Here is an 89,735-nt window from a genome sequence, read left to right on the forward strand (position 1 = left end):
TTCGTGCTGAGCATGGCCGCCTACAACCTCGTGCGCATGCGCTCACTGGGACAAATCCGTCCGCAGTTGCAGTAATCGCGGTAATGAGGCCGGAATCGGGCGCCAAACCGCCGAAAAAATCGATGTAGGGACGTCCCGCTTCCAGATTGTGAAAAATCGCAAGCCTACTGCCTTGCAGGGGGAAGCCTCGCCTCTTGTACGGGGAGTACTTCAGCAACCTGTTAGGGGCGAAACCAGGGCATATCAAATAGCTACCAGATGCCGAGCCGAAGGGATTAAAGCAATTTCAATTCCCCCCTCTCCTAATCTTCCACCGATAAGCCAACTGCGGCCGCGTAATCCCCAACAGCCTCGCCGCCTGACTCATGTTCCCATCCGTCCGCTGCATTGCAGCCTCCATCAACACCGTCTCCATATCCCCCAGCGCCAGCTGCTGCTCCGACAACTGGTCAAGCAACGCATGCACAGCCGCCTCACGCAGTTCGGGCAGCGTCCCGCCAGCACCAAGGCGTGGTGCGGTATCCACCGGCGGCGCAGCGCTTGCCGGCAGGAACAAATGATCCGCACCAATCTGCCCCCCATTGCTGGCAAGAATCACTCCCCGCTCAATCACATTCTCCAGTTCCCGCACATTCCCCGGCCAGTCATAGCGCCGCAGCTCCGCCAGCGCCCGATCGGTAATGCCAAGGATGCGCTTCCCATGGCGCGCGCCATAGCGCGCCAGAAAGCGTTCCGCCAGCAAACGAATATCATCCAGCCGCTCCCGCAACGGCGGAATCGTCACCGGATACACATTGAGCCGGTAATACAGATCCTTGCGGAAGGTGCCTTCCCTGACCGCCTGCGCCAGGTCGACATTAGTGGCCGCCACCAGCCGCACATCGACCTTGCGCGATCCCGAGCCGCCCACGCGCTCGACCTCTCCCTCCTGCAGCACGCGCAGCAGCTTGGACTGCGCCGATGCCGACAACTCCCCCAGCTCGTCCAGGAACAGCGTGCCGCCGTGCGCGCGCTCGAAACGGCCGGGCCGCGACTGGTGCGCGCCGGTGAAGGCGCCCTTCTCCACGCCGAACAGCTCCGACTCGATCAGCTCGTCCGGGATCGCCGCGCAGTTGACCGCGACAAAAGGCTTGTCAGCGCGGCCACTGACGCTGTGCAGCGCCTGCGCAAAGCGCTCCTTGCCCACGCCGGTCTCGCCCAGCAGCAGCACCGTCACGTTGCTGGCCGCGGCGCGCTGCAGCAGGTTCCATGCGGCACGGAAGCCAGGCGAGCTGCCGACCAGGTCGGCCGGCGTCGCGCGCGTTTCTTGCAGCGCGCGCAGGTTCTCGACCTCGCTCTGCAGCGCCATGATGGTTTCGATCACGGGATCCGGCTGGTACAGCGCCAGCACCTGCTGCCCGTCTTCCCAGGCCTCGACCGGCTTGCCGACGATGCGGCAGTGCGCATGGCCGCAGGCAATGCACTCCACCTCGCGATAGAGGATGGTGCGGCCCATCAGCGCCGAAGTGTAGCCGGTGGCATAGCCGATCTGCATCCAGCAGGCGGGCTCGTCGACAATACCGAACAGTTGCCGGTGCACGTCGCCCTCGAACGAGTCTTCCCACAGGAATTCGCCGTCGTAGATGCCGGCGGCGATATCGATATCGACCTTGACCGGCGTGACGCGGACCACGCCCTCGATGGTATGCAGGCACGGCCCGATCTCGAGCTGGCCGAAATCGCTCTGGCCGGCGCGCAGCTTCTTCGCGACCTCGGCATCGCGCATGCCGGAATGGAAGCCCATGCGCATAAACAGGCCGCGCGCGCGCTCCATGCCCATGGTGTCGACCAGCTCCTTGCGCAGCGCGCCAAGCGCCGCGGTGTGGATCAGGATCATGCGCTGCTCGTCGAGCCAGATCGCGCCTTCCTCCATGGCAAAGCGCAGCCGGCGCGCAAGGTCGGCCAGCCCGGCGCGCATGGTCGCCGAGAACTTGTCGGTTGAACTGCTCATTGTCTCCCCTCTGTGGCGGCGGGTAACCCGCTCGCGTGTGCCGTTTCACCGGCATCGCTTGCACATTATGTGCCAAAGGCAGAGGGGGTTTCTAGTGGATTTCCCTTGGAGAAACGGCCGTGCTCAGGCCCGGCAAAGCACCGCGGGCGCTTACGGTGGGACGCCGGCCCGCCACGGCCGGCGCTATATTGCGGGCCGGTCCCGGCATTACGCCAGCATCCGCACCTGCGGCTCGCGGTCCCACTGCCGCGTCTTGGCGGCCGCGATAAAGCGCGCGGTATCGCCGGCCGGCACCACCCCGTTATCGGGCTTGAGGTTGGCCTGCGCCAGCAGCGCATCGCCGCCGACATCGGCCGCGATGGCTTTCAGGTGCGCGTAGGCAAAGCAGACGAAGTCCAGCGCCGCGCTTTCCTGCGCCAGCTGCGCCGCGCCGTCGGCGGACAGCACCACCGCCACCGCGTCGAACATCACGGATGGGGTGCCGGCAAGCTGCCCGTCGGCGGCCAGCCTGGAGCCGTCGGCCATTACCGCGCCGCCCACCTTGGGCGCGACGATCCTGACCGTGGCGCCGGCGGTGGCCGCAGCCTGCCGGATCGCCTCGACGGTCGCGCCATCGGAGCCATCGGCAACCAGGATGCCAACCTCGCGCCCCTGCAGCGTGTCTTTCATGCGGTCGATGATCTGCAGCGCCGGTGACGGCGGCAGGTCCTGCACCGGTGCGGCGGTGGGCAGCGGATCGGGCACCCGGTCCAGCGCCAGGCCGTCGGCGACGCGCCGGCCCAGGCCTTCGTCGATATTGCGCAGGTGCGCCACCATGCGCTCGCGCACGTGCACATGCTCGACCTTGGACAGCTCGAACACCAGCGCCGAGGCGATATGCGCCTGTTCTGCGCGGTTCTGGCTGCGAAAGAACATGCGCGCCTGGCTGTAGTGGTCGGCAAAGCTCTCGGCGCGGATGCGGCCCTTGTCGCCCTGCTCGGGCACGCGCGCGTTCGGGAAGCCGAGGTCCGGCGCCTCGCGCGGCGATGCGTCGTCGAGCGAGCTGGGATCATAGGCCACGCGTCCGCGCGGCACCTCCATCTGCATCTTGCCGTCGCGCTGGTGGTGGGCGAACGGACACTTGGGCGCGTTGACCGGGATCTGGTGGAAGTTCGGCGAGCCCAGCCGCAGCAGCTGCGTGTCAAGATAGGAGAACAGCCGCCCCTGCAGCAGCGGGTCGTTGGAGAAATCCACGCCCGGCACGATATTGGCCGGGCAGAAGGCCACCTGCTCGGTCTCGGCAAAGAAGTTGTCGGGCCAGCGGTCGAGCACCATGCGGCCGACGATCTTCAGCGGTACCGTCTCTTCCGGGATGATCTTGGTGGGATCGAGGTGGTCGAACGGAAACTTCGCCGCGTCGTCCTCGGTAAAGAGCTGCACGCCCAGTTCCCATTCAGGGAAGTTGCCCGACTGGATCGCGTTGAACAGGTCGCGGCGATGGAAGTCGGGATCGGCGCCGGCGATCTTGACCGCCTCGTCCCACACGGTCGACTGCAAGCCCAGCCTGGGCCGCCAGTGAAACTTGACGAAGGTGGAGTTGCCCTGCCCGTCGAGCAGCCGGAAGCTATGCACGCCAAAGCCTTCCATCATGCGCAGCGAGCGCGGGATGGTGCGGTCCGACATGATCCACATCACCATATGCATCGACTCGGGCGTAAGCGAGATGAAATCCCAGAAGGTGTCGTGCGCGCTGGCCGATTGCGGGAAGCCCCGGTCCGGCTCCATCTTGACGGAGTGGACCACGTCCGGGAATTTCATCGCGTCCTGGATAAAGAACACCGGGATGTTGTTGCCGACCAGGTCCCAGTTGCCTTCCTTGGTATAGAACTTGACCGCGAAGCCGCGCACGTCGCGCGGCGTGTCGACCGAACCCGCACCCCCGGCCACGGTGGAAAAGCGGGTAAAGACCGGCGTTTTCTCGCCGACTTCGGTCAGCATCCTGGCGGTGGTGTAAGCCGCGAGCGACTCGGTCAGCTCGAAGTAGCCATGCGCGGCCGAGCCGCGTGCGTGGACGATCCGCTCCGGGATGCGCTCATGGTCGAAGTGTGTAATTTTTTCGCGCAGGATGAAATCTTCGAGCAAAGTCGGGCCGCGCGGATTTGCCCTGAGCGAGTTCTGGTTGTCCGGAATGGGAATGCCCTGCGCGGTGGTCAGCGGCGGATGGCTGCTGCCGGCAGTCTGGTGCAGTTCGCCGCCGGTGCCGCGCCGGGCGTCGCCGTAGCCCGCCGGCGTGCCTGCTGCCGCCTGGTCTGCAGCGTTGTTTGCCCTGGGGCTTGCCTGTTTGTCGGCCATATCGGTCTCCTTGCGCTGGGTAGTTGGAGGACGGGAGGAATGGGAACCTTCGCGATCGGTGCTCGCTATCGGCTGGATAGCCGATATCTATTGAGTGCTTTACGCCGATCACAAGACCATCCAACCGCCAGCAATTGCCGCGCCTGGCGATACAGAACGTCCGGTTGCAAGACCAAGGAGACCAGATGTGCTTCGCGTCAGGCTTCTGACTGGCAAAAAAACCGGCTCGCAGGCAGCGATGCCTGCGTGCCGGCGTGTGGAAGGGCCTAATGCAGGTCAGGCGCTCCGGCCTGACGCTGCATTTGAGCGAGCACTACGGCGACGCCACGCCGGGATCGACGGTGTTCGTGCCGATGCAGGACATCGATGCGCTGCAGCGCGAACTGGCGGCGAAGGACTATGCGTATGCGCGCCCCGGTATCGAGACGCTCGGCTGGGGAAGGCAATTGCAGGTAGCGGATCCGTTCGGCAACCGGTTGCGCTTCTGCGAGCAGCCGGAATAGGCGCGAGCCCTCGTGACGCCCGCTAGTCTGCATCCCCGGCACCGATCGCGCCGCTGGCCATGACCTGCTCCATGCTCAGCTGCGCGATGCCCTGGTCGTAGCGGGCGCCATTGCCGCCCAGCACCCCGGTGGCCTGCCGCGCGACCTTGAGCAACGTTGCCACTGCCGCGTACATCGTCGGCGCCGCGGCAAGCCGCTGCTTCGGGCCCGACAAGGTCAGCGCGCCCACCAGCTCGCCGGTGGCGCCGAACACCGGCACCGAGGCCGAGGCGGTCTCGGCATCGCGCTCGCCATACGACACCGCCCATAGCCGCGCCCGCACTTCGCCCCATCGCTCGTCGCCGGGTTCGGTGAATGCGCGCAGCACCTTGCCCGAGGCGCCGCGGTCGATCGGGAAGGCATCGCCGACGCCGATCGAGACGCGCACGGCGCGCGCCGGCTCGACGCGGTAGAGCACGAGGCGCTGCTCGCCCTGGCGCACGTAGAACGATGAGGTTTCGCCCAGTTCGCGGCTGACCTGCTCGAGCAGCGGCTCGATCACCGGACCGACGCGGAACGAGCGCTGGTAGATCGCCGCCAGCCGCAGCGGCTGCGGCCCGATCGCATACTGGCCGTCGTCGAGCTTGCGGATATAGCCGCCATGCTCCAGCGCCGCCAGCAGGCGCAGCACGGTGCTCTTGTACAGGTCGGTGCGGCGCGACAGTTCGGTCAGCGACAGGCGCTCGTCGGTCGGCCCGAAGGCGCCGAGGATGGCGAAGGCGCGGTCCAGTACAGCGACGCCGCTGGAGGTATCGGGGGCGCCGGCAGGTTGGGCGGGTTGGTTGTCTTCCATGGGCAAAGCGGTCTAAGTTCTGTCTAGTAGAACACAAATCCAAAGATTCTTGAAATTCGCGGGTATACCCGGATTAGTTTCGCTGCAGGACGGCATTAAAGTTCTTTTCCGTAGAACCATGTTCTATCTGAAAGAACAAAACGACGCCCCACTCGCCGCCCAGTCAGGAGACCCAATGACCCACCGATCCCTTCCTTCCCCGATGCTTGCAAAGCCGACGCGCGCGCTGGTTCGCGCCGTTGCCTGCTGCGCGCTGCCGGCGCTGCTTGCCGCCGGCGCCGGCAGCGCCCATGCCGCCGACGCCTATCCCGCGCAACCGGTCCGCCTCATCGTGCCCTTCCCGCCGGCCGGCGGCACCGACGTGCTGTCGCGGCTGGTCTTCAACAAGATCGGCATGGCGACCAAGTGGAACGTGGTAGTGGAAAACCGCGCTGGCGCCGGTGGCAATATCGGGCTCGACAGCGTGGCCAAGGCAAAGCCCGACGGCTACACCCTGGGCATGGGCCAGACCGCCAACCTGGCGATCAACCCCACGCTGTACCCCAGGATGCCCTACAACGCGCAGAAGGATTTCACGCCCGTGGCACTGGTAGCGGCACAGCCGGTGGTGCTGATCGTGCGCAACGACGCCCCCTACAAGACGGTCGCCGACCTGGTGGCCGCGGCCAAGGCGAAGCAGCTGTCGATGGCGTCTGCAGGCACCGGCACGGTCGGCCACCTGACCGGCGAGATGTTCGCGCGGCGCGCCGGCATCAGGATGCTGCATGTTCCCTACAAGGGCGCCTCGCCGGCGCTGACCGACCTGATGGGCGGGCAGACCGACTTCTATTTCGCCACGCCGCCGATCGCCATGCCCATGATCAAGGCTGGAAAGGTCCGCGCGCTGGCGGTGACCTCGGCCAAGCGCATGCCGCTGCTGTCCGCCGTGCCTACCGTTGCGGAGTCGGGCTACGCCGGCTTCCAGGCGGAAGACTGGAAGGCGCTGGTGGCGCCGGCCGGCACGCCGCCCGAGGTGGTGGCGCGGCTGAATGCCGAAGTCAACAAGGCGCTGGCGCAGGCCGACACCGTCAGCAAGCTGCGCGAGGAAGGCAGCGAGCCGCGCGGCGGCACCGCCAGGGAGCTCGGCGCCTTTATCCAGAGCGAGAACATGCGCTGGGGCGAGATCGTGCGCCAGTCCGGCGCGCGCGTCGAATAGCGGTTCAGACATCAACGGATCAGACACCAACACCATGCAAAAGCCCTTGCGCAACATCCGCGTGCTCGACCTCACCAACGTGCTGGCCGGCCCGTTCTGCTGCCACCAGCTCGCCCACCTGGGCGCCGAGGTCATCAAGGTGGAAACGCCGGGCACCGGCGACCTCGCGCGCCAGCTGGGCGCGGATGCCGAGCTGAACCAGCGCCTGATGGGCGTCTCCTTCCTGGCACAGAACCCCGGCAAGCAGTCGGTGACCATCAATCTCAAGCACGCGCGCGGCAAGGAAGTGTTCCGCAAGCTGGTGCGCAGCGCCGACGTGGTGGTCGAGAACTTCCGCCCCGGCGTGATGGACCGGCTTGGGCTTGGCTACGAGACGCTCAGGCAGGAGAACCCGCGGCTGGTCTATTGCGCGATCTCCGGCTTCGGCCAGGACGGGCCGCTGGCGGAACTGCCGGCGTATGACCAGATCATCCAGGGCATGTCGGGCGTGATGAGCATCACCGGCGATCCGCAGACGGCGCCCTACCGCGTCGGCTATCCGGTGTCCGACACCATTGGCGGCCTGACCGCCGCGTTTGCGGTGGCGGCATCGCTGGCGGACCACCAGCGCACCGAGGGCTATTTCATCGACGTATCGATGCTTGAGGCCACGCTGGCCACGATGGGCTGGGTGGTCTCCAACCACCTGATCGCCGGCAAGGCGCCGGTGCCGATGGGCAACGAGAACATGACCGCGAGCCCGTCGGGCACCTTCCGCACCGGCGACGGGCTGCTCAATATCGCCGCCAACAAGCAGGAGCAGTTCGAGGCGGTGTGCCGCGTGGTCGGCCGTCCCGACCTGGCGGGCGATGCGCGCTTCGCGCAGCGGCAGGCGCGGCTCGCCAACCGCGCTGCGTTGACCGAAGCACTGGAAGCGGAGCTGGCGAAGAAGCCGGCCACCGATTGGTGGCCGCTGCTGAATGCCGCCGGCGTCCCCGCCGGCCCGGTGCTCGATGTGCCCGGCACGCTGGCGCATCCGCAGGTGCGCGACCGCGGCATGATCGGCGAATTTGCCGAAGTGCCCGGCGTGGGCCGCGACATCCGCGTGGTGCGCACCGGCTTCAAGCTCAACCGCGAGGCCCCGGCGGTGGATGCGCCGCCGCCAGAGCTGGGCCAGCACACGCGCCAGGTGCTGGAAAGCCTGGGCTACAGCAGCACGGACATCGACCAACTCAGCCAGGAGCGCGCAATATGAGCGGCATCGGCCAACCCAGCAACGCCGGCAAGGACGACATGGACCCGGGCCAGCGCCTGTCGCAGGACTGGTGGCACACCGGCATCATCGACATGAAGCCCGGCGAGATCCGCTACCGCGGCTATCCCATCGATCAGCTGATCGGCCGCGTTTCGTTCGCGCAGATGATCTGGCTGATGCTGCGCGGCGAACTGCCGGGCCCGGGCCAGGGCGAACTGCTCGACGCCGCACTGATGGCCGCGGTCGACCATGGCCCGCAGGCACCGAGCATCGCCATCGCGCGCATGGCAGCCACCTGTGGCGTGGGGCTGAATAATGCGATGGCGTCGGCGGTCAACGTGCTGGGCGATGTGCATGGCGGCGCCGGCGAGCAGGCGGTGGCGCTGTATCAGGACGTCGCCGCGCGCATCGACAACGGCAGCAGCATGGACGATGCCGTCGCCGCGGCACTGCATGGCTACCGCGACCTGCACGGCAAGTTCGTTTCTGGCTTTGGCCACCGCTTCCATCCTGTCGACCCACGCGCACCGCGGCTGCTTGCGCTGGTCGAACAAGCCGCTGCCGATGGCGTCGTCACCGGGCGCTGTGCGTCGATCGCGCGCGCGATCGAACAGGCACTGTCCGCCGGACGCAGCAAAGCCATTCCGCTGAATATCGATGGCGCCACCGCGGTCATCTATGCCGAGCTGGGCTTCCCCGCCCCGCTGGCCCGCGGCCTGTTCTGCCTGTCGCGCTCGGTCGGCATCCTCGCGCACGCGTGGGAGCAGACCTGCCAGGGCGGGCGCAACAAGGGACCCATCCCGCGCCAGTTCCTGTGGACCTACGACGGCGCGCCGCAGCGCGACGTGCCTTAGTTTAGTTAGTCGTTGATGAATCATTGCGTGGCGGCGGCACGCCTGCGCCTCGCCGCCATGCAAGACTGGCAAGCCCATGCACAACGCATCGCGGCACCAGTCATCCTTTTCCTATATCGATGTCGGCGCCTCACCGACAGCGAAGACAGAAGGCGGCCACTAGTATCCATGCAACAAGCAGTCACGCTCCCCACAAAAAACTGATGCCCTCTCCGGCGTCCGGGCCGCGGCTGCGTTCCGCAACCCGAGAGTAGGAGAACGATCATGGATCGACGCCAGTTCCTGAAGTGGGGAAGTTTCATGACCGTCACGATCGCCACCGGCGGCCTGACCGCCTGCGGCGGCGGTGACGACGGCGATGAGCCCGATACCGGCAATCCGGAAAACTTCAATTTCGTACATGGCGTCGCCTCGGGAGATCCCAAGCCTGACAGCGTGGTGGTGTGGACCCGCGTCGAAGGCAACAACGGCAAGCGGCCCGTGGTGGTACGCCTGCAAGTCTCGACGCAGCAGGATTTCGCGCCGCAATCGCTGCTGGTCAACGAGCCACTGATGGCCCGTCCGGAATGGGACTACACCATTCGCAACAAGGTCACGGGACTCACCGCCGGCACGCGCTATTTTTACCGCTTCCTGCTCGGCAACCGCGCCAGCACCGTGGGCCGCACGCGCACCGCCGCTGCGGCCGGCACGCCGCTGTCGCAGCTGCGCTTTGCCTTTGTCAGCTGCCAGGACTGGAACGCCAACCATTGGGCCGGCATGGAAGAACTGGTGCAGCAGGACCTGGACTTCATCGTCCACGTGGGCGACTACATCTACGAAGCGGTGCCCGGCGGCTCGCGCGCCGGCCTGGTGGAAGACCGCCACACCGCGCTGCAGCTGCCCAACGGCACGGTGCTGCCGGATGCCAGCGTCTACGCCACCACGCTCGACGACTACCGTTACCTGTACCGCAGCTACCGCAGCGATACCCGCTTGCAGGCGCTGCACGCGGCCTTCCCGATGATCGCGATCTGGGACGACCATGAGTTCTCGGACAACTGCTGGCAGGACCGCCAGACCTATGACTCGGACGACGACCAGACGCCACGCACCGCGCGCCGGCGCGCGGCCAGCCAGGCCTGGTTCGAATACCTGCCCGCAGACGTCAGCCTCGACACCAGCAACCCGTCGTTCCAGAACATCCAGATCTACCGTTCTTTCACCTTCGGCAACCTGGCGACGCTGCTGATGACCGACGAGCGCCTGTACCGCGCCAACCACGTCATGCCGGAGGAAACCATCGGCCGCACCGTGGGCAGCCTGTACCTCGTTCCCGCCGACACGCTGGCCGCCACCGAGGCGCAGAAGATCAGCGCCGCCGGCAATGCGCTGACGCCGGTATCGATGCTCGGCGACACGCAGCGCGCATGGTGGCAGGACCGCGTGGGCGGGGCCAATACCACGTGGAAGCTGTGGGGCAACCAGCTGTCGCTGCTGCGCATGCAGGTCGACGTCACCAAGGCCATCGCCGACCTGATCGCGCGGGCGCTGGTGCAGGCCCACAGTGCGCTGTCATCGCTGCAATCCGCCATCGCCAGCGCGCTGGAAAGCGACCTGGCCACGGCCAAGGCGGCTGGCACCTATGCCAACCTGGCGTACACCGAATTGCGCAACCTGCTGTCGCAGGCCGGCATCGATGCGGCGGCCTTCGACGCCAACATCCGCCCGCTGATCGAAAGCCGGCTGCCGGCGATCTCGCTGCTCGACCGGTTTATCCTCAATACCGACCAGTGGGACGGCTTCAATGCCGAGCGCAAGAACCTGATGGCGTTCCTGAAGGCCAACAGCGTGCGCAACGTGGTGGCGCTGAGCGGCGACATCCATGGGTTCTTCGGCGGCCAGGTCATGGACGACTACGATGCGGCCTCGCCCATGCCGGTAATGGTCGACCTGGTCACCGCGGGGTTGTCCAGCAATTCGCTGCTGAGTTCGTTCCGCGCTCTCGTCGACAACGACCAGGAATTTGCCGCGTTGCGCGAACTGATTTACAGCGATGTGGGCGGTGTGCTGTTCAACGCGTTCGACAACACGCTGCGGGCCTTCAATTCCTGGATCCGCCACGCCGATACCAACGCGGAAGGGTATGCGCTGGTGACGCTGACGCCGGACAAGCTCAGCTGCACGTTCCATACGCTGAAGTCCGTCAGCGGCGGCGTCGCACCGGCGCTGCCGGCGACTGCAAGCACCCGGGTGCTTGAAGTGGCGGCAGGCACGGCGGATGTGAGCGTGCTGTAGCGGGATGACGGGTTGCGGCGCGCCGGTGGTTATTCGGCCTTGACGCCGGCGTCGCGAATGACCTTCTCCCAACGCACCTTCTCCGCCTGCACGAAGCGCTCGCCCCGCTGGCGGCTCTGCGGCATGGGATAGGTGCCCAGTTCCTTTAGCCGGCCGACGAAAGCGGGCTGCGACAGTACGGTGCCTACCGCGGCGTTGATCGCATCCAGCGCGGCGACCGGCGTGCCCTTGGGCGCGAACACCGCGAACCAGCCCTTGGCCACCAGGCCCGGGGCTGCGTCCTTGGCAAGGGGGATGTCCTCGAGCCCTGGCAGCGTGGTGTCGGCGGTCACCGCCAGCGCCTTGAGGCGGCCGCTGCGCACCAGCGGCACCAGCGGCGCGATGCCGTCGACATAGACCGGCACGTCGCCCTTGACCACGGCCTGGATCGCCTGCGTTGTGCCGCTGAAGCTGACCTGGCGGAAGCGTGCCTGCTGCAGCTGAGCCATCATTTCGGCGGTCAGGTGCGGCACGGAGCCGCGGGTGGGGCTGCCGATGGTGACATCGTCCGGGCGCGACTTGCCGGCCTTGAGCACATCAGCCAGGCTCGTGTAGCCGGATTTGGGATCGGCCACGAACATCATCGGCGTGTAGGCCAGCGTGGCCGCCACCTCGGTGTCGCGCTGGATGTCGAAGCGGGCTTCCTTGTACATCACCGGCGTGGTCACCGCGGCGGCGGCGTGGAAAATGCCAAGCGTGTAGCCGTCGGGGGCGGACTGGCGCAGCGCGCTCATCGCGACGATGCCGTTGCCGCCGGCCTCGTTCTCGACGATGACCTGCTGCTTCCAGACCGCGGTCAGGCGCTCGGCGACCTGGCGGGCAATGATGTCAGGGGCGCTGCCGGCGATCGACGGCACGACGATGCGGACCATCTTGTCCGGATACGTGCCGGCATTGGCCGTGGCCGCAGCGGTCAGCCCGGCCACAAGAAGCAGCCCGAGGCAGGCGCGACGTTTCATGTTGTCTCCCGTATTTGGCGTCTCGTCGCTAGGCGGGGTCTCTCGAGGGGCGGGACGATGACGAGTATTTGATATGCAGGTAATTAATTGTAGATTAATTACCTGCATATCAAATAAGGGCTTACCACTAAGTGTTGCGCGCTACGGGGTCGGAACTAAGGCGGGCCCTCAGGCTGCCTTCGCGCGCGTCTTCCGCGCGGGCTTCGCCGTCGGCTGGCGCCCGCCCTGCTGCCACGCGGCGATGCCGTCGAGCGTGATGCGCAGGCCTTCCTCGAACGCGGTGTCGGAAGACAGCCTCGAAAACGACTTGCTGACAAAGCGCGCACCGGGGTACTGCAGCTCAGATGCAGACTCCAGCTTCTTCTCGATAAACGCCTGGTGGTGCGCCGGGAGTTGGCGCGACGCTTCGGCCATGCTCGCCGACACCAGATACTGCGCAATCAGGTGGTAACCCAGTGCCACCTGCTCCGCGCTGAAGCCGCCCTGCATGATGGCCGAGGTCATGCGGTTGAAGAATTCCATGCCGTAGTCAGTCTCGCCCGGCTCGACGTCCTGGAACAGGCGGAAGCGGTTATGCGAAGCCACGTAGATGCTGACGCCAGGATTGTCCACCGCCACTTCAAAGCTGAGCCTTGCGATCGCCTCTACATCGGCGCGCCAGTCGCCGGTCAGCGACGGCAGCACGCCCACGCGCTGGCGGTAGTAATCGTTGAGTACACCGGAAACCAGCTGGTCGCGCCCACCGAGGTAATAGTGGATCAGGCCGGGCGCCACGCCGAAATCCTTGGCCAGTTGCACCATCGAAATCTGGTCCAGCGGCACGGACTTGGTCAGCTTGATCGCATGCTGCAGGATGGCGACGCGGCTGAGCATCGGCTCGGCACCGATAGGCGAATCCGTCTTTGGCGGGCGGCCACGGCGGCGCGGCGCAGTGGGGGTGGCTGGCGTTTTGCCGGCGGGTGCGGCGGCGGCAGTGGGATTGCGGCGTGCGGCTGGCATCTTGGTCTGACCGGTCGTGGACACAGGGCCGTATGAATTGCGGCCCTGGTAATTTTACCGCGCTGCGCCAGCCATGGCGAAACTCAGGCGCCGGCAGGCTCGGGCAAGCCGGAACCATGGGCGCTCGGGCGCAGATAACGCCCCAGCGACAGCGTCAGCGCCCCGGCCGCCAGCAGCATGCACGGCAGCACCAGCAGCGCCGTGTCGTAATTGCCATGCCGGTCGAACCAGCCTCCCAGCCCGATCGGCCCGATTACCGCGCCAAAACCATAGCCGGAGAACGCGATACCGAACAGCGCCCCGAACGCGCGCAGACCGAAGTACGAGCGCACCAGGTAGGAGATCAGGTCCCCCTCGGCGCCGATGGTCAGGCCGATCAGCGTGGCGGCGACCAGCAGCAATTGGTAATCCCTCGTGACGCCAAGCAGGTAGATGCCCGCGGCGCCGCCGACAAAAAACACGCAGGCGACAAAAGGCGCGTGGATGCGATCGATCAGCACCCCGGTCAGGATTCGTCCCACCAGCAGCCCCACGCCGAGCATCGACGCGCTGCGCGCAGCTTCCGCCGGACTGAAGCCTTTGTCGGCAAACATCGCCGGCAGGTGCGGCCCCAGCGAAAGCGTTGCCGACGACGCCAGGATAAACACGCCCCAGATCGCCCACAGGCGGTAGCTGCGCAGCGCCTCGCGCAGCGGCATCCCGGGCGCTGCCGCCTTGGATGCGGTGCGTGCCACGCCGGGCACGCGGCGCTCGCGCAGCAGCGCGCAGGCCAGCAACGACAGCACGATCGACCCGAGCCCCAACGCGACATAGGTCATGCGCCAGCCATACCCGGTGACCAGGTACTGCGCGGTCGCGGGCATCAGCACCGTACCTGCGCCGAGGCCGCACATCGCGATGCCGAGTGCCAGGCCCAGGCGGCGGTCAAACCACTGAGGCAAGACCGCAAGGTATCCCAGCACCGAGGTAGCCGCGCCGAAGATGCCGACCACCACCGACAGGCTCACCCACATCGCCTTGCTGCCATCCTGCAAGGCCATGCATGCCGTGGCGATGCCGAACAGCAGCGCCGACGCCGCGATCACACGGCGGATGCCGAAGCGGTCCATCATCGTGCCGACCAGCGGGCTGACCACTGCCAGCCCGAACATCGACGCCGCATATGACAGCGAGGCTTCCGAGCGGCCCCAGCCGAACTCCTGCGCCAGCGGCTGCGCGAAGACGCCGGCGGTGGCGTTGAACAGCGGGGCATAGCCCGCGAGCATCCCGAGCGCCGCGCCCAGGATGACGGCGACATAGGTCCGGCGGCCGGCGGCCGGCGCCGGTTGGGGGGCTTGCTGCATGGTGGTGTCTCCGTTGAGGATGGTTACCGCCTCTGCGGGCGGTCGTTTTGCGTCATGCCAGTCCGGTGCGGCTGCCGAGCAAGGCGCCGGCGCCGGGAGCTTCGGCGCGCAGGCCAAGCCGGCGCAGCATCTGCCGCGCGGTGCAGGCCGCCGTCGATGTCACCGGGATGCCGAGCGCCTGCTGCGCGGGCTCGAGCGCCGCGAGCGACGGCATCTGCACGCAGGCGGACAGCACGACCACGTCGACGCCGGCGGTATCCAGCCGCTGCACGTCCTGCAGCAGCTGCATCGGGTCGCGCGCGCCGACCTCCAGGTTGTCGAGGATCGAGAAATTGATCGCATCCTTCACCGCGATGCCTTCGCTTTCGATGTAGTCGACTACGGTGCGCGTGAGCGCGCCGCTGTACGGCGCCAGCAGCGAAATGCGGCGCGCGCCGAAGTCCTTCAGCTCATCCACCAGCGCGCCGGCCGAGGTCATCACTTCAGGCAAATGCGGCACTTCGCCGATCGCGGCGGTGAGGTCTTCGATGACCTGCCGGTGGTAGCCCTGTCCCATGCACATGGTCGCCACCAGGCACGCGGTGCTCATGATGTCGACGCGCGCGTCGGCCAGTTCCTGCGCGCAGCGGCCCATGTCGCGGTTCATCTGCGCCAGTTCCTCGGCCACCACGCGGTGCATGCGCACCCGGCTGGAATGGAAGGAAAAGCGCTCGGGCAGCACCTGCATGCGGCCGGCGAAGATGGCGGGGACTTCGCGCTCCATCGTGATGTTGGAGCTGGGAACGATCTGTCCGATTCTGTATTGCATGATGAAAGTCGAGAAAGTCGGCGGCAGCGCCGCGCCTCAGCGCGCGGCAGCGGGCCGCTGGAAGGCCGACAGCGCGGCGCGCATCGAGTCGGGAATGGGCGTGCCGACGCGTTCGTCCAGCCGCACGCAGATCGGCGAGAAGGTCGCGTCGAACACCGCGCTTCCGTCCGGACGCCGGGCCATGCAGCGGATGTCGTAGGACCGCGTGCGGATCGCTTCGATCCAGCACTCGATGTCAATCACATCGTCCGGCCACAACGTGCCGATGAATTCGAAGCGCATGGCCTTGCACGGCGTGCCGACGCCGTGCGCGGTGCCGAGGCGGCCCGCGCCACCGGCGATGTGGTCGGAGAACAACCCCACCGCACCGAGCAGGTAGTCCGTGAAGCGGCCGGTGTAGACCACCCCGGCCGGATCGCAGTCGCCCCAGCGCACGGTGCGGCGCACCACGAAGGGCTGCTCGCTCAGCACGTACTCGGTGGCGCGGATCATGGGTGCTGCCCGGCCGGCACCGACACGCCCGCCGCCGTCAGCTCGGCAAGGAGGTTCGGGTATTGCTCGCGCAGCCGGTTCAGGTCGACGCGGCCGGTACGGGTCATGAAGCGGAACACGAACTCATGCGCCGTGGGCAGATCCATCCATTCGCGGATGCGTTCGTACCAGTTGTACGAGGCCTCCGACGCGCTGATCAGCTTGGCCTTCTCCGGACGGCGCCTGGCGTCGTAACGCCGCAGCGCGGCCTGCACATCGTCTGGCGAGGCGACAATGGCCTCGGCCAGCGCGATCGCGTCTTCCATGGCGATGCGCGTGCCCGATCCGATCGAGAAATGCGCACTGGTGAGCGCATCGCCGATCAGAACCTGGTTGCCGACATGCCAGGTGTCATTGACGATCACCGGGAACTGGCGCCACACCGAGTTGTTCGACACCAGCCGATAGCCACCCAGCTCGGTGGCAAAGATCTTTTCGAACAGCACCTGGCGCACTTCCTGCGTCATCAACTCCATGCCGAAGTCGAGCCAGGTCTGGTGGTCGCACTCCGCCACGAAGGTGCTCATCGAATCCGAGTATGGGTAGTAGTGCGCGACGAAATACCCGCCTTCGTACTTGCGGAACACCAGTGCCGGGTTCGGAAACGGCTTTTCCACGCCGTACCACGCGAAGTGGTTGGTCAGGCTATGGCGGCGCGTGCCGAAGCCGGCCTCGTTGGCACCGCGCAGCTGCGAATTGACGCCGTCCGCACCGACCACGAGATCGGCATCGATCGCCGGGAAATCGCTGATGCGCTGGTTATACGTGATCCGCACACCCAGTTCGCGCGCGCGCGCCTGCAGGATCTGCAGCAGCCGGATGCGCGGGATCGCGCCGCCGCCCGCGCCAGGGCGCTTCATCGTGATGGGGTGCTCGTGGCTGACGATGGAATGGCGGTCGCTGAAGCGCATCGCACGCGCCAGTTCGTCGACCACGGCCGGCGACGCCGCGCGCAGGTTGGACAGCCCGGTGTCTGCCAGCACCACGCCGAAGCCGAAGGTGGCGTCTTCCGGGTTCTGCTCATAGATGTCGATGTCGACATCGGCAAGCCGCTCTTTCAGCAGGATAGCCAGGAACAGCCCCGACGGGCCGCCCCCGATAATGGCGATCTTCATTTGGCGTCCCCCGGGGCGATGACCAATGCATCCATGTCGAACTGTTCGATGCGCCCTGCCAGTCCGCCGGTCAGCGCGCCGTACCAGACCGCCGGCTTGAAGCCGAGCGCCTTGCGGCCGAAGCGGATGCCCGGGTTGCCGTCGATGCGCACGTAGCCCTTGCCGACCGGCGTGGTGCTGTAGCCTTCGATCTTGCCGGCCACGTCGAGCAGCGCGGAGAACTCGGGCACGTCGAGCACGAATACCGAGGCCTTGCCCGCAGGCGCGGTCTTGTCGATCAGCGCGGCCTTGCGCTGCCACACCGGCTCGATCGAGCCGAACGGCGCACCGTCCTTGCCGGCGTTCTCCAGTTCGATGGCGGCCTCGATCGTCAGCCGTGCGTCCTCGGCATCGGCCTCGCTGAACGGGCGCACCTGCCAGGTGATCTCGATCGGGTAGCCGTTCGGATCGTTGAAATAGATCGACTCAATCACCTCATGCCGGATCTGGTAGCGCAGCGGGATGCCGACCGCTTCCACGCGCTGGCGCCATAGCAGCAGCTCGGCCTCGTCGCGCACGCGCCAGGCGGTGTGGGTGGCGCGGTCCTGGTAGTGCTCGCGCACGGTGAGCCAGTCGGGTCGCTCGGTGCCGATGTAGTAGAAGAAGGCGATGGTGCTGCCGTTGCCGCTGTCAAAGAAGAAGTGCAGGAAGTCGGCATGGTTGTCCGGGCCCCAGCCCTTGGCCGAGATCGCATGCACGAGCGGCAGGCCTAGCAGGTCGCGGTAGAAATGCACGGTCTCGGCCAGCTTCCAGGTCGGGCGCGCGGTGTGGTGCACGCCATGCAGCTGCACGGAAGGCGCTGCGGCAATGGTCGTCGCTTGGGTGGTCGCTTGGGTCATCTCACTTCCCTTCGTTGGTGTTGCCACGGGCCGCCTCGGCCTCGAGCGTCTGGGTGATCTGCTGGCGCAGCAGCGCCTTGCTGAGCTTGCCGGATGCGGTCAGCGGGAATTCGCCGATCACTTCCACGCGCTCTGGCCACTTGAACTTGGCCAGGCCCGCCTGCTGCAGGTACTCGGTCAGCTGCGGCAGCGACAGGCTGGTAGCCGGCGGCTTGGGCACGATGAACGCGCACACGCGCTCGCCGTAGATGCGGTCGGGCATGCCCACCACGGCGCAGGCAAGCACCGCCGGATGCAGGTTGATCACGTTTTCCAGCTCTTCCGCATTGATCTTCTCGCCACCGCGGTCGACCACGTCCTTGATGCGGCCGCAGAAGAAGTAGTAGCGGCGTCCGTCGACCACGCGCGACGACATCAGGTCGCCGGAGCGGTAGAAGCCGTCGGCGGTAAAGCGCGTCACGTCTTCCTTCTCGGACTTGTAGTAGCCGCGGATCGTGTACGGGCCGCGGAACAGCGCCTCGCCGGCCTCGCCGTCGGGCACCGGGTCCTCGGTGCCGGGATGGACGATCTTCACCTCGTCATGCTCGGACACCGGGCTGCCGACCGAGGTATCGCGGATCTCCTGCGGATCGTCGCGGCGCGCGAACATGATCACGCCCTCGGTCATGCCGAAGATATGGTGCGTCGGCGAGCCGGTCAGCCGCGTCAGCCCTGCCGCGTTCTTGGGCGCGACGAAGTTGCGCCGCGCGCGCTCGGCCACGCCCGCCTTGGCCAGCTCCGGCGAGATCCGCGTCAGGATCGGCCCCGCCACGCCGAACCAGGTCGGGCGGTAGTCGCGCACCAGCCGCTGCAGGTTTTCCTCGCCGATGTCGGGCGTCACGGTGACGGTGGCGCCGGTCAGCAGGAACGGGCCGAAGAAGCAGCCCATGTTGAGGTTGTGCATGTACGGCGTGGGGAAGAACAGCACGTCTTCCTGCGTGTAGCCGTTGCACGCGGCCACCGCGCGCATGTTGTACAGGTACTCGTTCTGGAAGCGCGGGATGATCTTGGGTACGCCGGTAGAGCCGCCGGAAAGCTGGAACACGGCAACCTGGAAGGGATCGTGCCGCACGCCGGCGAGCAGCTCGCGCGCCCGCGCCAGCGGCATCTGCTGGATCAGGTCGGCCAGCAGCACTGCCTTGCCACCACGCTCGCCGCGCGCCTGCAGGATGTGGGCCAAGCTCGGCACCTCGGCCTGCATCTCTTCGGCGAAAGCCACATCGTCGAACTTCGGATCGTCGCCCTGCACCAGGTGCAGCCGCGCTTCACACAGGTTGCCCAGGTAGCCGATCTCCAGCTTGCGGAACGCCTGCAGCGAGCACAGCGGGATGATGCCGGCCTTCAGGCAGGCGAAGAACGCCAGCAGCAGTTCGTTGCAGTTGCCGCACTGGAACACGGCGCGGTCCAGCGGCTTCAGTCCGAGCGCCAGCAGCGCGGCGGCCAGGCGTTCGGTCTGCTCGTCGAGCTGGCGATAGGTCAGCTCTCCTTCGGGGCCCACCAGCGCCAGGCGGTCGGCATGGCGTTCGAACGATTCACGGAAGGCGCCCGCGAGGGTTTCGCCGGTCAGCACGCCTTCAGCGACATAGCGGCGCAGGCGGTCTTCGTCCGGATACCTGACGCCCTCCAGCAGTTGCGGCGGACGGACGGTGTGATTCTGCAGCATGTGTCTCTACCCTTTGTTGTCGATGGTCGGAGCCGCGTGCGTGGATGTCGGGGGGCGACGTGCGCGCTGGCCCTGGTGGATGCTTGCCGGCTAGTTCATGTTCTCGCGCAGCCAGGCAACGATATGGCGGCCGGCGATGCGCTGGCCCGGCTCCTCGTCCCGGCTCAGCGCCATGCCGTGGTGATTGCCGCGCACGCGCAGGTGCTGCTTGCGCGCGCCTGGGATCTGTTGGTAGATCGCTTCGATGTCAGCCGGAAAGGTGCACTGGTCACCGGTGTATTCGAGCAGCAGCGTGGGCTGATGCAGCGCATCGAGGGTCTTGTCCAGCGCGGCATTGGACGACAGCCCGGACCACGTCGACAGCCATGACTCCGGCGTGACCACGCGGCCAAAGCCGACGCTGCCCCAGTTCGACACGAACGGGTCCTTGCCCCACAGCGAGCCGGTCTTGCGGTCGGAAGGATCAAGCGAGATGTCCCACGAGCGCAGGTCGGCATCGGTGCGCCAGACCTGGAAGATGGGGGCATGCGCCGCAACGCGGCGGTCGGCTTCGGTACCGCTGCCGGCCTTGATGCGCTGCCTTGCTTCATGCTTCGCCGTGAGAAGCGCACGAGCGCGGGTGTCGATGCGGGCCACACGCTTTTCCTGCGCTGCCCGATAGCGCTCAATGAAGTCCGGCGCATAGCTGCCGCGGCCTGCGGCGGCATCGAAGCCGTTGGCGGCGGAGAACGGGTCGAGCGACGGGTCGGTTTGCATGGGGTCGTTCTCGTCGACCACGGAGGGGTCGAGGCCGCTCATCAGCAGCTTGCCCTGGCCGGGGTGCGGCGAGACCAGGATCATGCCGTCGACCACTGGCATCTGCGCTTCGGCCAGGCTGGTCGGGCGGCCGCCTGGCGTGCGGGCGATGCGCTGGTCGGGGGCGGCTTGCGACTGCTGGTTATAGAAGGCATACAGCCCCGCGCCGCCGGAGTTGCCTAGCAGCACGATGCGCTCGTAGCCCAGCTCGCGCAAGTGGGTCATGCCGGCGGCGACGTCGAGCAATGCAAGTTCGTGCTCCAGACGCAGATCATTGCCGATCGAGCGCGGGCCCTGGACCCAGCAGGCGCAGCCGGCGTCCAGCACGAATGGCACCAGGTAGTGGGTGATGGCCATTTCGCGGGGATGCATCAGGGAGACGACGGTTTTTTCTTTGCCGGTGACCGTGAAGAGGAAGCCTAGCGTGCGCTGGCCGTCGGCTGTGGCGAGTGCATAGGGGACCATCTGGTACGGACGGGACATCAGGCGGGTGTCCCACGAAGCGCCGCGCATGCCTGCGGTTACTTGTGGCTTGTCTTGGTCGGTCACGGGGTCTCCTTGTGGGGTGGTAAATGCCACCGTCTCAATAATGTAGAATTTATTTGATAGCGTGTCAAATAATGGTAAACCTGTGGGGGGTGCGGGGTTGTGTGCCTTCGGTTGGGCATCTGGTGGACTTGTTGTGGCTTGCGGCTGGCATCTGGTAGCCATTGATGCCAAGCCGAAGTCCACAACAAGAAAAACACCGACACATGCCAATCCAAGTCCACATTATTTGAGACTGCGCCAATAATCGACATATTTTGATATGTCGTCAAATAATGTTTTTCCCCAAGGATCCCCGCTGCGGCGCCAGCCCGTTCATCCCCCTTCCATACCCGCCGCAATCTTGCCGGCAATGCTGGCCAGCGGCGCCACAAACTTCGCCTCCGCCTCAGCCGGCTTGAGCGCGCGCGACAGGTAGACCACGTTCAGGCTTCCGAGCACGCGTTCCCCCGCGCGCAGCGGCACGGCAATGGCGCTGATGTTGCGCTGCTCGCTCCAGTCGCCGTGATTGGTGCTGAAGCCATCCTGCCGCACACGCTTCACCAGGTTCTGCACGAACTGCGCATCGCTGGCGAGCGCGGCCTGGTGCTCGCCCCCGGCACCTGAGCGCAGCATCGCGACGATGCTCTCCTGCTCGGCCTCGGTGCAGTTGGCAAAGTAGGCGCGCCCCGACGCCGTCAGCAGCATCGGCAGCCGCCGCCCCACCATGGCGCGGTGGAACGACAGCGGGCTGAAGCGGTGCGTGGTCTCGCGGATGATCATCGCGTCGCCGTCGGGGGTGGTCAGGTCGGAGGGCCATACCACTTGCTGCAGCAGTTCGCCCATCAGCGGCGCGGCGGTGGTGGAGATCCATTCGTCGTCGGTGAAGCCTTCGCTGAGCGCGCGCACCTGCAGCGTCAGGCGGAAGGTGTCGTCCGACTCGCTGCGACGAACGAAGCCCTGCGCCACCAGCGTCTCCAGCAGGCGCCGTACGGTGGTGCGATGCAGCCCCGTCTCCTGCGCGAGTTGCTGGGCCGTCGCGCGCCCGCTTTCCATGCGGTTTAGCGCCCGCAGCACATCCAGGCCACGCGTCAGCCCCCTGACATTGGCGTAAATGGCATCCCGTTCCAGCGCCATAAAAAATCCTTTTAAATCAACGTTGTGCACTCCTTGCACAGTTTGCACATTTTTTTTGCCGCGAGCAATGCGGTCTCTAGACTTCCGTTCAAAGCAAGCCCCCCGAATGCAGGCACCCTGCACAGAACCTGGAGACAACCGAATGTCGACGCAAGCCGTCCCGGCCACCGCCCTCAATACTTCCCCCACTGCCGCCAAGCCGTTCCAGAGCATCTGGGCCGACCTGCGCGGCGTCAGCTTCACCCAGGGCTGGCTCGATGCCGGCGGCATCCAGACACGCTACCTGCACGCCGGCGACCGCAGCAAGCCCGCGCTGATCCTGCTGCACGGCGTCGGCGGCCACGCCGAAGCCTATGTGCGCAACCTGAAGGCGCATGCCGAACACTTCGACGTCTGGGCCATCGACATGATCGGCCACGGCTGGACCGACAAGCCCGATGGCCCGCGCGAGGTGTCTGCCTATGTCGACCACGTGATCCGCGTGCTCGATGCGCTCGACATCGAACGCGCCTCGTTCAGCGGCGAATCGCTGGGCGGCTGGGTCGCCTCGCAGCTGGCGATCGACCATCCCGGTCGTGTCGAGCGCCTGGTACTGAACACCGCCGGCGGCTCGCAGGCCGACCCCGTGGTGATGGAACGCCTGAAGACGTTGTCGATGCGCGCGGTCGAAGACCCGAGCTGGGACTTCATCAAGGCGCGCGTGGAATGGCTGATGGCCGACAAGTCCAAGGTCTTCGACGACCTCGTCGCCACGCGCCAGGCGATCTATGCGCAGCCCGGCATGGTCGAGGCGCAGCGCGGCAACATGGTGCTGCAGGACATGGAGACGCGCCAGCGCAACATCCTGCGCGCCGGCGACTATGGCCGCATCCAGGCGCCGACGCTGGTGCTGTGGACCTCCGACGATCCCACCGCCGATGTGTCGGAAGGCCGGCGCATCGCCACCATGATTCCCGGCGCGCTGTTCACGGTGATGGATGGCTGCGGCCACTGGCCGCAGTTCGAGGATGCCGACACCTTCAACCGCATCCACCTGAACTTCCTGCTCGGCAAGCCGGTGCCCGAGGCCACCGCGGTCTGATGCGCTGCGCGCATCCCTGACGACTGGGCTGCGCACATCCCTGACGGTCCGGGCCGCGCCCGGACACCCACAACACATAACGGAGACAGACATGACCCACGCCATCGCCATGGCGGGCGGCGACGCTCGTCCTGACACTGTCGATTGCGATGTCGCCATCGTCGGTGCCGGGCCGGTCGGCCTGATGATCGCCAATATCCTCGGCCTGCAGGGCGTCAGCGTGGTGCTGGTGGAAAAGCTCGCGCAGATCATCGACTACCCGCGTGCCATCGGCCTCGACGACGAAGCGCTGCGCGTATTCCAGTCGGTCGGCCTGGCGCAGACGCTGCTGCCGCACACCACGCCCCACCACTGGATGCGCTTCGTCACCGCGGGCGGGCGCTGCTTTGCGTCGATCGAGCCGCGCACCGACGAGTTCGGCTGGCCGCGCCGTAATGCCTTCATCCAGCCGCTGGCCGACCGCATCCTGTTCGAAGGCCTGCGGCGCTTCCCGCATGTGCGCACGCTGCTGGGCCACGGCGTGGCGTCGTTCACGCATGACGAGCAAGGCGTGCAGATCGAAGCCGCCGACGAAGCCGGCCGGCCGGTGCGCCTCCGTGCCGCCTATATGGTCGGTGCCGACGGCGGCAACAGCCTGGTGCGCCGCGCGCTCGACATGCCGTTCGAAGGCCGCACCAAGCCCAACCAGTGGATCGTGGTGGACGTGCGCAACGACCCGATCGGCACGCCGCACATCTACATGCACTGCGACCCCGAGCGGCCCTATGTGTCGGCCGCGCTGCCGCACGGCATCCGCCGCTTCGAGTTCATGGTCATGCCCGGCGAGACCGAGGAAGAACTGTCGCGCCCCGAGAACATGGCCGCGCTGATTCGCAAGGTGGTGGCCGACCCGGACAAGGTCGACTACATCCGCAAGCGCGTCTATACCCACAATGCACGCCTGGCGCGCGACTTCCGTGCCGGCCGCGTGCTGCTGGCGGGCGATGCCGCGCACATCATGCCGGTGTGGCAGGGCCAGGGCTACAACAGCGGCATGCGCGACGCCAGCAACCTGGGCTGGAAGCTGGCGATGGTGGTCAAGGGCCAGGCCGGCGATGCGCTGCTCGACACCTATACGGCCGAGCGCCGCGCCCATGCGCGTTCGATGATCCACCTGTCGGAGGTGGCCGGCGATATCTTCGCGCCTGCCAGCCGCGCGGGCTCGGCGCTGCGCGACGGGCTGACCAGGGTGCTGAACCGCTTCCCCGCGGTCAAGCAGTACTTCGTCGAGATGCGCTTCAAGCCGATGCCGCGCTACGAGCAAGGCGTCGTGCTCCTGCCCGAAGGCCAGCGCCGCGCGCATCCCGGCCTGCTGGCCCGCTGCCTGGCGCGATCCGGCAACTCCGCGCTGGGCCGACTGCTGGGCCTGATGAGCGAGAAGCGCGAATCGCTGGTCGGCCGGCTGGTGCATGGCCGCGACCCCGCGGGCAACTCGCCGGTGGGCCGCATGTTCATCCAGCCGCTGGTGCGCACCGAAGCCAATAACGTCGAGCGCCTCGACGATGTGATTGGCAACCGCTTCGCCATCCTCGGCTGGGGCACCGATCCCACCTTCGGCCTGACGGCGCAGGCGCGCGCGGTGTGGCGCCAGCTCGGCGGGGTGTTCGTGCTGGCCAAGCCGGATCCGCAGCTCGACTACCGCGACGACGTGCCCGCTGGCGTGATCGCCGTGGGCGACGTGCATAACCGCCTCAAGGACTGGTTCGGCAACCAGCCCGGCTCGGTGGTACTGCTGCGGCCCGACCGCTTTGTCGCGGGCATGTGCTCGCCGCAGCAGGTCTCGGATTCGGTGGTGGCGCTGGCGCGCAAGCTGGCCTTGCGCACGCCGGCGGCCGAGGAGGCCGGGGAAACCGATACGCGCGCCGCCGCCCGTGCCGCCGCGCCTTCGTACGAGGCGCAGGCCGCCGCCGTCCGGCAGCTTGCCGCGGGAGCCTGACATGCCGGTTCATCTCGAATGCCTGTCGCATACGCCGCTGCACGGTTACTACGACCCGGCGCCGGCAATCGTGGCCGAGGTCGAGCGCCTGCAGGCCGCCGCGCGCGCCCGCGTGGAAGCCTTCGATCCCGAGCTGGTGGTGGTGTTCGCGCCCGACCACTACAACGGCTTCTTCTATGACGTAATGCCGCCGTTTTGCGTCGGCGTGGCGGCCAGCGCCATCGGCGACTTCAACAGCCTCGCCGGTCCGCTCGACGTGCCGCAGGACGTGGCGCTGGGCCTGGCCGAAGCGGTGATGGCGCAGGACCTCGACGTGGCGGTGTCGTACCGCATGCAGGTCGACCACGGCTGCGCGCAGGCGCTGGAAGTGCTGACCGGCGCGCTCGACCGCTACCCTGTGATCCCGGTGTTCATCAACTCGGTCGCGCCGCCGATGGCAAGCTGCCGCCGCGCGCGGCTGCTGGGCGATGCCATCGGCCGCTACCTGTCGGGGCTGGGCAAGCGCGTGCTGGTGGTCGGCTCCGGCGGCATCTCGCACGAGCCGCCGGTGCCGGAGATTGCCGGCGCCAGCGCGGAAGTGGCGGAACGCCTGATCGCGGGGCGCAACCCGCCGCCGGCTTCGCGCCAGGCGCGGCAGGAGCGCACCGTGGCCGCCGCGCGCGCCTTTGCCGGCGGCGACAGCCACCTGCATGCGCTCAACCCCGACTGGGACCGCGCGTTGCTGGCGCTGCTCGCAAGCGGCGAACTGGCCCGCGTCGACGGCATGACCAACGACGGCATCACGCGTGACGCCGGCAAGTCGGCCCATGAGGTGCGCACGTGGATCGCCGCCTTTGCCGCACTCGCTGCGAGCGGCGCCTATCGCGCCGAACTGGACTACTACCGCCCGATCCCGGAATGGATTGCCGGCTTCGCGCTGATGCACGCCGCGCCCGCACATCACTGACACTTCTCAAGGACACAGCCATGCCAGACCAGGAAACCATCCTCGCCCTCGCCGCACGCCTGCGCGAAGCCGAGCGAACGCGCACACCGGTAGCGCCGCTGCGCGGCGAGATCGCCACGGACGACGCGGCCACCGCCTACGCCGTGCAACGCGCCAACGTCGCCGTCTGGCAAGCCGGCGGCCGCCGCGTGATCGGCCGCAAGATCGGCCTGACTTCGCCCGCGGTGCAGCGCCAGTTGGGCGTTGACCAGCCCGACTTCGGCACGTTGTTCGCCGACATGGTCTACGGCGACGACGAGCCGATCCCGATGGCGCGCACGCTGCAGCCCAAGGCCGAGGCCGAAGTGGCGCTGGTGCTGCGCCGCGACCTCGACGTGGCCGATGCCACCGTGCTCGACGTGCTGGGCGCGGTGGACTACGTGCTGCCGGCGATCGAGGTGGTCGGCAGCCGCATCGCCAACTGGGACATCTCGTATGTCGACACGGTGGCCGACAACGCCTCCGGCGGGCTGGTGGTAATCGGCGCAGTTCCGGTGCCCCTGGCTGGCCTCGACCTGAAAGCGGTGGAGATGGAAATGCGGTGCGGCGACGAACGCGTCTCGCACGGCAGCGGCGCCGCCTGCCTGGGCCATCCGCTCAACGCCGCGGTGTGGCTGGCGCGCAAGCTGGCCAGCCTGCGCGACCCGCTGCGCGCCGGCGACCTGGTGCTGACCGGGGCGCTGGGGCCGATGGTGCCGGTGCAGGCCGGCAAGACCTATGCAGCGCATATCACCGGCGTCGGCACCGTGCGCGCGAAGTTCGCCGACAGCTGACATGACTGCCGAAGCTTTGAACCCATAACGACAGAGAAACGGAGACAACCATGCAACGCCCCCATCGCATGCATCGCCTGATTGCCAGGCTGCTCGCCCCCTTCGCCATCGGCGCCGCCCTGGTCGGCAGCGCCGGCGCGGCCACGGCGCAGGCGCCCGCCTTCCCCAACCGCCCCGTCACCATCGTGGTCCCGTTCCCGGCGGGCGGCATCACCGACATGATCGCGCGCCAGGTCGCGCAGCAGATGCAGAGCGACCTCGGCAAGCCGGTGATCGTCGAGAACCGCCCCGGCGGCGGCGGGCAGATCGCCGCGCTGGCGGTCAAGCGCGCCGAGCCGGATGGCCACATGGTGTTCGTCGCGGCCACCGAGATGTTCGCGATCAACCCGGGCCTGTACCGCAACTTCTCATACGACCCGCTCAAGGACTTCAAGCCGGTGACGGCGCTGGCCGCCTCGCCGCTGGTGCTGGTGGTGCCGCAGAACAGCCCGGCCGGCTCCGTGAAGGACCTGGTCGCGCTGGCGAAGTCGCGCGCGGACGGGGTCAACTACGCTTCGCAGGGCATCGGCTCGATCGGGCACCTGCTCGGCGGCCTGTTCGGCGACAAGACCGGCGGCAAGTTCACCCATGTCGCCTACAAGGGCTCGGCCCCCGCGCTGCAGGACGTGATGGCGGGCCAGGTCGACATGATGTTCGACCCGGTCATCACCACCTCGCCGCTGATCAAGGGCGGCAAGGTCAAGGCCCTGGCGATCGCTTCAAGCAAGCGCTCCCCCAGCCTGCCCGACGTGCGCACGCTGGCCGAGCTGGGCGTGCCCGGCCTGGATGCCGGCGTGTGGTTCGGCATGGTGGTGCGCAGCGGCACCCCCGACGCGGTGGTCGCGCGGCTCAATGAATCCGCGCTGAAGGCGCTCAAGGCCCCGGAAGTGGCCAGGCGCTTCGCCGACCAGGGCCTCGATCCCATGCCGATGAGCCCGCAGCAGTTCGGCACCTTCCTCGCCAGCGAAAGCACGCGCTGGACCCCGCTGGTCAAGGCCAGCGGCGCCAGCGTCGAGTAACCCATCCAAGGAGAATCCCTATGACGCGCAAGCTCAAAGCCGCCATCATCGGCTCGGGCAATATCGGCACCGACCTGATGATCAAGATCCTGCGGCATGGCCGGCATGTCGAGATGGGCGCGATGGTCGGCATCGACCCCGCCTCCGACGGCCTGGCCCGCGCGGCCCGCATGGGCGTTGCCACCACGCATGAAGGCGTGGAAGGGCTGGCCCGGCTGCCGGTGTTCGGCGACATCGACATCGTGTTCGATGCCACCAGCGCCGGCGCGCACGTGAAGAACGATGCGTTCCTGCGCGCGCTGCGCCCGGCGCTGCGCATGGTCGACCTGACCCCGGCGGCGATCGGCCCGTACTGCATCCCGGTGGTCAACGGCGCCGCGCACCTCGACGCGCCCAACGTCAACATGGTCACCTGCGGCGGCCAGGCCACCATCCCGATGGTGGCGGCGGTATCGCGCGTGGCGCCGGTCCACTACGCGGAGATCGTCGCCAGCATCTCCAGCAAGAGCGCCGGCCCCGGCACGCGCGCCAATATCGACGAATTTACCGAAACCACCTCGCGCGCCATCGAGCAGGTGGGCGGCGCGCGCCGCGGCAAGGCCATCATCGTGCTGAACCCGGCCGAGCCGCCGCTGATCATGCGCGACACCGTGTACTGCCTGAGCGAGCCGGCCGACCAGGATGCCATTGCCGAATCGGTGGCGCGCATGGCCGCCGACGTGCAGCGCTACGTGCCGGGCTACCGACTCAAGCAGGCGGTGCAGTTCGAGGAAATCCCCGCGGAGGCGCCGCTCAATATCCCGGGGCTGGGCCGACTCGCCGGCCTGAAGACCACGGTTTTCCTCGAAGTCGAGGGCGCCGCGCACTACCTGCCCGCCTACGCGGGCAACCTGGACATCATGACCAGCGCCGCGCTGAACACCGCCGAAAGCATGGCCGAAGCCATGCTGGCCGAGTCCGCTGCCGCCTGAACCGGAACCACGCCATGAGCATCGACAAGAAACTCTATATTTCCGACGTGACGCTGCGCGACGGCAGCCACGCCATCCGCCACCAGTACAGCGTGGCGCAGGTCCGCCAGATTGCCGCCGCGCTCGATCAGGCCGGCGTCGATTCGATCGAAGTCGCGCACGGCGACGGGCTGCAGGGCTCCAGCTTCAACTACGGCTTCGGCGCGCATACCGACCTGGAGTGGATCGAGGCCGTTGCCGACGTGGTCAGCCACGCCAGGATCGCGACGCTGCTGCTGCCCGGCATCGGCACCGTGCACGACCTCAAGGACGCCTACCAGGCCGGCGCGCGCATCGTGCGCGTGGCCACGCACTGCACCGAGGCCGATATCTCGCGCCAGCATATCGAGGCGGCGCGCGAGCTGGGCATGGAAGCGGTCGGCTTCCTGATGATGAGCCACATGACCACGCCGCAGCAGCTGGCGCAGCAGGCCAAGCTGATGGAGAGCTACGGCGCGACCTGCTGCTACGTGGTCGACTCCGGCGGCGCACTGACCATGGACGGCGTGCGCGACCGCTTCCGCGCGTTCAAGGACGTGCTCAAGCCCGAAACGCTGACCGGCATGCATGCGCACCACAACCTGAGCCTGGGCGTGGCCAATAGCATCGTCGCGGTGGAGGAAGGCTGCGACCGCATCGACGCCAGCCTGGCCGGCATGGGCGCGGGCGCGGGCAATGCACCGCTGGAAGTGTTTGTCGCCGCCGCCGAGCGCATGGGCTGGCATCACGGCACCGACCTGTACCGGCTGATGGATGCCGCCGATGACCTGGTGCGCCCGCTGCAGGACCGCCCGGTGCGGGTCGATCGCGAGACGCTGGCGCTGGGATATGCGGGGGTGTATTCCAGCTTCCTGCGCCACAGCGAAGCTGCCGCGGCACGCTATGGCCTGAAGACCGTCGACGTGCTGGTCGAGCTGGGCCGCCGCCGCATGGTGGGCGGGCAGGAAGACATGATCGTGGACGTGGCGCTGGACCTGCTGAACCAGCCTCTGAACCGATCGGCTACGGCTCCAGCAGCCGGCTGATCTGCGCCAGCGCGTTGAGCGTGTGCTGCAGGTGCTCGCGCATCGCCTGCGAGGCTTCCTCGCTGCGCCCGCGCGCGAGCAGGTCTACCCCGAACACGCGAGGCAGCACCTGCACGTGCCGGAACACCATGAACCACGACCGATCCATTGCCACCCATCGCGACCGCGATCCCCCGGGCTGTCATGCGTGGGGCAGCGCGCTGAACGCAGGAAAGCTTTCGAGCTGCGCCGCGAGCGCCGCCAGCGCCGGGTGCGCCGCGCGGTCGACGTGACCGGGGAGCAGCGCCTGGGTGAAGGTCCACACCACGCCGGCGGTCAGCGTGGCCTGGCTCACGGCCGCCTCATCGGCCGGCACGGGCATGCGCGCGATCTCGTCTTCCAGCAGGGCAAAGGCACTGGCGCGCTGGCCGTCGACGCGCTCCACCCACGGCTGGTGCACCTTCTCCGCCGGCCGCAGGTTGTGCTCGTACACGTGCTGCACGGCCTTCTCGCTGGCCGCCAGCGCCAGGCCGATGGTGCGCAGCGCGCGCTGGCGCTCTTCCAGCGACGCCGGCATCAGGCTGCGGCCCGCCAGCGCTTCCGCGTAGTCGATGATCAGCGTCGAGTCCATCAGCACCACGCCGTTGTCGCACACCAGCGACGGCGCCTTGACCACCGGGTTGATGGCGCGGAACTGGTCGAAGGTGCGGAACACGGAGATGGATTCGTGGGTGAACGGCAATCCCAGCAGGCGCAGCGTGATGGCGGCACGGCGCACGTAGGGGGAATCGAGCATGCCGATGAGTCGCATGGGTATGGCTCCGGGTTGGGTTGGTTGGGGATGCGAGGCTGATTATGAGCGCGCACGCGCCATGACCGCCAGCGGTTTGCTCCCCTATCCCGCGCGAGGGAGAGGAGAGCGTATGCGAGGGGCGGAAGCAAGCTCTGATGACTGCGCAGTCCTGGCGCCCTATCCCTCCTCCCACCGCAATTTCCCCAACGCCGCCACCAGCGATACCACCACATCGTCCTCCAGCGCCTGCCGCCGCCACATCACCCCCACCGGCGGCAAGTCCCAGCTCAGCGCATGCGGCAAGGCCGCCGCGCCCCCGCCTTCGACCAGCTCGGCAGCCACCGCGCGCGGCACGATGGTGATAGCCGCCGCGTGGTTGCGCAGCAGCGTGGCCATGGTCTTGATCGAGTAGGTCTCGACGATCGGCACCGGCTGCGCCACGCCGGCCACCGCGAAGATGGTGTTGATGGTGCGCCGGATCGGCGTGTTCGGCGGCGGCAGGATCCAGTCGCGCTCGGCCAGCCGGCGCCAGTCGAGCGGCCCGCGTCCGAGCCGGCCGGCGGCCGCGGCGGGCACCACCAGCGCGGGCTCTTCGCGGTAGAGCGGCTGCTGGGCGATGTCCGCTCCGGGCGCGTAGAAGGTCCGCGCCACCACGCAATCCAGCTCATGTTCGCGCAGCGCCGCCACCAGCTCGTCGGTGGTGCCCTCGCGCACCAGCACCGAAACCCGCGGCGACTGGGTCAGGCCGAAGCTGCAGGCCGCATCGAGCACGGTGCGGCTGATGAACGGGATCACGCCGATGCGCAGCCGCCCCGACATGCCGGCGCCGATCGCCGCCAGCTCGCGCCCCAGCGCATCGGTATCCGCCAGCGTCAGCCGCGCATGCGCCAGCACCGCGCGGCCCGTGGGCGTGGGCTCCAGGCCGCGCCGGCTGCGGGTGAACAGCGGCACCATGAAGATGTCCTCGATCTCGCGCAGGGTCTTGGTGACGGCGGGCTGCGACAGGTTCAGCTCGGCCGCCACGCGCGACACCGAGCGCTGGCGCTCCAGCGCCAGCAGCAGCGGCAGGTGCCTGAGGCGCAGGCGGGAGACGAGGTTGTGGACCAGCTTGTCGGAGGCGGCTATGGGCACAGGAATCCTGCAACGGGGGCGCTAATGTCGTATTACCAAATGGTAATGCAACGATAACCAATCAGACTCTCGCGGTTATTCCACAATCCTATACTGGCTCGCATCACCGGAGTTGCAACCCATGTTCACTACCCGCCCCGAAATCGTCGGCACCTTTGGCGTTGCCGCCTCCACCCACTGGCTGGCCACGCAAACCGCCATGGGCGTGCTCGAACGCGGCGGCAATGCCTTCGATGCCGCGGCGGCGGCCGGCTTCGTGCTGCAGGTGGTCGAGCCGCACCTGAACGGCCCCGGGGGCGAAGTACCGATCCTGTTCTGGAGCGAGCGCGAGCGCCGCATGCGCACCCTGTGCGGACAGGGCCCGGCACCGGCGCTTGCCGATCCCGCCGCGTTGCGCGCGCAGGGCCTGGAGCTGATGCCGGGCATCGGGCTGGTGCCCGCCGCCGTTCCCGGCGCCTTCGGCGCGTGGCTGACGATGCTGCGCGATCACGGCACGTGGTCGCTGGCCGATGTGCTGGCGCCCGCCATCGGCTACGCGCGCGACGGCTTCCCGCTGGTGCCGCGCATCTCGCGCGCGATCCTGGCGGTGCAGGCGCTGTTCCGCGACGAATGGCACAGCTCGGCGGCCACCTGGCTGCCGGACGGCAAGGTGCCGCGCCCGGGCAGCCTGCACACGTTGCCGGCGCTGGCCGATACCTACACCCGCATCGTCGAGGATGCCCAGCGCCGCAGCGACAGCCGCACCGGCCAGATCGACGCCGCGCTGGATTGCTGGTACCGCGGCTTCGTCGCCGAGGAAATCGACGCCTACTGCCGCAACACGCCGGTGCGCGACACCACCGGCGACAAGCACACCGGCCTGCTGCGCTACGACGACATGGCCGGCTGGAGACCCGGGGAAGAGGATCCGGTCACGCTCGACTTCGGCCGCTACACGGTGGCCAAGTGCGGCATCTGGAGCCAGGGTCCGGTGTTCCTGCAGCAGCTCGGCATGCTGCGCCACGCCGGGCTGGCGCAGCATGCGCCCGATTCGCCCGAATTCGTGCACCGCATTGCCGAAGCCACCAAGCTGGCGATGGCCGATCGCCTGGCCTGGTACGGCGATCCCCGCTTCACGCAGAGCCCGCTTGCCACATTGCTCGACGACGGCTACCTGGCCGCGCGCGCGCAGCGCATCGGCGAGCGCGCGGCGCTGGCGATCGATCCCGGCACGCTCGATCGCATGGCGCCGCGCCTGCCCGACCTGGGTGTCGCCGAGCGCACGCTGCGGCAAGCCGACGTGCGCTTCGGCGTGGGCGAGCCGACCTTCGCCGAGCTGCCGCCGGTAGCCGAATGGGCCGAACGCGAGCTCTTTGTCGGCGACACCTGCCATATCGACGTGATCGACCGCCACGGCAACATGGTCGCGGCCACCCCGTCGGGCGGCTGGCTCTCGTCGAGCCCGACCATCCCGGCGCTCGGCTTCGCGCTCAATACCCGCCTGCAGATGACCTGGCTGGAGCCCGGCCTGCCCAACACGCTGGCCCCCGGCAAGCGCCCCTGCACCACGCTGTCGCCGTCGCTGGCGCTGCGCGACGGCGAGCCGTATATGGTGTTCGGCACCCCGGGCGGCGACCAGCAGGACCAGTGGTCGCTGGCATTCTTCCTGCGCCATGCGGTGCATGGCATGAACCTGCAGGAAGCAATCGATGCACCCGCGTGGCATATCGACCATTTCCCGGGCTCGTTCTGGCCGCGCCAGACCGTGCTCAACCGCATCAGCGTGGAATCGCGCTTCCCGGCGGCAACGCTGGCGGCGCTGCGCGAACGCGGGCACGAAGTCCGCGTGGGCGAACCCTGGTCAGAAGGCCGCATGTCGGCATGCTCGCGCGAACGCGACGGGCGCGGGCGGCTGGTGCTGCGCGCCGGCGCCAATCCGCGCGGCATGCAGGGCTACGCAGTGGGTCGCTGACGATTCAAATCATGACAGCGGACCGCACCAGGTCCGCGCCAGTCCCAAGGAGGAAGGAAAATGCGCGCAGTACTGAAAACCCTGCTGGGCGGCGTGGCCGCGCTGGCGATGTGCCTGGCGGCCCCGGCCGGCGCCAGCGAAGCCTGGCCGCAGAAGCCGATCACGCTGATCGTGCCCTGGGCCGCCGGCGGCTCGACCGATATCCTGGCGCGCGTGCTGTCCGAGCACCTGACGCGCTCGCTCGGCCAGCCGGTGATCGTCGACAACAAGCCGGGCGCGTCCGGCAACATCGGCTCGGCCATGGTGGCGCGCGCCAGGCCGGACGGCTACACGCTGCTGGTGGGCTCGATGAGCACCCACGCCATGAACCCGGCGCTGATGGCCAACATGCCGTTCCGCGGCGTGGATGACTTCACGCCGCTGGGCCTGCTGGCTTACGTGACCAACACCATGGTGGTCCACCCCTCGGTGCCGGCGCAGAACGTGAAGGAGCTGGTGGCCTACGCCAAGGCCAATCCGGGCAAGCTCGCCTACGCCAGCGCGGGTCCGGGCTCCACCAACCACCTCAGCGCGGTGCTGTTCGAGAAGATGGCCGGCATCCGGATGCTGCACGTGCCGTACAAGGGCGGCGCGCCGGCGGTGGTCGATACCGTGGCCGGGCAGACCCAGCTGCTGTTCTCGGCGGGCACGCAGACGCTGCCGCACGTCAAGGCAGGCAAGCTGCGCCTGCTGGCCGTGACCGAGAGCAAGCGCTCGCCGCTGCTGCCCAACGTGCCGACCGTGGCCGAGACCCTGCCCGGCTATGAGCTGGCAGTCTGGTATGGCGCCTTCGGGCCGAAGGACATGCCCGCCGAGCTGACGGCACGGCTCAATCGCGAGATCAACGCCGTGATGGCGCTGCCTGAAGTGAAAGCCAAGATGAACGCCATCGGCGTTGAAACCGCGACCTCCACGCCGCAGCAGTTCGCCACCATCCTGCGCCGCGATGCCGACCGCTACGGCAAGCTGATCCGCGAGCTGGGCATCCAGGGGGAATGAAGTGAGCCAGGCAACGCACCCGGCCCCGCAAGCCGGCGCACCGCTGGAAGACGCCGGCTCGCTGATCGCGCAGGTCAACCTGCTGTGCGACGCGCTGCGGCAGGCGCGCGGCCCCGCCGCGGCGCTCGACGCGATCGGCGCAGCCACGCTGCGCACGCTCGGCCCCGGCCTGCTGACGATCAATGCCTGGCATGCGGAGACGGCGCGGATCGAACGTCTGTGGTCATCCGACACCGCCGCCTATCCGGTCGGCGGGCACAAGACCAAGGGCGACAGCCCGTGGCGCCGGCAATTGCTGGAGCGCGGTGAGGTCTTTGTCGGCGAGGGCGATGAAGCGCTGGCGGCGGTGTTCGATGACGTGCAGGTGATCCGCAAGCTCGGGTGCACGGCGGTGGTCAATGTGCCGCTGGGCTATGAGGGCCCGGTGATCGGCACCTTCAACTACCTGGCCGATCGCGCCATCTGGTCGGCGGCGGAGGTTGCGGCGCTCAGGCTGCTGGCGGCGCTGGCGGTGGCGCCGGTGCAGGCGCTGACCGCTGCGCGCCGCTGACGGAAGCGTCCGCCCACGCCGAACGCTACTCTGCGGTATGATTCCCCCGCCGCGTTGAAAGCACAACGAAGCACAGCGCGGCAACGTTCTCAGGGCAGGGTGAAAGTCCCTACCGGCGGTGAAGGCGTCTGACGCACAAGCCCGCGAGCGCCCGGCATGCCCACATGCCGGGGTCAGCAGATTCGGTTCAAATCCGAAGCCGACGGTGATAGTCCGGATGAAAGAGAGCGAGCAAAAATGCCCCCGTCTTCACGGGGGCAAGTCTCGTGCGCCCTGATTCTGGCCAACTCCATCCGTACAGGAACACCATGAATCAGCCTGTCTCTGCATTCCAGCGCGCCACCGCACCCGCGGCCGGCTTTTCCCTCCCCGACGGCAAGCGCATTGCCTACATCCATGCCCAATGGCATGCCGATATCGTCCATCGTGCGCGCGACGCGTTCGTGGTCGAAATGGCAAAGCTCGGCGTCGCCGCGGATGCCATCGACATCTACGATGTCCCCGGGGCCTTCGAAATCCCGCTGCATGCGCAACGGCTTGCCAGGTCCGGCAAGTACGCCGCCATCGTCGCCAGCGGCTTTGTCGTCGACGGTGGCATCTACCGGCATGAATTCGTCGCCGATGCCGTCATCAGCGGCCTGATGCGCGTCCAGCTCGACACCGAGATCCCTGTGTTCTCGGCCGTGCTGACGCCGAAGAGCTTCCATGAGCACGACGAGCACCATCGCTTCTTTGCCGAGCATTTCGTGGTCAAGGGCCGCGAGGCGGCGCAGGCCTGCGTCCGCACGGTGGCGTCGCTGCAGAAGCTGGCGGCCTGATGCGTTGAAGGGCTGTGCCGCGCGGTTCATGTCCGCGGCATGTTCAGGAATCATGAACCGCGGGACTTGCTGAACGGCACGGCTCGCCCGCGGCGGCATCCGTTGCCGCCGCTCCCCTCCCCCGGATACTGCCTTCCGCCTCCCCGAGGCGTGTAAACTGCTGGCTTTTTGAATCCGGCGGTATGTCCCAAGAGCCCCGGCGCACAGGTTTCAGCGGTCCGACGCTAGTCCGGCTGCTGGCGCGCCTGACCGACGCCGACGCCCCACCTCCTGCAACGTCACTTTCGGGCCAGCTGAGCCAATGGCTGGGCTGGCCGGATGCGATCGCGTTGTCGGCGGCGCTGAAAGCCGCGCCGGGCGCGGCGCCGGCCGCTGCACGTGCCTCCGGCGCCACCGCCGAAGAGCAGGAGTGCGCACGCGTGCGCGCGGCGCTGAGCGACGCCATCGCGGGGGACAACGCCCTCGCCGCACGCCGGCGCGGGCCGGGGCGACCGTCCGAGGCCGTGGATGCGCAGGTGGACTTCGCCATCTACCGCCACCGCTACGTGTCGCAGCAGCAGTCCATGGAAACCGCGATCGGCGCCTTGCGCGGGCGGTTGCGGGCGGCGTTGTCGACGCGTGCGCCGGACATGGCCCGGCTGGCCATGGTCGATGCAGTAATGGAGCGCGTGCTGGGCGCGCGCGAGCAAAGCGTGCTCGGCAGCGTGCCGACCCTGCTGGAAGGGCATTTCCAGCGTTTGCGCCAGGCGGAAGCCGCGGTGCTGGCCGAGGCCCAGGCCGCCACAAAGCCGGCCGCCGCGCCCGGCGCGTGGCTGGCCGTGTTTCGCAAGGATATGCAAAGCGTATTGCTGGCCGAGCTGGAAATACGCTTCCAACCCGTCGAAGGATTGCTCGCCGCGCTGCGCGGCAGCTGACCAGGACCCCATGAACCGATACTTCTTCCATCTTGTTGTTTTCCTGGCGGGCCTGGCGGCCGTGTGCTGGATCGCCGCAGGCTATGCCGGCTCGAATGCGCTGGCGTTGTCGGTCACGCTGCTGATCGGCGCCTGCTACGTGGCCGGCGCGCATGAGCTGCTGCGCTACCGGCAGGGCACGCTGGGGCTGGCGCAGGCGGTGCAGGGGCTGTCCGAAGCGCCGGCAAGCCTGGATGGCTGGCTGGAGCGCCTGCCCGCGGGACTGCGCAACGCGGTGCGCCTGCGCGTCGAGGGCGAGCGCGTAGCGCTGCCGGGGCCGGCGCTGACGCCGTACCTGGTCGGCCTGCTGGTGCTGCTGGGCATGCTCGGCACGTTCCTCGGCATGGTGTCGACGCTGCGCGGCACCGGCATGGCGCTGGAAACCGCGACCGACCTGCAGGCGATCCGCGCGTCGCTGGCGGCGCCGGTGAAGGGGCTGGGCTTCGCCTTCGGCACCTCGGTGGCCGGCGTGGCCACGTCGGCCATGCTGGGGCTGCTGTCGGCCCTGTGCCGGCGCGAACGCGTGCAGGCCGCGCAGGCGCTCGATGCGCGCATCGCCACCACGCTGCGCCCCTATTCCCGCAGCCACCAGCGCGACGAGTCGTTCCGGCTGCTGCAGCGCCAGGCCGATGCCATGCCGGCGCTGGTCGACCGGCTGCAGGCCATGATGGCGACCATGGAGCAGCAGAACCAGGCCATGGCGGAGCGCCTGGCGGCCAGCCAGGAAGCCTTCCACGGCAAGACCGAAACGGTGTACACGCAGCTGGCCGCCGCGGTCGGGCAATCGCTGAAAGACAGCGTTGCCGACAGCGCGCGCGCCGCCGGCACGGCGATCCAGCCGGCCGTGGAAGCGACCATGGCCGGCCTGGCGCGCGAGACCGCCGCCATGCGCGACGCCGTCACGCAGTCCGTGCAGCAGCAGCTCGAAGGCATCTCGGCACGCTTCGAGACCTCGACCGCCGGCGTCGCCGGGATCTGGAACGAAGCGCTGGCCAGCCAGCAGCGCAGCAATGAAGTCCTGACGGGCGAACTGCGCGGCGCGCTCGACGGCTTTGCACAGGCATTCGAGCAACGTTCGGCCGGCCTGGTCGAGCAGGTCGCGGCACGGCTGGAAACAACCTCCGCCAGCACCGCGCGGGCGTGGACCGAGGCCCTGTCGCAGCAGGCCCGCACCGGCGAGAAGCTCGCCGCCGACAACCAGCAGGCGCTGGCCGCCGCCACGGCGGCATTCGAACAGCAGGCAGCGTCGCTGGTGCGCACCGTGGGCCAGTCGCACGCCGACCTGCAGGCGGGCCTGGCATCGCATGACGAGCAGCGCCTGGCTGCGTGGGCCGGCACGCTCGGCAGCATGACCGAGGCGCTGCGCCAGCAGTGGGACCAGGCCAGCGCGCAGGCCGCGAGCCGCCAGCAGGAAATCAGCGAGACGCTGGCGCAGACCGCGCGCGAGATCGCCGCGCAGGCGCAAGCGCATGCCAGCGGCACCATCGCCGAGATCGAGCGGCTGGTGCAGGCCGCCGCCGACGCCCCCAAGGCCGCGCTGGCCATGCAGGCCGAGCTGAGCGCGCGCGACGAACAACGCCTCGCAGCCTGGACCGACGCGCTTGGCAACATGGCCGCCGGACTGCGCGGGGAATGGGAACAGGCGAGCGCACAGGCCGCGAGCCGCCAGCAGGAAATCTGCGCCGCGCTGGCGCAGACTGCCAGCGACATCTCGGCGCAGGCGCAAGCCCACGCCAGCGGCACCATCGCAGAGATCGAGCGTCTGGTGCAGGCCGCCGCCGACGCGCCGAAGGCCGCGCTGGCCCTGCAGACCGAACTGAGCGCGCGCGACGAGCAACGCCTCGCAGCCTGGACCGAAGCCCTCGCCGCGATGGCCGCCACGCTGCGCCAGGAATGGCAGCAGGCGGGCGCGCAGACCGCCACCCGCCAGCAGGAAATCTGCGCAGCACTGGCGCAGACCGCGCAAGCGATTTCCACCGAAACGCAGGCGCACGCCAGCGGCACGCTGGCCGAGATCGAGCGCCTGGTGCAGGCCGCCGCAGAAGCGCCCAGGGCCGCCGCCGCGCTGCAGGCCGAGCTGGCCGCGCGCGACGAACAGCGCCTGGCCGCCTGGACCGGCCACCTCGACAGCATGGCCGCCTCGCTGCGCCAGCAATGGGAACAGGCCGGCAGCCACAGCGCCAGCCGCCAGCAGGAAATCTGCGACACGCTGGCGCAGACCGCGCGCGACATCACCGCGCAGGCCGAGGCGCACGCCAGCAGCACCATCGCCGAAGTCGCGCGCCTGATGCAGGCGTCCGCCGAAGCGCCCAGGGCCGCGGCCGAAGTCATCGCCGAACTGCGCCAGAAGCTCACCGAAGGCATGGCCCGCGACAACGCCATGCTGGAAGAGCGCAGCCGCATGCTGGAAACGCTGGGCACGCTGCTCGACGCCGTGAACCACGCCTCCACCGGCCAGCGCGCCGCGGTCGACACGCTGCTCGCGACCACGTCCGAGCTGCTGGAACGCGTCGGCGGCCGCTTCACCGAGCAGGTAGAGTCCGAGACCGGCCGCCTGGCGCAGGCCGCGGCGCAGGTCACCGGCAGCGCCGTCGAGGTGGCGAGCCTGGGCGAAGCCTTCGGCGTGGCGGTGCAGATGTTCAGCGCCTCCAACGACAAGCTCTCCGAACAGCTGCAGCGCATCGAGGCCGCGCTCGACAAGTCGATGGCGCGCAGCGATGAGCAGCTGGCCTACTACGTGGCGCAGGCGCGCGAGGTGGTCGACCTCAGCATGCTGTCGCAGAAGCAGATCCTGGAAGACCTGCAGCATCTGGGCGGCCGGCAGGCACCGCGCGCAGAGGCGGCATGAAGGACGACTACATCGACGCCGGCGCCGAGCCGACGGTGCCGGCCTGGGCGGTCTTCGGCGACCTGATGTCGGTGCTGCTGGGCGCGTTCGTGCTGGTGCTGCTGGGCGTCATCGGCGTGCAGCTCGAACTGTCGGCGCGGCTTGAGGACGAGGTGCGGCAGCGGCAGGAAGAAGCGCAGCGCCGCCAGACGCTGGAGCAGGCGCTGGCCGGCCCGCTCGCCGCCGGGCGCGTGACGCTGGTGAACGGGCGCATCGGCATCAGCGGCAGCGTGCTCTTTGCCTTGAACTCCGACCAGCTGCAGCCCGAGGGCCGCGAGCTGTTGCGCAGCCTGGCCGCACCGCTGTCGGCCTACCTGCGCACGCGCGACGAGATGCTGATGGTCAGCGGCTTCACCGACGACCAGCAGGTACGCGAGGGCAACCGCCGCTTCGCCGACAACTGGGAGCTGTCGGCGCAGCGCGCGCTGACCGTGACGCGCGCGCTGATCGATGCCGGCGTGCCGCCCGCTTCGCTGTTCTCGGCGGGCTTCGGCTCGCAGCAGCCGGTCACCGCCAATACCGATGCCGGGAGCCGCGCGAAGAACCGGCGCGTGGAAATCGCGCCGGTGCCGCGCGTAACCATGGGGACGGGGAAGCCGCGTGACTGAAGACGTCGCCGCAAGCGCACGCGCGCAGCTCGACGGCTGGCGCGACAGCGATGCCGCCGGCGTCGACCCGGTGCGCTTCCGTCTGATCGAAGCGCTGGCGCGGCGCTCGGCCGGCCATGACGGCGCGGTGCGGCAGATGCTGGATGCGCGGCTGGCGGCGCTGGTCGACAGCTACCGCGAAGCCGTGGCGCAAGACGCTGCGCGGCGCGAAACGGCCGCAGAAACCGAACAGGAAGCCACCGCAAATCCGATCGGCACGCTTGCCGGACTGGTCGGCTACATCAAGGCTAATGCGCGCGCTGCAGGGATCGCGTCCGCACCGAGCGCCCCTGCGCCGCGCGCCGCTGCACCGGCGCGCGCCGTGCGTCCCGAACCCGAGCCGGAACTGGTCGACTATTTCCGCGACACGTGGTCGCGCGTCAGCGTGAGCCGGCAGTTGCGGCAGTCGCAGGCGCAGTTGCCGGGCAATGCCGGACCGCTCAATTCCGACCACCTCGTGCATCGTGCGCTGACGCTGATGCATGAGGTGTCGCCAGGCTACCTGGAGCAGTTTTTCTCGTATGTCGAGGCGATGGCGTGGCTGGAGCAACTGCATCGCGGCGGCGCACCGGCCGAGAACGAAGCGGTGCGGGCCACCAGCGCGAAGAAGACCACCCGCGCCAGGCCGCGCAAGGCGGCGGGCTAGTCCGCCGTCCCTGGCGCGATCGCAAACCCGTAGAGCGCCGCGGCATTGCGCCAGCGCAGCGCTTCATTCAGCGAAGCCTCCGGCGGCGCGGTTCCGGGCCAGCGGCTGGTTTCCCCGCACTCCCCCGCCCGCTCCCCGGCTTCATGATTGGTCCACGGCCAATCGCTGCCCCAAAGCAGCCGGTCGGCACCGGCCACTTCCAGCCAGCGCTGCGCCAGTTCGCGCCACGCCCCCGGCGCCACCAACCGGTATGGCGCGCTGAACTTGACCCACACCTGCCGACGCGCTCGCACCGCCGCGGCCACGCTGAACACCGGGTCCGCCACGCCCGCCGCGCCCGGCCTGCCAAAATGGTCGAGCACCACCGGTACGCCTGACTCGCCCAGTACGCCATCCAGCGCGGTCAGCACCGCGCTGCCGTCGCCGTTGTCGGTATGGAGCTCGACATGCCAGCCCAGCGCGGCGATACGTGCGAACAATGCGCGCCACGGCGCTGTGCCGATGCGCTGCCAGCCGGGATCGCGATAGAGGTTCAACCGGATGCCGCGCACGCCGGCGTCGTCCAGTTCGCGCAATGCCGCATCGGATACGTCGGGATCGACCACCGCGACGCCGCGCAGCCGCGCCGGCATGGCGCGCAGCGCCGCCAGCAGCGCGGAGTTGTCGGTGCCGAGGAAGCTGGTCTGCACCACCACCCCGAACGGATCGCCAAGCGCCCCGGCCAGCAGCCGCCAGTCCGGCAGCGTGGCGGCATACGGGGGCCGGTAGCGGGCGGAGGGCGCTGCCGGGCCGGCATCGAAGATATGGAAGTGGCAGTCCACCACCGGCGTTTCGGGTTGATTCATCTGTCTGCCCTGCTGTGTCCGCGGGTAATTCCGGATAGGGGAAGCAAGCCCGCGTCAGTATTCTAGTCCTCTAGAGGACATGGACAACAATTTAGCACGGCTCCAGACCGACGGACAACCGATGGCGGACATTGACCTGCTTCAGAAAATCACCAGCGCGGCCGGCCTGAGCCGGTATGGCCAGATCGCCGCACAGCTCCAGGCGCGCATTGTTTCTGGCGACTGGCCGCCGGGCGAGGCGATACCCGCCGAGGGCGCCCTGGCGAAAGAATTCGGCATCGCGCTGGGAACGATCCGACAGGCGATCGCCGTGCTGGTGCAGGAAGGGCTGCTGGAACGCGTGCAGGGCCGGGGCACCTTTGTGCGCAAGGGCCTGACCGGCGCCAGCCCGATGCGTTTCTTCCGCTTCGGCGGCGCCGACGGTGACGCCAAGGCGCCGCGCTCGGAAATCCTGTCGTGCCGCGCCGTGCGCCTGGACAAGGCCATGGCGGAGCGCTTCGAACTGCCATCCGGAGCGCGCGGCCTGGCGATCACGCGCCGCCGCTGGCTGGACGACAAGCCGCGCCTGCTGGAATCGATCTGGCTGCCGCTGCCGCGTTGCGAAGCGCTGCAGCAGTTGCCGGTATGGGAATGGGGCGACCTGCTGTATCCGCTGCTCGGCAGCCAGTGCGGCATCACCGTGCACCGCGCGGTCGACGAGGTCACCTTCCGCACGCTGGCGCATGACGAGGCCGAATTGCTGGAACTGCCGGATGCGCACCCCTGCGCGGTGGTGACCCGGCACGCCTTCGACCTGCGCGGCACCTGCATCGAATACCGGCTGACCCGGGGCGATGCCTTCGCTTTTCGCTATACCGCTGACATCCGCTGATTGTCTGCTAGCCATCCGATACCTGATCCGCATCCGAGGAGACCGTTTCATGCATTCCATCAAGGCGCTGGGCGCGGCCATCGGCGCCGCCGGCATCCTGCTGCAACTTGCGCCGGCGCAGGCCGCCGAGAGCGCCGCCACGTGGCCGTCGCGGCCCATCACGATCGTGGTCACGTATCCGCCGGGCGGCGGCGCCGACCTGATGGCACGGCTGATCGCGCCGGGCCTCGGCCGCGAGCTCGGCCAGTCGGTGGTGGTGGAGAACCGCCCCGGCGCCGGCGGCCAGATCGGCGCGGCCTATGTCGCCAAGGCGGCGCCCGACGGCTATACGGTGATGGTCGATGCCTCTTCCTACGCCGTGAATCCCAGCCTCTACGCCAGGCTGCCCTACGACCCGGCCAAGGCGTTCAAGCCCGTCGGCGTGCTGGCGCGCTATCCCAACGTGCTGGTTTCCACTGCCAGCTTCCCGGCCACCAAGGTCGGCGACGTGCTGGCGATGGCGAAGCAGAACCCCGGTTCGGTAGCGTTTGCCTCATCCGGCAATGGCTCGGCGCAGCACCTGGCGGGCGTGCTGTTCGAACAGCGCGCGGGGGTGGACCTGCTGCACGTGCCTTACAAGGGCGGCGGCCCGGCCATGACCGATGTCATCGCCGGGCAGGTGCCGCTGTTCTTCGCCAATGTTGCATCGAGCCTGCAGCACATCAAGGCCGGCAAGCTCAAGCCGCTGGCGGTCACCAGCCACCAGCGCACCAACGCGCTGCCGGGCGTGCCGACGATGCAGGAGGCCGGCGTGCCCGGCTATGAAGTCTATGAGTGGAACGCAGCCTTCCTGCCGGCTGCCACGCCCGAACCGATCGTCGCCAAATTTGCCGAGGCGTTGCAGAAGGTGATGCACAGCCCCGAGACGCGGCAGCGCGTGACCGAACTTGGCGGCGAGGTGGTGGCCGCGCCGCCGGCACAGGCGCAGCAATTCATCGACGGCCAGGCCCGGCTGTGGGCCAAGGTGATCAAAGACGGCAACGTCAAGCCTGAATGATCGCCGGCATCGCCAGCCGCGGCGCAATCGCCGCAATCACTACGACCGGATACCCACGGAGACCCGCATGACCCGCATCAACCACACCCGCCGCCAGTTGCTGCAAGCGACCGCGGCACTCGGCGCCAGCGCCCTCTTCCCCACGCTCGCCCGCGCCCAGGCGTGGCCGGCCAAGCCGGTCCGGCTGGTAGTGCCGTTCGCGCCGGGCGGCAGCTCGGAAATCGTCGCGCGCTCCACCGCGGCGGAACTGACCAAGCTGCTGGGCGTGTCGGTGTTCGTGGAAAACAAGCCGGGCGCCGCCGGCAATATCGCCATGGGCGAAGTGGCGCGCGCCGAAGACAACCATACGCTGATCCTCGGCCATATCGGCACGCTGGCGGTGAACCCGTTCATCTTCCCCAAGCTGCCCTACGACCCGATCAAGGACTTCCGCCCGATCTCGCTGCTGTCCAAGGTGCCGAGCCTGTACGTGGTGCATCCCGACGTGCCGGCGAAGAACCTGAAGGAATTCGTGGCGCTGGCCAAGAGCAAGCCGGGCAAGCTCAACTACGGCTCGGCCGGCAATGGCAGCGCCGGGCACCTGGCTTTCGAGTACCTGAAGGCGGCGACCGGCACCTTCATCACGCACGTGCCGTACCGCGGCAGCGGCCCGCAGATCACCGACCTGCTCTCCGGTCGGCTGGAAGCGGCCGCCGTGGGCGCGCCGGCAATCCTGCAGTTCATCAAGACCGGCAAGGTGCGCTGCATCGCCACCGGCACCACGCAGCGCATTCCGCAGCTGCCGGATGTACCGACCGTGGCCGAGCAAGGGTATCCCGGGTTCGAGATGACGCAGTGGTATGGGCTGCTCGCGCCCGCAACGCTGCCGCAGGCGGCCGCGGACAAGCTGGCGGATGCGACCATCAAGGCCGTCAAGAGCCAGAGCTCGGTCGAGCGGCTGAGCGCGGACGCGGCCATCGTGGTGGGCAATACGCCGGCGGAGTTTGCACGGTTTATCGCGCAGGAGCAGCAGCGCTGGAAGCCGATCATTGCGCGGGCGCAGATCAAGCCGGATTGAGTGGCTTCCGGAGGATGCTATGTTTGCTCCCTCTCCCGCTTGCGGGAGAGGGAGCAAACCGCGGGGCAGCATCTATTCGATCGTCACCTTCCCGTCCTTCACCAGCTTTGCGAACTTCACCGTCTCATCCTGGATGCGGCGCGCGAATTCCTTCGGCGTGCTGGTCATCGGCTCGGCGCCGATGGCCTGCATGCGCTGCTGGAAATCCGGCGATTTCACGATCCTGACGATCTCGGCGTTGAGGCGCGTCACGACCGGCTCCGGCGTGGCGACCGGCGCCATCACGCCGAACCACGTGCCGATGTCGAATCCCTTCAGGCCGGCCTCTTCCAGCGTCGGCACGTCGGGCAGCACGGTCGAACGCTTCGCCGTGGTCACCGCCAGTGCACGCAGCTTGCCCGACTTGATGTGCTGCAGCACCGGCGTCAGCGTGTCGAACGACATGGTCACCTGCCCGCCAAGCAGGTCGGTGGTCAGCGGACCACTGCCCTTGTAAGGCACGTGCAGCAGCGGCGCGCCGGTGGCGGCCTGGAACTGCGTGCCGATCAGGTGCTGCGCGGTGCCGTTGCCGTTGGAACCGTAGGCAAACTCGGGCGAGGCGCGCTTGGCCAGCGCCACCAGTTCGCTGACAGTCTTCGCCGGCGTCTTCGCGGCGTTGATCACCAGCACATTGGGCACCATCGCCACCGGGGCCACCGGCGCGAGGTCTTTCTCGAAGCTATAGGGAAGCTTCTTGTACACGCTGGTGGCGATGGTGTGGTGCACCGCGCCCATCAGCAGCGTGTAGCCGTCCGGCTTGTTCTTGGCGACATAGTCGGCGCCGACCGTGGCGCCTGCGCCAGGCCGGTTCTCGACGATCACCGGCTGGCCGAGGCTTTTGGAAAGCTGGTCGCCCAGCGCGCGCGCCAGCACGTCGGTGGTGCCGCCCGAAGGGAACGGCACGACCAGCGTAATTGGCTTGGCCGGCCAGGCTTGCGCCATGGCGCCACCGCTGAGGGCGAGGCCGGCGGCGGCCAGGGTCAATGCCGATACGCGGCGCAGAAAGTCGGTTGCATGCATGTCTTGTCTCCTGTCTGATGGATTCTCAGCAAGCCTTCATGGCTTGTCTGTCGGTTGCTGCTTCGGCCACTAGCGCAGTTGTCGCAGCGCACTGCTGCCGGCGAAGGCCGCGGCGCAGCCCAGCTCCGCTTCGATGCACAGCAGCCGGTTGTACTTGGCCACGCGGTCGGAACGGCTGAGCGAGCCGGTCTTGATCTGCGTGGCCGCGGTGCATACGCTCAGGTCGGCAATGGTGGTGTCCTCGGTCTCGCCGGAGCGGTGCGAGATCACCGACGCATAGCCGGCACGCTCGGCCACGTCGATGGCCTGCAGCGTCTCGGTCAGCGTGCCGATCTGGTTGGGCTTGATCAGGATCGCGTTGGCAACGCCCAGCGCGATGCCTTCGGACAGGATCGCGGCGTTGGTGACGAACAGGTCGTCGCCTACCAGCTGCACCTGCGCGCCGAGTTTCTCAGTCAGAAGCCGCCAGCCCCGCCAGTCCTGCTCGGCCATGCCGTCTTCGATGGTGACGATGGGATACTGGCGCACCCAGCCAGCCAGCAGGTCGGCAAAGCCTTCGGCGTCGTAGCTGCGGCCTTCCGACGCCAGCACGTAGCGGCCCTCGGCATGGAACTCCGAGCTGGCCACGTCCAGGCCCAGCGCGATATCGCGGCCGGCCCCGAAGCCGGCGGCCTCCACCGCTTGCAGGATCACTTCCAGCGCATGCTCGTTCGAGGCCAGGTCCGGGGCAAAGCCGCCCTCGTCGCCGACCGCGGTGGAAAAGCCGCGCTCGCGCAGCACGCGCTTGAGCGTATGGAACACCTCGGCGCCCCAGCGCAGCGCTTCGGAAAAACTGGGCGCGCCCACGGGCAGGATCATGAATTCCTGCATGTCGACGCTGTTGTCGGCATGCGCACCGCCGTTGATGATGTTCATCATCGGCAAGGGCAGGCGCGTCTCGGCGCGCCCTGCCCCAAGCGAGCGGTACAGCGGCACGCCCGCCGACGCCGCAGCCGCCCGCGCGGTGGCGAGCGAAACCGCGAGCAACGCATTGGCGCCGAGGCGCGACTTGTCGGCGGTGCCGTCCAGCCGGATCAGGCACGCATCCACTTCGTCCTGGTCCGCTGCCTGCATGCCGGCGAGCGTGCGGGCGATATCGACATTGATATGCTGCACGGCCTTGCGCACGCCCTTGCCGAGATAGCGGCGCGGATCGCCGTCGCGCAGCTCCAGCGCCTCGCGCGAGCCGGTGGAGGCGCCCGACGGTGCTGCCGCGAACCCTTGCGCGCCATCGGCCAGCAGCACGCGCGCGGCCACGGTGGGATTGCCGCGCGAGTCGAGGATCTCGTAGCCGAGGATTTCCTTGATGACAGCCATCTCGCTCCCCCTACTGGACCTGCGCGATGCGCAGCAGGTTGGTCGTGCCCGCGACGGTAAAGGGCAGCCCCGCCGAGATCACGATCGACTGGCCGGCCGCGCCGAACTGCTCCTTGAGCACGGTGCGGCTGGCCACTTCGGTCATCTCCACCACGTCGACCACTTCATGGCAGAGCACCGCGTGCACGCCCCACGCCAGCGCGAGGCGGCGCGCGGTGGCAAGCCGCGGCGTCATGCCGAGGATCGGCACCTCGGGCCGTTCGCGCGCCATGCGCAGCGCGGAATAGCCGGAGCTGGTATAGGCTACCGCCGCGGGCGCGCCCAGCAGGCTGGCCACGTGCCGCACGGCGTAGCCGATGGCGTCGGCAGCGTCGGCACGCGGCGCCGAATGCGAGGCCTGGATGGCTTCGTGGTAGTGCGGGTCGGATTCGGTGCGGGTGATGATGCTGTCCATCATCTTCACCGCTTCCACCGGATAGCGGCCCGACGCCGATTCCGCGGACAGCATCACTGCGTCGGCGCCGTCATAGATGGCGGTGGCGACGTCGGATGCCTCGGCGCGGGTCGGCACCGGTGCGGCCACCATCGACTCCAGCATTTGCGTGGCCACTATCACCGGCTTGCCGGCCTTGCGGCAGGCGCGCACGATGCGCTTCTGCAGCGACGGCACCTGTTCGGCAGGCATTTCCACGCCGAGGTCGCCGCGTGCCACCATGATTGCGTCGGACGCCTCGACGATCGCCTCCAGGCTCCGGATCGCGGCCGGCTTCTCCAGCTTGGCGACGATGCCGGCGCGGCCGTCGACGATCTGGCGGATCTCCTCGATATCCTCGGCGCGCTGCACGAACGACAGCGCCACCCAGTCCACCCCGAGCGACAGCCCGAAGTCCAGGTCGGCGCGGTCCTTTTCGGTCATGGCCGACAGCGGCAGCACCACGCCCGGCACGTTGACGCCCTTGCGGTCGGACAGCGTGCCGCCGTTGACGACCACGGTCTCGGCATAGTCGGCGCCGCAGCGCTCCACGCGCAGCCGCACCCGGCCGTCGTCGACCAGCAGTTCCGCGCCCGGCTGCAGCGCCGCGAAGATTTCCGGATGCGGCAGGCTCACGCGCTGCGCGCTTCCGGGCACGGACGCATCCAGATCGAGCCGGAATGCTGCCTGCGCCGCCACTTGCACCGGACCCTCGGCAAAGGTGCCGATGCGCAGCTTGGGACCCTGCAGGTCGAGCAGCACGCCGATCGGGCGGCCGCGTTCCTGTTCGATCGCGCGGATGGCGTGCAGGCGCTGCTTGTGGTCTTCATGCGAGCCATGGCTGAAGTTGAGCCGGAACACATCGGCTCCCGCATCGAACAGCTGGCCGATGGTGGCCGGATCCGAACTGGCGGGCCCGAGCGTGGCCACGATCTTTGCGTTGCGAAGGCGTCTCATGTGTTGGCTCCGGAAGCGCGCGTCAGCACGATCGCGCGGAAATCATTGACATTGGTCAGCGTGGGGCCGGTCACGACCGCGTCCCCCAGCGCCTCGAAGAATCCATGGCCGTCGTTGGCGGCCAGGGCGTCCTGCGGGTTCAGGCCGGCGCGCCATGCGCGCTCGAGCGTGTCAGGGCCGATCACCGCACCGGCGATCTCTTCCTGCCCGTCGACGCCGTCGGTGTCGCCGGCGATGGCATGGATGCCGGCCTCGCCGCGCAGGGCCAGCGCCAGCGACAGCAGGAACTCGACATTGCGGCCGCCCCGGCCGTTGCCGCGCACGGTGACCGTGGTCTCGCCGCCGGACAGCAGCACGCACGGCGCGGCAAAGGGCTGGCCGTGCCTGGCCGCCGCCAGCGCGATGGCGCCCAGCACCTTGCCAACCTCGCGGGCCTCGCCCTCGATGGCGTCGCCGAGCACATGCACGGCATAGCCGGCGTCGCGGCCCGCTTGCGCAGCGGCCTGCAGCGCCAGCCGCGGCGTGGCGATCCACTCGGTGCGGATGCGCGGCAGGCGCGGGTCGCCGGGCTTGGGCGTCTCGGCCGCGTCGGACTGCAGCGCCGCCAGCACGTGGGCAGGCAGGTCGATGGCGTAGCGCCTGACGATGGCCAGCGCATCGGCGCACGTGGTCGGGTCGGGCACTGTCGGGCCGGAGGCGACGTCGATGGCGTCGTCGCCCGGCACGTCGGAAATCAGCAGGTTCAGCACCTGCGCGGGGTAGCACGCGGCGGCCAGCCTGCCGCCCTTGATCGCGGACAGGTGGCGGCGCACGCAGTTCATCTCGGAGATGGTCGCCCCCGACTTGAGCAGCGCGCGGTTCACCTGCTGCTTGTCGTCCAGCGTGATGCCGGCCAGCGGCAGCGGCAGCAGCGACGAGCCGCCGCCGGAGACCAGGCAGATCACGAGGTCGTCCTCGCTGAGGCCGGACACCAGTTCCAGCATGCGGCGCGAGGCGGCCAGCCCGGCATCGTCCGGCACCGGGTGCGCGGCTTCGACGATCTCGATGCGCGCGCAAGGCACCGCGTAGCCGTAGCGCGTCACCACCAGCCCCTGCAGCGGGCCTGGCCACGCTGCTTCCAGCGCTGCGGCCATGGCCGCAGAGGCCTTGCCGGCACCGATGACGATGGTGCGGCCGCGCGGCGCTGCGGGCAGGTGGCGCGCCAGCGTGCGTGCCGGCTGCGCGGCGGCGATGGCCGCGTCGAACATGCGCCGCAGCAGCTCGTCGGGATCGATCGTTGGCATGGTCACGGCGCGCTCATGGATCATGGCTGTTTCCTGCTGATTCGGTGTTTCATAAGGCAAACGCTCCCCGGGCACAGCTCTGGGCGTGCTGCTTGTGGCGGAAGGCGGTGCGGCTATGCCGCTGGTTTGCTCCCCTCTCCCGCGCGCGGGAGAGGGGAGCGTTCACGACGGGTAGCGGCTAGCGGTTGGCGCGCGAACGCTCAGGCTGCCCTGGCCTGCTTGCCGGACAGCAGTTCGCACACAGCTTGCGTCACCTGCGCGGTGGTGGCCTTGCCACCCAGGTCGCCGGTATGCAGCGCCGCGTTGGCGGTCACCGCCTCGACCGCCTCCATCACGCGCTGGGCCGCGGCGTGCTCGCCCAGGTGTTCCAGCAGCATCACCACCGACCAGAACGTGCCGACCGGATTGGCCAGGCCCTTGCCCATGATGTCGAAGGCCGAACCGTGGATCGGCTCGAACATCGACGGATAGCGGCGTTCCGGGTCGATATTGCCGGTTGGGGCGATGCCCAGGCTGCCGGCCAGCGCCGCGGCCAGGTCGCTCAGGATGTCGGCGTGCAGGTTGGTGGCAACGATGGTGTCGAGCGACTTCGGGCGGTTGACCATGCGCGCGGTGGCGGCATCGACCAGTTCCTTGTCCCAGGTGACGTCCGGGAAATCCTTCGCCACCTGCACCGCGACCTCGTCCCACATCACCATGGCGTGGCGCTGCGCGTTGGACTTGGTGATCACCGTCAGCTGCTTGCGCGGACGCGATTGCGCCAGCTTGAAGGCGAAGCGCAGGATGCGTTCGACGCCGACGCGGGTCATCATGCTGACATCGGTGGCGGCCTCGATCGGATGGCCCTGGTGCACGCGGCCGCCGACGCCCGAGTATTCGCCTTCCGAGTTCTCGCGCACGATCACCCAGTTCAGGTCTTCCGGCGCGCAGCGCTTGAGCGGCGCGTCGATGCCCGGCAGGATGCGGGTCGGGCGCACGTTGGCGTACTGGTCGAAGCCCTGGCAGATCTTCAGGCGCAGGCCCCACAGCGTGATGTGGTCGGGGATATGCGGGTCGCCGGCCGAGCCGAACAGGATCGCATCCTTGTCGCGCAGCGCGTCCAGGCCATCGGCGGGCATCATCACGCCGTGCTGGCGGTAGTAGTCTCCGCCCCAGTCGAAGTCTTCGAACTCGAAGCGGAAATCGGCGCCGGCGGCGGCCAGCGCTTCCATCACCTGGCGGCCCGCGGGAATCACTTCCTTGCCGATGCCATCGCCGGGGATGGTCGCGATGCGGTAGGTCTTCATCTCTTGTCTCCTGGTCAGAATCCGTGTGAATCCGTGTGTTTGCACGATTGCGTGGAATGGATTCTGGGCCGTGGACAAGGTTTTGGATCGCTTGTAAAGTTAAACCATTCTTAACCTGAGATTAAAGCTGGCATGGCATCGTCCGCAGGGATCCAGCCGTCGGAACTGGGCTTTTTCACGTCGGTGGCCACCGCCGGCAGCCTGAGCGCGGCCGCGCGCGACCTTGGCATCACAACCGCGGCGGTCAGCAAGCGGCTGGCACAGATGGAGGCGCGAATCGGCATGCCGCTGGTCACGCGCACCACCCGGCGCATGAGCCTGACGCCCGAGGGCGAGGTCTACCTGGAGCACGCGCGGCGCATCCTGAGCGAGATCGAGGACCTGGACCAGCTGCTGACGCGTTCCAAGGGCAAGCCGAGCGGCCTGCTGCGCGTCAATGCCACGCTGGGGTTCGGCCGCATGCACGTGGCGCCGGTGATTTCCGAGTACGTCGCGGCCTATCCCGAAGTCGACGTGCAGCTGCAGCTGTCGGCCGACCCGCCACCGCTGAACGAAGATGCGTTCGACGTCTGCATCCGCTTCGGCCAGCCGCCCGATGCGCGCATCGTGGCGCGCAAGCTGGCGCCCAACCGGCGCCTGCTATGCGCGTCGCCCAAGTACCTGCGCGATCACGGCATCCCCAACACGCCGGCCGACCTGCGCCGCCACAACTGCATCGGCATCCGGCAGGGCAGCGACGCCTATGGCGTGTGGCGCCTGACCACCGGCAAGGGGGCCAAGGCGCGTACCGAAACCGTGCGCGTGCGCGGCAACCTGACCACCAACGACGGCGAGATCGCGGTCAACTGGGCGCTGGAAGGCCACGGCATCCTGATGCGGGCCGAATGGGATATCGAGCGATTCCTGCGCAGCGGACGGTTGGTGCAGGTGTTGCCGCAGTACGCCACGCCGGAGGCCGACATCTACGCGGTCTATCACCAGCGGCATCAGCTGTCGTCGCGGCTCCGGCTGTTCGTCGAGTTCATGGCGGCGAAGTTCAGCGAGTTCGGCGAGCCGGCAAAAGTGCCGGCATGACTGTCGCTGCATGCAGCATTTACAACCCGGCGCTGCCTGGTGCGCCGAAAGCAAGGCCTGCGTGGATGGTGCGTTTCCTGCATGGCGCTGTACTCCACGTGCTGCGTTCCAAACGGACAGGAGGCCACCGCCATGAGCATCTTCAAGGACATCCTCAACAAGCTGCTGGGCCGGGCCAAGCCGGCTGCCACGACTTCGGGCACCCCCGCCGGCACATCCGCCGGCACAGCGGCTGGCACGCCGACCTCGGCAGGCGCGGCACCCGCGCCGTCGAGCCCGTCGCCCGCGTCGGCAGGCGCCACCGCGCCCGCAGGCAGCGCTGGCCAGGCCGCGGCCAAACCCACGCCGCTGTCGGGCGTCGACGTCGAATCCATCATGGACAACCTGGTCAGGGAGAGCGGCCAGACGCTGAACTGGCGCACGTCCATCGTTGACACGATGAAGGCGCTGGGCATCGACAGCAGCCTCGAGCACCGCAAGGAACTGGCGCGCGAGCTGCACTACAGCGGCGACATGAACGATTCCGCCGGGATGAATATCTGGCTGCACAAGCGCCTGATGCAGGAGCTTGCGGCCAACGGCGGCAAGCTGCCGGCGGACTTGTCGTAAGGAAATCCGGGAAGCGTTGGCGGCTGCCTCAGGAAAGGGCCGGCGGCCGCCTCAGCCGCCGATGCCCGCCCAGCGCAGGTGCTTGTCCCAGTCGGCGTCGCCGATCACGCCGGATACGCCCTGCCGCTGGCCGTCGGCCCGATAGAAGTACGTGCGCGGCATCTCCCCCATCCAGTCGGGATCGACCGAATAGCGCAGCCTCTCCTGCGGCTCGTTGCCGAACATCCACGCGTTGCGCGTCAGGTTGACGCGCTTGAGCAGCTGCTGCACCTGCGGCAGCGCGTCGGGCCGGTCCATGGCCAGCGTGACCACGCGCAGGCTGCGATGCTTCGCCTGCAGCTTGCCGATGGCTTCGAAATTACGCTTGCAGTAGACGCAGTCGAGCGACCACACCACCAGCACGAAGGGCTTGCCCTGCTGGCTGGCACTGAGCTGCGCGGCACTGGCGGATTCGAACACCGATACGCGTTCGGCCGCGCGCGCCATGCCGGCGACGCCGAGCGCGATCGCGGTGCCCGCCAGCGCGGCGATGAGTTTGCGACGCAATGTCATGCGCCCTCCTGCGCCAGCGGGAAGACCTGGAAGCCTTCGGCCTCGGTGCGCCACAGCACGTAGGCGCGGCCGCCGTGCTGCAGCAGGTGCGGCTGGTCCGAATCGCGCGCGGTGCCGGCAACCTGGCGCGTCTGCCAGGTCTTGCCGCCGTCCTGCGACAGCATCGCCGAAAGCCGGGTCTGCTGGCCGTCGAACGATTTCCACGCCACCACGATGCGATGGTCGTCGAGCGCGACGATATCGGCATGCTGCGCGCGCGGGTCGTCCAGCGGACGCTGCGCCTGCAGCTTGCCGTCCCGGAAGCGGCCGACCGATACCGTCGGCTTGCCTGCCTTCACGTTGAACCAGACCATGTGCAGCGTGCCGTCCGGCGCCACCGCGGCGCCCGGGCCGTGGTGCGGGCAGGCGTCGATGCGCCAGTCGTCGAAGGTCGCGCGCTGCATCGGCGCGGGCGTGCCGTCGGCGCCGAGCAGTGCCACCGCGTGGTCGCGCGCGTTGGGCGGGAACACGTGGCGCCACAGCGCCAGCATCTTGCCGTCCGGCGTCGGCGCGAGCGCGATGCGGCAGCATTCGCAGGACTGGTCGGCGATCTTGTAATCGCCCTGGAAGCTCTTGCCGTGGTCGGCCGATACCGCGTAGTAGATCGCAGCGCCGGCATAGGGCTGCCTGCGCGCTTCGGCGGCGACCACGTCGCGCTTGTCGATCCAGCTGACGAAGACGCGGCCGGCCGGGTCCACCGCGATCGCGTCGAAGCGGTGCGCGATCTGGTCGCGGTTGGCATGCACGGTCACCGGCGCGGCAAAGGTCTTGCCGCCGTCGGCGGAGCGCGCGAAGCGGATAAAGCCGGTATAGGGCTTGGGCAGCGGCTGGGTCCAGGTGACGTAGATCTCGCCGTCGCGGCCGGTGGCAATCTTGGGCCGGCTGTCGTGGTCAGCAGCCACGGCTTCGGGCACGCGGTTGACGTGCTGCACCGGCCCGAAGCTGCGACCCTGGTCGGCCGACGCGCGCACGGCCACGTGCTGGCCGTCCTTGTAGGCGATCCACAAGCGGCCGTCGCGAGCGAAGGCGGCGCCGGTGCCGAGTTCGCTCATCGCCTTCGGCGCCGCGCTTTGCGCACCGTGGCCGGCATGGTTGCCATGGGACTGCGCCATCGCGGCGAACGCCGTGCAGGCGATCACGCCGGCGGCAAGGAAGCGGAAGCTGCGGGGCAAGCGCTGCAGGGGAATGGTCAGGATCGGACTGGTCACTGCACTCAGAAGGAAAGCTTGGCCTCGGCGTAGAACGTCCGGCCCGGGTACGGGTGGTAGACGAAGTAACGCTGGTCGGTCAGGTTGTCGATGCCAAGCCCGAGCCGCACGTTCCTGGCGGGCTTGTAGGTCACCTTGACGTCGAAGGTCAGGAAACTGCTGGTGCCGCCGAAGGTGTCGGGATTGACGTCGCTGTTATCGAGCGTATTGTACTGCCGCCCCGAATAGGTCATCGCCAGCGTGCCGGCCCATGCCGGCGTGAAGCGGTAGGTGCCGACCAGGTTCGCGCGCCACTGCGGGATGCGATAGAAATACTTGCCCACCGATGCCGGGTTATTGGCATTCTCCAGCGTCTTGGAATGGTTGTACGCGCCGCTGGCCGACAGGTCGAAGCCGCTGATCAGCACGTCGCGCCCGTCGTAGGCAAGCTCGATGCCGCGCGTACGCACGCGGTCCACGTTCTGGAAACTGGTGACGGTGGGGAACACCGTGGTATTGGTCTGGCTGACCAGCGCATCGCGGATGTCGTCTTCATACACCGACACGCGGAAGTACGAACGGTCGACCGTGCGTTCGAAGGTCAGGTCCTTCGAGAACGAGCGCTCCGGCTTCAGGTTGGGATCGTTGTTGATCAGCGAGGTGCCGGTGATGCGGCCCTGGAACAGCTCGGCGACGGTTGGGTAGCGCCAGGCCTGGCCGAGCGACAGCCGGCCCAGCCAGTCCTGACCGATGGCCTTTTCCAGCGCCAGCTTGGGCGACCAGTTGGACTCGCTGCGCACCGGGTAGGCGACATCTACGCCCGGCTGGCTGCGGCTGCCGTCATAGGCGCGCCAGTGCTCCCAGCGCACGCCCGGGATCAGCTTCCAGTCCTCGGCGAAGTACCACGCGTCCTGCGCGTACAGCGCCTGCGTCTCGGTCTTGCCGGCAAAGGCGTTGTTGAACGCGGAGATGGTGGCGGCCTGCCAGTCCGAGGTGTTGTAGGTGGTGTTGCTGAGCCGGTAGTTGTCGTAGTGGTAGCCGAGGGTGACCCAGTGGCCGCCCTTGAGCTGCTGCGGGCGGTAGTCGGCCTTCAGGTCGAGCGTGCGCCAGCCGGTGCCGTCGCCATAGGTCACCGTGCCCGGGCCATTGCCCGCGGTGCTGGCGGTGCGGCTGATGTCCTTGGTGACATCGAACAGCGATGCCACGCCGGAGAAATTCCACCCGGTCTCGTTGCGCGTGCGCAGCGACAGGCCGTAGAGCCAGCGCGCGTCCTCGCCATTGCCCGGCGCAAACGCGTTGGCGGGGATCACGTAGCGGAAGCCGCCGATATTGACCGGGCCGCTCGACACCACGTTGCCGTCGGCATCGCGCAGGTAGCTGCCGGTGGCGCTGGAGCGGTCCTGCTGCCAGTAGGCGGCGGTGAATTGCGCCTGCAGGGTATTGGTGATGTCGTAGCCGAGCTTGAGCTTGAGCTGGTCCTGCACGGTGTGCGTGACGCCCTCGCTGTTGACGCCCATCACGGTGCGGTCGGCGCCGGTCTGGTCCTGGTCGAAGTAGGCGCCCGTCACGGGCTTGTCGGCCGAAGTCGCCCGCACGCTGGAGCGCGCCGCGGTGTAGAAGCTCAGCGGCTGGCTCTTGCTGTCCTGCCGGTCGACGCTGACCAGCCACGAGAACGGCCCGGCGCGGTCGCCCACGTAGGCGTTGGCGTGCACGCCGTTGAAACTGTCGTGCGTGCCGTACAGGTTGAAGCGCTGCGTGAACAGCTGCACGCTGGCATCGCCCTCGAACTTCTGCGGTGTGCGCGTACTGATCAGCACGGTCGCGCCCAGCGAGTTGCCCGGGTACAGCGCCGAATACGGGCCATACAGCACGTCGACGCGCTCGATCTCGGCGGCGTTGACCAGCGACCAGCGCGGCGGGAAGGTGAAATCGGAGCCCAGCAGGTTGGACAGCAGCAGGCCGTCGGCATAGACCAGCCCGCGCGCCGACTGGCGCGAGCTGGTGCTGCGCACCGAGATGATCGAGTTCATATCGCCGATGAAGCGCTTGCGCACGGCGAGGTTGGGCGCGTACTTGAGCGCGTCTTCGGTGTTGACCACGTTGAAGTCCGCCATGCGTGCGGCGCTGATGCCGTAGGCGGGCGATGGCGTATTGGGCGGCGTGGCCGGCGTTTCGCCGCGCCCGGGCTTCGCCGAGACCACGACTTCCTGCAAGGGCTGCGGCGCGCTGACGGGTTCATCCGGCTGGGCGCCGGCGATGCCGGGGCCCATCAGCGCGGCCGACGCGGCCAGCGCAATCCGATTTCTTCTCACTGGAATACCTATTCTGTTCTTCTGGCTCGCCCGACCGGTGCGCCGTATCCGGCTCGTGCTACGGCGCACTTCCTCCGCGTAGCGAGTGCTGACATTCTAGGGGGCGGGTCGGCTTGACGCAGTGCGACATAGCGCCGCGCCGGTACGGAAGCGACTCGCCCCATCCATGCGAACACGCCTGGCTCTATTCGCGTTTACCCGCATATCCACATGCGGCCTTTGTCTCTAGATTTGCGCGGATTGGCGTTCGCGCCAACGTGATGCTGGGAGAGACTGATCCGGCGGCAGCCGCCGCGGACAGCGCCGAAGGAGCAACCGCCCCGGAAACTCTCAGGCAAAAGGACCGGTATCACGCGTCACAGCACTCTGAAGAATGCCGCCATCGTCAGCCGGCATACCGAAGGAGCAAGCGGCCCCCGCCACCGGTACCCCCGGGCACCACCGGCGACTGTCGTGAATCTCTCAGGTCAGGAACAGAGGGGGCGTCCGCCACGCATGTCGCGTGCGGGCTCCCACCCCGACGTTTCTGGACTGCCAGATCATGAAGACAATCGCCGTCATCGGCGGTGGCATCACCGGTGTCACCACGGCCTACGCGCTCGCCCGGCGCGGATTCTCCGTCACCCTGTTCGAGCGCCACCGCTACGCCGCGATGGAAACCTCGTTCGCCAACGGAGGGCAGCTATCCGCCTCCAATGCCGAGGTGTGGACGCACTGGTCCACCATCATCAAGGGCCTGAAGTGGATGCTGCGCAGCGACGCCCCGCTGCTGGTCAACCCGCGCCCGAGCTGGCACAAGCTGAGCTGGTTCGCCGAGTTCATCGCCTCGATCCCGCATTACCGCCGCAACACCATCGAGACCGCGCGCCTGGCCATCGCGGCGCGCGAGCACCTGTTCGCGTGGGCGGCGCAGGAAGGCATCGACTTCGACCACAAGCGCGAAGGCATCCTGCATATCTATCGCGACAAGGCGGGCTTCGAGCACGCGGGCCGCGTCTCGGCGCTGCTGGCGCAGGGCGGGCTGGAGCGCCGCGCGGTAACGCCGGCGGAAATGCGCGCAATCGAGCCGACGCTGGCCGGCACCTACTACGGCGGCTATTTCACCGAAAGCGATTCGACCGGCGACATCCACAAGTTCACCAGCGGCCTGGCCGCCGCCATCGAGCGCATGGGCGTGCACTGCCGCTACGGCGAGGACGTGCGCAAGGTCACCACCGATGGCCGCAGCGCCAGCGTGACCGTGCAGGAAGGCGCGGACAGCGCCACCTCGACCTTCGACGGCGCGGTGATCTGCGCCGGCACCGCCAGCCGCGCGCTGGCCGCCGGGCTGGGCGACCGCGTCAACATCTATCCGGTCAAGGGCTATTCCATCACCGTCAACCTGAACGACGCGGGCAGCCGCACCGCGGCGCCGACCGTCAGCCTGCTCGACGATGAAACCAAGCTGGTCACCAGCCGCCTGGGCGACGACCGCTTCCGCGTGGCCGGCACCGCGGAGTTCAACGGCTTCAACCGCGACATCCGCGCCGACCGCATCCGGCCGCTGGTGGAATGGGTGCAACAGTGCTTCCCCGGCGTCAGCACGCGCAGCGTGGTGCCGTGGGCGGGGCTGCGGCCGATGCTGCCGGATATGCTGCCGCGTGTTGGGCGGGGGCGGGCCCGGTGCGTGTTCTACAACACCGGGCATGGGCACCTTGGCTGGACGCTGTCGGCGGTGACGGCGGATATGGTGGCGGGGGTGGTGGAGCAGGCGCTGGTTGAACCGAAGGTCTCGGGCGTGGGCTCGCTGGGACTTGCCAAGGCTTGAGATTGCCAGTTGAGCGCCTCGCTATTGCCAGCGCTGGCCCTCTCCCCAGCCCCTCCCGCTCGCGGGAGAGGAACGGGGGAGAGGGCGGGAGCCTCCACGGAGTGAAGCGCCACCGCCCGCCGTGAACCGCTCAGGCCGGCGCAAACACCGGCACCGGCGCCCCATCCACGCTGGGCGCGAACCTGACCTTCACCTTCTGCCCGATGCGCACCGCATCGAGATCGCAATCGACGATATGGGTCATCATGGTCACGCCCTCGTCCAGCGTCACATAGGCAATGCAATACGCCTGCGGGCCAGCCTTGCGCGTGACGCTGTACGAGTAGATGGTGCCGCGGCCGCTGGCGGTCTTCCAGACCGTATCGCCCATGCAGAACGGGCACAGCGTGCGCGGATACCAGTGCGTCTTGCCGCATGACTGGCAGTGCTTGACCAGCAGCCGGCCTTCGCGCGCGGCCTGCCAGAATTCGATGTTGTCGGGCTGTTCGTCCGGGGCCTTGTAGGCCATGGGAGTGTGCGGGGTCGTCATGTCAGTTGCTCCGGCGATCGTTCATTATTCGCGCTCGAGGATCAGGGTGGCGCTGCCGTGGCGCGAGCCCAGGTAGCCGCCGGTGCCTTGCGCCAGCGCCAGGTCGCAGTTCTTCACCTGCACCGCCGGATGCGCCTCGCCGCGCAGCTGGCGCACGGCCTCGATCACCTTGGTGATGCCGCCGCGGTTGGCCGGGTGGTTGTTGCACAGGCCACCGCCATCGGTATTGAACGGCAGCTTGCCGACGCCCGAGATCAGGTTGCCGTCGGCCACGAACTTGCCGCCTTCGCCCTTCTTGCAGAAGCCCAGGTCTTCCAGCTGCATCAGCACGGTGATGGTGAAGCTGTCGTAGATCGAGGCGTACTTGATGTCGGCCGGGGTCACGCCGGCTTCAGCGAACGCGGCCGCGCCGGAAAACTTCGCGCCCGACCAGCTCAGGTCGACCTCGCCGCCGAGCTGGCCCTTGACGTATTCACCGGCGCCAACGATCTTCACCTTCGGACGCCTGAGCGTGGCCGCAATCTCGGGCCGCGCCACGATCAGCGCGCCGCCGCCGTCGGACACCACGCAGCAGTCGAGCTTGTGCAGCGGGTCGGCGATCAACGGCGAGTTCAGCACCTCTTCCACCGTGACCACGTTGCGCAGCATCGCGTGCGGGTTGTGCTGCGCGTGGTGCGACGCCGCCACCTTGACCCATGCCAGCTGCTCGGGCGTGGTGCCGTACTCGTACATATGGCGCATCGCCACCATCGCGTACAGGTTGACGGTGACGGGATTGAACGGCGCCTCGAACGGGGCGTCCGGCAGGTTGGCGCCCCAGTTGCGCGCCTGCGTGCCGGTCGAGCCTTCCGAGCGCGGCCGGCCCGCCAGCGTGATCAGCGCCACGTTGCACTTGCCGGCGGCAATGGCCTGCGCGGCGTGCGAGACATGCACCAGGTAGGCGGAGCCGCCGGTGTCGGTGGAGTCCACGTGGCGCACCTTCAGGCCGAGGTAGTCGACCATGTTGGTGGCGCCCAGCCCCGGCGCATCGCCGGCGCAGAAGTAGCCATCCACGTCCGCCAGGGTCAGGCCGGCATCGGCCAGCGCGCCGCGTGCGGATTCCGCGTGCAGCTGCGCCACCGACTTGTCCGGCGCCTTGCGGGTCGGGTGCTCGTAGGCCCCGACGATATATGCCTTGCCTTTGATGCTCATGGGAGTCTCGTCCTGCTTGGGATTGATATTGGGGAACTTCAGAAGCGCATCTGCACCAGCCAGGTCGCCACCATGGCCGGCCGCTCGCTGCCTTCGACCTGCATCTCTACTTTCCAGTGGCAGCGCACTTCACCGGGGCGGACATCGTCGAGCTGCTGCAGCGTGAACGCGCCGCGCACGCGCGCGCCGGCCGGCACCGGGCCGGTGAAGCGCAGCCGGTCGAAGCCATAGTTCAGCGCCAGCTTGCGGCCCGGGAAGGTAAAGCACTGCCCGAACGCCGCCGACACCATCGACACGATCAGGAAGGCGTGCGCGACCGTGCAGCCGTATGGCGAATCCGCCGCGGCGCGCTCGGGGTCCACGTAGATCCACTGCCGGTCATGCGTCAGCTCGGCGAAGGTATCGATGGCGTCCTGCCCGATGGGGAAATACTCGCTCACGGCGGCGGGCGCGGCGCAAAGCGCGCGCAGGTCGTCGAGCGATGCAATGCTGTGCATGAGGCTCCTGTCGGTCCAGGCCTGGTCGGGCGCGATCGGCGCGATCGGCCTGCGCCCGGCCGGCTGTCTCCGTTGTGTTCCTTGAGTGTTCCTTGATACGGAATCTGTTGCTGCACTGCAGCTTGCAATCGAGTGTAGCGACGCCGCGGAACCGGCGTCCAATATCGTTTGCCGCGCGATCGATAAGCGCTGTTTATCGACCCACCCGGCGCGCGCGGTTGCCCGGGGGGCGCGCGGCGCACTAAGATGTGGCTCCCGCATCCCCGCTGACCCCATGGAACTGCGCCGCATCCGGCACTTCGTCGTGCTGGCCGAGACCCTCAATTTCCGCCGCGCGGCAGAGCGCCTGCATATCGCCCAGCCCGCGCTGACGGTCTCGATCCAGAAGCTCGAGTCCGAGCTCGACGCCACCCTGTTCGTGCGCGAGCCGCGCGGCGTCACGCTGACCGAGACCGGCCGCGCCGCGCTGGCCGAGGCCCGGCGCATCCTGTTCCACGCCGGCCAGTTCAGCGAGCTGGTGCAGTCGGCCAGCAGCGGCATGGCCGGCATCTTGCGGGTGGGCTTTGTCGGCACCACGACCTCGCACCTGCTGCCACGGCTGGTGACGCGCTTCCGCAATGAATACCCCGGCGTCGAACTGGTGCTGCGCGAAGCGACCTCGACCCGCATCATGCAATGGCTGGAAGACGAGGCGCTGGACGTGGGCCTGGTGCGCACGCCGCTGCTGACGCCGGGCAATACCGCGCTGGCGCTGCTGGAGCGCGACCGCTTTGTCGCCGCCCTGCCGCGCAGCCACCCGCTGGCGGGCAAGCCCGCGCTGACGCTGGCCGACCTCGCGCAGGAGCGCTTTGTCATGTACGAGCAGGCCGAAGCGTCGGGCCTGCGCAGCGCCGCGCTGTCGGCGTGCCAGGTGGCCGGCTTCCAGCCGCGCGTCACGCAGGAGGCCACGCAGGTGCAGACCGTGCTGGCGCTGGTGGAGAGCGGGCTGGGCGTGGCCCTGGTGCCGTCGATCATGCAGCGCTTTGCCAACGACCGCATGGTGATCCGCGACCTGGCGGGTTATCCGGACAGTGCCGGTATCGGCCTGGCGCTCACCTGGCTGCCGGCGCACGACACCCCGGTGGTACGGCATTTCCGCGAGGTGGCGTTGTCGGAATTCGCGGTGGATGGCGGCAACGAGGAGCGTGGCGCGCCGTAGCCCGCAGCAGGCTATTCGCCCTCTTCTTCCGCCAGGCTCAAGGTCAATCCGCCCGCCGGCAGCGGCAGCGCCGTGCGGTACCGCACCTGCTTCAGCGCGAAGCTCGACCGGATATTGGACACGCCAGGGATCTTGGTCAGCTGCTCCAGGATAAAGCGCTCCAGGCTCTGCATGCTGGGCACGACCACGCGCAGCAGGTAGTCCGCATCGCCGGTCATCAGGTAGCACTCCATCACTTCGGGCCGCTTGTCGATTGCCGCCTCGAAGCGGCGCAGCGCGTCTTCCACCTGTTTTTCCAGGCTGACCTGGATAAACACATTGATGCGCAGGCCCAGCGCCTCGGCATTCAGCAATGTGACCTGCTGCTTGATCAATCCCATTTTCTCCAGCGCCTTGACGCGGTTGAAGCAAGGCGTCGGCGACAGGTTCACGGCGCGCGCCAGCTCGGCATTGGTGATGCGGGCGTTCTGCTGCAGCTGGTTGAGGATGGCGATATCGATGCGATCGAGCCTGAGCGAGGTGTCGTTCATGATGTAACAATTCCGGATTTTGGCATCTATTGAGAATTTTTATACTGTGATACCCGCTTCTGGCAAGGAAATTCAGACACATTCTCTGCGGCTCCAGGCGTAATCTTGTTGGCATCGGCGGGCGTGACTGACATGCCGCCACAGACAAGCAACATGGACAGGAGCGGTGCCATGACCAACCTGGCAAACGGTGTGCAATCGATGCTCGCGCTGCCTTCGGCCAACGAGGACAGCGATCCCCAGGAAACGCGCGAATGGCTGGACGCGCTCGAAGGCGTGCTGGCGCATGCCGGCAGCGCGCGCGCCAGCTTCCTGCTGCAGCGCCTGGCGGCGCATGCCGCAGCGCAGGGCCTGCCGCCGCCCGGCGCCGGCCCGAGCGCCTATGTGAATACCATCCCCGTGCAGGCGCAGCCGCCCTACCCTGGCGACCTGGAGATCGAAGCCCGGCTGGGCGCCGCGCTGCGCTGGAATGCGTTGGCCATGGTGGTGCGCGCCAACCGCGCCTATGGCGAACTGGGCGGCCATATCGCCAGCTATGCCTCCGCGGCCGATCTGTTCGAAGTCGGATTCAACCACTTCTTCCGCGGCGACAGCGCCGAACAGGGCGGCGACCTGGTCTACTTCCAGCCGCACTCGGCCCCCGGCGTCTACGCCCGCGCCTACCTGGAGGGTTTCCTCGACGAGACCCACCTGCAGCACTACCGGCGCGAGATCGGCGGCCCGGGCCTGTGCTCCTACCCGCATCCCTGGCTGATGCCGGACTTCTGGCAGTTCCCGACCGGCTCGATGGGCATCGGCCCCATCAATTCGATCTACCAGGCGCGCTTCATGCGCTACCTGCAGAACCGCGGGCTGCAGCCGGCGTCGTCGCGCAAGGTCTGGGGCTTCTTCGGCGATGGCGAGATGGACGAGCCCGAGTCGATCGGCGCATTGTCGCTGGCCGCGCGCGAGCAGCTCGACAACCTGGTCTTCGTCATCAACTGCAACCTGCAGCGGCTCGACGGGCCCGTGCGCGGCAACGGCCGCATCGTCGATGAGCTCGAAGCGCTGTTCGCCGGCGCCGGCTGGAACGTGATCAAGGTGCTGTGGGGCTCGGACTGGGACGAGCTGTTCGCCCGCGACCGCTCCGGCGCGCTGGTGCGGGCCTTCGCGCAGACCGTCGACGGCCAGTTCCAGACCTTCTCCGCCAACGACGGCGCCTACAACCGCGAGCATTTCTTCCAGCAGAACCCCGAGCTCGCCGCACTCGCCGCGCACCTGAGCAACGACGACATCGACCGCCTGCGCCGCGGCGGCCACGACCTGCGCAAGCTGCACGCCGCCTACACACGCGCCATGGGCCACCGCGGCCAGCCCACCGTGATCCTGGCCAAGACCATGAAGGGCTTCGGCATGGGCACGGCTGGCCAGGGGCGCATGACCACGCACCAGCAGAAGAAGCTGGAGCTGGAAGACCTGAAGGCCTTCCGCGACCGCTTCCAGCTGCCGCTGTCGGACGACGACGTCGCCAACCTGCGCTTCTACAAACCCGCCGACGACAGCCCGGAAATGCGCTACCTGCACGCACGCCGGGCCGCGCTCGGCGGCTACCTGCCGCGGCGCCGGCAGGCCGCGACCACCGCGCTCACGGTGCCGCCGTCCGGCCAGTGGGCCGGCTTCGCACTGGCCGCGGACGGCAAGGAAATGTCGACCACCATGGCCGTGGTGCGCATGCTCGGCAGCCTGCTCAAGGACGCCGCGCTGGGGCCGCGCATCGTGCCGGTGGTTGCTGACGAGGCACGCACCTTCGGCATGGCCAACCTGTTCCGGCAGGTCGGCATCTATTCGCCGCTGGGCCAGCGCTATGAGCCGGAAGACCTGGGTTCGATGCTGTACTACCGCGAATCCACCGGCGGGCAGATCCTGGAAGAAGGCATCTCCGAAGCCGGCGCGATCTCGTCATGGATCGCCGCGGCCACCGCCTACAGCGTGCACGACCTGCCGATGCTGCCCTTCTACATCTACTATTCGATGTTCGGCTTCCAGCGCATCGGCGACCTGATCTGGGCCGCTGCCGACCAGCGCGCCCGCGGCTTCCTGATCGGCGCCACCTCGGGCAAGACCACGCTCGGCGGCGAGGGGCTGCAGCACCAGGACGGCACCAGCCACCTGGCCGCGTCGACCATCCCCAACTGCCGCGCGTGGGATCCCGCCTTTGCCTATGAAGTGGCAGTGATCGTGGAGCATGGCATGCGCGAGATGGGCGAGCAGCAGCGCGACGTCTTCTACTACGTCACCGTCGGCAACGAGAACTATGCGCAGCCGTCGATGCCGCAGCCGGCCGATGCCGTGCGCGACGGCATCCTGAAGGGCATGTACTCGCTTACGCCCGAATGGCGCGATGCCAGCCAGGTCGACCTGCTCGGCGCGGGCGCCATCCTGCCCGAGGTGATCGCCGCCGCGCGCCTGCTCGAAGACGACTGGGGCGTGGTGGCGCAGGTCTGGAGCGTGACCAGTTTCACGGAGCTGCAGCGCGACGCGATCGCCGTGGAACGCAGCAACCGCCTGAACGACCAGCATGCCCGCTCGTATGTCGAAACAGCGCTGGCAGGGTCGAACGGCCCGGTGATCGCCGCCACCGATTATGTGCGCGCGGTGCCGGAGCTGATCCGCGCGTGCGTGCCGGGGCGCTATGTCACGCTGGGCACCGACGGCTTCGGGCGCAGCGACACGCGGCAGGCGTTGCGCGCGTTCTTCGAGGTGGACCGCCATTCTGTCGTGGTCGCGGCGCTGCGGGCGCTGGCCGATGACGGCAAGCTGCCTTCCGATGTCGTGCGCGCGGCGCGGGAGCGCTATGGCAAGTCGGGGGACAAGGCCGCGTCGTGGCAGGCGTGACACGCGGCATGCCCTGACCTTCTCGGTCAGCAGGCTTGCGTCACCGGCCCCGCAATGCCGCGGCGCGCCCGTTTTCCGGGTTGCCGTTCGCAGACAAGGTGTTCATCAAGGGGCAGCAATCCTCGGTGCCATTGGCGTGGCATTGTCCGATCAGGATCTTTAGTTCCGCGCGCATCCCGCGCAAATCCCTCAGCCTTTCCTCCACCAGGCTGAGCTTGCGCTCGGCCAGTGCTCGGGCCGTGCTGCACCGGCCATGCTTCTGCTGCAGCAGTCCCCGGATCTCATCCAGCGTGAACCCGAGCGACTGTGCCTGGCGGATGAAATGCATCCGCTGCAGGCTCTGTTGCGAATACTGGCGAATTGCGCCATGGGCGCGCTCTGGCACCGGCAGCAGCCCGCAGCGATGGTAGTACCGTACCGTCTCCACGCCAACGCCAGCCGCCTTGGCCAGCTTCCCGATCGTCAGTGTTTGCTCCATCGCTTGACTCCGTACCTTGGTACGGACCTAGCCTATGCCAAACCCGCCTTTAAGTGAAGGGGATTGCATTTCGACCGCAGAATGACGGCGGCCGCCTTACGTAGCGGTATCTCTAAAAAGGTCATCATGCAATCGCGCATCATTCGTGTTCTGCCCGCGGAACATGGCTGGACATTGGAATTCAGCGGCCTCGATATCAAGCCCCAGCGGTTTCCGACCATGGAAGCGGCAATCGCGGCCGGCTGGAACGTGGCCAGGCGGCATCAGGCCGAATTGCATATCCATCGTCTTGACGGGGATGTGCATCTGCGCAGCCCGTTCGGCGACAAGCAACAGAAGCCGGAGCAGTGATGCCGCGCAGCGGCGGCGGCCGCGTGCGTGATGCAAGGCCGTATCACTAGCGTGCGCCGGAAAGCGAGCCTTTTGCACAGATCTCGCGAGGAAAGGTCAGCAGTCGATACGTGGCCTTGATCAAGCGGCACGCCGCCAGGCGAAGCGCGCTGCGCATGTCCCAAATTAACAAACGAATGTCCCCGTAAAGCAAGCGGGCTCGCTTCGATCGCCCGATACTCCATCTCCAAGCAGGCCCTGAACCTGTACGCAGATCCAATCACTGCTGGAGACATGACATGGAGATCAGGCAGATCACCCCGGCCATCGGTGCCGAAATCACGGGCATCCACCTCGGCGACGCGGCGCGCGATCCCGCGCTGTTCGCCGACATCAAGGCAGCGCTGCTCAGGCATCGCGTGCTCTTCTTCCGCAAGCAGGACATCACGCGTGCCGAGCACGTGGCGTTCGCCAGCGCCTTCGGCAAGCTGGAAGACCACCCCGTGGTCGGCAGCGATCCGGATCATCCTGGCCTGGTGCGTGTCTATCGCAGCGACAACCCGCACAGCTACGAGAACAACTACCACTGCGACGGCCTGTGGCGTCCCAATCCGGCCATGGGCGCGGTACTGCGCTGCATCGAATGCCCCGACATCGGCGGCGACACCATCTGGGTCAACATGGTGAAGGCGTATGAGGAACTGCCCGACGACATCAAGGCGAAGGTCGACGGGCTTCGTGCCCGCGCCAGCATCGAGCAGAGCTTCGGCGCGGTCATGACGCCCGAGGCGCGCGCGAAGCTCGCGCAGGACCATCCGCCCGTGGAGCATCCGGTCGTGCGCACGCACCCGGAAACCGGCGAAAAGGTGCTGTTCGTCGGTGCCGGCTTCTCGACCTACTTCACCAACTACAGCACGCCGGCCAATGTGCGGCACGGCATCGACAAGGCGCCCGGCGCGGCCCTGCTGCTCAACTACCTGATCAGCCGCGCCACCATTCCCGAATACCAGGTGCGCTGGTCGTGGCAGCGGGGCGACGTCGCCGTGTGGGACAACCGCTGCACGCAGCACTACGCGCTCAACGACTACTTTCCCGCGCCGCGCAAGATGGAGCGCGCAGCCATCGTCGGCGACATCCCCTACTGAACCGAAGCCGCCTTCCGACACGGAGACTCCCCATGAACTTCCTCGACGGCCACCTCTTTCCCGAAAACCAGCAGCCGCTGATCATCACGGCCGCACCGTATGCCCCCGGCTGGCTGCCTTCCGATTTCCCGGAAGACATTCCGGTCACCATGGAGGCACAGATCCAGAAGGCCGTGGACTGCTACAACGCCGGCGCCACCGTGCTGCACCTGCATGTGCGCGAACTGGACGGCAAGGGCTCCAAGCGCCTGTCCAAGTTCAACGAACTGATTTCCGGCGTGCGCGCCGCGGTGCCCGACATGATCATCCAGGTGGGCGGCTCGATTTCCTTCGCGCCGGAAGATGAAGGGCAGGCAGCCAAGTGGCTGTCGGACGACACCCGCCACATGCTGGCCGACCTGGATCCCACGCCGGACCAGGTCACGGTGACGGTCAATACCTCGCAGATGAACGTCACCGACCATGCGGAAGACGCTGACTTCCACGGCACCTCGCGCCAGGACATGGCGCTCTTCGACGCCTACAAGAACATGACGGTGCCCGCCAATCCGGGCTGGGTGGAAGAGCATGTGCGCCGGCTGACCGCCGCCGGCATCCAGAGCGAATTCCAGTGCTACAACATCAACAGCCTGGAGTCGGTGGAGCGGCTGATGCGGCGCGGTTTCTACAAGGGCCCGCTGAACATCAACTGGGTGGCGATCGGCGGCGGCATGGACACGCCCAGCGTCTACAGCCTGGCCAACTTCATGCGCGCGGTGCCGGACGGCGCGGTGGTGACGGTCGAGAGCAATGTGCGCAACGTGCTGCCAGTCAATACCATGGGCATTGCCATGGGCCTGCACGTGCGCTGCGGCACCGAGGACGTGCTGTGGAACCCGCGCCGCACCGCAAAGCAGGGATCCGTGGACCAGATCGAGCAACTGGTGCGCATCTCCCGCGAACTGGGCCGTGACATCGCCACCGCCAAAGAGGCGCGCGAGATCTGCCGGATCGGCGTGTTCTACGACACGGTGGAAGAGTCGCTGCGGGCCAACGGCTTCGCGCCCAACCGCAACGGCGCTACCCAGGGGTTCCTGCGCAAGACCCAGTAAGCCGCACTCCCCCGCCGACACGGCCCGCCGACAGGGCCGGGGGGACACAGAGAAACGGAGACAGACATGAAACGCTTCCCCCAGACCCGGCGCCGCGCGGTGGTGCTCGCGCTTGCCCTCGGCGCACTGCTGCCGGCCGCCCAGGCGGTGCGCGCCGCGCCGGCCACCGAGTGGCCGACCAAGCCGGTGCGGATACTCGTCGGCGCGCCCCCCGGCGGCACCGCTGACATCCTGGCACGGCTCTTTGCCCATGAGCTGCAACGGCCGCTCGGGCAGCCCGTGATCGTCGACTACAAATCCGGCGCGGCGGGAACCATCGCCGTGCAAAGCCTGCTGTCCGCGCCGCGTGACGGCTATACGCTGCTGCTGATCCAGAAGGGCATCGCCTCGGAGGTGCCGCAAGCGATCAAGGTGTCCTACAACCCGTTCAAGGACATCGTCCCGCTGGTCCAGCTCACGCGCCAGGGCCTGGTCCTGGTCGGCAATCCCGGTCTTCCCGCGAAGAACCTCGCCGAGCTGGTCACGTACGTAAAGGCGAATCCGGGCAAGGTCGATATCGCGAACTTCGGCATCGGCCTGCGCGGCCACACCATCGGCGTCCAGTTCAACCGGCTGGCGGGGCTCGATACCGGCGCGGTCAGCTACAAGGGCTCGCCGCCCGCGCTGCAGGACATCATGGGCGGGCAGGTTCCGCTGATGTTCGACGGTCCGGCGACGTCCATGCCGTTCATCAAGGCGGGCAAGCTGCGGGCCTTCGCGGTGGCCTTCCCGCAGCGGCTCGCCGCGCTGCCGAACGTTCCCACGTTTGCCGAGCTGGGCTATCCCGACCTGAGCGAGGTGGGCTGGATGGGGCTGTGGGCGGCGCCGGGCGTGCCGCCGGCAGTGGTCGCCAAGGTGCGCGAGGCCACGCTCGCGGCCATGAAATCGCCCGCGCTGCAGCGCAAGATCGAAGAGCTGGGCATGGAGATCGGCACGCCGGCCACTACGGATGAGCTTGCCAGGGACGTGCGCGAGTCCTACGAGCGCCAGGGCAAGCTGCTGCGTTCGATTCAGTTCAAGCCGGAATGACGGCAGCCGGGGCCATGCCCCGATCCCTGTCACAGGAGACAAAATGAAAGCAGTACGAGTTCTACCGCGCGCGGAGGGTGGCCAGTTGGCCGTGCAAGATATCCCCACGCCGCAACCTGGCCCCGGCGAGGTGCTGGTGCGCGTACGCGCATCCGGCATCAACTATGGCGAAATCAAGTACATGCGGGAACACCGCACCGGTGCCCCGATGACCGCCGGCGTGGAATTCGCGGGCGAGGTCGCCAGCGTCGGCGCGCAGGTCCGCGGCTGGCGCGAAGGTGACCGGGTGATGGGCCATGGGCGTGGCTGTCATGCCCAGTACGTCATCGCGGCGCCGCTGGCGCTGATGCCGGTGCCGCCGGAGGTATCGTGGGTCGACGCGGCCGCATTCCCCAATGTGTTCATCACCGCCCATGACGCGCTGGTCAGCAACGGCGAGCTCAAGGCCGGCGAGACGGTGTTCATCAACGGCGCCTCGGGCGGGGTCGGCATGGCCGCGGTGATGGCCGCCTCCGCGCTCGGCGCGAAGGTGATCGCATCGTCGCGCTCGGCGGCCAAGCTGGAGCGGCTGGCAGGCTATGGCGTCGATGTCGGCGTCAATGCATCGAGCGAATCGCAGGTCGAGGCCATCATGGCCGCCACCGACGGGCGTGGCGTCGACGTCATCATCGATACCATCGGCGGCACTGTCTTCGAAGATCACATCAAGAGCCTGGCGGTCAAGGGCCGGCTGGTGAACCTGGCGCGCCTCGGCGGCGCCAGTACGGCCCAGGTCGATCTCAACCTGCTATGGCTTAACCGGCTGAAGCTGATCGGCGCCACCTTCCGCACGCGCACCGAGGCCGAACGCCTCGCCTGCGTGCAGGCCTGCGCGCGCGACCTGATGCACTTCTTCCGCGAAGGCAAGCTGCGCCTGCCGATCGACCGCACCTTCCAGATGGATGCGATCGGCGAGGCCTATGCCTACATCGAGCGCAGCCAGCATATGGGAAAAATCGTGCTTATTGCCGACTGACGGCAGTTCCCGCGCGCCGGCGCCCCGTGCCGGCGCGCTCCGCTGCTGGCTGGCCACCCGACACGGCTGCCTGCAAGCGCCATTGCGTGACGCTGCAGCCGAAGCTCGCGCGAAACCAATGGCTGAAACTGCTCTGGTTCGAGAATCCCAGCAGCCCCGCGATCTCGCCGAGCGGCAGGTCGCTCTCCTGCAGGTGCCGTTTGACCAGCTCGGTACGAACCTCGTCGAGCAAGTCCGAGAAGGTCAGCCCATCGACGATGAGATGGCGATGCAGCGTGCGGCGGTCCACCCGAAGATGCCGCGCCACCTGCTGGGCGGTACAGCGTCCGCCGGGCAACAGCGCCATGATCAGCTCGCGGCACGCCTCGCGCATGCCCTCGCCGCGCTGGCGCAGCGATGCCTCGAGGTAGTCCCGTGCCAGCTGGATGGCCCCGGAATGGTCGGGCGTGCGCGGCGTGTCCAGGTCGGCCGTCGCGCAGACCATGCCATTGAACGACTGGTTAAACATCGGGTTGCGGCCGAAGAATGCGCGGTGCGCCGCCATATCCGCCGGCGGCCGGTGCGTAAAGCAGACCTGCTGCGGCCGCCACTGCGGCCCGATCAGCTCGCGCAGGATCCGGAACATCATGGCCACGCTCAACTCCATCGCCTGCCGCGTTGGCGCGCCCGGCCCCGGCAGCAGGTCTTCGCGGATGACCACGGTCTGCCCCGTCTCCTCGATGCGCATGACCAGCGAAGTGCTGATCAGCTTCAGGTAGCGGCACAAGGCATCGAGCGCCTGCCTCGGCGATGGCTCCTCCTTCAGCACCAGGCTGATCGGCCCCAGGTTGGAAAGCGTGCGGCGCGCCGCCAGCCGCAGCGCAAAATCCTCCGTACCGGTGGCGCTGGCGGCCAGCTCCAGCAACTCGCGCAGCGCCTGGCTGGGAATCAGCGCCTGCGGGTCCCTGAGCAGCCGCGCGGACAGCCCGGCCTTGCGCAGCAAGGCCCCGGGATCATGCCCGAGCGACTCCGTCAGCTCGATGAAGCCACTCAGGCTGGCGCTGCGGACAAGTCTTCCGACGTTTTGCATGGCGAGGACCCGGCGCGCGCGGGGACTGCGCCGGGGCATTCGTGTGAGTCGATGGGGGCGCTGCGGGACGGGGGTCGCGCACGCGGGTGCGTGCAGTATGCCTCAAACGGAGGCCTGGGACCGGCGAGTGGGGAGCGTTGGAGATTTCAAGACACGCGATCAAGGCACGGGACCAAGGCACCAGATCAGGAGAGATCGCATGGTCGGACCGGCACATGGCACCGGTCCGTTTTGCCTGAGGTCAGTCAGACTGGTACTTGGGCGAGCGCGGCCCGTAGAGAATGCCGGCAGGCTGGCCGGCAGACAGCAGCCGGTAGCTGGCGGTGCCCGCCACGCTGTAGCTGGCATCGAACGTGTGGTTCATGACCTGCGTCACCGCCGCATTGATGAGCATGCCGATCAGTCCGCCGCCACCGCTGGAGCTGTCGGTGGCTGACACGGCCGTACCGCTCCACAGGACGTCGCCCGTCTTGAGATCGACCAGCTTGGCGTTGGCGGCCACGCGGGTCACGCTGCTGATGACCTGGTATTTCGAACCATACTCGGTGACGGTCACGTACAGCGCGGCGTCGGCCCCGAAGATCTGGCGCAGCCTGGCCACCGGCACGGAATGGATGTCAGCCGGCACGGTCAGGCCGTTCTGCCGGAACGTCTCTTCAACCACTGCGACCGGCAACACGTAGTAGCCCGATTCCGCCAGCGGGACCGTCGCTTGCGACAGCATGGCATAGGTGGCCTTGACGTCCGGCGACTCGTTCAGCGGCGGCAGCACCACGATCGAGCGGGGACGGCTGGCCTTGAACGCGGAGTAGTCCACCTGCTTGTTCTGCACCGCGCAACCGGCGAACAGCAGCACGACACCCAGGCTGGCGATATAGGTCAGGATCCGGCGCATCATTTGGCACTCCCTGCCGCGGGCGCGGCCTTGGCGGCGTCCGCCTTGATTTCAGTGCGGCTGTCGCTCTTGACGTTACGCAGCAGGAAATCCATGTACGGCGTGGCTTCGGGGAAAAGGGTTTTCTCGGTCTGGAATGCGCTGACCATCTGGTCCGGCTTGCCAAGGTTGAGGTACAGCATGCCAAGCTGGGCATGGTAGCCCGGCGGCACGGCGCCGCCCTTGGCCTGGATCTTCTGCAAGCCCGCTTCCAGCGCCGTAACTTGCGCCTCCCGGGACTCGCCCTTGAAATATTCGTAGACCTGGGCCTGGTACCCCTCCCACTGATACATGGGCTGTGGGGCCGCGCAGCCGGCAAGCAGGATACTGCCAGCGACAGACCATAACGCTGCCCTGCGCAGCGTGACCGTTTGCATCATCATTGTTTTCATTTTGGTAATGGAATGGTTATCTCTGACCCGGGTTCCACGCCCCGTTCTCGATGGCTGCCACGAGGTTGTTGATGGCCTCGCGCATGGCCAGGTCCATGACCTTGCCGTTCAGCGTCGAGTCATAGCTGGCGGTGCCGCCGAAGCCGATCACTTCGCGGTTCGACAGCGTGTATTCCCCCGCGCCCTGGGTTGAATAAACCACTTCCGAGGTCGAGATGTTGATGATGTTCAGGTTGACCTTGGCATAGGCCACCTGGGATTTGCCCCGGCCAAGGATGCCGAACAGTTGCACGTCGCCGACTTCCTTGCGGCCAAATTCGGTGATGTCGCCGGTGACGACAAAGTCCGCCCCCTTCAGGCGCTGCGCCTGGTTCTTGATGGTTGCCTCGCGCCTGATCTCGTCCAGGTTTTCACGCTCCAGCACGTTGAAGCGGTTGGTCTGCTGCAGGTGGGTGACCAGGCTGGTCTTGGCCTGGCCGCTCAGGCGATCGATGCCGTCCGAAAAAACACCACGCATGTAGTTCGAGCGGTTGTCGAACTTGCCTACCGCAATAGGCGTGCGCACGCCGTTGTACGGGCGGCTGGCGCTTTCCACCTTCTGGACCGGCAACGCGGTCGAGGATTCGGTGGCGCAGCCAGCCATGCCAAGCGCGGCAACGACGGCGAGCAGGCAGCAAGTCTTGGTTTGTTTCACTGATTTCTCCTGGTTTGCAGTGGGGACGCGGCGGCTATTATGGCGCGGCGGCGCCCGGGCCGCGACTGGTGGCACAGCCGGCGGCGTCATTCCGGGAGGAAAGAGGGAGGTGGTATCCGGCCAGCTACAGCGACCGGCTGCAGGAGGGAGCTGGAGGTAGAGAAGCCCCTGCAATGGCGGGGTTCAGGCTGCGGCCGCGGCCAGCGCGGGGGAATCGGTGAGGCCTTGCGCAACGCCGCCGAAGGGCGTTCGCGAGCAGGTTGCTGGCGAGGTTCTCGCACCTGGTGGACGACGGGATCACCGAGTAGCCGAGTTGCAGCGCCCAGGCCAGCACGACCGGGCCGGCGTCGCCTGGTGCCGCTGCGCGATCGCGCCGATCACCGGGTCGCCAAGCACCTTGCCGCACGCCAGTGTGCCCGCTTTACTTTCGCTCAAAAAGTGGTCTATAAACCAGACTGTCTTGATTTCAGATCAACAATGAACATCACGCTCGACGAAATCCAGGCGTTTGCGACCGTGGTCGACACCGGCTCGATCACCGCCGCCGCGCAGCAGCTGGACCTGACCGTGTCGGCCACCAGCCGCACGCTCGCGCGGCTCGAGGAAAAGCTGAAAACCACGCTGCTGCGCCGGACCACGCGCCGCCTGGAATTGACCGAGGAAGGCCGGGCATTCCTGCAGAATGCGCGGGCGATCATCGACTCGGTCGAAAGCGCCGAGGAACAGATGCTGGCGCGGCGCGAGAAGCCGTCCGGGCGCTTGCGGGTCGACGCCGCGACGCCGTTCATGCTGCACGTGATCGTGCCGCTCGTGCGCGGCTACCGCGAGCGCTATCCGCAGGTGGAACTGGAGCTGAACAGCAACGAAGGCATCATCGACCTGCTCGAGCGGCGCACCGACGTGGCGATCCGGATCGGCCGCCTGAAGGATTCGACGCTGCATAGCCGGCTGATCGGCAATAGCCGGGTGCGCATTCTCGCCAGTCCCGCCTATCTCGAGGCACATGGCCATCCGCGCAAGGCCGAGGACCTTGGCGGGCATGCTCTGCTCGGCTTCAACCAGCCCGAGTCGCTGAACGTGTGGCCGATACTTGGCGCGGACGGGGAACCGTACCGGATCGCGCCGGCCGTGTGGTCGTCAAGCGGTGAAACGCTCCGGCAACTTGCGCTCGACGGCTCAGGCATCGTCTGCCTGTCGGATTTCATGACCGCGCAGGACCGCGAGTCCGGGCGCCTCGTGCAGGTCCTTGCGCGCCACACGCAGGACGTGCGGCAGCCGGTGCATGCGGTCTACTACCGCAACACGGCGATTTCATCGCGGATCGCGTCGTTCGTCGAGTATCTGATCGAAGTGCTCGGCAGCGGAAGCGCCGCGCGCGGGGCGCCGGCGTGGACGGACCGGTAATCTCGCGCTCAAGCCCGGTGGCACCCTGGCTGGCCCAGTTGTCGTACTCAGCCTGGACGCCGAACCGGCCGGTATACTTCCGGCCTTCACCAGGTACCCAAGGATTACCCATGAGCGCATTACCCTCCTGCCCGAAATGTCATTCCGAGTTCACCTATGAGGATGGGGGTCTCTATATTTGCCCGGAATGCGCTCATGAATGGTCGGCGCAGGCATCGGCACCGGCCGAAGCGGAAGCCCGGGTTTATCGCGATTCAGCCGGCAACGTATTGCAGGATGGGGATACCGTCACAGTCATCAAGGATCTCAAGCTGAAGGGATCGGCCGGCGTGGTCAAGATGGGCACCAAGGTGAAGAACATTCGCCTGGTTGACGGTGACCACGATATCGACTGCAAGATCGATGGCTTTGGTGCCATGAGCCTGAAATCGGAGTTCGTCAGGAAGGTGTGACGGGATCGAGCTTGCGCTTCGCCCGCAAGGCGCGGAGACCGATGCCTATCTGGGGCTCATCTATGCCATCGATCCCGACCGGAGGTTTCCTCCGGTGCATGACCAACGTGTCGACGATGGCACCCGAGATGCCCCTGCCGCGGCTTCCGTGCTGCTGACGAAGCTCTCGCCGGTCCAGCATGAAGCACTGGCTTTGCTTATTCTGCGCGGATTTCTTGCATCACAAATATTTAAACAAATTCATTCCTTGAATCTGCATAAACGATTGCTGCGCCCCCTGCAGCGCTGTCTGCCGCTGGTAGTACTCGGTAATCGCCGCCGCATAATCCAGGTCCTGCAGCCCCGACAGCGTCTGCGAGTACGTCAGGTCGCGGTTCGTGCCGACATCGTCCAGCGCATCCAGTTCCTGCATCCGCGAACCCACCGAGGCGCGCACCGTCAGCACGTTATCCAGCGAGTTGGAAAACTGGCGCGTCGCCGTGGACAGCACGTTGCTCAGGTTGGCCTGGTCGCCCGGAGTGGTAGTCGGCTTGCGCAGCGTGTCGATCACGTTCTGCAGATTGGCGAACATGTCAGTGCCGGCTTCCCTGGCGGGTTGCATGGTCAGGGTATCGCCGTCCTTCGGCTCGCCGCTGACGTTGAAGGTCACGCCGCCGATCTCGATGCGCGCCGGTGCGTTGTAGGCAGTCGGGCCGGCCAGCGCGGGCGCGGCGGGATCGGCCATGTCGGTGATGGTGTATTCCATCTGGCCGCCGGCGTTGGCCTGGAACGTAACCTGCAGCGACTTGCCATACAGCGGGTCGCTGGGATCGGTGATCGAGACCGTGCCGAAGGTGGCGCTGCCGGTGTTGGCGCTATTGCCCTTGACGACATAACCGGCACCGCCGGTGACGCTCATGAACACGTCGCGGCCGTTGTCGCCCGCGGGCATCTGGCGCGCGACGTCGACCTGCAGCAGTTGCTGGCCGGTGTCGCCGATGTAGACGCCGGCGCCGCTGGCTTGCGAAAACGGCGCCGTACCGGAGCGGGTGCCGCCGAACAGGTACTGGCCGTTGCCGTCATCGGAGTTGGCCAGGCCGACCAGCTGGTTGTACAGGCCTTCCAGCGCGGTGGCGAGCGAGCCGCGGTCGGCGTCGCTCATGGTGCCGTTGCCGGCCTGCACCAGCAGCGTCTGGATGTTCTGCGTGACGGTGGTCAACGATTGCAGCGCGTTTTCTTCCGCGGCCAGCGCGATATTCGCCTGGCTGCGCGACGTCGCGTACTGGCCGTTGACCGCCTGGGCCTGGCTGACGCCAAGGGCGCGGGTGGCCGCGACCGGGTCATCCGACGGCGTGAGAATACGGCGGCCGGTGCCGAGCTGCTGCTGGATATGCAGCAGCGAGCCCTGCTGCAGGTTCATCGACGCCAGGCCTTGCTGATACAGGGTAGAGCTTGCAACACGCATGATGGATTGCCTATTCGGATACGTTGACTTGCCGGCTGGCCTTACCGGATGCCGATGAGGGTGTCGAACAGCGAGCCGGCCGTCTGGATCACGCGGGCGTTGGCCTGGTATAGCTGCTGGAAGCGCAGCATCGACACGGTTTCCTCGTCCATGTTGACGCCCGACACCGACTGCTGGGCGGCCTTGATCTGCGTGGTGATGCTGTCCTGCGATGCCGAGGCGATCTTGACTGACTTGGCGCGCGTGCCGACGTCGTTGACCAGCTGCGCGTAGGCATCGCTGAAGCTGGATACGCCGCCGACGGTCTTGGCGTTCTGCAGCTTGGCCAGGTTCAGCATGTTGCCGTTGTCCTTGACGCCACCGGCGTTGCCGCCGAGCGTGAAGGAATCGTCTACCTTGGGCGTGCCGCCAAAGCTGAAGGTCAGGCCGCCGATGTTGTAGTCGGTATTGCTGCCATTAGGCACGCCCGTGGGCTGCGGCGTCAGGTTCGTGCCTGCCGCATCCTTGAACACGTAACCGGCCGCGGTATAGACGGCGGTGATCTTGCCCGCCAGCGGCGTGAAGCCCGGCACAACGTTGCTCAGGCTGGCAGTGGCGCTGCCCTTGTTGCCGGGAGCGGCATCGGCCCGCGCCGGCGAGGCCGCGGCGATCCTGGCGGGATCGCTGATCGCCATGTCGAAGCCGGCTGCGGCATTGCGCGTCGGCTGGATCACGAACGAATCGTTGGCGCCCATTGCCGCATCGATCGTCACGCTGAAGCCATCGGCACTGAAGGTCAGCGGATAGGTGGGCGCGGGCGTGCCCGGCACTGGCGTGGCCACCTGCGCGTTGTCGGACAGGCGCGTCAGCGTGTAGCTGGTGCCGTCGAACTGCAGCTTGTAGTCGCTGGTGGTCAGTGCCGAGGCGTCGTCGATGGTGGCCGTGGCCACGGTGCTGATGGCAGTGTTCCTGTCGTTGGGCAGCACCGTGGCATTGCCCAGCTTGAACATGTCGGTGCCGATGTCGCCGTTCAGGTCCATGCCCAGCTTGTGCTGTTCGTTGAAGCTCTGGCCGATCGCCAGCGACAGCCGGCCGATCGCGCTTTGCGCGGCATCGAGGGTCTCGGTGCGGAACTGCAGCAGGCCGCCCAGGGAGCCGCCGGTGATCGCGCCCGGCTGGCTTTCATAGACGCTGCCGTTCGGCAGGGAATAGGCGACCACGGTACGGCCCGGGTCGGCAGCGGAAGTCACTGCCTTCAGGTCGTACGACTCGTTGCCCATCACCAGCGGCTGGCCGTTGCCGACGAAGACGTTGTAGGTGCCACCGTCCTGCACCACTACCTTGGCGCCGACGAGCTTGTTCAGCTCGGCCACCGCCTGGTCGCGCTGGTCGAGCAGGTCGTTGGGCGGCTGGCCGCCGGACGCGGCCTTCATCCGCGTGATTTCCTGGTTCAGGTTGGCAATCTGCGTGGTATAGGCATTGACCTGCGTGACCGCGGTGCCGATCTGCTCGTTGACGCCCGACTGCAGTTGCTTGAAGTAGTTGCTGGCGGAGCGGACCTGGCCGACCAGGGCCTGGCCGGCGGAGAGCATGCCCTGGCGCGCGGCGGGGTCGGCCGGCGTGTCGGCCACTGCCTGCACCGCGGCAAAGAATTTCTGCATCAGCGGCGCCAGGCCGCCCTTCTGGTCGGCGAGCAGGTTGTCGATCTGGGCGATCTGGTCGGAATAGGTCGCCAGCGAGGCGCTGGCCGAGGTGGCGCCACGCAGCTGGCCGGTCAGGAACTCGTCATAGACGCGGATCACGGTGGTGGTGTTGGAGCCATAGCCGTAGAAGCCCTGGCTGGTGTACTGGCCGCCGGCCGATGCCACGATGGCGTTCTGGCGCGAATAGCCTTCGGTCGCCGAGTTGGCAAAGTTGTGGCTGGTCGTCGTCAGCGCGTTCTGCGCGGTGTTCAGGCCGGAAAGACCAATACTGAAGAGAGACATTGTGCTCTGACCCCGGATTCGTTGGGCTGCCCGCGGCGTGGCGCGGCGGTGGTGGATGGGGGTGTTATCGGCCGATTTGAGGTGGGACTTTAGGCTGACGTGCGGGGATAGCGCGCGACCTTGAGGTCCATATGCCGCGCAACTTGCGGCGGTTTGCTCCCCTCTCCCACTTCGCGGGAGAGGGAAGCCTCGTTCCGGCGGTGTCAGCTACGGCCTGCGCGTTAAACCGCCACCTTTTTCATGATCTTCACCAGCTTGTGCCCGTACGCAGGATCCGTCGCATACCCCGCACGCTGCAACCCATGCGCCGCCTCCTCCGCCGACCCCGCGCTCACCACGCCGGCATAGCGCGGATTATTGGTCAGCAGCCGCGCGTAGTCCGCGCAGGCCTCGTCATACGATCCATACGCGCGGAACTTCGCCTTTACCTTCTGCGGCTGGCCGTCGACGTACTCGGTGGTGGTGATCTCGGCCACGCGGCCCTTCCAGCTCGATCCTGCCTTGATACCGAACACGTTGAAGGTGGTCGAGCCATCGGCATGCAGGATTTCGCGCTGGCCCCAGCCCGACTCGAGCGCCGCCTGGCCGACGATCAGCCGTGCCGGCACGCCCGAGGCACGGGATGCGGCTTCGGCCGGCGCCGCCATGCGCGCGACAAAGGCGCTGACGTGGGCGGGCGCATCGGCAGGCAGCGGGCCGAGCACTTCGCCGCCCTGGCCGTCCTGCCCGTCCTGGCCTCGGTCGCCGTAGAACTGCGACTGGTACTGGCGCAAGCCCGCGGTTGGGTTCCAGTTCTGTCCCGGCACCACCGTGCCGACAGCAGGCAGGTCCGCGGCTTCATTGCCGCCGGCGGAGGCCGCGCCGCGGCTGTCGAGCAATCGAGCCATCTCGGCATCGGCGGCACGGCCGGACTCGGCCGGCGTCATCGCATTCATGCCCGCGGGCATCGGCGTGCCCGCGGCGCGCGCCAGCTGGCGCACCATCACTTCGGCCAGCCCGATGCCGCGCGACGACATCTGCTGCGCGAGCTGCTGGTCCATCATCGACATATAGAGCTTGCTCTGCTCGTTGTCGAAGAGGCCGTCCTGCGGCGTGGCGTTGCGCATGCTCTTGAGCACCATCTGCGTGAACACCGCCTCGAACTGTTTGGCGGCCGCCTGCAGGGTTGCCGCGTCGGCACCGTTGCGCGCGCTGTGCTTGAGCGCCTCGAAGCCCTGCGTGTCGAGCGCGAAGCGCTGAGTCAGGTCCGCGGCCTGCGGTGGCATGGACGCGCTCATGATCAGATCACTTCCAGTTCCGCACGCAGCGCACCGGCGGCGCGCATCGCTTCCAGGATGGTCTGCAGGTCGGCCGGGGTCGCGCCCAGCGCGTTCAGGCCCTTGACCACGGCCGCCAGCGAGGCGCCCGCCCTGACCACCTGCAGCGAGCCGCCCTGCTGCCTCATGTCGATCTGGGACACCGGCGCCACCACGGTCCGGCCCTCGCTGAATGGCGCGGGCTGGCTGATCACCGGCTGCGTGTTGATCACCACCGACAGGTTGCCGTGCGCGACCGCGCAGTCTTCCACCGTCACCGCCTGGTTCATCACGATCGAACCGGTGCGGGCGTTCAGGATGACCTTGGCCGCGGCCTTGGCGGGGGTCACGTCGATATTCTCGATGCGGGCCAGGAAGCCCACGCGCGCGCTCGGCGCGGCGGGAGCGCGCACCTGCACGGTGCGGCCGTCGAGCGCCGCGGCGACGCCGCCGCCCATGGAACGGTTGATGGCTTCGACCACGCGCTCGGCGGTGCCGAAATCGGTTTCCTTCAGCTCCAGGTTGAGCACGCCGCCGTCCGGCTGGAACGGCGCGACCGCGCGCTCGACGATAGCGCCGTTGGCGATACGGCCCACCGCGAGCTGGTTGATCTGCACCTTGCTGCCGTTGGCCGACGCGCCCGCGCCGCCCACCAGCATGTTGCCCTGCGCGATGGCGTAGACCTGCCCGTCGGCGCCCTTGAGCGGCGTCATCAGCAGCGTGCCGCCGCGCAGGCTCTTGGCATTGCCCATCGACGACACCACCACGTCAAGCTGGCTGCCCGGCTGCGCAAACGCGGGCAACGTGGCCGTGACCATCACCGCGGCCACGTTCTTGAGCTGCATGTTCTTGCCGGCCGGCAGCGTGATCCCCAGCTGCGAGAGCATGTTGGTCAGGCTCTGCGTGGTGAACGGCGTCTGCATGGTCTGGTCGCCGGTGTTGTCCAGGCCGACCACCAGGCCGTAGCCCACCAGCGGGTTGTCGCGCACGCCCTGGAAAGTGGCCAGGTTCTTCAGGCGCTCGGCCTTGGCAGCGGTGGCGAAGGCGCCGAAGGCCACGCCCAGCGCCAGGCTGATCACGCTCACGCGCAGCAGGCGTGACAGGAAATAGGCGAGCATGGAAGCGGACATGGCGCGGTCAGAACGGTAAGACATTGAGGAAGAAGCGCTGCAGCCAGCCCATGTTCTGCGCTTCGTCGATCACGCCCTTGGCGGTGTACTCGATGCGCGCGTCGGCCACCTGCGTGGACAGCACGGCGTTGTCGCCGGTGACGGTGCGCGGGTTGACCACGCCCGAGAAGCGGATGAACTCGGCGCCCTGGTTGATCGCCATCTGTTTTTCGCCGGAGACCACCAGGTTGCCGTTCTGCAAGACTTCCAGCACGGTGACGGTGATAGTGCCGTTGAAGGTGTTGGCCGCGCTGGCGCCGCCGCTGGCCTTCATGTTGTTGCCGCCATTGATGTCGGCGTTCTGGCTGGCGCCGAACAGCCCGCCCAGTGCGCGCGGCACGGCATCGAACGTCAGCGTGGTGCTGCCGCTACGGCTGGTATTGGTGCCGGAGTTCTTGCTGGCGTTGACGTTCTCGGTGATGACGATGGTCAGGATGTCGCCCACGTTGCGCGGGCGGCGGTCCTCGAACAGCGGGTTGCCGGCATACGACGACTGGTAGATCGATCCGGAAGCCGGCCCGACCGGGCGCGGCTCGGCGCGCGCGGTGGTGGGCAGTTGCACCAGCGGCTCGCGCGGCACCAGCGCGCAGCCGCTCGTGGCCAGCATTGCCACGCCGGCCAGGCAAACCAGCGCATGCGCGCCCAGGCGGGAAAGCAAGGTGGCCATGTCCACAACTCTCAACCCATCTGCGCCAGGCGCTGCAGCATCTGGTCTGAAGTCTGCACGGCCTTGCTGTTGATCTCGTACGCGCGCTGGGTCTGGATCATGCTGACCAGCTCTTCCACCACGTTGACGTTGGACGCTTCCACGTAGTTCTGCTGCAGCACGCCGGCGCCGTTCAGGCCCGGCACGGTGGTATTGGGCGCGCCCGAAGCATCGGTCTGCACATACAGGTTTTCGCCCATGCTTTCCAGGCCGGCCGGGTTCATGAAGGTGGCCAGCTGCAGCTGGCCGACCTGCACGTTGGCGCTCGAGCCCGGCTGCGTCACCGACACCGTGCCGTCGCGCGCCACCGTCAGCGACAGCGTGTTGGCCGGGATGGTGACGGCGGGCTGGATCACGAAGCCGCTGGACGTCACCAGCTGGCCGTTCTGGTCCACCTGGAACGAGCCGTCGCGGGTGTAGGCGGTGGTGCCGTCGGGCAGTGCCACCTGGAAGAAGCCCTGGCCGATGATGGCCACGTCCTTGTTGTTGCCGGTCTGCTGCGGATTGCCCTGGGTGTGGATGCGCTCGGTCGCGACCGGGCGCACGCCGGTGCCCAGCTGCATGCCCGAGGGCAGCGTGGTCTGGTCCGACGACAGCGCGCCGGGCTGGCGGATGGTCTGGTACATCAGTTCCTCGAACACCGCGCGGCCGCGCTTGAAACCGTTGGTCGACACGTTGGCCAGGTTGTTCGAGATCACGTCCATCTGCGTCTGCTGCGCATCGAGGCCGGTCTTGGCAATCCAGAGAGAGCGGATCATGGTGGTCCTTGCTGGGAGTCTTTCTTGTAGCTGGTAGCTGGAGCGAGGGGCGCGCAATCGGCGCGCCCCTCGCTCCGGTCCTGTTTTGCCGCCGCGTCAGTTGGTCGACAGCAGCTGGTTGGCGCGCTGCTCGTTGCCGTCCGCGCCCTGGATCATCTTCATCTGCATCTCGAAACGGCGCGCGTTGGCGATCATCTCGACCATGGCTTCGGTCGGGTTGACGTTGCTGCCCTCGAGCGCGCCGGAAATGACGCGCACGGTGGGGTCGGCTTCCAGCGGCTGCGCGCCGGGGCGCAGGCGGAACAGGCCATCGTCGCCGCGCGCGATGGCGTCGTTGGGCGGGTTGACCACGCGCAGCTTGCCTACCTGGGCCAGGCCAGCCGAGGCTTCGCCGGGGCCGCGCGCGGTGATGGTGCCGTCCGTGCCGACCGTGACCTGCGAACCCGGCGGCACCGCCAGCGGGCCGCCGTCGCCCATCACCGGCAGGCCGGACAAGGTCTGCACCTGCCCGTCCTGCGCCACCTGCAGCGCGCCGGCACGGGTATAGGCCTCGGAGCCATCAGGCGCCTGCACCACCAGCCAGCCGTTGCCCTGCAGCGCCACGTCGAGATTGCGGCCGGTGTAGGTCAGCGGACCGGCGCGCATGTCGGCGCCGGGCGTCGAGGCCAGCGTGAAGGCGCGCGTGCCGGCCTCGGCACCGACCACGGGCACCGCGCGGTACAGGTTGACCTGCGCGCGGAACCCGGGCGTCGACACGTTGGCCAGGTTGTTCGATACCGCCGCCTGCTGGTCGAGTATCTGCTTGGCGCCCGACAGGGCGGTATAGATCATGCGGTCCATCGACTTGCCTCAGCTGGTTTGCTCTTCACGCGACGCGTCGTGCCTTACATGTTCACCAGCGACTGCATGACCTGGTTCTGGGTCTCGATGGTCTTGGCGTTGGCCTGGTAGTTGCGCTGGGCGATGATGAGGTTGACCAACTCGGCGGAGAGGTCGACGTTGGACGCTTCATTGGCGTTCGACATCAGCTGGCCGCGCGAGCCGCCCGGCGTGCCGATGACCGGCTGGCCGGAGGCGCCGGTGGCTGCCCACGTATTGCCGCCCTCGGCGCGCAGGCCTTCGGCGTTGCCGAAGCTGGCCAGCACCACGGTGCCGAGTTCCTGGGTCTGCTCGTTCGAGTAGCTGCCGCGGATGGTGCCGTCGGCTTCGATCGAGAAGCCGAGCAGGCTGCCCGAGGCATAGCCATTCTGTTGGGGCGGCTTGGCGTCGTGGTCGGAGCCAAATTGCGTCGTGCCGGCCAGGTCTACCTTCATCGACATGGCGCCGGCGCCGTTTGCCGCCGGCGAGGTCAATGCGAACGAGGCGGGGTTGGTGGAGACCAGTTTGCCGGCACTGTCGAACGCCAGCGTGACCGTCTGGCCGGCGGGGGTGGGCGGCGTCGTGGCGGCATCGCCGATTCCAAGCCGGTTGCCGGCCTCGTCGGTCACGTTTAGCACCCAATCGGTGCCGCCGGGCACCGTCGGCGCCCCTCCCATCTCCTTGCCGAAATAGGCAACCACCTGCCTGGCATTGCCGAGCGAGTCGTACACCGTCATGCTGGTGCTGTAGTTGTACATCGACGAGTCAGGCAGGTTGCCGGGCGTGCTGGCGAACGCGGTCGTCGGCACGGTGCTGCGCGAATCGAGGTTGTACTGCGCCGTGATGTCGGTGGTTTCCTGGGGCGGCATCTGCGCATTGGATACCACCAGCGGCTGCGGCGTGGCGCCGCCGCCGGCCGCGGCTGCCGGATAGCCTGTCAGCTGCAGGCCCTGCGCGTTGACGATGCGGCCGTCATCCGTGCGCAGGAACTGCCCATTGCGCGAGAAATGCACCGATCCATCAGTCCCGACCAGCCGGTAGAAGCCGCTGCCATTGGTGATGGCCACATCCAGCGATCGCCCGGAGGCCTCGATATTGCCCTGCTTGAACGACTGGACCACCGAGTTCACCGTGGTGCCCAGGCCGATCTTGCTGCCGGCGTAGACATCGGCGAACTGCGTGCTCGATTGCTTGTAGCCGACCGTGTTGGCATTGGCAATGTTGTTGCCGATTACATCCAGATTGGCTGCCGCGGCGTTGATGCCGCTTACCCCTTGACCGAAACCCATGGATATCTTCCTTTTGACTTGGCTGTCGTTGATGCCGGTGCGCGCAGCATGCGCCAGCGCCTGCGATTAGAGAATGCGCCGCACCTCGTCGACGTTCGCTGCCTGGCCGTCGGCCAGGTTGACCAGCACGCCGGACGCGTCGCCGCTGATGCTCTGTACCTTGCCGTAGACCAGCGCCACCGGCTGTACCGAGGTGCCGTTGGCTGTGGCGTTGACGCGGAAGGTGTATTCGCCGTCCGCGACCGCGACACCGGCATCGTTCTTCCCGTCCCACGCCACGTCGTGCACGCCCGAGGTCTGGCCCTTCATGTCGATGGTGCGCACCACGTTGCCCTTGTCGTCGAGCACGTCGACCGTGACGGCGTCCGCCGTGGACGGCAGGTCGACGCCGAACCTGGTAGGCACAGCGCCTTCGACCGACACCTGCTTGCCCGGCACCATCACCGTGCGGCCGATCAGCGCGGCGGAGTCCATCGCGCGGCTGGCGCTGACCTGGTTCAGCAGCTGCGACAGGGTCGCATTCATGGTCTGCATACCGCTGACTGTGGAGATCTGCGCCAGCTGCGAGGTCAGCTGCGAGTTGTCCAGCGGCTTGAGCGGGTCCTGGTTGTTGAGCTGGGTCACCAGCATCTTCAGGAAGTTGTTCTGCAGGTCGGCGGCGCTGGCGCTGCTGCTCTTCAGAGCATCGTTGATGTTGGTGGTACTGCTGTTGCTGTTGACCGAAGAAGTGGTTGTCATGTCGCGCGGTTCCTCTTTCCTTAGCTCGTCGAGGGCCGTTACTGGCCGATCGTCAGCGTCTTGAGCATCATGTTCTTGGCGGAGTTGAGCACCTCGACATTGGCCTGGTACGAGCGCGAGGCCGAGATCATGTTGACCATCTCTTCCACCGGGTTGACGTTGGGCATGACCACGTAGCCCTGCGCGTTCGCCATCGGATGCGTGGGGTTGTGGACCATGCGCGGCGGCGACGGGTCTTCGCTGATGCCGGCCACCTGCACCCCGCCGACGTCGCTCTGGCCGGGCGTGGGCGCCATGCCGAACACGACTTGCTTGGCACGGTAGGCCTGCCCGTCTGGGCTGACCACGCTGTCGGCGTTGGCCAGATTGGACGCGGTCACGTTCATGCGCTGCGACTGCGCCGCCATGGCCGAGCCAGCGACGTCGAAGATGTTCATTGCCGGCATGCGCTCCCTCCTTGCTGCTGGATCTGTTGCTCGCTTATTGCTGGATCGCCGCCAGCATGGTCTTGATCTTCGAGTTCATCACCGTCAGGCCCGACTCGAAATGCACCGCGTTGTCGGCGAAGGCCACGCGCTCGGCATCCATTTCAACGGTGTTGCCGTCGACGCTGGACTGCAGCGGAATGCGGTAGGCCAGATCGAACGCCTCGCGGGTCGGCGCCTGCGCGGGCAGGTGGCGGACCTGGGTGGTCGACAGCGACATGCCGTCGTTGCGATGGCCGCGTTCCACGGACTGCGCCAGCGTGCTGGCGAAATCGAAGTCGCGGGCCTTGTAGCCCGGGGTATCGGCGTGCGCGATGTTGGAGGCAATCACCGATTGCCGCTGGTTGCGCAGGCTCAGCGCTTCCTGCTGGAAGCGTAGCGACGCGTCGAGTCTGTCGATCATGCTGGCATCTCCCTGGACGACCTTCTTCAGGGGTGCCATCTTAGGCGGGGGCATGTCGCGCCAATCGGATGAATAAGGACGGGAAATCCTTGCATTTCGGCACGCCCTCGCGCGAGGCGCTGCCTACAATCGGAACCCGATGACTGATGTAGACGGGGGCGCGCCGCCGGTCACGGGGCAACGCGCCGGGCATGCCAGCGCAGGCCCGCCGTCCTTGCCGGGAAGACCAGATGAACCCCAATCGCCGCTCCCTCCGACGCACCCTCGGCCGCTATTCCCGCCGCAACGGCCCGCGCAAGGCGCAGACCCTGCTGGCGGCATGCCTGCTGTGCCTTGCCGGGGCCGCCGGCGCTGCGCCGGCGCAGGCCACTCCGGTCGCCATGCAGGCACCGGCGGCCGGCCAGCACACGGCCGCTGCAAGCCCCTTCGCCGAGGATCCCGCACGCGCTGCCGTGGAGCGCTTCCTGCTGCAGCAGACCGCCGGCCTGCCCGGCAAGGTCAGCGTGCAGGTGGCTCCGCCGTCGGGCGGCCGCGCGCCGGAGTGCGTATCGCCCGACCCGTTCCTGCCCGCCGGCGCCTCGCCGTGGGGGCGGGTCTCGGTCGGCGTGCGCTGTGGCGGCGAGCGGCCGTGGGTGCGCTATATGCAGGCGCGCGTATCGGTGCTGACCGACTATTACGTCGCGTCGCGCGCCCTGGGTCCGGGCGAACCGGTCAGCCAGGCCGATATCGAAGTGCGCCAGGGCGACCTTGCCACCTTGCCGCGCGCGGTCATCACCGACCCGGCCCAGCTCGCCGGCGCCGTCGCCGCCAACCGCATCGCCGCCGGCTCGCCCATGCGCAGCGACCTGCTGCGCAAGGCCATCGCGGTGCGCCAGGGACAGACCGTCACGGTGTCGGTCGAGGGTGAGGCGTTCCAGATCTCCAGCGAGGGCAAGGTGCTGGCCGACGCCGCCACCGGCAATACCGTGCAGGTCCGCCTGCGCAACGGCCAGGTGGTCAACGGGCTGGTGCGCAGCGGTGATACCGTCGTGCTGCAATAAGCACTTCGAGTCTGCCGATCGTAGCTGGCAGCCGGATTCCGATGGCACCGCGGCATGCGAAAATGCCGCCGGTCCAGCCGTGCGGGCGATATGGGACGCACCCCTGGGGCACGTTCCCTAAAGATTTCCCCGCCACGGCCGTAATGCCATAGGAAACCAGCAAGGAACGCCCGTGAAGATCAACCATTCCACCTCGTCCCGGCCCGCCGACGCGCCCGCAGGCGACGCCGCCGCCCGGCCCCAGGCCGCACCGGCCAGCGCCGCCCCGCCGTCCTCCGGGCTGAGCGTCAGTCCGCTGGCCGCACAGGTGCGCGAGATCAGCAGCCGCCTGGCGCAGGAAACCGACGACGATATCGATACCGCCAAGGTCGAAGAAATCCGCCAGGCCATCGCCGAAGGCCGGATCAAGATCGACCCGGGCAAGATTGCCGATGGCCTGCTCGCCAGCTTGCGCGAGCTAGGCCAGGCCGACCCTCAATAGCCAAATCATGAGCCAAAGCCTGATCCAGTCCCTGCAGCGTGAAACCGAAGGTGTTGAAGCTTTCGGGCAACTTCTTGCGCAAGAGCGAGATGCCATCAAGCGCGGGGATTTCACTGCGCTCAGCGAGTTGCTGACGCGCAAGGTGGAAGTGGGTCAGGGGCTGTCGCGGCAGGTCCGGGCGCGGGAAGCGCAGATGCAGGCGCTTGGCTTGCAGGCCGGACCGGATGGGCAGCTGCTCGGACGCCATATCGAGGCAGGCGTCGCCGAAGCTTGGCGCAAGCTGATCTTTGCCGCCCGCGTGACGCGGGATGGCAATGCGCTGAATGGCGCCGTCATCAAGGCACACCTCGAATTCACGCAGGAAGCGATTCAGGCGCTGCGCCAGCATAGTGGCGGGGATGCCGGGTTGTATGGGAAGAATGGGAAGGCGGCGGCCGGGGTGGGGGGTGTTAGCCTGGCGGCTGGGTGATTTGGGCTTAGGCTGATTTGGGCTTAGGCTTGCGGCTGGGCATCTGGTAGCCATTTGATATGCCCGGTTCCGCCCTAAAGGGCGGGTAACTTTTTGTCCGAGCGACAAAAAGTCACCAAAAAGCGCGTTTACGGCCCTGCGGGCGGCCACACTTATCGTAGTGTGCCGGGGTTTTCGTACGGGGCTTTGCTTCGTTGCAGGGCAGGACTGCCTGACGCCATGGTGCGCGACGGTGGCTCGGGATTGATGCGGTGATTGAACGAGCCCAGAGCTGTTGGGTGGCCCCTGCTGCGGGCGGCATGGCAGGAACGCCTTCGGCTGCGCTGCGCGCGGGTCCTAGTTGGTCTGCGGGGCGGGGCGATATGGCTATCGCTAGTCCAGTGCGTCATTGAAAAAGCACCCCATTTATGGTTAGATCAGGTGCATGGGAAAAATGAATCTGACCGAGCTCGAGCGTGAACAATTGCTGTCGGCGACTCGCAGCCGAACCATTCGGGCAGCCGACGCGCGCCGGGCCAAGCTGATCCTGATGCTTGAAGACGGTGAATCGCGCGACGCGATCATTGAGCGGCTGGGGTGCGATTCGCGTTTCATCT

At 67.7% G+C, this 89,735-nt stretch carries 82 protein-coding genes, 3 pseudogenes and 3 riboswitches; of the genes and pseudogenes, 39 read left to right on the plus strand and 46 right to left on the minus strand.

Annotated features, from left to right (window positions below; genetic code table 11):
• Positions 1–286 precede the first annotated feature (286 nt).
• Together poxR and E1J61_RS06665 are read right to left on the minus strand one after the other, a co-directional pair.
• Entirely contained in the window at positions 287–1,990 is a 1,704-nt protein-coding gene (gene poxR / locus E1J61_RS06660; protein WP_133093344.1) for a phenol degradation transcriptional regulator PoxR, read from the minus strand.
• 207 nt (positions 1,991–2,197) lie between these two features.
• Positions 2,198–4,321, minus strand: a complete 2,124-nt coding sequence (locus tag E1J61_RS06665; protein WP_133093345.1) for a catalase — start codon at positions 4,319–4,321, stop codon at positions 2,198–2,200.
• A gap of 272 nt (positions 4,322–4,593) precedes the next feature.
• Between E1J61_RS06665 and E1J61_RS06670 the strand changes: the two are divergent.
• Positions 4,594–4,824 (plus strand): annotated as a pseudogene (locus E1J61_RS06670) (glyoxalase superfamily protein); the annotation flags it as partial.
• A 22-nt stretch (positions 4,825–4,846) separates the two neighbouring features.
• Here the strand turns inward: E1J61_RS06670 and E1J61_RS06675 are convergent.
• On the minus strand, positions 4,847–5,656 hold the full coding sequence (locus E1J61_RS06675) for an IclR family transcriptional regulator (protein WP_133093346.1): 810 nt from the start codon (positions 5,654–5,656) through the stop codon (positions 4,847–4,849).
• A gap of 202 nt (positions 5,657–5,858) precedes the next feature.
• Between E1J61_RS06675 and E1J61_RS06680 the strand changes: the two genes are divergently transcribed.
• The 4 genes from E1J61_RS06680 (at position 5,859) to E1J61_RS06695 (ending at position 11,216) form a co-directional block, all read left to right on the plus strand.
• A complete protein-coding gene (locus tag E1J61_RS06680) occupies positions 5,859–6,851 on the plus strand; it encodes a tripartite tricarboxylate transporter substrate binding protein (protein ID WP_133093413.1) in 993 nt (330 codons plus the stop codon).
• Positions 6,852–6,885: 34 nt separating this feature from the next.
• Positions 6,886–8,085 (plus strand): CaiB/BaiF CoA-transferase family protein, encoded by a 1,200-nt coding sequence (locus E1J61_RS06685; RefSeq protein ID WP_133093347.1) that lies wholly within the window; start codon positions 6,886–6,888, stop codon positions 8,083–8,085.
• Positions 8,082–8,939 carry a citryl-CoA lyase gene (locus E1J61_RS06690; protein ID WP_133093348.1) on the plus strand — a complete coding sequence of 286 codons (858 nt, stop codon included), beginning with the start codon at positions 8,082–8,084 and terminating at the stop codon, positions 8,937–8,939. The genes E1J61_RS06685 and E1J61_RS06690 overlap by 4 nt, the downstream gene beginning before the upstream one ends.
• Positions 8,940–9,203: 264 nt before the next feature.
• Positions 9,204–11,216 carry an alkaline phosphatase gene (locus tag E1J61_RS06695; protein WP_133093349.1) on the plus strand — a complete coding sequence of 671 codons (2,013 nt, stop codon included), beginning with the start codon at positions 9,204–9,206 and terminating at the stop codon, positions 11,214–11,216.
• Between the two features lie 29 nt (positions 11,217–11,245).
• Here E1J61_RS06695 and E1J61_RS06700 read toward each other — a convergent pair whose 3' ends face one another.
• The 10 genes from E1J61_RS06700 to E1J61_RS06745 form a co-directional block, all read right to left on the minus strand.
• Entirely contained in the window at positions 11,246–12,214 is a 969-nt protein-coding gene (locus tag E1J61_RS06700) for a tripartite tricarboxylate transporter substrate binding protein (RefSeq protein WP_133093350.1), read from the minus strand.
• A gap of 168 nt (positions 12,215–12,382) precedes the next feature.
• Positions 12,383–13,087 (minus strand): TetR/AcrR family transcriptional regulator, encoded by a 705-nt coding sequence (locus E1J61_RS06705; RefSeq protein WP_243736810.1) that lies wholly within the window; start codon positions 13,085–13,087, stop codon positions 12,383–12,385.
• Between the two features lie 209 nt (positions 13,088–13,296).
• Entirely contained in the window at positions 13,297–14,556 is a 1,260-nt protein-coding gene (locus E1J61_RS06710; RefSeq protein ID WP_133093352.1) for an MFS transporter, read from the minus strand.
• Between the two features lie 52 nt (positions 14,557–14,608).
• Positions 14,609–15,364 carry an aspartate/glutamate racemase family protein gene (locus E1J61_RS06715; RefSeq protein ID WP_133093353.1) on the minus strand — a complete coding sequence of 252 codons (756 nt, stop codon included), beginning with the start codon at positions 15,362–15,364 and terminating at the stop codon, positions 14,609–14,611.
• Between the two features lie 36 nt (positions 15,365–15,400).
• Positions 15,401–15,856, minus strand: a complete 456-nt coding sequence (locus tag E1J61_RS06720; RefSeq protein WP_133093354.1) for a thioesterase family protein — start codon at positions 15,854–15,856, stop codon at positions 15,401–15,403.
• Positions 15,853–17,010, minus strand: coding sequence for an FAD-dependent monooxygenase (locus E1J61_RS06725; protein ID WP_133093355.1), 1,158 nt, complete (start codon positions 17,008–17,010; stop codon positions 15,853–15,855). The genes E1J61_RS06720 and E1J61_RS06725 overlap by 4 nt, the downstream gene beginning before the upstream one ends.
• Positions 17,007–17,888, minus strand: coding sequence for a VOC family protein (locus E1J61_RS06730; protein ID WP_133093356.1), 882 nt, complete (start codon positions 17,886–17,888; stop codon positions 17,007–17,009). The genes E1J61_RS06725 and E1J61_RS06730 overlap by 4 nt, the downstream gene beginning before the upstream one ends.
• Before the next feature lies 1 nt (position 17,889).
• Positions 17,890–19,590: an AMP-binding protein gene (locus tag E1J61_RS06735; RefSeq protein WP_133093357.1), complete on the minus strand. Its 1,701-nt coding sequence runs from the start codon at positions 19,588–19,590 to the stop codon at positions 17,890–17,892.
• Positions 19,591–19,680: 90 nt separating this feature from the next.
• Positions 19,681–20,934, minus strand: coding sequence for an alpha/beta hydrolase (locus E1J61_RS37350; RefSeq protein ID WP_207951186.1), 1,254 nt, complete (start codon positions 20,932–20,934; stop codon positions 19,681–19,683).
• A gap of 312 nt (positions 20,935–21,246) precedes the next feature.
• Entirely contained in the window at positions 21,247–22,047 is an 801-nt protein-coding gene (locus E1J61_RS06745) for a DNA-binding transcriptional regulator (protein ID WP_133093358.1), read from the minus strand.
• Positions 22,048–22,189: 142 nt separating this feature from the next.
• Between E1J61_RS06745 and E1J61_RS06750 the strand changes: the two genes are divergently transcribed.
• From E1J61_RS06750 to dmpG, 7 genes are all read left to right on the plus strand, one after another.
• Positions 22,190–23,128, plus strand: coding sequence for an alpha/beta fold hydrolase (locus E1J61_RS06750; RefSeq protein ID WP_133093359.1), 939 nt, complete (start codon positions 22,190–22,192; stop codon positions 23,126–23,128).
• Positions 23,129–23,219: 91 nt separating this feature from the next.
• Entirely contained in the window at positions 23,220–25,103 is a 1,884-nt protein-coding gene (locus E1J61_RS06755) for a bifunctional 3-(3-hydroxy-phenyl)propionate/3-hydroxycinnamic acid hydroxylase (RefSeq protein WP_133093360.1), read from the plus strand.
• Position 25,104: 1 nt separating this feature from the next.
• Complete coding sequence (locus tag E1J61_RS06760) at positions 25,105–26,049, plus strand: 3-carboxyethylcatechol 2,3-dioxygenase (protein WP_133093361.1); 945 nt, start codon at positions 25,105–25,107, stop codon at positions 26,047–26,049.
• Positions 26,050–26,069: 20 nt separating this feature from the next.
• Complete coding sequence (gene mhpD / locus E1J61_RS06765) at positions 26,070–26,861, plus strand: 2-keto-4-pentenoate hydratase (protein WP_133093362.1); 792 nt, start codon at positions 26,070–26,072, stop codon at positions 26,859–26,861.
• Positions 26,862–26,911: 50 nt separating this feature from the next.
• Positions 26,912–27,919, plus strand: coding sequence for a tripartite tricarboxylate transporter substrate binding protein (locus E1J61_RS06770; RefSeq protein ID WP_243736811.1), 1,008 nt, complete (start codon positions 26,912–26,914; stop codon positions 27,917–27,919).
• 20 nt (positions 27,920–27,939) lie between these two features.
• On the plus strand, positions 27,940–28,890 hold the full coding sequence (locus E1J61_RS06775; RefSeq protein WP_133093363.1) for an acetaldehyde dehydrogenase (acetylating): 951 nt from the start codon (positions 27,940–27,942) through the stop codon (positions 28,888–28,890).
• Between the two features lie 14 nt (positions 28,891–28,904).
• A complete protein-coding gene (gene dmpG / locus E1J61_RS06780; protein ID WP_165971439.1) occupies positions 28,905–29,954 on the plus strand; it encodes a 4-hydroxy-2-oxovalerate aldolase in 1,050 nt (349 codons plus the stop codon).
• On the opposite strand, the gene E1J61_RS38790 is transcribed toward dmpG, so the two are convergent.
• From E1J61_RS38790 to E1J61_RS06790, 3 genes are all read right to left on the minus strand, one after another.
• The gene (locus tag E1J61_RS38790) at positions 29,932–30,102 is read right to left on the minus strand and encodes a hypothetical protein (RefSeq protein ID WP_165971440.1); all 171 of its coding nucleotides are present in this window, start codon (positions 30,100–30,102) and stop codon (positions 29,932–29,934) included. The two genes, dmpG and E1J61_RS38790, sit on opposite strands and share 23 nt — an antisense overlap.
• A 33-nt stretch (positions 30,103–30,135) precedes the next feature.
• Positions 30,136–30,744 carry a glutathione S-transferase gene (locus E1J61_RS06785; RefSeq protein ID WP_133093364.1) on the minus strand — a complete coding sequence of 203 codons (609 nt, stop codon included), beginning with the start codon at positions 30,742–30,744 and terminating at the stop codon, positions 30,136–30,138.
• A 159-nt stretch (positions 30,745–30,903) separates the two neighbouring features.
• The gene (locus E1J61_RS06790; protein WP_133093365.1) at positions 30,904–31,857 is read right to left on the minus strand and encodes a LysR substrate-binding domain-containing protein; all 954 of its coding nucleotides are present in this window, start codon (positions 31,855–31,857) and stop codon (positions 30,904–30,906) included.
• A 121-nt stretch (positions 31,858–31,978) separates the two neighbouring features.
• On the opposite strand from E1J61_RS06790, the gene E1J61_RS06795 reads away from it, so the two are divergent.
• The 8 genes from E1J61_RS06795 (at position 31,979) to E1J61_RS06830 (ending at position 41,347) form a co-directional block, all read left to right on the plus strand.
• Entirely contained in the window at positions 31,979–33,808 is a 1,830-nt protein-coding gene (locus E1J61_RS06795) for a gamma-glutamyltransferase family protein (RefSeq protein WP_133093366.1), read from the plus strand.
• Between the two features lie 60 nt (positions 33,809–33,868).
• Positions 33,869–34,846 (plus strand): tripartite tricarboxylate transporter substrate binding protein, encoded by a 978-nt coding sequence (locus E1J61_RS06800; protein ID WP_133093367.1) that lies wholly within the window; start codon positions 33,869–33,871, stop codon positions 34,844–34,846.
• Position 34,847: 1 nt separating this feature from the next.
• Positions 34,848–35,396: a GAF domain-containing protein gene (locus tag E1J61_RS06805; RefSeq protein ID WP_371703074.1), complete on the plus strand. Its 549-nt coding sequence runs from the start codon at positions 34,848–34,850 to the stop codon at positions 35,394–35,396.
• Positions 35,397–35,477: 81 nt separating this feature from the next.
• Positions 35,478–35,629, plus strand: a riboswitch (FMN riboswitch).
• A gap of 75 nt (positions 35,630–35,704) precedes the next feature.
• On the plus strand, positions 35,705–36,214 hold the full coding sequence (locus tag E1J61_RS06810) for a 6,7-dimethyl-8-ribityllumazine synthase (protein ID WP_133093368.1): 510 nt from the start codon (positions 35,705–35,707) through the stop codon (positions 36,212–36,214).
• 182 nt (positions 36,215–36,396) lie between these two features.
• A complete protein-coding gene (locus E1J61_RS06815) occupies positions 36,397–37,128 on the plus strand; it encodes a DUF3348 domain-containing protein (protein ID WP_133093369.1) in 732 nt (243 codons plus the stop codon).
• 10 nt (positions 37,129–37,138) lie between these two features.
• Positions 37,139–40,015: a DUF802 domain-containing protein gene (locus E1J61_RS06820; protein WP_133093370.1), complete on the plus strand. Its 2,877-nt coding sequence runs from the start codon at positions 37,139–37,141 to the stop codon at positions 40,013–40,015.
• A complete protein-coding gene (locus E1J61_RS06825; protein WP_133093371.1) occupies positions 40,012–40,662 on the plus strand; it encodes an OmpA family protein in 651 nt (216 codons plus the stop codon). The genes E1J61_RS06820 and E1J61_RS06825 overlap by 4 nt, the downstream gene beginning before the upstream one ends.
• Positions 40,655–41,347 carry a DUF2894 domain-containing protein gene (locus E1J61_RS06830; protein WP_133093372.1) on the plus strand — a complete coding sequence of 231 codons (693 nt, stop codon included), beginning with the start codon at positions 40,655–40,657 and terminating at the stop codon, positions 41,345–41,347. Before E1J61_RS06825 ends, E1J61_RS06830 begins: the two co-directional genes overlap by 8 nt.
• On the opposite strand, the gene E1J61_RS06835 is transcribed toward E1J61_RS06830, so the two are convergent.
• A complete protein-coding gene (locus E1J61_RS06835) occupies positions 41,344–42,192 on the minus strand; it encodes an amidohydrolase (protein WP_133093373.1) in 849 nt (282 codons plus the stop codon). The genes E1J61_RS06830 and E1J61_RS06835 overlap by 4 nt on opposite strands.
• Positions 42,193–42,313: 121 nt before the next feature.
• Between E1J61_RS06835 and E1J61_RS06840 the strand changes: the two genes are divergently transcribed.
• From E1J61_RS06840 to E1J61_RS06850, 3 genes are all read left to right on the plus strand, one after another.
• On the plus strand, positions 42,314–43,063 hold the full coding sequence (locus E1J61_RS06840) for a GntR family transcriptional regulator (protein ID WP_133093374.1): 750 nt from the start codon (positions 42,314–42,316) through the stop codon (positions 43,061–43,063).
• Positions 43,064–43,112: 49 nt separating this feature from the next.
• Positions 43,113–44,099: a tripartite tricarboxylate transporter substrate binding protein gene (locus tag E1J61_RS06845; RefSeq protein WP_133093375.1), complete on the plus strand. Its 987-nt coding sequence runs from the start codon at positions 43,113–43,115 to the stop codon at positions 44,097–44,099.
• A gap of 67 nt (positions 44,100–44,166) precedes the next feature.
• Entirely contained in the window at positions 44,167–45,156 is a 990-nt protein-coding gene (locus tag E1J61_RS06850) for a tripartite tricarboxylate transporter substrate binding protein (protein WP_133093376.1), read from the plus strand.
• Positions 45,157–45,228: 72 nt separating this feature from the next.
• Here E1J61_RS06850 and E1J61_RS06855 read toward each other — a convergent pair whose 3' ends face one another.
• The 5 genes from E1J61_RS06855 to E1J61_RS06875 form a co-directional block, all read right to left on the minus strand.
• Positions 45,229–46,215 carry a tripartite tricarboxylate transporter substrate binding protein gene (locus E1J61_RS06855; RefSeq protein WP_133093377.1) on the minus strand — a complete coding sequence of 329 codons (987 nt, stop codon included), beginning with the start codon at positions 46,213–46,215 and terminating at the stop codon, positions 45,229–45,231.
• A 69-nt stretch (positions 46,216–46,284) separates the two neighbouring features.
• Complete coding sequence (gene eno / locus E1J61_RS06860; RefSeq protein ID WP_133093378.1) at positions 46,285–47,571, minus strand: phosphopyruvate hydratase; 1,287 nt, start codon at positions 47,569–47,571, stop codon at positions 46,285–46,287.
• A gap of 10 nt (positions 47,572–47,581) precedes the next feature.
• The gene (gene pyk, locus E1J61_RS06865; protein ID WP_133093379.1) at positions 47,582–49,000 is read right to left on the minus strand and encodes a pyruvate kinase; all 1,419 of its coding nucleotides are present in this window, start codon (positions 48,998–49,000) and stop codon (positions 47,582–47,584) included.
• Positions 48,997–50,307, minus strand: a complete 1,311-nt coding sequence (locus E1J61_RS06870) for a glycerate kinase (RefSeq protein WP_243736812.1) — start codon at positions 50,305–50,307, stop codon at positions 48,997–48,999. The genes pyk and E1J61_RS06870 overlap by 4 nt, the downstream gene beginning before the upstream one ends.
• A gap of 176 nt (positions 50,308–50,483) precedes the next feature.
• Entirely contained in the window at positions 50,484–51,569 is a 1,086-nt protein-coding gene (locus E1J61_RS06875; RefSeq protein ID WP_133093380.1) for a tartrate dehydrogenase, read from the minus strand.
• 132 nt (positions 51,570–51,701) lie between these two features.
• On the opposite strand from E1J61_RS06875, the gene E1J61_RS06880 reads away from it, so the two are divergent.
• Complete coding sequence (locus tag E1J61_RS06880) at positions 51,702–52,643, plus strand: LysR family transcriptional regulator (RefSeq protein WP_133093381.1); 942 nt, start codon at positions 51,702–51,704, stop codon at positions 52,641–52,643.
• A 132-nt stretch (positions 52,644–52,775) separates the two neighbouring features.
• A complete protein-coding gene (locus E1J61_RS06885; protein WP_133093382.1) occupies positions 52,776–53,252 on the plus strand; it encodes a DUF3597 domain-containing protein in 477 nt (158 codons plus the stop codon).
• Positions 53,253–53,303: 51 nt separating this feature from the next.
• Here the strand turns inward: E1J61_RS06885 and E1J61_RS06890 are convergent, their stop codons facing one another.
• The 3 genes from E1J61_RS06890 to E1J61_RS06900 are packed head-to-tail and all read right to left on the minus strand — an operon-like array spanning position 53,304 to position 57,342.
• Positions 53,304–53,804, minus strand: coding sequence for a hypothetical protein (locus E1J61_RS06890; RefSeq protein ID WP_133093383.1), 501 nt, complete (start codon positions 53,802–53,804; stop codon positions 53,304–53,306).
• Positions 53,801–55,051, minus strand: a complete 1,251-nt coding sequence (locus E1J61_RS06895) for a sialidase family protein (protein ID WP_243736813.1) — start codon at positions 55,049–55,051, stop codon at positions 53,801–53,803. Before E1J61_RS06895 ends, E1J61_RS06890 begins: the two co-directional genes overlap by 4 nt.
• Positions 55,052–55,056: 5 nt before the next feature.
• A complete protein-coding gene (locus E1J61_RS06900; protein ID WP_133093384.1) occupies positions 55,057–57,342 on the minus strand; it encodes a TonB-dependent receptor in 2,286 nt (761 codons plus the stop codon).
• Positions 57,343–57,596: 254 nt separating this feature from the next.
• A riboswitch (glycine riboswitch) is annotated at positions 57,597–57,698 on the plus strand.
• A riboswitch (glycine riboswitch) is annotated at positions 57,699–57,829 on the plus strand.
• 54 nt (positions 57,830–57,883) lie between these two features.
• Here E1J61_RS06900 and E1J61_RS06905 point away from each other — a divergent pair.
• A complete protein-coding gene (locus tag E1J61_RS06905) occupies positions 57,884–59,149 on the plus strand; it encodes a D-amino acid dehydrogenase (protein ID WP_133093385.1) in 1,266 nt (421 codons plus the stop codon).
• Between the two features lie 130 nt (positions 59,150–59,279).
• Here the strand turns inward: E1J61_RS06905 and E1J61_RS06910 are convergent, their stop codons facing one another.
• From E1J61_RS06910 to E1J61_RS06920, 3 genes are read right to left on the minus strand one after another with little or no spacing between them, the layout of a single operon-like run.
• Positions 59,280–59,678, minus strand: a complete 399-nt coding sequence (locus E1J61_RS06910) for a Zn-ribbon domain-containing OB-fold protein (protein WP_133093386.1) — start codon at positions 59,676–59,678, stop codon at positions 59,280–59,282.
• A 24-nt stretch (positions 59,679–59,702) separates the two neighbouring features.
• On the minus strand, positions 59,703–60,869 hold the full coding sequence (locus tag E1J61_RS06915; RefSeq protein WP_133093387.1) for a thiolase domain-containing protein: 1,167 nt from the start codon (positions 60,867–60,869) through the stop codon (positions 59,703–59,705).
• 38 nt (positions 60,870–60,907) lie between these two features.
• Positions 60,908–61,366: a MaoC family dehydratase gene (locus E1J61_RS06920; protein WP_133093388.1), complete on the minus strand. Its 459-nt coding sequence runs from the start codon at positions 61,364–61,366 to the stop codon at positions 60,908–60,910.
• A gap of 274 nt (positions 61,367–61,640) precedes the next feature.
• Here E1J61_RS06920 and E1J61_RS06925 point away from each other — a divergent pair, with 274 nt between their 5' ends.
• Entirely contained in the window at positions 61,641–62,564 is a 924-nt protein-coding gene (locus tag E1J61_RS06925; protein ID WP_133093389.1) for a LysR family transcriptional regulator, read from the plus strand.
• 11 nt (positions 62,565–62,575) lie between these two features.
• On the opposite strand, the gene E1J61_RS06930 is transcribed toward E1J61_RS06925, so the two are convergent.
• Positions 62,576–63,094, minus strand: a complete 519-nt coding sequence (locus tag E1J61_RS06930) for an Lrp/AsnC family transcriptional regulator (protein WP_133093390.1) — start codon at positions 63,092–63,094, stop codon at positions 62,576–62,578.
• Positions 63,095–63,265: 171 nt separating this feature from the next.
• Between E1J61_RS06930 and mdeB the strand changes: the two genes are divergently transcribed.
• Positions 63,266–65,968, plus strand: coding sequence for an alpha-ketoglutarate dehydrogenase (gene mdeB / locus E1J61_RS06935; RefSeq protein WP_133093391.1), 2,703 nt, complete (start codon positions 63,266–63,268; stop codon positions 65,966–65,968).
• 40 nt (positions 65,969–66,008) lie between these two features.
• Here the strand turns inward: mdeB and E1J61_RS06940 are convergent, their stop codons facing one another.
• Positions 66,009–66,446 carry a MerR family transcriptional regulator gene (locus E1J61_RS06940; RefSeq protein WP_133093392.1) on the minus strand — a complete coding sequence of 146 codons (438 nt, stop codon included), beginning with the start codon at positions 66,444–66,446 and terminating at the stop codon, positions 66,009–66,011.
• 63 nt (positions 66,447–66,509) lie between these two features.
• On the opposite strand from E1J61_RS06940, the gene E1J61_RS06945 reads away from it, so the two are divergent.
• The 5 genes from E1J61_RS06945 to E1J61_RS06965 all read left to right on the plus strand — a co-directional run bounded on the left by E1J61_RS06945 (position 66,510) and on the right by E1J61_RS06965 (position 71,095).
• Positions 66,510–66,797 (plus strand): DUF2188 domain-containing protein, encoded by a 288-nt coding sequence (locus E1J61_RS06945; protein WP_240745760.1) that lies wholly within the window; start codon positions 66,510–66,512, stop codon positions 66,795–66,797.
• 278 nt (positions 66,798–67,075) lie between these two features.
• On the plus strand, positions 67,076–67,921 hold the full coding sequence (locus tag E1J61_RS06950) for a TauD/TfdA family dioxygenase (protein ID WP_133093393.1): 846 nt from the start codon (positions 67,076–67,078) through the stop codon (positions 67,919–67,921).
• 32 nt (positions 67,922–67,953) lie between these two features.
• Positions 67,954–69,012, plus strand: coding sequence for a 3-keto-5-aminohexanoate cleavage protein (locus tag E1J61_RS06955; protein ID WP_133093394.1), 1,059 nt, complete (start codon positions 67,954–67,956; stop codon positions 69,010–69,012).
• 66 nt (positions 69,013–69,078) lie between these two features.
• On the plus strand, positions 69,079–70,080 hold the full coding sequence (locus E1J61_RS06960) for a tripartite tricarboxylate transporter substrate binding protein (RefSeq protein WP_133093395.1): 1,002 nt from the start codon (positions 69,079–69,081) through the stop codon (positions 70,078–70,080).
• Between the two features lie 43 nt (positions 70,081–70,123).
• The gene (locus tag E1J61_RS06965) at positions 70,124–71,095 is read left to right on the plus strand and encodes a zinc-binding dehydrogenase (protein WP_133093396.1); all 972 of its coding nucleotides are present in this window, start codon (positions 70,124–70,126) and stop codon (positions 71,093–71,095) included.
• Here the strand turns inward: E1J61_RS06965 and E1J61_RS06970 are convergent.
• The 5 genes and pseudogenes from E1J61_RS06970 to E1J61_RS38795 all read right to left on the minus strand — a co-directional run.
• Positions 71,082–72,164 (minus strand): AraC family transcriptional regulator, encoded by a 1,083-nt coding sequence (locus E1J61_RS06970; protein WP_133093397.1) that lies wholly within the window; start codon positions 72,162–72,164, stop codon positions 71,082–71,084. The genes E1J61_RS06965 and E1J61_RS06970 overlap by 14 nt on opposite strands.
• Before the next feature lie 241 nt (positions 72,165–72,405).
• Positions 72,406–73,062, minus strand: coding sequence for a DUF799 domain-containing protein (locus E1J61_RS06975; RefSeq protein WP_133093398.1), 657 nt, complete (start codon positions 73,060–73,062; stop codon positions 72,406–72,408).
• Entirely contained in the window at positions 73,059–73,478 is a 420-nt protein-coding gene (locus tag E1J61_RS06980; protein WP_133093420.1) for a DUF4810 domain-containing protein, read from the minus strand. Before E1J61_RS06980 ends, E1J61_RS06975 begins: the two co-directional genes overlap by 4 nt.
• A 28-nt stretch (positions 73,479–73,506) precedes the next feature.
• Entirely contained in the window at positions 73,507–74,133 is a 627-nt protein-coding gene (locus E1J61_RS06985) for a CsgG/HfaB family protein (RefSeq protein WP_133093421.1), read from the minus strand.
• Between the two features lie 175 nt (positions 74,134–74,308).
• Positions 74,309–74,598, minus strand: a pseudogene (locus E1J61_RS38795) (hypothetical protein); the annotation flags it as partial.
• Positions 74,599–74,661: 63 nt separating this feature from the next.
• Between E1J61_RS38795 and E1J61_RS06995 the strand changes: the two are divergent.
• Entirely contained in the window at positions 74,662–75,588 is a 927-nt protein-coding gene (locus E1J61_RS06995) for a LysR family transcriptional regulator (protein WP_133093399.1), read from the plus strand.
• 110 nt (positions 75,589–75,698) lie between these two features.
• Positions 75,699–76,040, plus strand: a complete 342-nt coding sequence (locus tag E1J61_RS07000; protein ID WP_133093400.1) for a zinc ribbon domain-containing protein YjdM — start codon at positions 75,699–75,701, stop codon at positions 76,038–76,040.
• 220 nt (positions 76,041–76,260) lie between these two features.
• On the opposite strand, the gene flgL is transcribed toward E1J61_RS07000, so the two are convergent.
• The 11 genes from flgL to flgB form a co-directional block, all read right to left on the minus strand.
• Positions 76,261–77,484: a flagellar hook-associated protein FlgL gene (gene flgL / locus E1J61_RS07005; RefSeq protein WP_133093401.1), complete on the minus strand. Its 1,224-nt coding sequence runs from the start codon at positions 77,482–77,484 to the stop codon at positions 76,261–76,263.
• Between the two features lie 41 nt (positions 77,485–77,525).
• Complete coding sequence (flgK, locus tag E1J61_RS07010; protein WP_133093402.1) at positions 77,526–79,448, minus strand: flagellar hook-associated protein FlgK; 1,923 nt, start codon at positions 79,446–79,448, stop codon at positions 77,526–77,528.
• A gap of 221 nt (positions 79,449–79,669) precedes the next feature.
• Positions 79,670–80,725 (minus strand): flagellar assembly peptidoglycan hydrolase FlgJ, encoded by a 1,056-nt coding sequence (gene flgJ, locus E1J61_RS07015; RefSeq protein ID WP_133093403.1) that lies wholly within the window; start codon positions 80,723–80,725, stop codon positions 79,670–79,672.
• A 2-nt stretch (positions 80,726–80,727) separates the two neighbouring features.
• Positions 80,728–81,897, minus strand: a complete 1,170-nt coding sequence (locus E1J61_RS07020) for a flagellar basal body P-ring protein FlgI (protein WP_133093404.1) — start codon at positions 81,895–81,897, stop codon at positions 80,728–80,730.
• Positions 81,881–82,579 (minus strand): flagellar basal body L-ring protein FlgH, encoded by a 699-nt coding sequence (gene flgH / locus E1J61_RS07025; protein WP_133093405.1) that lies wholly within the window; start codon positions 82,577–82,579, stop codon positions 81,881–81,883. Before flgH ends, E1J61_RS07020 begins: the two co-directional genes overlap by 17 nt.
• 11 nt (positions 82,580–82,590) lie before the next feature.
• Positions 82,591–83,376 (minus strand): flagellar basal-body rod protein FlgG, encoded by a 786-nt coding sequence (flgG, locus tag E1J61_RS07030; protein ID WP_029048755.1) that lies wholly within the window; start codon positions 83,374–83,376, stop codon positions 82,591–82,593.
• Positions 83,377–83,472: 96 nt separating this feature from the next.
• The gene (flgF, locus tag E1J61_RS07035) at positions 83,473–84,216 is read right to left on the minus strand and encodes a flagellar basal-body rod protein FlgF (RefSeq protein ID WP_133093406.1); all 744 of its coding nucleotides are present in this window, start codon (positions 84,214–84,216) and stop codon (positions 83,473–83,475) included.
• A gap of 44 nt (positions 84,217–84,260) precedes the next feature.
• Entirely contained in the window at positions 84,261–85,523 is a 1,263-nt protein-coding gene (gene flgE / locus E1J61_RS07040; protein WP_133093407.1) for a flagellar hook protein FlgE, read from the minus strand.
• Between the two features lie 66 nt (positions 85,524–85,589).
• Positions 85,590–86,261, minus strand: a complete 672-nt coding sequence (gene flgD / locus E1J61_RS07045) for a flagellar hook assembly protein FlgD (RefSeq protein ID WP_133093408.1) — start codon at positions 86,259–86,261, stop codon at positions 85,590–85,592.
• Between the two features lie 38 nt (positions 86,262–86,299).
• Positions 86,300–86,707: a flagellar basal body rod protein FlgC gene (gene flgC / locus E1J61_RS07050; RefSeq protein WP_029048751.1), complete on the minus strand. Its 408-nt coding sequence runs from the start codon at positions 86,705–86,707 to the stop codon at positions 86,300–86,302.
• 34 nt (positions 86,708–86,741) lie between these two features.
• Complete coding sequence (gene flgB, locus E1J61_RS07055) at positions 86,742–87,149, minus strand: flagellar basal body rod protein FlgB (RefSeq protein WP_133093409.1); 408 nt, start codon at positions 87,147–87,149, stop codon at positions 86,742–86,744.
• Positions 87,150–87,379: 230 nt separating this feature from the next.
• Between flgB and flgA the strand changes: the two genes are divergently transcribed.
• The 4 genes and pseudogenes from flgA to E1J61_RS38170 all read left to right on the plus strand — a co-directional run.
• A complete protein-coding gene (gene flgA / locus E1J61_RS07060) occupies positions 87,380–88,189 on the plus strand; it encodes a flagellar basal body P-ring formation chaperone FlgA (RefSeq protein WP_133093410.1) in 810 nt (269 codons plus the stop codon).
• A 172-nt stretch (positions 88,190–88,361) separates the two neighbouring features.
• A complete protein-coding gene (flgM, locus tag E1J61_RS07065) occupies positions 88,362–88,670 on the plus strand; it encodes a flagellar biosynthesis anti-sigma factor FlgM (RefSeq protein ID WP_133093411.1) in 309 nt (102 codons plus the stop codon).
• A 7-nt stretch (positions 88,671–88,677) separates the two neighbouring features.
• A complete protein-coding gene (locus E1J61_RS07070) occupies positions 88,678–89,139 on the plus strand; it encodes a flagella synthesis protein FlgN (RefSeq protein WP_133093412.1) in 462 nt (153 codons plus the stop codon).
• Between the two features lie 415 nt (positions 89,140–89,554).
• Positions 89,555–89,735, plus strand: a pseudogene (locus tag E1J61_RS38170) (IS630 family transposase); the annotation flags it as partial.

The organism is Cupriavidus sp. L7L, assembly GCF_004353535.1.
GTDB classification, from domain to species: Bacteria; Pseudomonadota; Gammaproteobacteria; order Burkholderiales; family Burkholderiaceae; genus Cupriavidus; species Cupriavidus oxalaticus_A.

Bases quoted from the DNA above. Each gene is read 5' to 3' on its own strand.
- E1J61_RS06875 (WP_133093380.1), bottom strand. From the start codon at position 51,569: ATGAAGACCTACCGCATCGCGACCATCCCCGGCGATGGCATCGGCAAG.
- E1J61_RS06980 (WP_133093420.1), bottom strand. From the start codon at position 73,478: ATGATGCAAACGGTCACGCTGCGCAGGGCAGCGTTATGGTCTGTCGCT.
- E1J61_RS06890 (WP_133093383.1), bottom strand. From the start codon at position 53,804: ATGACATTGCGTCGCAAACTCATCGCCGCGCTGGCGGGCACCGCGATC.
- E1J61_RS06810 (WP_133093368.1), top strand. From the start codon at position 35,705: ATGAATCAGCCTGTCTCTGCATTCCAGCGCGCCACCGCACCCGCGGCC.
- E1J61_RS06785 (WP_133093364.1), bottom strand. From the start codon at position 30,744: ATGCGACTCATCGGCATGCTCGATTCCCCCTACGTGCGCCGTGCCGCC.
- E1J61_RS06920 (WP_133093388.1), bottom strand. From the start codon at position 61,366: ATGCACAGCATTGCATCGCTCGACGACCTGCGCGCGCTTTGCGCCGCG.
- mdeB (WP_133093391.1), top strand. From the start codon at position 63,266: ATGACCAACCTGGCAAACGGTGTGCAATCGATGCTCGCGCTGCCTTCG.
- flgC (WP_029048751.1), bottom strand. From the start codon at position 86,707: ATGCCGGCAATGAACATCTTCGACGTCGCTGGCTCGGCCATGGCGGCG.
- E1J61_RS06930 (WP_133093390.1), bottom strand. From the start codon at position 63,094: ATGAACGACACCTCGCTCAGGCTCGATCGCATCGATATCGCCATCCTC.
- flgK (WP_133093402.1), bottom strand. From the start codon at position 79,448: ATGTCTCTCTTCAGTATTGGTCTTTCCGGCCTGAACACCGCGCAGAAC.
- E1J61_RS06770 (WP_243736811.1), top strand. From the start codon at position 26,912: ATGCAACGCCCCCATCGCATGCATCGCCTGATTGCCAGGCTGCTCGCC.
- E1J61_RS06965 (WP_133093396.1), top strand. From the start codon at position 70,124: ATGAAAGCAGTACGAGTTCTACCGCGCGCGGAGGGTGGCCAGTTGGCC.
- flgH (WP_133093405.1), bottom strand. From the start codon at position 82,579: ATGGCCACCTTGCTTTCCCGCCTGGGCGCGCATGCGCTGGTTTGCCTG.
- E1J61_RS06880 (WP_133093381.1), top strand. From the start codon at position 51,702: ATGGCATCGTCCGCAGGGATCCAGCCGTCGGAACTGGGCTTTTTCACG.
- E1J61_RS06995 (WP_133093399.1), top strand. From the start codon at position 74,662: ATGAACATCACGCTCGACGAAATCCAGGCGTTTGCGACCGTGGTCGAC.
- E1J61_RS06885 (WP_133093382.1), top strand. From the start codon at position 52,776: ATGAGCATCTTCAAGGACATCCTCAACAAGCTGCTGGGCCGGGCCAAG.
- E1J61_RS06750 (WP_133093359.1), top strand. From the start codon at position 22,190: ATGTCGACGCAAGCCGTCCCGGCCACCGCCCTCAATACTTCCCCCACT.
- E1J61_RS06950 (WP_133093393.1), top strand. From the start codon at position 67,076: ATGGAGATCAGGCAGATCACCCCGGCCATCGGTGCCGAAATCACGGGC.
- E1J61_RS06835 (WP_133093373.1), bottom strand. From the start codon at position 42,192: ATGAATCAACCCGAAACGCCGGTGGTGGACTGCCACTTCCATATCTTC.
- E1J61_RS07000 (WP_133093400.1), top strand. From the start codon at position 75,699: ATGAGCGCATTACCCTCCTGCCCGAAATGTCATTCCGAGTTCACCTAT.
- E1J61_RS06665 (WP_133093345.1), bottom strand. From the start codon at position 4,321: ATGGCCGACAAACAGGCAAGCCCCAGGGCAAACAACGCTGCAGACCAG.
- E1J61_RS06730 (WP_133093356.1), bottom strand. From the start codon at position 17,888: ATGACCCAAGCGACCACCCAAGCGACGACCATTGCCGCAGCGCCTTCC.
- flgJ (WP_133093403.1), bottom strand. From the start codon at position 80,725: ATGAGCGCGTCCATGCCACCGCAGGCCGCGGACCTGACTCAGCGCTTC.
- E1J61_RS06800 (WP_133093367.1), top strand. From the start codon at position 33,869: ATGCGCGCAGTACTGAAAACCCTGCTGGGCGGCGTGGCCGCGCTGGCG.
- flgE (WP_133093407.1), bottom strand. From the start codon at position 85,523: ATGGGTTTCGGTCAAGGGGTAAGCGGCATCAACGCCGCGGCAGCCAAT.
- E1J61_RS06720 (WP_133093354.1), bottom strand. From the start codon at position 15,856: ATGATCCGCGCCACCGAGTACGTGCTGAGCGAGCAGCCCTTCGTGGTG.
- E1J61_RS06760 (WP_133093361.1), top strand. From the start codon at position 25,105: ATGCCGGTTCATCTCGAATGCCTGTCGCATACGCCGCTGCACGGTTAC.
- E1J61_RS06710 (WP_133093352.1), bottom strand. From the start codon at position 14,556: ATGCAGCAAGCCCCCCAACCGGCGCCGGCCGCCGGCCGCCGGACCTAT.
- flgF (WP_133093406.1), bottom strand. From the start codon at position 84,216: ATGGACCGCATGATCTATACCGCCCTGTCGGGCGCCAAGCAGATACTC.
- E1J61_RS06970 (WP_133093397.1), bottom strand. From the start codon at position 72,164: ATGCAAAACGTCGGAAGACTTGTCCGCAGCGCCAGCCTGAGTGGCTTC.
- E1J61_RS06685 (WP_133093347.1), top strand. From the start codon at position 6,886: ATGCAAAAGCCCTTGCGCAACATCCGCGTGCTCGACCTCACCAACGTG.
- E1J61_RS06695 (WP_133093349.1), top strand. From the start codon at position 9,204: ATGGATCGACGCCAGTTCCTGAAGTGGGGAAGTTTCATGACCGTCACG.
- E1J61_RS06960 (WP_133093395.1), top strand. From the start codon at position 69,079: ATGAAACGCTTCCCCCAGACCCGGCGCCGCGCGGTGGTGCTCGCGCTT.
- E1J61_RS06715 (WP_133093353.1), bottom strand. From the start codon at position 15,364: ATGCAATACAGAATCGGACAGATCGTTCCCAGCTCCAACATCACGATG.
- flgG (WP_029048755.1), bottom strand. From the start codon at position 83,376: ATGATCCGCTCTCTCTGGATTGCCAAGACCGGCCTCGATGCGCAGCAG.
- E1J61_RS06755 (WP_133093360.1), top strand. From the start codon at position 23,220: ATGACCCACGCCATCGCCATGGCGGGCGGCGACGCTCGTCCTGACACT.
- E1J61_RS06870 (WP_243736812.1), bottom strand. From the start codon at position 50,307: ATGATCCATGAGCGCGCCGTGACCATGCCAACGATCGATCCCGACGAG.
- E1J61_RS06775 (WP_133093363.1), top strand. From the start codon at position 27,940: ATGACGCGCAAGCTCAAAGCCGCCATCATCGGCTCGGGCAATATCGGC.
- E1J61_RS06855 (WP_133093377.1), bottom strand. From the start codon at position 46,215: ATGCATGCAACCGACTTTCTGCGCCGCGTATCGGCATTGACCCTGGCC.
- E1J61_RS06820 (WP_133093370.1), top strand. From the start codon at position 37,139: ATGAACCGATACTTCTTCCATCTTGTTGTTTTCCTGGCGGGCCTGGCG.
- E1J61_RS06850 (WP_133093376.1), top strand. From the start codon at position 44,167: ATGACCCGCATCAACCACACCCGCCGCCAGTTGCTGCAAGCGACCGCG.
- flgB (WP_133093409.1), bottom strand. From the start codon at position 87,149: ATGATCGACAGACTCGACGCGTCGCTACGCTTCCAGCAGGAAGCGCTG.
- poxR (WP_133093344.1), bottom strand. From the start codon at position 1,990: ATGAGCAGTTCAACCGACAAGTTCTCGGCGACCATGCGCGCCGGGCTG.
- E1J61_RS06825 (WP_133093371.1), top strand. From the start codon at position 40,012: ATGAAGGACGACTACATCGACGCCGGCGCCGAGCCGACGGTGCCGGCC.
- E1J61_RS06925 (WP_133093389.1), top strand. From the start codon at position 61,641: ATGGAACTGCGCCGCATCCGGCACTTCGTCGTGCTGGCCGAGACCCTC.
- E1J61_RS07070 (WP_133093412.1), top strand. From the start codon at position 88,678: ATGAGCCAAAGCCTGATCCAGTCCCTGCAGCGTGAAACCGAAGGTGTT.
- E1J61_RS06680 (WP_133093413.1), top strand. From the start codon at position 5,859: ATGCTTGCAAAGCCGACGCGCGCGCTGGTTCGCGCCGTTGCCTGCTGC.
- E1J61_RS06840 (WP_133093374.1), top strand. From the start codon at position 42,314: ATGGCGGACATTGACCTGCTTCAGAAAATCACCAGCGCGGCCGGCCTG.
- E1J61_RS06985 (WP_133093421.1), bottom strand. From the start codon at position 74,133: ATGGCTGGCTGCGCCACCGAATCCTCGACCGCGTTGCCGGTCCAGAAG.
- E1J61_RS06915 (WP_133093387.1), bottom strand. From the start codon at position 60,869: ATGAGCATCAAAGGCAAGGCATATATCGTCGGGGCCTACGAGCACCCG.
- E1J61_RS06690 (WP_133093348.1), top strand. From the start codon at position 8,082: ATGAGCGGCATCGGCCAACCCAGCAACGCCGGCAAGGACGACATGGAC.
- E1J61_RS06745 (WP_133093358.1), bottom strand. From the start codon at position 22,047: ATGGCGCTGGAACGGGATGCCATTTACGCCAATGTCAGGGGGCTGACG.
- E1J61_RS06905 (WP_133093385.1), top strand. From the start codon at position 57,884: ATGAAGACAATCGCCGTCATCGGCGGTGGCATCACCGGTGTCACCACG.
- E1J61_RS38790 (WP_165971440.1), bottom strand. From the start codon at position 30,102: ATGGATCGGTCGTGGTTCATGGTGTTCCGGCACGTGCAGGTGCTGCCT.
- E1J61_RS06700 (WP_133093350.1), bottom strand. From the start codon at position 12,214: ATGAAACGTCGCGCCTGCCTCGGGCTGCTTCTTGTGGCCGGGCTGACC.
- E1J61_RS06815 (WP_133093369.1), top strand. From the start codon at position 36,397: ATGTCCCAAGAGCCCCGGCGCACAGGTTTCAGCGGTCCGACGCTAGTC.
- E1J61_RS06955 (WP_133093394.1), top strand. From the start codon at position 67,954: ATGAACTTCCTCGACGGCCACCTCTTTCCCGAAAACCAGCAGCCGCTG.
- flgL (WP_133093401.1), bottom strand. From the start codon at position 77,484: ATGCGTGTTGCAAGCTCTACCCTGTATCAGCAAGGCCTGGCGTCGATG.
- E1J61_RS06975 (WP_133093398.1), bottom strand. From the start codon at position 73,062: ATGATGCGCCGGATCCTGACCTATATCGCCAGCCTGGGTGTCGTGCTG.
- dmpG (WP_165971439.1), top strand. From the start codon at position 28,905: ATGAGCATCGACAAGAAACTCTATATTTCCGACGTGACGCTGCGCGAC.
- E1J61_RS07020 (WP_133093404.1), bottom strand. From the start codon at position 81,897: ATGTCTTACCGTTCTGACCGCGCCATGTCCGCTTCCATGCTCGCCTAT.
- E1J61_RS06940 (WP_133093392.1), bottom strand. From the start codon at position 66,446: ATGGAGCAAACACTGACGATCGGGAAGCTGGCCAAGGCGGCTGGCGTT.
- E1J61_RS06845 (WP_133093375.1), top strand. From the start codon at position 43,113: ATGCATTCCATCAAGGCGCTGGGCGCGGCCATCGGCGCCGCCGGCATC.
- E1J61_RS06705 (WP_243736810.1), bottom strand. From the start codon at position 13,087: ATGCTCAGCCGCGTCGCCATCCTGCAGCATGCGATCAAGCTGACCAAG.
- E1J61_RS06675 (WP_133093346.1), bottom strand. From the start codon at position 5,656: ATGGAAGACAACCAACCCGCCCAACCTGCCGGCGCCCCCGATACCTCC.
- E1J61_RS06795 (WP_133093366.1), top strand. From the start codon at position 31,979: ATGTTCACTACCCGCCCCGAAATCGTCGGCACCTTTGGCGTTGCCGCC.
- pyk (WP_133093379.1), bottom strand. From the start codon at position 49,000: ATGAGACGCCTTCGCAACGCAAAGATCGTGGCCACGCTCGGGCCCGCC.
- flgD (WP_133093408.1), bottom strand. From the start codon at position 86,261: ATGACAACCACTTCTTCGGTCAACAGCAACAGCAGTACCACCAACATC.
- E1J61_RS06725 (WP_133093355.1), bottom strand. From the start codon at position 17,010: ATGAAGATCGCCATTATCGGGGGCGGCCCGTCGGGGCTGTTCCTGGCT.
- eno (WP_133093378.1), bottom strand. From the start codon at position 47,571: ATGGCTGTCATCAAGGAAATCCTCGGCTACGAGATCCTCGACTCGCGC.
- mhpD (WP_133093362.1), top strand. From the start codon at position 26,070: ATGCCAGACCAGGAAACCATCCTCGCCCTCGCCGCACGCCTGCGCGAA.
- flgA (WP_133093410.1), top strand. From the start codon at position 87,380: ATGAACCCCAATCGCCGCTCCCTCCGACGCACCCTCGGCCGCTATTCC.
- E1J61_RS06735 (WP_133093357.1), bottom strand. From the start codon at position 19,590: ATGCTGCAGAATCACACCGTCCGTCCGCCGCAACTGCTGGAGGGCGTC.
- E1J61_RS06910 (WP_133093386.1), bottom strand. From the start codon at position 59,678: ATGACGACCCCGCACACTCCCATGGCCTACAAGGCCCCGGACGAACAG.